This is a genomic window from Gorillibacterium terrae (genome assembly GCF_051594785.1).
GTDB lineage: Bacteria > Bacillota > Bacilli > Paenibacillales > NBRC-103111 > Gorillibacterium.
In genome coordinates, this window is record NZ_JBPPGI010000005.1 from 115,343 (window position 1) to 230,685 (window position 115,343).

Sequence of the window (115,343 nt, forward strand, 5' to 3'; positions counted from 1 at the left end):
CAAGTATGATTTCGGCGTTGAGCAAAAGAGTATGTATAAAAATATAGATATTCGAAGACTGAAATAAATTTAAGAGTACTAAGATATTTACAATTTCATTGATGAATTTGGAGGTAGTTATGGCAAATATAGCACTGCTAATTGCCGGCGGCTCCGGCACTCGTATGCATCAGGATGTTCCAAAACAATTTATTACTGTAAATGAACGCCCGGTAATAGTATATACTTTAGAGGCATTTCAGAATCATGCAGATATAGATGCAATTGCAGTAGTCTGTATAGAGGGCTGGGAACAGGTTTTATGGGCGTATGCTAATCAATTTATGATTACAAAACTTAAGTACGTAATCACTGGTGGAAAAAATGGCCAAGAATCTATTCGTAATGGTGTTTATGAATTGGAAAAACATTATTCACCTAATGATATTGTTTTAATACACGATGCTATTCGGCCAATGGTTTCTACTGAAATTATTTCAGATTGTATCGTTAAATCTATGCAATACGGTTCTGGTATAGCCACAATACCATGTGCTGAAGCAATGTTGCAGACCGATGATAATATAATATCTATCGGTAGTTACCCACGTGATAATTTAAAAAGAACACAAACACCGCAGGGGTTTTCAATTGGAAAAATATGCGACATACATAGAAAAGCTTTAGAGGCTGGAGTTACTAATTCGATTGCTTCTTGTACTTTAATGATTGAATTGGGAGAGCAAGTGCATTTTTCAGCTGGATCTGAAAAGAATATTAAATTAACCACAGTTGAAGATATAGATATATTTAAGGCGCTCTTGATGGCAAAGCGTTCTGACTGGCTTAAATAGGGAGGAAAGCTATGGATTTATATAATAGCCGTACTTATATGCAAGATTTGGACGATGCGATAGATCAATTGACTTTGATAAAGCAAATGGATGCTAAATCTGTGTTAGTCACTGGGGCAACAGGACTCATTTGTTCGGCTATTGTTGATTTATTATTGCATTCTATAAAAAGAAACGGTAGTAACATAAAAGTATATGCTGCTGGTAGAAGTGAAGAGAAGTTTAATAAAAGATTTTCAAAATATGTTGGAGAAAAGTATTTAGAGTTTGTGCCTTATGATGCAAGTAAGAAAAATTATCTCAATTTTTCCTGCGATTATGTGATTCATGGAGCAAGTAATGCATATCCATCAGCAATTCAAGCAAAGCCAGTAGAAACAATGATAGACAATTTTGTTGGAATGAAAGAACTTTTGGATTATGCAGAACAGGAAAAGGTTATTAATACAGTTTTTATTTCATCGAGTGAAATATATGGGAAAAAGGAGAATTCCGAACCGTTTAAGGAAGAGGAATATAGTTATATTGATATATTGAATCCTCGTTCATCATATCCCATTAGTAAACTTGCAGCGGAAACATTATGTACAAGCTATTATTATGAAAAAAAAGTACCAGTTAGCATTATTCGTCCAGGACATATTTATGGTCCTACAGCATCTAGAAGTGATAATCGTATATCATCCGCTTTTGCATTTGATGTTGTGGATGGAAAAGATTTAGTTATGAAAAGCGATGGTTCACAAATTCGGTCTTATTGCTATATGATTGACTGTGCAACTGCCATTTTAACTATATTGATATCAGGAAAACCAGGGGAAGCATATAATGTTTCAAATCCGGAATCCATTATGACTATTAAAGAAATTGCCGAATGTTTTGCAAAGTACGGTGGCACAAAATTACTATTTGAATTGCCGAGCACAACTGAAAAAGCAGCATTTAATCCAATGAGTAATTCATCCCTTAACAGTGATAAGCTACAGATGTTAGGATGGAAAGGAATGTTTGATTCGCAATTGGGAACAGAACATACTATAAGAGTAATTATGGAAGCACAAGGAGAAATAGTTGTAGAGAAGGATCTTAGAAGACTTGAAAAATAAAGTTTACGAGGCATATTTGGATTTGGCAGCAAAGGATATTGTTATACACTATGCTTGAGGAAATGTAAGCTGACTTGAACAGGAAAAGGTAACTAAATACTGAAGTTGCCTCTGTCGGGACATACAAACAGAATGCATTCTATTCTTGCATGACCGTATTTTCCTTGCTTAGCATGCGTACGAGCCTACGGCTCCTTCCACCCGAGTAGGTTTACCCAGTTTAGAGCCATCAGCTCCACCTGAAGCAATCCAAATGCTTATAAGGCTATTGCTTGCTTCAGGTTAGTCTCCGTGCCGGCCTTGCTCCCAGCCTATATTTGCGTGCTTGATCCGATCACAAGCAAGATGAGCATGATGTTTTTGCAAAATCAACTATGAAGATTATCACTTCGCCGCCTCCGTCAAAGCCTTAATTTCTGTGCTGCTGAAACGGGAGAGGATCTCCGCTTTCATCTTCTGCTTCTCTTCCTTGGTCATGTTGGCTTTATTCTTGTAGGCGGACATGTAGTGGACGATCTCGCTCGCGCTGAATTTCTTCATCGCATAGTTGGCTGCGTCGTTGCGGCTATCAAAGGCAAGCCCCTCCGAGGGCTTGTTGTCTTTTGCGGGTGTTTTGCCCGGTTGGGTCGAGGGCTTGGGCGTGGAGCTGCCCGGCTTGGCCGCACTCTTGCCGTTGTCGGATCCTGCCGTTGAATCCGAAGGATTCTTGCCGTCAGGGTTGGAAGACGGGGCGGCCGACCCGCCGCTTGCTTCGGCAAGCAGCTTGTCCGTGTCGACGGATTTCAGTTCCTCCTGGAGCTTGTCCGCGTCGAGCTGGGCAATTTCCTTTTGAATTTCCGGGTCTTTCAAGGCGATTTCGACCTGATCGAAGATTTTATCCGTTAAGACCTTCTTGGCGTACCAACCGCCGGCTCCGAGGACAATGACGAGGGCAGCGAGGGTGATGAGCAGCTTCTTTTTCATAGGAACCTCCAGAAAAGAGAGAATACCCGGAAACGGTTGATACCGGAACCGCGTCTTACTATTATAAACAATATGCGAGGATAGAGAAAGAGAATAGGGAACTTATGGATGGGAGTGTCGAAATGGGACGTAAGGCTGCGGGGAAGGCTTCCCGGTTTCGCGGAGTTCGCTGGCTGCTGGTGGTGGCTTGGATGGGGCTGATCTTTTTCTTCTCCAGCCAGACGTATCAGCAGCAGAATATGCAGCCGGAGCTGCACCGGTTGCTGCCGGATCAGACGGTGGAGCGGCTGTTTTCCGACGTGCGGTTCGATTATGCCGGCAAGGAAGTGAGCGTGCGGGAGCTCGGGGCGCCGGCGTTTCTGGAGTTCTTTGTCCGCAAAGGGGCGCACTTCGGCATCTACCTGATGCTGGCGGTTCTGGTGTCCTGGGCGCTGGTGCCGCTTGTCCGTTCGCCGCTCGTGCGGTTTCTGCTACCCGTTGCATTCGGGCTTGCCTATGCTTCGACCGATGAGCTTCATCAATATTTCACCGGCGATCGGACTCCGCTCGTTCAAGATGTTCTGCTCGACGGATTTGGGGCGCTCTGCGGAGCCTTGATCGTGTTGCTCGTGTGGCGAATTCGCCGCAAAGACAGGAGTACCCCTTCTCCGCGATAGCGGCAGAATGGGGGAGGGCACTCCTTGGTATTCGTAACAGGTTCCTGACTAAAAGGAGACAAGGGATTCAGGGATTCTCCGTTACATGGGAAGATGGCGAGGTGCTGGTCGGTGCAAGACTTTTTCCATTGAAAGGAGAAGGCGAAACCTCTGTCCCTACGCTAGCTGCGGATGGTGACTCGGGTGCCGATGGAGACCTGCGAGGCCAACTCCAGCACATCGTTGTTGTACATGCGAATGCAGCCGTGCGAGACCAGATGTCCGATTGAGGACGGGTCGTTGGTGCCATGAATGCCGTAATGCGGCTTGGACAAGCCCATCCAGAAGACGCCGAAGGGGCCGCCCGGATTCGGGACCTTGTTGATGATCGAGAATTCGCCTTGGGGCGTAGCCGTTACCATGCGGCCGATCCCCACGGGAAAAGCCCGGATGACGGTATCGTCATCCAGCAGGTAGAGCTGACGGTCGGACAAGTCGATGATGATGCGGCGGGTAGGCATGGGAGAAGGAGCTCCTTTCGGATAAAGGGTATCGGTTGTTTTTGGAGTAGACGGAGCCGGCATTGATTTAAAGGATAGGGGGAGGTACATAAGAAAGGCGCCGGTGCTTTACCCTATGCGTGAACGGCAGACGGGGTACCGGGAAAGTTTTTGCTGGAAAATGCCGCAATTTTGAATACAATTGCCCTCTTTCCACGTATATATCGTATGTCTTACGCCAATGCGGAGGTGATGGGGGATGGAATGGATCATCTGGCTGGTGATTGCCGCTATTTTGCTGGTGGCGGAAGTGTTTACGTTGACGTTTTATTTGCTCTGGCTGGGAATCGGCGCTTTGGTCGGCGGTCTGATCTCGCTCGTGCTGCCGGATGCGTATCTGCTGCAGGTGGTGGTCGGCGGATTGACAGCGCTTGCGCTGACTGCTTTTACGAAGCCGCTCACGAAGAAGCTGCGGGCTTCCCGAGGGTTCCGCGACGCGATTGACGATCTGATCGGCAAGCAGGGCGTGGTCCTCGAAGGACCGGGGGAGAATGGACTCGGCATCGTCCGGATCGGCAACGAAACCTGGAGCGCACGCTCGGAAGGGCCGCTCGTTCCGGGAGATCCGGTGATTGTGGTACATCGCGGCAGTACGGTCGTTGAAGTGCAAAAATGGGAGGGAGTGTAGCGAATGAACAGTACGTTGATTATTGCGGTGGTTGTGGTGATCGTGGTTGTGGTGCTGGTGGCGATGACGGTCAAGGTCGTTCCGCAGCAGCGGGTCGGGGTCGTGGAACGATTGGGGAAATTCCACCGGCTGTTGACCCCGGGTCTCAATATCCTGATTCCGATCATCGAGCAGGTGCGCATCTATCACGACTTGCGGATTCAGCAGGCCAACGTGCCGCCGCAGATGGTCATCACCAAGGATAACGTCCAGGTGCAGATCGACAACATCATCTTCTATCAAGTCGTCGGTCCCGAGCAGGCCACGTACGGAATCCTAGACTATGTGTCCGGCGTGCGCAACATCACGACGGCGACGCTCCGGCAGATCATCGGCAAGATGGAGCTGGACGAAACCCTGTCCGGCCGGGAAAAGATCTCCGCCGAAATGCGCGTAGCCCTGGACGAAGCGACGGAGAAATGGGGCGTCCGCATCGAGCGCGTCGAGGTCGTCGACATCAAGCCGCCGATGGACATCCAGGAAGCGATGGATAAGCAGATGAAGGCGGAGCGCAGCAAGCGGGCCATCGTATTGGAGGCGGAAGCGGCGAAGCAGGACATGATCCTGCGCGCGGAAGGCGACAAGCAGAGCAAGATCCTCAAGGCCGAGGGCGAGCGGGAAGCCCGCATCCGCCAGGCGGAAGGGATTCGTCAGGCCACCGAGCTGGAAGCGCTCGGCCAGGCGAAGGCCATCCACTCCGTGGCGGAAGCCGAGAAGGCGCGGATCGAGCTCTTGAAGGAAGCCGGTCTCGACGAGAACGTGCTCGCCTACAAATCGTTCGAATCGCTGAACGAGATTGCCAAGGGCGCAGCCAACAAGGTCTTCCTGCCGACGGGAGCGATGGATACGCTCGCCAGCATGGGCGCGATTGGCGAGGTGTTTAAGGGAAAGAACAGCAAAGAAGGCGCGAAATAACCGATACCGACCGCTACCATCCGTAGAACATCTGCAGGCCAGGTCCTCGCTCAGTCAAAGGACCTGGCCTTTTGCATAGACACGGATGGAACGAAAGGAGGAAACGCAGGGTGAATTCATCGTTCGGAAGCACGGGCGGAGAGTGGCTTTTCAGAGGGATGCCGGCTTTTATCGTCATCATCTTCGTTGTCATTATCGGGACAATCCTGTTCGCGGTCATCCGCGGAGTGGGGGAATGGTCGCGCAACAACAGCATGCCGGTGCGGACCGAGCATGCGCGCCTCGTCAGCAAGCGAACCAATGTCAGCCACAGCATGGACCCGGACGGCACGGGGCCGATGACGTCGAGCACAAGCACAAGCTATTACGTCACGTATCAGATCGGCAGCGGCGAGCGGATGGAATTTGCGGTACGGGGCAATGAATACGGAATGCTGGCGCAGGGGGACGAGGGCGAGCTGACCTATCAGGGAACGCGATACCACGGGTTCCGGCGCTATCCCTAAGAAATCCCGGGCCTGGGCGGGGGGAGCAGACCTTAAAAAAACGCCCCTCCCGACGGGATGAGCGCTTGGTCAATCAAATCGGACGAATCTATGAGAACCGCCGTCTACAGATCGGAGAGGTACCGTTCGATGCGAGCCGTGATGAAGGAAATGCCGATCTCGTTCTCTCCGCCTTCGGGGATGATGATGTCGGCGTATTTTTTGGAAGGCTCGACGAATGCGTCATGCATGGGCTTGACCGAAAGCATGTACTGCTCGTGGACCGATTCGAGCGTGCGGGCGCGTTCGTTGATATCGCGGAGAATGCGCCGCAGGATGCGGACGTCCGATTCGGTGTCGACGAAGATTTTGATGTCCAGCATCTCACGCAGCTCCTTGTCCACCAGGACGTGCATGCCTTCGATGATCGTCACCGGCCGAACCTCGATCCGTTGGGTGCGGGGCGATCGGGTATGACTGGTGAAATCGTAGGTCGGCATGTCGATCGGGCTGCCGCCCTTCAACTGAACCAATTGCCGAATGAGCAGGGCGTTGTCGAACGAATCCGGATGATCGTAATTGATGCGCTTGCGTTCCTCGAAGGGCAGCGCGGAGCCGTCCGCGTAGTAATTGTCTTGGGAGATCAATGCCACATTGTGCGGCCCCAACTGCTGGGTGATGGCGCGGGCCACCGTGGATTTTCCCGAGCCGGTTCCCCCGGCAATCCCGATAATAAGCACGTAAATCCTCCTAATCTGTGCATGCATGTCTCAAATTGTAACATAGCCGGAGGAAGCCGGACAATACAAGGAAACGATTCTCAGAGCTCTGTCGAAAAATGGACAAATGAAAAACCCCGGAGCGGATTCCGGGGTTTGTGGGTTGGCGTTGTCACTCGGGTGTATGTACCGGGGGGTATGGATGCGGCCTCCGGATCAGACGGGAACCTTGATTTTGCTCATCTCCGTTTTGACGAGCTGGGTGAGTTCATCCTCGTATCCCTTGGTAATCCGGTATTTGCGGACAAAATCGTTCACGAATTGCCGGGCGTCCTTCGGCTGGTAGATGCGGGCAAGTTCAATCAGGCTTTGCTTGACTTCATCGGTTTTTTTGGCCACAACGGTTTCCTCCCCATGAATCGCAGAATTGGTGCCTGTATCTCTAAGATATACATGCTGACGCGCGCTTAGAAATCATTACCCGAATCCGGCCCTTTCAAACCGTTGCCTCATTGTATCATATTTGCCCCTGGCGTTGGGTGATTTGTGCGAAAATTAAGAAAATAGTCTCAAATGAGAAACCGCCCGGTCCAGCGGGACACGGGCGGCTTAAGGAAGTCTGCGATAAGCCGGCGACCGTACTGCCAATGCGGCTTGCAGCTTCGGCTGCGGATCGAGACGGGTTGAACGGTGAGGGACATTCCGGGCGGCGGCCGCAGAACCGGTCCGACCGCGCAAGCTGCCGAATCAGAACGCGGGCACGATGGCTTCGCCGTACTTCTCTTGGATGAACTTCTTCACCTCGTCGGAGTTCAGCGCCTTGGCGAGCTTCTGGAGGGCCTCCGAGTCCTTGTTGTCTTCGCGGGAGACGAGAATGTTCACATAGGGCGAGTCTTTGTCCTCCAGGACGAGGGCGTCCTTGGTCGGCGACAGATTGGCTGCGAGCGCATAGTTGGTGTTGATGACGGCGGCGTCGACTTCGTCCAGGCTGCGCGGGATCATCGCAGCGTCCAGCGGTTTAAAGGTGAGGTTCTTGGCATTCTGGGTGATGTCCTTCTCGGTCGCCGAGTAGCCGACGCCGTCCTTCAGTTGGATCAGGCCGGCCTTGGCGATAAGCAGCAGGGCGCGGCTGAAGTTGCTGGGATCGTTCGGTACGGCGATGGTCGCTCCGTCCTTCAGCTCATCGAGCTTGGTTACCTTGCGGGAATAGAGGCCGATCGGTTCGATGTGCACACCGGTGACTTCCACCAGCTTGAGCCCGCGCTCCTTGTTCTGCTGCTCCAGGTAAGGGATGTGCTGGAAGAAGTTCGCGTCGAGCTGCTTTTCGGCGACTTGGGTGTTCGGCAGCACGTAATCGTTGAAGACCTTCACCTCCAGCTTGACGCCTTCCTTGGCGAGAATCGGCTTCAGGTGCTCCAGAATCTCGGCATGCGGGACGGCGGTCGCTCCGACCTTGAGCGTATCCTCCGATTTCCCGCAAGCGCCGAGGCTTACGGCGAGAACGAGCGATGCGGCGACGGTCAACCATTTTTTCATAGAAACCCCTCCAATGAATGTGATGAACTGATTTATCTGGTCGGCCGGGTGGTCAGGCTCACTTGCGGATATACCGCCGGACGAGCCGGTCCCCGGCCGTTTGCAGCAGCTGGACCAGGATGATGAGGATAAGGACCGTGACGATCAGGACGCCGGGCTGGAAGCCGTAATATCCGAAGCGGATCGCCAGGTCGCCGAGCCCGCCTGCGCCGACGGCGCCGGCCATCGCCGTGTAGGAAACCAGGTTGACGGCGGTGATGGTCACGGCGGCGATCAGGCCGGGGCGGGATTCCGGCAGCAGCACCCGCAGGATGATCTGCAGGCGGCTCGCGCCCATCGCCTGCGACGCTTCGATCACGCCGCGGTCGACCTCGCGCAGCGTCGTCTCCACGAGGCGGGCGAAGAATGGGGCGGCGGCGATGACGAGCGGCGGAATCGCCCCCGGCACGTCGATCGTGGTGCCGACGAGCAGCTTGGTGAGCGGGAAGGCGACGATCATCAGGATGATGAACGGGACCGAGCGCAGGATGTTGACGACAAAGGACAGCACCGCGTAGAGCGGGCGGTTCTGCAACAGCTGGCCGGGCGCGGTCAGGAACAGCAGGATGCCGAGCGGGAGTCCGATCACCGCGGTGAACAGGACCGAGATGCCGAGCATCAGCAGGGTGGAGATGACGCCCCCGCCGATCTGGGACCAGTCGATCGCGGCATACCACTCTTGGAGCTTGCCGCCGTTTGCCGCGAGGGCGGCGACGGCAGCATAGGCGGATGGAAACCCTAACTCTCCGTTCACAGCGTCTCCACCTCCACTCCGCGGCTCTGCAGCAGCCGGGCGGTCTCCTTAATCTGGGCGGGCGTGCCGTCCAGGTTGACGACAAGCTGACCGTAAGGGGTATCCTTCATGCGGGAGATGGTGCCCTGCAGGATGGCGAAGGAGGTGCCGGTCTCGCGCATCGTCTCGAAGAGCACCGGTTCGTAGGTCTTCTCGCCGACGAAGGTCAGCCGGATGATGTTGCGTTTGCCCGCCGCTTTCTCGCGTTCAAGGGTATCCCTTAGCTCCGCCGACTCTTCGACCTGCTCGATGAACTCGCGCGTCGTCGGATGCTGCGGTCGCAGGAACACATCCAGCACCGGCCCGCTCTCCACGATCCGGCCGGCCTGAATCACGGCGAGCCGGTCGCATACCTGGCGGATGACGTGCATCTCGTGCGTGATGAGCACGATGGTCAGCCCGAACCGCCGGTTGATGTCCTTGAGCAGCGCGAGGATCGAGGCGGTCGTCTGCGGGTCGAGCGCCGAGGTGGCCTCGTCGCAAAGCAGCACCTGCGGATCGGCCGCGAGCGCTCGGGCAATGCCGACGCGCTGCTTCTGGCCGCCGGAGAGCTGGGCGGGGTACTTGTTCCGCTGCTCCTCCAGCCCGACCAGTTGGACCAGCTCGCTAACGCGGCGGTCGATCTCCTCCTTCGGCCGCTTCGCCAGGCGGAGCGGGAAAGCGATGTTGTCCGCTACCGTGGCGGAGGACAGCAGGTTGAAGTGCTGGAAGATCATGCCGATCTTCCGGCGGCTGGCCTGCAGCTCGCGCTCGGGCAGGGAGGTGAGATCGGTGCCGCCGACGAGGACGCGGCCTTCGGTCGGCCGCTCCAGGAGGTTGATACAGCGGATCAGCGTGCTCTTGCCCGCGCCGGAATGGCCGATGATGCCGAAGATTTCCCCCGGCTCCACGGCGAGGTTGATATCGGTCAGCGCGGGCACCGCGGCGCCCTTGACCGTGAACTGCTTGGAAACGTGCTCGAGACGGATCAAAGCGGAGACGTCCTTTCTTGATAAAACTTGGTAATCGCATCGAAATGGACGGAATTAAACCTGCGAGAATTCCTCGGGCCTTGCAAGGCCGGGTTTTGTTGGCCTGAGCTTTGCCGGCTGGGTCCCGGTTCTGAGCCTTTTAGCCCGGTTCCGCCAGAGTTTTGCCAAACGGGGTTTGCCGGATCAGGATGCAAAAAGGCCCCTTTTTCCTATGAAAAAAGGGCCTTGGATGATTGCTCTCTCGGGTCCCTTCTCATTGGCCGGAGCGAATGCTCCGCAGGAATTGGCACCAATTTTCCCGTCCGAACCGGACGAGACGGTTGCCGTGGCATCGTCGGGCCTTTCCCTCCGCCACTCTTAATAAGAAGTACCATTGCTATTCAGTTAGTAACTCTTTCGGTGAACCGAATAAGCTATAGCTAGGAGTATATAACACACCCCGCGAATCTGTCAACGGGTGTGATCTTTCCAGTACATATTCCACTGCTCGGGCGGGCCCAGTCGGTTCGTTTTCCGGGTGTACTTTTGATGGGATTAAAGGAGCGGGCTCATGCGGGGTAACCGGATTAAAGCGGAGGACGCTAAGATAGTTGCAGATTGAGGCATTCTCTGTTTCAACCCTTTGCTTCCCGGGTAAGGTTACCTCGTGCTTTTCTTCCGGCAAGGATTTACCCACTCACTGGCTAAGGAGGAGATTCGCAATGGCAACGGAAGTGAAAGTGGCGGCAACGCTCGAGGAAGCCCGGGAAGCCGTTCAGGCCTTCAGCACGGCAGGGTATGGCCGAGATCACGTTTATGTCTTAACCCATGACGGGGAAGGGACCGATTTTGTCGCCTACCAGACCGGCGCGAACGAGCCTGGCGTGAAGGAAGAGGGCTTTATGAACGCCCTCGCCAATCTGTTCCGCTCCAAGGGCGATCAGCTCCGATCGAAGCTGGAAAGTCTGGGCGTCGGCGAAGCGGAAGCGGCCGATCTGGAAAATGAGCTGGACATGGGCAAAATCGTCGTGGTGGCGAGCCGATAGGGCCGTCGCGCGAAAGAGAGCCGGGAACCGTCGAACGTCCGGCGCATTAATTGCTATAGGTTATGAACTCTTCGGCTGCCCTGTCCTCATGAGGGCACCCAAGGTGCGGCGGAAGAGATACATATACATATTCGACAATGGAGGGACTACTTACTATGCAAACGGGAACGGTCAAATGGTTCAACGCGGAGAAAGGCTACGGATTCATCACGCTGGAGGAAGGCGGAGGCGATGTGTTCGTTCATTTCTCGGCGATTCAGCAGGATGGGTACAAATCGCTGGACGAAGGCCAGCGCGTGGAATTCAACGTCGTCCAGGGAGCGCGCGGTCCGCAGGCGGAATCGGTCTACAAGCTGTAAGCGAAGACCCGAGCTGCTGCAAGCGGCCGTACTCCCATGAGAACTGCCCTGCGGGGCGGTTCTTTTTTCCGTTGTCGGGCAGCGGCCGTACGCCTTTTCTATCCCGCCGATATGCGGTATGGTAGAGAGGATATAAGGCAGAGAGGGCTTGATGAACGTGCAAAAGGCCAAGCAATTGCTTGAACGCTATTACGGATATACCGAGTTCCGGCCGGGCCAGGACCGGATTATCCGATCCATCCTGTCGGGGAACGATGTGCTCGGCATCATGCCGACCGGCGGGGGCAAGTCGATCTGCTACCAAATCCCGGCCTTGCTGCTTCCGGGCGTCAGCCTGGTGGTCTCGCCGCTGATTTCGCTGATGAAGGACCAGATCGATTCGCTCACCCAGATGGGCATTTCCGCGACATTTATCAACAGCTCGATTACCGGCTCGGAGGTGGGCCGCCGCCTGCGCGGCGCCGCCCTCGGCCAGTACAAGCTGATCTATATCGCGCCGGAGCGGCTGGAGCTGGAAAGCTTTCGCGAGCTGCTGCGGTCGCTGCCGATCGCCATGATCGCCATCGACGAGGCCCACTGCATTTCCCAGTGGGGACACGACTTCCGTCCGAGCTACCGGCGGATCGCAGAGCTCATCGCCGAACTGCCCGAACGGCCCCGGGTCACGGCCTTTACGGCCACGGCCACGCCGGAAGTCACGACGGATATTCTGAATCACCTGGACATTCCCCGGGATCAGGTCTACCTGACCGGATTTGACCGCTCCAATCTGAAGTTCTCGGTGGTCAAGGGCGAGAACAAGCAGGACTACCTGCTGCAGTTCATCCGGGAGCGGGCGGACCAAGCCGGGATCATCTATGCCGCTACCCGCAAGGAGGTTGACTCGCTCTGCGAGCTCCTGGTCAAAAAGGGAATCAACGCCGGCAAGTATCATGCCGGCCTGTCCGACGGCGCCCGCAAGGAGGCCCAGGAGCGCTTCCTGTATGACGACATCCGCGTGATGGTTGCGAGCAACGCCTTCGGAATGGGCATCGACAAGTCCAACGTGCGCTATGTCGTTCATTATAATATGCCGAAAAACATGGAGGCCTATTACCAGGAGGCCGGCCGTGCCGGCCGGGACGGCGAGCCGGGCGAGTGCGTGCTGCTGTTCAGCCCCCAGGATACGATCATCCAGAAATTCCTGATCGAGGAGGGCATCGGCGACCCGGAGCGGCGGCTGAATGAATACCGCAAGCTGCAGGGAATGGTGGATTACTGCCACACGACCCGCTGCCTGCGGCAGTATATCCTGCACTATTTCGGCGAGGAAGCGCCGGAGGAATGCGGCAATTGCGGCAACTGCAGCGACGAGGTGGAGGTCGCCGACCTCACCCGCGAGGCGCAGATGATCTTCTCCTGCATCTACCGGATGAAGGAGCGCTTCGGCGCCGCGCTCGTCAGCCAGGTGCTGAAGGGCTCGAAGAACCAGAAGGTGCGCCAGTTCCGCTTCACGGAGCTGCCCACGTACGGCATCATGAGCGGCTATTCGGAAAAGGAGATCACGGATCTCATCCACACGCTGAGCGCCGAAGGGTACCTGACCCTGACCGAAGGGAAGTTTCCGGTGCTGAGGCTGTCTCCAAAGGCGGCGCGCGTGCTCCGCGGCGAAGAGCCGGTCATGCAGAAGAAGCGCATCGCCGTCCGCCGTCAAGAAGCGGGCGACGCGGGACTGTTCGAGGAGCTTCGCCAGCTGCGCAAGGAGATCTCCGAGCGCGATCACGTGCCGCCTTATGTGGTGTTCCCGGACAGCACGCTGCGCGAGATGAGCGTGCTGCTGCCGACCGACCGCAGCGCCATGCTGTCGGTGAAGGGAGTCGGGGAGGCGAAATTCCTCCGCTACGGCGTGCTGTTCCTCGAAAAAATCCAGGAATACCTGGCGGAACGGGACCGGAGCGAATGAGCGGACGAACACGGCCGGAGCGAGCATATAAGGATTTTCTGGAACATAGTGGGAATTGGACTTGGGTATTCCCTTGCGATAGAATGGTAGGAACGGCACGATCCGCAAGGTGCCGGTTGGACAGCTAAAGGGGGGCTCCGCTTGAGAATCCTGATCGTGGACGACAATCCGGTCAACTTGATTATTATCGATAAAATCCTGAAGAGCGAAGGGTACCGGGACACGTTGACGGTAAGCTCGGCACGGGAATTGTATAAGCATCTCGGCGTGGAGACGGGCGAGCCTCCGGAAACGGCGGTCGACCTGATCCTCATGGACATGATGATGCCCGAGATCGACGGGCTGGAGGCGTGTCGCCGGATTTTGCGGGAAGAGCGGCTGAAGGATATCCCGATTATCATCGTCACGGCGCTCGGGGATTCCAATAAGCTGGCCGAGGCGCTCGACGCGGGCGCGATGGATTATGTCATGAAGCCGATCAACAAGGTCGAGCTGATGGCCCGCATCCGGTCGGCGCTTCGCCTGAAGAAGGAAATGGATTGGCACATCGAGCGGGACCGGAAGATCCGCAACGAGCTGGACCTCGCCAAGCAGGTGCAGCGAAGCGTGCTCGGCGTTCCCATCGACAATGACAGCATCCGGGTGAGTGCCAATTATTACCCCTCGTTCGAGCTGGCCGGGGATATGTATTCCTGGTATCCGATCGACGACGACCGGTATGGGGTGATCCTGCTCGATATGATGGGCCACGGCATCTCCTCGTCGCTGGTCTGCATGTTTATCTCCTCGGTGCTCAAAGACACGATCACCCGGCTCGTGGACCCGGAGCTGGTGATCGGCGAGTTGAACCGCTACATGACCCAGCTCTACAGCAGGGAGCATTTTATCCATTACTATTTCACCGCGATCTACCTCGTGATCGACACCCGGCGCAAGCTGATCGAATACGTCAATGCCGGACATCCGCCGGGCCTGCTCCTCACCAAAGAGGGAGAGGCCATTCAGCTGGCCGGCGGCTCCTGTGCGGTCGGGTTCTTCGACCAGATCGAGATCAGCAAGTCCCGCCTCGAATACGAGGACGGCTCGCGGATCTTCCTGTTCACGGACGGGCTTCTGGAGGCGGTCGAACAGGCCGGGGGTGACCTGATGGAAGAGCTGAAGCGGACCCGGGGGGACGACCTCGACCGCATCCTCGACCGCATCCTTCCCGAGGATGTGCGCAAGGACCATCACGACGACATGTGCATGGTCATGATTGCTGCGAAATAATGAAACTGGATGGGGGAGCCTTCGATGCGAATGAAGATCCGTACGCGCCTCTTTTTCGGCTTCGGGGCGCTGATCATCCTGTTATTCACCATAGCCGGTATCGGCATCAACCGGTTTACCGCGCTCAAGGCGGATATGGACGAGATTTTCCAGAACCGCTACGAACGGGTATCGGTGGTGACCTCGGCCCGGTTCGGCATGACCGAAATGGCCAAGCATATCGCCAATATCCTCAATCAGGGCGGCTCCTTCCAGATCCAGGACGAGCTGGCCTCCCTGAACGAGCGGTCCGCCGCAACGAAGGGATACCTGAACCAGCTGTCGGACCTGGCAGGGGATTCCGGCAAGGAGCAGCAGCTCGTCCTTACGGCCGATCAGGCTTGGGACCGGTTCACGGGCTACGTCTCCGAGCTCGTCAAGCTCATCGGCGACGGCAAGATGGACGAAGCGGTCAAGCTCCGCGCGGCGGTGGGGGTCGACTACCAGAACTCGCTGCAGGATTCCTTGGCCCGGCTGGGCGAGTACCATGAAGGCCGAATGCGCTCTGCCCTGACGGAGATCAACGAAGCCAACTCGCGGATGCAGATGCTGACCGGCAGCCTGACGGCGGCGAGCATGATCGCGGGCATTGCCATCATGCTCTGGCTGATCCGCGCCATCACCGGCGGTCTCAATGGAATCTTGACGCTGATCGCCGGCATCGCCGACGGCTCCTTCCGCAAGAAGCCGATTCCGCCGCCTCCGGAGCACCCCGACGAATTCGGCCGAATCTCGGTCGCTTTCTACGAGATGATGAACGACCTTCGGCTTCGGACGGAGAACGAGCGGGAGCTTGCGCTTCGATTGGAGGAGGAGAATTGGCAATCCGCCAACCACGCCCGCATCCTCGAGCAGCTGCAAAACGCGGCGACCCTCGAAGAGGCGGCCGACTGGTTCGCGAGCGAAGTGGTTCCGCTCACTGGCGGTGCTTATGGAGCGGTCTACCTGCTTCAATCGGAACCGGAGCCGGTGCTTCGCCTCGCCGGGGCTTATGCCTTCGACGCCGAAGAGACGCGCCGGGTCTACGAGCCGGGCGAGGGCTGGGTCGGGCAGTGCGCCCGCGATCGTCGGCCGCTTCATGTGCCCGAGCTGCCCTCCGGCTACGTCACGGTCGGGTCCGGCACGGGCCGCACCGAGCCGGTCGATCTGCTGCTCGTGCCGGTCCTCCACGAGGGCGAGCTGTTCGGGGTATTCGAGACGGCGGCGATCCGCCCATTCGTCGCGCGCGAGTCCGCCCTGGCGGAGAAGCTGGCCGCGGTACTGGGTGCGGTTCTCAGCCGCATCCGCGCCCGGCGGAGAATCGAGGAGCTCCTGCTCACGTCGCAGTCTCTGACGGAAGAGCTGCAAGCCCAGTCCGAGGAACTCCAGCATCAATCGGAGGAGCTGCTCAACCAGCAGGAGGAGCTGCGGAGCTCGAACGAGAAGCTGGAGCAGCAGCTCAGCATCATCGAAGAGAAGAACAGCGAGCTGGAGGAAAGCCGGAAGGTGCTGGAGCAGCAGAAGCGGGAGCTGACCGAATCCTCCCGCTACAAGACCGAATTCCTGGCCAACATGTCCCACGAGCTGAGGACGCCGCTCAACAGCATGCTGATTCTGTCCCAACTGCTTGCCGAGAACAAGGAAGGCAACTTCTCCGAGAAACAACGGGAATATGCCGGTACCATTCATTCGTCCGGCAGCGACCTGCTGAGGCTGATCGACGATATCCTGGACTTGTCCAAGGTGGAGGCGGGCCGGATGGAGATTCATCCCGATGCCGTTGTGCCAGCCGACCTGATTGCGGGAATGGGGCAGCTGTTTCGGCCGGTCGCCCATAAGAACGGCTTGGCTTTTCACACCGAAGTCCGGGATGATGTACCGCCTGTGCTGTATACCGACGGAGGACGGCTGCAGCAGATTCTGAAGAATCTGCTCGGCAACGCCTTCAAGTTCACCAAGCAGGGCGAGGTCCGGCTGACCGTCTGGTACGACCGGGAGCCGAGCGGAAGCGACGCGTCCGCCGCTCGGGTATGCTTTGAGGTGAGCGACACCGGAATCGGCATCAGCGAAGACAAGCTCAGCCTGATCTTCGAGCCCTTCCGTCAGGCGGACGGCACGACGGCCCGCCGGTTCGGCGGCACCGGACTGGGCCTGTCGATCAGCCAGGAGCTGGCGAATTTGCTCGGCGGCAGCATTCAGGCGACCAGCGTTCCGGGCCAAGGCAGCACCTTCACGCTGATGCTGCCCGCGGCAGCCGAGGCTTGGCCGGCCGGTATGGCCGAAGCGGCGCCGGCTTTGGAGCCGCCCGCTGTGCCGGCGTTTCCCCTAACGGCGTCTCCGCCCTTGGCGGCGGAGAACCCCGATCAATTCGCCGGCAAGTCGATCCTGTTGGTCGACGACGATATCCGCAACGTGTTCGCGCTGTCGAGCTTCCTCGAGGATTACGGCATGTCGGTCACCTTTGCCGAAAACGGCCGCGAAGCGCTGGAGCAGCTCAGGAAGGATTCGGGCTACGACCTCGTGCTGATGGACATCATGATGCCGGAAATGGACGGCTACGAGACGATGCGCCGAATCCGCGAGCTGCCGGAGTTCGACGACCTGCCGATCATCGCTCTGACCGCCAAAGCGATGCGCGAGGACCGGGCCCGCTGTATGGAGGCCGGAGCTTCCGATTATTTGGCAAAGCCGATTGATACGGCTCAACTGTTGTCGCTGATTCAGGTATGGTTATACAAATGAAGGAGCTTGACATGAACTCAGAATCGAAGAACCCCGCCGTCCTGACGCCGGAGGAGGAACTGGAGACCATTGAGATCGAACTCCTGCTGGAAGGAATTTTTCGCGTCTACGGTTACGACTTTCGCGATTATGCCTTCTCTTCGCTGCGCCGGAGAATCTGGCATCGGATTAACGCCATGCACCTGAGCAGCGTGTCCGGCCTGCAGGAGAAGGTGCTGCACGATCCGGCCCACATGAAGGCCCTGATCGGCAGCCTGTCGATCAGCGTGACCGAGATGTTTCGCGACCCGCTGCTGTTCCAGGTGTTTCGCCGGGAAGCGGTGCCCGCGCTGCAAGCCCTGAACCAGATCCGCATCTGGCATGCCGGCTGCTCGACGGGAGAAGAAGTGTTGTCCATGGCGATCCTGCTCAAGGAGGAGGGGCTGCTCGACCGCTCCCGGATCTATGCCACCGACATGAATGAGGATTCGCTCGAGCTGGCCCGCAAGGGGTTGATTCCGCTGCGGAAAATGCGCGACTATACGCGCAATTACCTTACGGCGGGGGGAAGCGGAGAGTTCTCCGAGTATTATTCCGTGAAGGGCGATTACGCCGTCTTCCATCCCGAATTACTGGAGAATGTCGTCTTTGCCCAGCACAACCTGGTGACAGACCAATCGTTCAACGAGTTTCACGTGATCTTCTGCCGCAACGTTCTAATTTATTTCAATAAAGATTTACAGGATCAGGTGCACCGGCTGATCTATGAGAGCCTGGGCATGAAGGGTTTCCTTGCGCTGGGAAATCGGGAGTCGATTAACTTCACCCATCACGCCGACCGGTATCTGGCTCTGAGTCCGAGCGAGAAATTATACCGTAAAATCCGATGATCCCGGAGGGATGAAAGATGGCGCCCGACTACCCTGTGAATATATTGCTGGTTGACGACCACCCGGAGAACCTCCTGGCCATTGAAGCGGTACTGGCCGAGGAAAACTACAACCTGGTGCGCGCTTCCTCCGGAGAGGAGGCCCTGCGCTGTCTGTTGAAGAACGAATTTGCCGTCATCGTGCTGGACGTGCAGATGCCGGGGATGGACGGCTTCGAGACCGCCCGCTTCATCAAAGCCCGTGAGAAGTCCAAGAATATCCCGATCATCTTCATCACGGCGACAAGCAAGGAGACCGAGCAGGTCTTCACCGGCTACTCCGTAGGCGCGATCGACTACATGGTCAAGCCCTTCATCCCGCAGACGCTGAAATCGAAGATCGAGGGCTTTGTCAACATTTACATCACCAACAAGATGCTCCAGGAGCAGACGGAGCTGCTGCACGAGCAGACCCTCCAGCTCGAAAAGGCCAACCGCGAGCTCCTGCACACCACCCGCAGCTTGACCAAAGCCGAGGCGCAGGCCCGCGTCATCCGGGAAACCTCCCTCGACACCATGATCACCTTCGACAATGACGGCACGATCCTGAAGATTAACCCGGCGGCGGAGACGATGTTCGGCTTCCGCGAGGACGAGCTGCTCGGCCAGCACATCTCGCTGGTCATTCCGCCGATCGACGAGCTGGAGGCCGGGCGGGAGAAGGAAGAGGCCGGCTTCAAATACATCGCCGGCAAGCTGAACGAGATTACGCTGAGGCGCAAGAATGGCACGGTCTTCCCGGCCGAGATTCAGATCGGCGAAGCCTTCATCGGCGAAGAGCACCTCTTCGCCGTTACGGTGAGCGATATCACCGAGCGCAAGAAGAGCGAGCAGGAGCTGATCCAGGCCAAGGAGGCAGCGGAAATTGCGTCGAAGGTGAAGACGGAGTTCCTCGCGATGATGAGCCACGAAATCCGCACGCCGATGAACGGAGTGATCGGCATGACCGATCTCTTGCTGGAGACGGAGCTTACTCCCGACCAGCGCGAGCTGGCCGAGGTGATCCGCAAGAGCGGCGATGCCCTGCTCTCCGTCATCAACGACATCCTGGACTTTTCCAAGATCGAATCGGGCAAGATGGAGCTGGAGATCGAGCCGTTCTCCCTGAGGGCTTGCCTGGCCGAGACCTTCGACTTGTTTACGGCCAAATCGCGCAAGCGCAATCTGGATATGCAGTACTTCATGGAACCGGGCCTGCCCGATTACATCATGGGCGACATTACCCGGCTGCGGCAGATTCTGATTAACCTCGTTGGCAACGCCGTGAAGTTTACGACCAACGGCAGCGTCTACGTCATGGCAAGCCTCTCCCGGGAGCTCGGAGACCAGGTGGAGATCGAGTTTGTCGTCAAGGACACCGGCATCGGCATCCCCAAGGAAAAAATGGATAAGCTGTTCAAGCCCTTCTCGCAGCTCGATTCGTCCATGACGCGTAAATACGGCGGGACCGGGCTGGGGCTGGCCATCTGCAAGACGCTGGTGGAGCTTATGGGCGGAACCATCCGGGTGGACCAGGACGCAGAGGAAGGCGCAACCTTCGTCTTCACGATCGTCGCTCCCCGCATCGATCCGGACCTCTTGGCGGCCATTGAACAGCAGGCGGCCGAGCCGGAGCCCCAACCCGGCGAACCCAAGGGGACGGAGCCCCGGCGAATCCTGGTCGCCGAGGACAACCCGGTTAACCAGAAGCTGATGCGGCGCATCTTGGAGAGTCTGGGGCACACGGTAGATCTGGCCGAGACGGGCAAGGAGACCGTGGACATGGCGGTCGCACAGCCTTACGATTACATCTTCATGGATATTCAGATGCCGGAGATGGACGGCATCGAGGCCACCCGCGAGATCGTCCGCCAACTGACGGGAGGCAAGCGGCCGAAGATCGTCGCCATGACCGCCAATGTCCTGAAGGAAGAGAAGGAGCGCTGCCTGTCGGCAGGCATGGACGGGTTCATGGGCAAGCCGGTGAAGACGAGCCAGATCCGCCGGTTGCTCGATACTGCCAGCGCTTAAGCCCGAGGCCGGCGGAAGCGGAGCCTCCCCGACGACTCCGGGAAGGCGCACAGGGCCGGCGGCGAGGATCGGCGCGGCCCTTGCCCAGCGAGCGGCCTATGGGCCTTATCGGGCAATAGACGGACGGATAACGGGCTCCTGCAGCCCCCGGTAACCGAAGGCACCCTTCGGCTTGCCGGGGCTTTTTGGCGTGTTCTCCGGCTTTCCCAAAAGCCCCCGGAAGCCCCTTGTTTACCATCGATTTCCTTTGGCCGGCCGCTTCTCCGAGTGGGCGGCGGGCATACTTGGCGGTCCCGATCGCCATACTAAGCGAGGGTCGGTCCAGGGGTTCCCGGGTCCGGGCCTGCTTTCCTCGCGGGAGCCCGGGGGTGAGAAAGCTCACATGAAACTGTTTCATAAAGAGCCGGGTCGTTTAATTATCTAGTACGAACGTTTGGAGAAGGCTTTTGCGATCCGGACACCAACAAACGGTCTTATTTGCCTTTACAGAACGATTCCCATGGTAATTACTACCCATCTCATAAACGAAAGGTGATCGTATGAAACAGACAGAATGCGTGGCGATGCTACTCGCTGGCGGGGAAGGCAAGCGGCTGAACCCCCTGACCAACCAACTTGCAAAACCTGCGGTCCCCTTCGGCGGCAAGTACCGCATTATTGACTTTACCCTCAGCAACTGCACCAATTCGGGCATCGGCTCTGTGGGGGTCTTGACCCAATATCAGCCGGAAGCCCTTCATACCCATATCGGCACGGGAGCCGCTTGGAAGCTGGGCGAGCTCGGAAGTGGCGCAACGCTGCTGTCCCCGAGCAAGAAGGCGGGCGAATTCAACGTCTACCAAGGAACCGCCGACGCAGTGTACCAGAATTTTGCCTATCTGGAACAGCATAATCCCGAATACGTCCTGGTCATCTCCGGAGACCATATCTATAACATGGATTACCGCAAGCTGCTCGAGTACCACAAAGCCAGACAGGCCGAAGCCACCATCTCCGTCATCCCCGTCAAGTGGGAAGAAGCGAGCCGGTTCGGCATCATGAACACCGACAAGCACGGCCGCATTACCGAATTCGTGGAAAAGCCGGCCAAGCCGCAAAGCAACCTGGCCTCCATGGGCATCTATATCTTCAACTGGAGCGTCCTGCGCGAGTACCTGTGCAAGGATGCGGCCAATCCGGATTCCAGCCACGACTTCGGCAAGGACTTGATCCCGCTGATGCTTCGCGAGCAGGTTCGCCTTCAGGCTTACTCCTTCAAGGGATACTGGAAGGATGTCGGCACCATTCAGAGCCTGTGGGACGCCCACATGGACCTGCTGGATGAAGAACCGGACATGACCCTGAACGGAGAGGAATGGCCGCTCTACACCAACTGCGCGGCGGCGTCCGCCCAGTACATTTCCCCGAGCGCGCGGATCGTCCGCTCCAGCATCAACGAAGGCTGCCGCGTGTTCGGCGAAGTGGATCACTCGGTGATCTTCTGCAACGTCGAAATCGGCGAGGGCAGCCTCATCCGCGACAGCATCATCATGCCGGGTGCGGTCATCGGCAAGAACGCCATCATCCATAAGGCCATTATCGGCGAAGGGACGGTCGTTCGCGACGGAGCCGTCGTCGGAGACTTCGAGGAAGCCGAGATCGTGGTGGTCGGCGATCACGAAGTGGTCGCCAAGGAAGCCGATCGGCTGCCGAAACTCTTTGCCCCGCGCAGCTCCATCCTGCTCGAGCGGATCGGTTGATCTCTCGGAATCCAGCCATCCAGCCATTCGAAATTGCCGGGTTATGCCCCGGAATTCGGATGGCTTTTTTGCGGAGGAACGGTATAATGGGAACAAATGCCGAACGACGGCGATACGCGAGGCGAGGAGATGGGAAACGTGAGCAAGAAGGCACTCTTGGTGGTCGATGTCCAGGAAGCGCTGGTGGCGGAGAATCCGTACCGTCGGCAGGAGCTGATCGCGGCCATCAAGCGGTTGAAGGCGGCGTGCGCACAGGCCGGGGTGGAGGTTCTCTATGTCCGCCACAACGAAGAGGAGGGCGAGCTGAAGCCGGACAGTCCAGGCTGGGCGATCTATCATGAGCTCGCTCCGCAGGCGGGCGAGCGCGTGGTGGACAAATGGTTCAACAGCGCCTTTCACAAAACGGAGCTGGCAGCGTATCTGGAGGAGCAAGGCATCACGGAGCTGATCCTGACCGGCATGCAGACGGAATTCTGCATCGATGCCACCTGCAAGTCGGCCTTCGACTTGGGGTACCGCCTGACGATTCCGGAGGAAGCCAATTCCACCTTCGATAACGCCTATCTGCCTGCGGACAAGCTGCACGAATTCTATAACCGGGGAATTTGGCAGGGACGGTTTGCCGAGGTCATGTCCCTCGGCGACTGCTTGGCCCGGCTTGCCGAGTAAGCGGGGAGACCGATCGCTTTGCCTCAAACAAACAGAACCTTCAGCCCTGGCGGGTTGAAGGTTCTGTTGGCATTTGCTTCTATGCGCCGACTCCGAAGGGCTGCGGCTTACCCATGCAGGAGCGATTCCGCTCCGTCGATGTAGATCGGCGTGCCGGTGATGTGGGCGGATTCGTCGGAGGCGAGGAACAGCACGAGATCGGCGACGTGGTCGGGATGACCCGGTCCCCGGCGCAGCGGCTGGTCGCCTTCCGGGAACTCGACGGGAATCTTGATTCGCGCGAGCTCCGGGGTATAGTCGGTGTTGTCGTCGATGCTGGTCTCGATGGCGCCGGGACAGACGGCGTTCACGCGGATGTTGAATTTGGCCAGCTCCAGCGCCGCCATTTTCATGAAGGCCACCTGACCGGCTTTGCTGGTGCTGTAAATGCTGAACCCGAAGTTCGAGAAGACGCGGTTGCCGTTGATCGAGCTGGTGATGATGATGCTGCCGCCCTTTTCCTTCATATAGGGGATGGCGTATTTGACCGTGAGGAACGTGCCCCTCAGGTTGATGTCGATCGTCGTGTCCCAATCCTCGAGCGTCATTTCTTCAATCGGTGCAATCTTGCCGTTGACGCCGGCATTGGCGAAAACGATGTCGAGCTTGCCCCAGAGGTCGACGACGTGCTTGATGCCTTTCTCGATCATCTCCGGCTGGGAGATGTCGGTCTCAAAGACGCAGGCTTCGCCGCCGAAGGCCTCAATCTCGGCCTTCACCTCGTTTGCCTGCTCCGGCGTCCGGTCCAGGAGGCAGACCTTGGCGCCATGGCGGGCAAGAAGCAGTGCCGCCGCCTTGCCGATTCCCGAACCGCCCCCCGTAACGAACGCAACCTTGCCTTCGACGCGTTTTTCCATACCGTATCGTCCTCCTTGGACCGAGTGATTATATTTAGCGGGATTGTCATGAAGTGTATTACCCCGTAGGCCGGATTCCTGAACCATGGGCAAGCCAGGGAAAAACCAGAACGGCCCTGGGGAAGCAGCCGGTTTTTTGCCTGGATTCTGGTTCACCTTACGGCCGTAAGGGTATTTACATCCTATAGGAAGCGGTACTTTCCGTTTCGATCCGCATGGCGAGAGGAGGAGAGGGAATGAGACGGAGATGGATGGGCCTTGCGATTGGAGGAAGCCTGCTGCTGATGGGCAGCAGCGGCGGAATTGCAGGACAAGCCTTCCCGCTTGCAAAAGCGCCGAACCCGGTTTCCCAAGCGGCGGCGTCCGATGGGACTTCACTTCACTCTCCCCGAATGGCGGATGCCGTCGTTCCTTCGGTGCAATCGGGACCCAGCGTGACCAAGCTCGGCGAGGTTAACGGCGTCTCGCTGTCCGATGATCGGGAAACCGTAGTGGCCAAGCTGGGGGTACCCGTGGAAATCGCCAAGGACCCGCTCGTTCCGGAGCTCGAAATTTACCATTATGCCAACCTGGACGTCACCTTCTCCGGGCCCTACGTTCACGACGTTGCCGTGGCCCAAGGCGTATCCAGCGTAACGCTGGACGGAGTTCAGGTAGCCGTCACACCGGCGGCGCTCCGCGAGGCGCTGGGGGACCCGGATTACGTAGCGGAAGACGGACTGGTCTACCAGCGCGGAGCCCGCTTGCTGAAGGTTTACCTGGATGAAGAACAGCACCGAATCGACGTGATCCGCTATTATTCCTTGTCCAATACATGAGCTTCGTCGGGTGACAAGACCAATACAGGATGTGACAGCGGCGGCGCCTACGGCGCGGCCGCTCTGCGCGCCTTGGGAGAGGAGATGGGAAGCAGCACGGATACAACAAAAGCTGTCCCGAAGGACAGCTTCATGGAGGCTCCTCTTGCCGCGGACTATGAGATGCTCCGGTTTTACCGCGGCTCAGAACATGGGGAATACATAGCGGACCAGGAAGTACAATGCCCCGAAGAAGATGACAATGTAGGCAAAGTACTTGATGAACGTGGAAGCGACCAGGCTGGAATCGTGTTTTTCCTCCACACTCGTGTTGGTGCGATCTACGTCGATATCTCTGCGTTGATCCATGACTGTCAGCTCCTTTTCGGTTTCACGTTGCCGCTTGTTAGCGGGCTTACCTTCCTTTACACGCATCATTCCGCCTTGAATCGGAAGATTTCGGGTTCGGTTGGTTTTCTTCCTAAGGGTTTGCTAAACTAGAATCAGACTAACTTGAATGAGGTGAGCGTCCGAATGGATCGCAAAAAATTCGATATACACGTACAGGAGACAAACGACAGTCATACCGTCTTTGTCAGCGGGGAATTGGATCTCGCGGTGGCTGCCCAATTTCGCTCCGTGATCGAGCCGCTTCTTCCATCCGACAAGGAAGTGATCCTCAATCTGGAGGATCTGTCTTATATCGATAGCACGGGAATGGGGATCATCATTTTCTTCCTGAAGGAGCGGAGCGAAGGAGGAAAAGCGCTGTCTGTCCAAAACGTTCCGCAAAAAATCAAGAAACTGTTTGATCTGACCGGGATTACCCGGTTTCTGCCGGTTCACGACGGTCCTGCGGCGACCAGGGCGGACGGTGTATGATGGCAAGACCCAAGCGGATCTTTCTCTCGCTTCCCGCGGAAGCGGAATGCATCGATATCGCCCGGCTGACCCTGTACGGCATCTCGAGCCAGATGGGCTTCTCTTATGAGGACATCGAAGACATGAAGGTCGCCGTGGCGGAAGCCTGCAACAACGTCGTGCTGCATGCTTACCGGGAAGAAGAGCTGGGAACGATCGACCTCGAATTTGTCGCCGAGCCGTCCCAGCTCACCATCACGGTCACCGATTCCGGCGAGAGCTTCCCTTATGATCAAGCGGCGCATGCCGGAGCTCCTTACGAAGGCAAATCGCTGGAGGATATCTCGGCGGGAGGCCTCGGCATCTACCTGATGCAGGCGCTCATGGATCAGGTGGAGGTCGAGCAGGAGAGCGGCACCAAGGTCATTCTGACGAAGTACCTCGCCCGCGAAGCCGGCTAGAGTTTGCAAGCGAGCAGCAAAAAAAGACCGTTTCCTCCCCGCCCATACGGACGGAGGGGAAACGGTCTTTGTGGTTGCAGCGCCTGATTCCGATTAACGGAGGTACGAACGGAGCATCCAAGCGTGCTTCTGCAGATCGGTAATCGTGCCGATCAGGATGTCGGCCGTGGAATCGTCTTCCGCTTCTTCGGCGATGGTGATGCCTTCCTTCAGCTCGCTGACGAGCTGTTCGAAGTCGGCCACGACGGCTTGGACCATTTCCTTGGGGGCTTCGCCGCCCTTGGCTTCCTTGATCGTGGAAATCGACAGGCTTTCCTTCAGCGTGGAAACGGGATTTCCTTGGAGAGCCAGGATCCGTTCCGCCACTTCGTCCATTTTCTCGGTAGCGTAGTCATAAAGCTCTTCCAGCTTAACGTGAAGCTCGAAGAAGTTCTCTCCCGTTACGTACCAGTGGTAGTGATGCAGCTTCGTGTAGAGCACCGTCAGGTTTGCCACCTGCTGATTCAATACGCCTACAACGTCTTTTGTCTTGCTTGCAGCGGTTGCCATGGATCGTTTCCTCCTTTGATAATCAGTCCATTTATCGGTTTCTGTTATATTATACCCAAGGGAAAGGAACATGAATATGAAAAAAAATTCACAATTTACCCCCGGGTTTCAGGCCGGAGCGATCCGGGTAACAAGCTGTACAACGCCATATCGAAATTCAAAGGAGGAGTCCCCCCATGATCTGGGAAATCAGTGTAGCGGTCATCGCGGTCGCTTTCGCCGCTCTTGTCGTGTTCCTGATCCGTACGTTGAATACGGTGCAGACCTCGCTCAAGGATACCAATAAAACCATCGTCGAGGTGCAGCGCGAGCTAAACGACGTGAGCACCGAGGTCAAAGGGCTCATTCGCAACACCAATCAAATCACGATGGACGTCCGCAACAAGATGAAGGCCCTCGATTCGCTGTTCGGTACGGTGGAAAACGTCGGCGATACGCTCGAAGGAGTGACCTCGACGCTGCGCACGGCCTCGAATCGATTCATGTCCAACGTCCACCGCAACATCAATCAGGTCGAGACGACCGAGAACAAGAAGGTTTACAAGATGCTGAACACGGTCAGCTCGGCCATCGACATCTGGCAGCGGATCAAGGTTCATCGGCTGAACAGCGGCAAGCAGACGGCCCGCTAAAACGGACAAATGGCTACGGCCGCATCCAGGCATACCCTTCTTCGAAGCAGCAGGGGCAAGGAAGCTTGCTTGCCCGCTGCCCATACATAATCTCCCATGATTCAGGCCGTCCGCGACCGGGTAAAGAGTGGATAGTTGGGTACCCTCTAGGCAGGAAGACCGCATAATAAGAGGGATCTTTCGGATGCAGATGTCCGATCTAAACCGTCGGATGCCTGCTAACGAGGCAGGAGGAAATGACATGAACAGAGAGAAATTCTATATTACCAAGCAGATCACCCCGGCGGCGATCACCATCTGCCTGAACGGAGAGCTGGATTTGTCCGCCGCTCCGGAAATGCAGGCGGAGCTTGAGCCTTATGTGAATCAAACCGGCCGCACGTTGATTCTCAACCTGCGGAACCTTGACTATATCGACAGCACCGGCATCGGCATCCTCATTCGGATGCTCAAGCAGCGTACGGCCATATCCAGCGGATTCAAGCTGGTGGATGTCACGCCGAAGATCAAGAAATTATTTGATATTACGGGGATCTCCCAATACCTCGATCTGGAAGTGGCGGGAATTCCTCACGAAAGGAAAGAGGATATCGTATGAAACATGAGGAGCAGCAAATCCAGTTAACGGTGCCGGCCGATGCGCATTACGTCGACATCGTTCGGCTTACGCTGTATGGCATTGCGACGAAATGGGGATTTTCCTACGAGGAAATCGAGGATATGAAAGTGGCTGTGGCGGAGGCCTGCAACAACGCGGTTCTCCACGCCTACAAGGACCGGGAGCCGGGCAAGGTGGAAGTGACCTTCAGCGGTTCCGAGGGCGATTGTATCCGCATCTCGATCAAAGACGAAGGCGCAAGCTTTGATTTCAACCGCCGCGGGGGACAGCCCGCCGCTTTGCATAACAAGAACTTGGAGGATATCCATGCCGGCGGGCTGGGTATCTATATGATGCAGGCGTTGATGGACGACGTTCAGGTGATCACCGACTCCGGGACCGAAGTGATCTTGACGAAGTTTCTCCAACGGAATGGGGAGATGGCATGAAGGCGAACGAGCCCACTCATGATCAGGATTTGATTCAACGAATTCTCCTGTACCAGGAGAGTGATTCCGAAGAGGTCGTGACGGGTCTGCTGCTGGAATATGAAGCATTGGTCAAGATGGCGGCGGGCAAGATGTCCCGGAATCGTCCCGATCTCTACGAGGATCTCTACCAGGTGGGGCAAATGTCGCTTCTCCGGCTGTTCAAGAACTTTGACCCCAGCCTCGGCATCCAGTTCGAGGCTTACGCTATGAAGAGCTTAATCGGCCATATGAAGAATTACTTGCGCGATAAATCCTGGTACATACAGGTTCCTCGCCGCATCAAAGAAAAAGGGCTGCTGATCCAGCAAACCATCGACGACCTGACGATGAAGCTGGAGCGGTCCCCCAACATCCAAGAAATTGCCGATGCGCTCGAGCTGTCCCAGGAAGAGACGATCGAGGTGCTCGCCGGTCGGGAATGCTACAATTACGTCTCGCTGGATACGCCCTTGTCGAGCGATGAAGGAAGCGCCACGATTGGCGACCTCATCGGCAGCTCGGGAGACGATTACCACACCATCGAGATGCGCATGGACCTCCAGCAGGCCTTCGTTCACTTGAAGGAAGAGGAGAAGAAGGTGCTGGTGATGGCTTACAGCGAAGGTCAGTCACAGCGAACCATCGCCCAGGCGCTGGGCATTTCTCAGATGAGCGTATCGCGGATCCAGAAGCGGGCCATCGAGAAGCTGAAGGATCACTTGACGGAAAAGAAAACCGCAGGCTAAACCGAGGCTGCGGAGAAAGTTATCGCTACGCGTACGGATCATCCTTCCAATCGCTGTTGCCCCCGGATTTCTTCGATTTGAACCGCTTTTCGCGGTCGAAATCCGTGGGCAAAGGCGACCGCTTCCGCTTTTCCAGGACGATTCCGCACACTCCGCTTCGTTTCTCCGCAGCTTCGGCTGAACCGGCCGTTTCCCCGCGTTGGGGGAGCGGCCTTTTTCTATTGGGGCACAGAGCGGGATTGATTCAAGCGGCAAGGAGCGGGTAAGAAAGGGTACTTCCCGCCGAGGATGGTTCCGGTGGCGGAAGAATAGGCGTAACCCGGAGGTGCAGGTTATGACGATTAAGCATCGGATTCCATGCTTCGACAGCGAGCTGTTGGTTCGGGAAATCGGTGAAGCCGCCTATGAGCTCGCGATTCAGTCTTCCTCGAACCCGCTGGGGTTCGGTAACGCTTTGCACGTCTTTACCCGCCTGGAGGACGCCGCTGCAGCGGCGGAACGATTCTGCCGCCTGTATACCGCTGCCCGCGAGCAGGGGTATTACTTGAAGGAGCAAACCTTCGTTAAGCCGGGCCGCGAAGGGATCGACATCCCGGCGCTGCTTCAAGGCCGGGTGGAGGTCGGGGAATTGGCGGAACGGCTCGCGTAAGAGCCGGAATTTTGAGCAGCCCGCGTACTAGACGCGGGCTGCTCTGGCAATGCTGTGAATAGCGCAAAAAAGCGGCTCCTCCAAATGCGGGGAGCCGCTTAAGCCGTCAAAAGGTCCCGGCATCGGCCGGCCGGGACCCCAGGGGTTTCTTTTCCTTACATCGAAGGAGCTTCGCTCTTGAGGGTATCCTTGGTTTCGTCCAGGTGTCCCCTCGCTTCGTCGAGCACATCTTGGCCGGCGGTCTTCGCCGTACCCAAGGTGTCCTTGGCCGAAGCGACTACGGTGCTCGCCTTGTCGGAGGCGGAGCGGACCAGCTCGGAGGCCGCCTGAGAGACGCTGCCGGCTACGCGGGAGGTGGACTCGCAGAGGTCGTTATAGCGGCTGCTCAAATCCGACCGCATTTCCTTGCCCGGCTTCGGGGCGAGGAGCAGAGCCGACACAGCGCCGATGGCGCCGCCAATCAACAGTCCGGGAATCGTTCCTTTTGCCATGAGAATACACTCCTTTTTGGGTTAAGTTTTAAAATGGTGTGTCCATCCAATGATAGGTTAACCTAGCGACAATTAACGGGCTTTGGACATGCCTCGGAACACGAGGCCGACCAGGAAGACGACGATGGCTGCACCGATGATCGCCGGAATGATGGCAAAGCCGGCAATGTCCGGGCCAAAGTGGCCGAACAGGAAGTGACCGAGCCATGCTCCGACAAAACCGGCCACCATCGAGCCGATGATACCTCCCGGCATGTCGGAACGGACCAAGGCATCTCCGATGAACCCGATGATTATCGCCATGATGATGCTGATTAGCAAGCCTAACAGACTCATGGGCGCTCATCCTTTCGATTCGGTTTGTTGTGGGCCATACCATATTGTAAACGCCTGGTTTTGGAATGAAACAAAGGGGAGTTCCGGGGCGGAAGGGGACCATTCGCAAAAGCTTAGGACGCGGGCCCGGTTGGCCCGCTTGGTTACGCGAATCCGGCAGCGGGTAAACAACGTTGAGGAATCGCTTCTTACATATAAGGAAACCCGGACTGACGAATGCCGGAGAAGGGGGGCTGTCGATGCTGGTTTGGCTGCTGCTGGTTGCACTCATTTTATTTGTGGCCCAAGTGGGGATCGTGCTGCTGCTGGAATTCAAGAATCCGTCCAAGACTACGGCCTGGCTGCTGATCATCTTCCTGCTGCCGGTCCTCGGCTTCATCCTGTATTATTTTGTGGCGCGGGAATACCGCAAGCAGCGCTTTGTTCGCCGGCATGGCCGGAAGACAAGCTATCTGCTGCCCGAAGGGGCGGTGCACAACATTGAGGTGGCGATGAAGGCGAAGGAGCTGCGAAATCCCGATGTTGCCAAGCAGAAGCGGCTGTTCGGCCTCCTCAAGAGCAACCCGGAATCGCCGATCACCCTGTGCAACGAAACGGAGATCTATTCGGAAGGCGTCTCGACCTTCGAGGCGATCATCCAAGCGCTGGAAGGGGCCAAGCACCATATTCATCTGGAGTACTACACCATCCATGCCGATAAGATCGGCCTGGCCATTCAGGACGTTCTGATCCGCAAAGCGAAGGAAGGCGTGGAGGTGCGGCTTGCCTACGACGGGCTGGGCAGCTACAAGCTGAAGGGCTCCTATGTACGCAAGCTGCAGGAAGCGGGGGTGAAGGTGGGCTGTTTCTTTCCGCTACGGGCGGCTTTTGTCACCCGCAACCTCAATTACCGCAATCACCGCAAGATCGTCGTCGTGGACGGCCTCATCGGCTTTCTCGGCGGGATCAACATCGGCGACGAGTACCTGGGAAGGAATGAACGGTTCGGCTTTTGGCGGGATACGCACATGCGGCTCGTCGGGGACTCGGTCTATTTTTTGCAGCAGACCTTTCTCAATGACTGGGAGTTCATGACCGGGGAAAAGCTGGTCGACCCCGTCTACTTCCCCAAGCATAGCTGTATGGGCCAGGAGCGGATTCAGATCGTGGCGAGCGGTCCCGACGGGGAATGGGACACGATTCAGGAGATGTTCTTCGGCGCCATGAGCACCGCGGTGGACCGGATCTACATCGTGTCCCCGTACTTCATTCCCGATCCGAGCATTCTGATGGCGATCAAGACGGCGGCTTTGTCGGGCGTGGAGGTGCGAATCATCCTGCCGGGCATCTCCGATCATCCGCTGGTCAAATGGGCGGCCTTTGCCTATATCGAAGAGCTGATGAACGCCGGCGTGCGGTTCTACCTGTACCGCAAAGGCTTTATCCACGCCAAGATTCTAATCGTCGACGAGACGATGGCCACGGTGGGAACGGCGAACATGGACATGCGCAGCTTCTTCGACAACTTCGAGATGAATGCGGTCATGTTCGACAAGGAGACGATCCGTAAGCTGGACGAAGACTTCCGCGAGGACCTGGAGAACAGCGAAGAGATGAGCCTCGAGCGGTTCAAGCGCCGATCCCGGCGGCAGCGGGCCAAAGAAGTATTCGCCAGAATGCTTTCGCCTCTATTATAATGGCGAATAGGACGGAAGAAGAGAGGGATAAGCGATGGGAGTAAAATACGCCCGCGAGTACGAAGCCATCATTGAAGAGCTGACCGATGCGCTGCTGGAAGTGGACGGCAGCTATGAATTCCTGGAGATGACCGAGCTCGATTGGGAGGAGCTCGAGGCGTCGGAGCGGAGGGAATGCATCCGCACGATGGCCGACGATGTCTTCTACGGCCTCGGAACCGAGCCGGTGCTGGAGCTGGGCGGCGGCCGGGTAACGTACGACGCCGGAACCCACCGGATTCAGGTGGCCGACGGAGGCAAGGTTACCCGTCTGATCGTGCTGGTGTAAGTCTTCGGTTTCGCCCGGTGTAAAATGATAAAGCCGCGTAGCCCCCTTATCTGGGGAGTACGCGGCTTTTGCCTTACCCGAGTCGAAACGGCAAGGTCAGTCGATGCTCTGGATGACGAGCAGCAGGCCGGAGCGGATCGAGACGGTGCCTTCGGAGCCGTCCAGCACGTTGCTGATGCCGAGCGACTGGCCGAGGGTGAGCGTCGCTTCGGTGAGCGGATAACGGAAACCGGACAGGGTGATGCCGGTCACCTCGGGCGAGAGCGGCAGCAGCGAGACTTGGGCGAAGCGGCTTCGGCTTATCCGGTGCAGCTCGTCCGGCACAGCCAGCGTCAGCTCGTTGTGGGCATCGACGATTCGGCCGGGCACGCCGCGCCGGGCGCATTTGACGAGCAGGTGCACGTTGGCGAGCGAGTGGTCGAACCGGGTGCCGAGCGCGCCGAGCAGGGTGATGGCGGAGGGCGAGGCCTCAAGCGCCCGTTCGACGGCCAGCTCAGTGTCGGTGTAATCCTTGTCGACCGGATCGCAGGAGACGAACTCCCGGCTCGCTTCTTCGATGCGGCGCAGCTCGCCGGGTTCGACCGAGTCGAAGTCGCCGATCGCGAGGTCCGGCCTGCGGCCGTTCGCCACGAGGAACCAGGCGCCGCGGTCGGCTCCGATCAGCCGGTCGTCCGGCCCGAGCTCGTCCAGCGCCCAGGGGCCGAGCTCGCCGCCGCTGACGATGACCGCTCTGCGGCCGGAAGAGCGCGGTTGCGGGGGGTGAGCGGAAGCGGTCATGGCCGCGCCTCCTCTCTTGCCCGGGAGCGCGCTTCATAGCGGCGGGCCAGGCGAAACAGCTCCGCCCCCTCATGCAGGGCGGGACTCCCCGGCTTCGGCGCGGCTTCGGCGTCCAGCTCCAGCGCCGCGGCGAGCATAGCGGCGGCGACATCGCCCGCCGGTATCGCCCGATAGCGGGCGAGCGCTCCCCGCCGCAGGAGGCCGTCTACGGCCCGCATGGCTACGGCAGCCGCCCGTTCGCCCAGGCGAAACTCCTCCCGGTCGCCGAGCAGCAGGGAGGGATGGTAGATGTGCAGTTGGCGAAGAGGCAGAGCGGACAGCCCGTCCTCGAGCTGGCCCTTCGTCCGCGTGTAGAAGACCCGCGAGGCGGGAGTGGCGCCGACGGAGGAAATAACGTGGAGCGAACGGGCTCCGCCTTCCGCCGCGAGCCGACCGGCCGCAAGCGGATAATCCCGATCGACCCGGGCGAACGTCTCCTGGGAGCCGGCCTTGCGGATGGTGGTGCCCAGGCAGCAGAATATCCAGTCGGCGGCGAACTCGGCGCGCTCGTCGGCCAGTCGGTCGAAGTCGACGAGGCGCACGCGCAGCTTGGGGTGCGCGATGGACAGCGGACGGCGGACCAGCGCCGTGACCTGACGGCAGTCCGGCTCGGCCGCGAGGAGGCGGAGCAGGGCGCTGCCGGTCAGCCCGGATGCGCCGAGCAGCAAGGCGGTATGCCCGTTCTCGGAGGAAGACATTGGCGTCAAGAGCGATTCAGTCCTTTCGGCAGAAACCGCCCGCCCGGCCCTTAGAGGGTCAGGGGGGCGGTTTCGGGTGTGCAGGATGACGAATAAGGCAGGGAAACGCTGGCGTAACGATTCTCCAATTCCTTGACGGAAATCGCGATGATCTTGGGCACCAGGAGCTCCGCCTTGGTCTTGAGGCGCTCCTTGCCCTTCGGATGGACCACGTACATCAGCAGCTTCAGGTAGAGCTTGGTGATCAAGGTAAACGGGCCTTTCGGCAGATCGAGCACGGTGAAGCCCAATTGCTGAGGCCCTCGGTTGATGAGCGTAATCCCGTATAGACCCTTGACGTTCCGGTAATCCGGATCGTGTTCGATCAAATGGGTGATCTGCGGAAGCAGAGCCCGCATCCGCTTGATCATTTGGATCGCCAGATGGGTGGAATTGCGGCTCGTGCGTCCCAGCTCCAGGAGCGTGTCATTGTTTAAATGAAGCTCAAGAATTTGGTCGCCCTTGGCGAATACCTCTCCGTCCTCCAGCGTGATCGGTGTGCTGTCGGTGTACTCGCGAAGGCGGATCTGCAGGAAGGTGTTGTCCGGATCGACCGGCTTCACGTGAAACAAGCGAATAAAAGCCCGTTCCCAGCCCATCCAAAGCTTGACCAGCATCCGTCTTGCCGCCGAAGGGGCGGGTGTCAGCCCGTCGACCCGGACGAACGAATAGCCGAGGGCCTTGTACTGTCCGATCACATCGGTGAGGGCCTCCAGCATGTAGGTCGGAGCGTCGTCGTCTGCGCCGAGCGTCTCGCCGCTGTCGTGCAGGAGTACCACCGAGCCGTCCTGCACTTCGTCGAGCAGCCGCCGCTTGAGCAGCTCCGTACCGACCGAGTTGTTCCAGTCATGCGGCATGAGCGACCAGATGACGATCTTGTAATCCTTGCGCAGCCCGTAATCGAACAGGTTGATGATTCCCCAGGGCGGCCGGTAATAGATCGGACGCACGCCGGTGATGCCTTCGACGATGGCGGCGGAACGGTCGACATGCCGCCGCTTGACCCGCCATGGGGTCATGACCCAGTTGGAAAAGTGGGTGTAATTGTGGATGCCGATCAGATGGCCTTCCTCATGCATGCGGCGGATGAGCTCGGGATGCTGCTCCGCCTTGGAGCCGAGCACGAAGAAGGTGGCCCGTATGCCGTTTTCCTTGAGCAAATCGAGCAGCTTCGGCGTATACTTCGGGTCGGGGCCGTCGTCGAAGGTCAGGGCCAGCTGGCCCTTGCCTCCGCGGCGAATCACGCCGACGCTGAGCATTCTCGTCAGGATCCAGGGGACCAGCATGTAAATGGCGACAAAGATCAGAATCCCCCAAATCAGTTTTTCTTTCATGGCGCTTTCGATCCTCCTTGATGAACGGACGATAGGATTCAGGCTCTGGCGTACAGAGCGTCGCTGAGCTTGCGCGGCTGGCTGGCCGCATCGGTTTCCAGAATGGACAACAGGGCCTCGTTGGCGGCATGCTCCCGGCGGCAGGCCATTGCCTGCCTGCGGAACGCGGCGAGCTGTTCAGGGCTTTGCAGCAGGGTGTTGAGCAGGCCCGCCAGCTCTTCCTCGTCGCCGGCTTCGACCGCTACCCCCGCTTCGCGCAGGAATGCGGAGTTGTCGGTTTCCTGTCCGGGCAGCGGCTTATACAGCAGCATGGGCAGACCGGTGGCGACGGCTTCGGCGGTTGTCAGCCCGCCCGGCTTGGTTACGAGCAGGTCCGCCGCCGCCATCCATTCGTGGACGTTGCCCACGAAGCCGGTCATGACGATGGAATGGGGAGAACCGGCGAGCTTGCGGGTCAGCTTCTCCCGGAGCTTGCGGTTGCGGCCGCAGATGAGGACGAACTGAGCGTCCACAGCGATTCCGCCGGATTCGAGCAGGGAGGAGCTTTCCTTGGCGATCATGCCGAGTCCGCCTCCCATCAGGAGCACGACCGGACGATCGCGGTCAAGGCCCAGCTTGTCCCGCAGCTTCATTCGGTCCTGGCTCATTCCGAATTCCGGCCGGATCGGAATGCCGGTGACGGCGATCTGCGCTTCCTCGATGCCGTGGTTCAGCAGGGCGTCCCGCACCCGCTCGGAGGCGACGATATAGCGGTCCGTGAACGGATGCAGCCAGTAGCTGTGATCCGTATGGTCCGTAATGACGGTCACGGCAGGAATCCAGCACCTGCCCGATTCCTTCAGCATGGAGATGCCGGCCGCCGCGGGCGGGAAGGTGGTGACGATGACCGTCGGCCGCACCTCGCGGAGCAGCTTCTCCAGGCGGCTGAGGGTATAGAACTTCATGCGGCGGAACAGATGGGACATCAGGTTCTCGCCACGGGTCTTCTGGAACAGATAGCCGTAGACGAGCGGGAACCGGGTCACCCACTTGGTATAAAAGTACCGGCCCACCGGGTGCATCACGGGGTGGGTCACGGCGGAGAAGTTGATCAGGACGGTTTCCGCTTCGGGCCCATACTGCCGAGCGGCTTCGGCGATGGCGCCGGCCGCCTGGACATGTCCGTCGCCTAAATCGCCGGACAGGATCAGAATGCGATGCTTTTGTCCCTTAGTCATCGGGGGCCACCTCGCTCGGGCGCCATTGTGGCGATAGGACCTGGGGCGCGCCTTCTTTCATAATAAACCAAATAATTAGGATAATGAATGGATATTTCCTTCCGACTGCAAATTATTATCGATACGGAGGAACGCTTTTGCCGCCCGATCCGGCCTGCAGGGGATTCACGTTTTCGCCGGAAGGTTAAGAATCTATGCAAAGACTACATAAGGGTACCATAAGGTTAGCCCGAAAGGAAAGGCGGGACGAAGCATGGGAGCCAAGATTCTAACGTTCGCCCAGAATCTGTATTGCCGGTACCAGGAGGATGAAGTGCCCGCCATGGGCGCTCAGCTGACCTACTACCTGATCCTGGCGATCTTTCCGTTTTTGATCTTTCTCGTCGCGCTGGTCAGCTTCACGCCCTTGTCGCCGGACGAGATTCTCCGCAGCCTGGAGCGGTTCATCCCCCAGAATTCCAATGAAACGATCCGCAAGACGCTGATCGAGATTCAGCAGTCGAGGAGCCAAACTCTGTTGTCCTTCGGGATGATCGCGACCATCTGGTCGGCCTCCAAAGGCGTCGACGCGATCATGAAGGCACTGAACAAAGCGTACGACGAAGAGGAGACCCGCCGTTATTTCAAGGTTAAAGGCATCTCCGTCCTGTTCACCCTGGCCCTGGCCGTTTCCATCGCGCTCACCTTCGTGCTGCTCGTGTTTGGCGAGTGGATCGGCAAGCAGATCTTTCGCTTCTTCCAGGTTCCCGATTACTTCGATACCCTCTGGGGGATCGGCAAATTCGCGATTCCGCTCGCCGTCATGGCGCTTGTCTTCGTATTTCTGTACAAGTATATTCCGAACTGCCGGCTGACATTCAAGGAAGTCCTGCCCGGCGCTCTGTTCAGCACCGTGGGCTGGATTGTCACGTCCCTGCTGTTCTCCTTCTATGTGAACAACTTCGGCAACTATACCAAGACCTACGGCAGCTTGGGCGGCGTAATCGTCCTGCTCACCTGGCTGTACCTCAGCAGCCTCATCATCGTCCTGGGCGGAGAGATCAACGCCACGCTGCACTTCGACCGCAATGGCAAGACCCGCTCCGCCTGCAAACGGTTCTCGCTGCAAATTCCGTTCTTGACCAAGAAAAAGAAATCCGATCCCAATCAGCCGCCGCGCGAGATCAAGCCGCTCTATCCCAAAGACGACGAACGGAACCGCAACCCCCGCATTCCGGCCAAATAAACAGCGGATTTCTTCTACTTGACGACCCCGGCCCCGAGTACATGGACCTTCGCCTCCACGGTGAACTCCATCTCGGGGTATTTTTTTGCCCATTCCGCATAATCGCGGTCGCCGCCGTGATGGACGGCTCGATAACGCAGGCCGAAGCCGAGCGGGTCGGTTCCCGATGCTTGGATTTTATGCATCAGGTTCAGGTAATCGGAGGTCAGATGGCGGGCCGTCAGCTTCTCGATTCGCGGCCAATCCTGGGTGTTTCCGCCGCCCGTGCTTTGCTCGATGAACAGCGAGACATGGAGCTTGGCGGCGTGAATAAGCCGGCCGTCGACCCCTTGGCGGAAGGTGTAGGAATAGCCGAACCGGCGCAGATCGAGCATGTAGTGCTCGTCGCCGTTCTGGAAGGAATACTGTCGCTCCATTCGCTTTCTCGTGAGCTGATTGAGGAAGAGCGTTTCCTTCGGTTCCAGGATGAGGCGGATCTTGTTCTGTTCCAGCAGCGCGACCTTGTTGACCACATAGGTTTCTTGAGAAGGAATCACCAGCGGAAGGTAGGGAGTCAGGCCGACCTCCAAGCTTCTCCGGTAGAAGTCGGCGACCGTCATCGGCATGATGTAGGCGGAATTGTTTCCTTCCCGGCCGAAGATCAGGTTGAGCGAATTGGATGGAAGCCGTTCGGAGGGCGGGCTGGTCTTCAGAATCGACTCGGCGTCAGGCTCTCCGGCGGCCAAAAAGGCGATGCCCTGAACCTCCTGACGCCGGATCAGCCAGTCGAGCGCTTCTTGAACGTTCTTTTTCAGCAGCGGTTCCCCCAGGATGAATACCTTGGTGTGGCTAAAGTCGAGGTGCTTGTCCACCCGGGATGTGAGCAGGCTGACGGCATCCGCTATGGAAGCCGCATCCTCCGTCAGCAGCTGGAATTTGCGGGCCTGCCCGGGCTCGATGTGGGACGAGGGGATGGCCAGCTTAAGCGAGACCCGGTAAGGCTTGGCTGGGTCGTTCCTATGGTCGAGTCCGACGGCGACGACGAAGAACCGCTTGTCGATATCTTGGAAGGAGCAGCCGGGGATCCAGAACAAGATCGCCGCAAGGACGAGAAAGACGAGGGTTCTTCTCCTGAACATCGTCATAACCGCTTCCCCTTTCTCGCCGACAGCGTCATGAGGACGACGAGCAGAATTTCGGCGCCCAGCCGGACATAATTCCAATTCACGACGACGCCGACGGTGCTGCGGAAGGTGACCAGGATGGCATATAGAATCGTAATGACCGAAAAAAAGCCGACGACGATCCAAGATGCGCCCACGTTGCGGTTGACGAAGGGGTCGGGCTTCGCGCGCAGAACGCCGGATTTGATCAATTCGGCCCCGACATGCCAGGTGAAGGAGGCAAACATCAGCGAGAGATTGAGGTACAGGAACAGGAACAGGAACAAGACCCGTTCAACTACTCCGTAAGGCATCCGCATCGAATCGGAAGTGCTGATCCAGACAAAGGTGAAATTGTTGACGGCCTTCGTACCGTGAAACCCGATTGGTACCAGGAAGGATACCGCCAAGATCAGAAAGCCGAAGACGGCGATGAGCCCATAGTGGACTTTCTTCTTCTCTTTCTTCTGCAGCCGGTTGACGATGCCCATGCTGGTATACCCGGAGAAAACATAAGTGGCCGCGGCAAGCGATTTGGGGTGGGGAGGGACCTGGATATAGTCCGACATGGTACGAACCTCATCCACATTCAGATCCCGGCCGAAAATTGCCTTGCTCAGGATGATGAGCACGAGCGGAATATTGAGGTAAAGGATGATTTCCGAGAACGAAATGACGGCCCGGGTCGAGCGGGTGGCCCCCAGGGAGATCACGGCACAGAAGGAGACGGGGATCATCCAGAAGGGCATATGGGGAAAGATGAACCGGGAGACAATGGTTGAAAAAGCGGCGACCACAAACAGGCCGGCGCAGAAGATCATCAGCCCGTACAGCACGAGGTAGGGGCGCAGGAACCAGCCGGGCAGCAAGCGGGCCAGGATCTCCGGAGCTCCCTGCTCGGGGAATTGCTTCAGGGTCCGGGTAAAGCCGTACAGCAGAACCATAGACAGCGGAACGCTCCACAGGATCGCCGACATGGCTCCCGTGAAGCGCTGTGCGATGAGAATATGCGGGACGAAGAGGATGATATTCATGCTCATGGTTTTGATCAGCACGACGTAATAGTGTCGATTCAAAAAGCATCCCTCTTCCGTCTGGGGTACCTCAGGGTGGTCATAAAGCGGCGCGGCAGGCTGAGGTAAGGCTTGCCGAAGCTGGTCAGGCTGCATAGAACGACGAGCAACAGGAACATCCCGTAGGAGATGCCGAGAATGCCGAAGAGGCTCGACAGGAGCACCATCGGGTACTTGACGAAGCGCATGGCGAAGCTCATGGAATTGATCGGAATGACGAAATTGGCGATCGCGACGGTGGACGTAACGATAATCATGATGCTGCTGACCAGTCCCGCCTGCTGCGCCGCCTGGCCCAGGATCAAGCCGCCGACGGTGGTGGCCGTGGCGCCGATGTATTGCGGCAGCCGGATGCTGGACTCGATCAGCGCTTCGATGATGAACAGCATGATGAGCACCTCAAAGAAGGACGGATACGGCACGGCAGCCCGGCTGCCGGCGATCGAGAGCGCGAGCTGCATCCGGAAGATCTCCGGGTTGTAGGAGACGATGGTGATATACAGAGCCGGCAGGAACAAGGTGATCGCGAGCGAGGCGTAGCGCAGCAGAATGAGCGAATAAGACAGCCAGAACGGGTTGCTGACATCGTCGAGCGAGGTCATGAAGTCATGGAAGCTGACCGGCGCGATCAGGGCATTCGGAGAGCCCGTCAGGAGCAGGACGAACTTGCCCTCCGAGAGAGCGAGGGCAATCCGGTCCGCCCGTTCCGTGACCAGCAGGTTGGGAAACAGCGAGAAACGGGTCTCGTTCAGGAACAGCATCAGATCGCCCGTCGAGGTGACGGTGTCGACATGGAGCCGCTTGAGACGGCGGCGGGCCTCGTTCAGCGGCCCTTCCTCGGCCTTGCTGCTGTCGAACAGCAGCAGCCCGTCCAGCTTGGTGGCGCTTCCCGCCTGAAACGTCTCCGCGATAAGTTCGGGGTTCGGGTAGCGCGAGCGGATTTGGTTAAGGCTCTCGTCCAATACCTCGCTCAGTGCATACTTGGACCCCAGAATCGTGTTTTCGATATTGGTTTCCAGCGGCTCCCGGTTCGCCGCTTTGGCCAGCGGCAGGGTCACGGCCTGCTCCGAGAGGAACACGGCGGCATACCCCTGGGGCAGCTTGGTGACAATGTCCTTCGGCTCCGTGATTTCTCCGCCGCGCATTTTCAGGATCGCCAGGAACGTTGCTTCGTCCTCGCAGCGGATGAAGGGCAGCATCACGTAATCGAGAATCAGCGACTCGCTGATCTGCGAGGAATAATAGAGCAGCTCGGCCCGGCGTCCGCCCAGCGCCAGCTCGCGGACTTTGAGGTCCATGGATTTGCCCATCTGGGCTTTGAGGTCGTTCGCTGAGGGTTTCATACTGGGAGTATGAACGAAGGCGAGGTAAATTATTCCGCCGGCGGGCCTGCTCCGATAGCTCGGCAGGCAGCAAAAAACCTCCCGCGGCGGAAGAGCGGGAGGTTTATTCGGTAACCGGCTGGTGCTGAATGTATTGCCCGTCGAGCAAGCTCAGGATCACTTCCGAGCATACATCCGGATTGGTCGTGTTCCGGCGGTTGTCGCGCTGCGCTTTGCGCTTCGCGAGGAAGCTCTGGTGCTCGCGGATGAGCTTGCCGAACCAGGCATCGATATCGTCCGGCGATTCGATCAGCACGCCGTATCCATTGTCGATGAAGTACTGGGCGTTCTCTTCCTCCTGCCCGGGGATGGGGTTGTAGAACAGCATGGGAATTCCCTTCGCCAGCCCCTCCGAGCAGGTCATCCCGCCCGGCTTGGTCACCAAGAGATCGGAAACGTCCATCAGTTTATCGATTTCCTTGGTGTACCCCAATAGCTTGATATTGGGATGCATCAACCGCGGGTCCTCGGACAACTGCTCCTTCAGCTTCTCGTTGTTGCCGAGGCAGAAGATCATCTGGACCCGGTCGCGGAACTGGCTCGCCCGGAAGATCAGTTCATCCTCCTTGATCAGGCCCCAGCCGCCGCCCATGAACAGCACGGTCGGCATGTCGGCGAGGCCGAATTCGCCGAGCAGCGGCTCCCGGTCCATCGGCTTCCAGAAGTCGGGATGAACGGGCATGCCGGTCACGGAGATGATGTCGGCGGGAACGCCCTTGTTCATCAGCTTGTCCTTCACCTCGGGCGTCGACACCAGGTAGTGGTCGACCTCCGAGCCGACCCAGGTTCCGTGCGCGTCGTAGTCGGTGATGACCGTCACGAGCGGCACGCGGAGCCCGGCTCGCTTGAGACGGGAGACGACGATGCTCGGAAACATATGCGTACACACAATCATATCCGGCTGCAGCTGCTCGATGATCTCGTCCGTGGCGTTGTAGAAGATGCGGTGCAGGGCCATCGAGGTGAACCGGTTCAGTTCTTTTTTGTATTTGCTCTTATAAATCTTGCCGAACAGCTTCGGATTCGAGGTGATCGTCTTGCGGTATGCGGAAAAGATCCAGGGGGCGATAGTCGGATGCTGAAACGCCCCAAGCTCCAGCACGCGGGTGCGGACCGAGGGGGAATGCCTGCGGAGGCCGACCGAGATCGCATGCGCCGCTTGAGTATGACCCGAGCCGAATCCCTCGGACAACAGAAGGATTCTCTTTTTTCTCACCAACCATCACCTTGCCTTATTCCATCCAAAATTCCCGCAAAACGCCGCTTGCGCGGCCGGTACCGAGGGTTCTACAAGTCCCGTCTATCATCATATCATGTTAGCGGTCCGGGAACAAAAGAAGAATTTCGCCCGGGGAGGAGCTCCGGCGGGAACAGAAACCCCCGATCAGTGAAAACCCGAAGGTTCCATGTATATAACTCTTTTTTATTCGTCTTTTGCGGATTATAAATTGTAATCTGACATAGCCGATGGTAATATGAAATAAATATTTTGCTCGCTTCTGGTTTTGGTCCTAATTTCCTACTATCTAACGAAAGGTTGCGCGGGAATGAAACTGAATGGATTGCTCCCTCAGCAGGGACTGTACGACCCTCGGTTTGAACACGACGCTTGCGGGATCGGCTTCGTGGCAAGCATTGAGGGAAAACCGTCCCATACCATCGTCCGACAGGCCCTTCAGGTGCTCTGCAATCTAGACCACCGCGGCGGCCAAGGCAGTGAAACGAACACCGGAGACGGTGCCGGCATTCTGATGCAAATCCCGCACACCTACCTGGCGAAGGCCATGGCCGACCAGGGAGTCGCTCTTCCCGAACCGGGCCGGTACGGAGTCGGCATGATCTTCATGCCGCAGGAAGACGGAGCACGCGGGACGTGCCGCGAGCTGGTCGAGCGCGTCGTGTCCGAGGAAGGCCAGACGCTTCTGGGCTGGAGAGAAGTGCCGACCGACAACTCGACCCTCGGCGATTCGGCCAAGGAACGGGAACCCCATGTGATGCAGGTGTTTATCGGCGCAAGCGAAGAAGCTTGCGGCGATGAGCTGGCTTTTGAACGCAAGCTGTATGTCATCCGCAAGCGGTCCGAGCACGCGGCGAACAAACTGGAGGGGTTGGAGAACTTCTACTACGCCAGTCTGTCCAGCCGCACCATTGTCTATAAGGGAATGCTCACTCCGGAACAAGTCTACCTATATTATACCGAACTCGGCGACCCCGCGCTTGCCTCGGCCCTGGCGCTCGTTCACTCGCGTTTCAGCACCAACACCTTCCCCAGCTGGGAACGCGCTCATCCTTATCGCTATATGATCCACAACGGAGAAATCAACACCCTGCGCGGAAACGTCAACTGGATGCGGACCCGGCAGGCGCTGATCGAAACCGACCTGTTCGGCGACGATTTCAAAAAGCTGCTTCCGATCATGGAGGAGGAAGGCAGCGATTCGCAGATTTTCGATAACGTGCTGGAATTCCTCTCCCTCACCGGACGAAGCTTGCCGCATGCAGCTATGATGATGATCCCGGAGCCTTGGTCGAAGCACGAGACGATGACGCCGGCCAAACGCGCTTTCTATCAGTACCACAGCTGCCTGATGGAGCCGTGGGACGGCCCGGCGGCGATCTCCTTCACCGACGGGCGGGTGATCGGAGCGGTGCTCGACCGCAACGGGCTGCGCCCGGCCCGCTACTATGTGACGACGGATGGCATGATCGTCCTCGCGTCGGAGGTCGGCGTCGTCGATCTGCCGCCCGACCGGATTCTGTTCAAGGACCGGCTGCAGCCCGGCCGCATGCTGCTCGTCGATACCCGGGAAGGCCGGATCGTGGCCGACGAGGAGATCAAGGAGCGGATCGTGGCGGAGAAGCCTTACCAGGAATGGCTGGATCGCCACCTGATCGCGCTCGACGATCTGCCCGAGGCCGCCGAAGCACCGGCGGAGGCGGAGCCGCTGCGCAAGCGCCAGCTGGCCTTCGGCTACACCTTCGAGTCGCTGCGCAAATTCCTCGAGCCGATGGCAAAGAACGGCGTGGACCCGATCGGCTCGATGGGCAACGACGCCCCCCTCGCCGTGCTGTCCGATAAGCCGCAGCTGCTGTATCACTACTTCAAGCAGCTGTTCGCTCAGGTGACGAACCCGCCGATCGATGCGAACTTCGAGGAAATCGTCACCGCCCAGGAGACGACGCTCGGAGCGGAAGGCAACCTGATCGATCCGACCGCCGAGAGCTGTCGGCAGATCCGGATCAAATCGCCGATCCTGACCGGCAAGGACATGGCCCGACTGCGTTCCGCCGGCTCCCGGGGCTTTAAGACGGTAACGCTTCACACAATTTACGATCCCCGCGAGGGCGAGACCGGGCTGGAAGCCAGGCTGGAGACGCTGTTTGCGGAGGCCGATCGGGCGATTGCCGACGGTGCGAGCCTGCTCGTGCTGTCCGACCGGGGCGTCGACGCGGAGCACGCCCCGATCCCGGCGCTGCTGGCCACTTCGGGCCTGCATCACCACCTGATTCGCCAAGGCACCCGCACCAAGGTGGGGCTGGTCATCGAATCCGGCGAACCGCGCGAAGTGCACCATTTCGCCCTGCTGATCGGGTACGGCGCAGGCGCCATCTATCCGTACCTCGTCTACGAGACGCTCGACGACATGATCGCGGACGGCTTCCTGACCGGGGTGGACCGGGCCAAAGCCTACTACAACTACAGCAAGGCTGTGACGAAGGGCGTCGTCAAGGTGCTGGCCCGCATGGGCATCTCGACAATCCAGAGCTACCGCGGCGCGCAGATTTTCGAAGCCGTCGGCTTGAAGAAGGCCTTCATCGATAAGTATTTCACCTGGACCCCGTCGCGCGTCGAGGGCATCGGCCTCGACGTGGTGGCCCGCGAAGTGGAAATGCGCCACACCCGCGCTTACTCCGAGCTGGAAGGCAAGGACCCGGCGCTGGATGCCGGAGGCGATCTGCAATACCGGGCGAACGGTGAAGAGCACCTGTATTCCCCGGAAGCGATCCATGCTCTGCAGACGGCGGTGCGCAGCAACAATTACGGCATGTATAAGACCTATGTAAAGCACATCAACCGGGATTCGGAGAAGCAGTTCCACTTGCGCGGCTTGCTGGCGTTCAAGGAAGGGCGCCGTCCGGTTCCGCTCGACGAGGTCGAGTCGATCGAATCGATCTTCAAGCGCTTCAAGACGGGCGCCATGTCGTTCGGCTCGATCAGCCAGGAAGCGCATGAATCCCTGGCCATCGCGATGAACCGCATCGGCGGCCGCAGCAATACGGGCGAGGGCGGTGAGCATCCCGAGCGGTTTACGCCGGACGCGAACGGGGACCTGCGCCGCAGCGCGATCAAGCAGGTGGCGAGCGGACGCTTCGGCGTCACGAGCCATTACCTGGTGAACGCCGACGAGATCCAGATCAAGATGGCGCAGGGCGCGAAGCCGGGCGAAGGCGGACAGCTGCCGGGCCGCAAGGTGTACCCGTGGGTCGCCGAGGTCCGCGGCGTCACGCCGGGCGTAGGCCTCATTTCCCCGCCTCCGCATCACGATATCTATTCGATCGAGGATTTGGCGGAGCTGATCCACGATCTCAAGAATGCCAACCCGAACGCCCGCATCAGCGTCAAGCTGGTGTCCGAGGTCGGCGTCGGCACCATCGCCGCCGGCGTCGCCAAGGGCAAGGCCGACGTCGTGCTCATCAGCGGCTACGAGGGCGGCACCGGCGCTTCGCCGCAGACGAGTATCCGCCACGCGGGTCTGCCGTGGGAGCTCGGTCTCGCCGAGACGCATCAGACGCTGATCCTCAACAACCTGCGCAGCCGCATCACCGTCGAGACCGACGGCAAGCTGCTGACCGGCCGCGACGTCGTCGTGGCGGCGCTGCTCGGCGCCGAGGAATTCGGCTTCGCGACCACGCCGCTCATCAGCCTCGGCTGCGTGATGATGCGCGTCTGCCACCTGGACACCTGTCCGGTCGGCGTCGCCACCCAGAACCCCGAGCTGCGCAAGCGGTTCGCGGGCGATCCGCAGCACGTGGTCAACCTGATGACCTTCATCGCCCAGGAAGTGCGCGAGATCATGGCCGAGCTCGGCTTCCGCACCATCGCCGAGATGGTCGGCCGTACCGAGGTGCTGGAGCCGAAGAAGGCGATCACCCACTGGAAGGCCAAGGGCATCGACTTGACGCCGCTCTTGTATCAGCCGGACGTCCCCGCCGAGGTTGGCCGTTCCTGCACCGAGGTGCAGGACCATGGACTCGATCGGTCGCTGGACGTAACGAAGCTGCTCTCCGTGTGCAAGCCGGCTCTGGAGAACGCCGAGCACGTTCATGCGATCATGCCGATCAAGAACGTCAACCGCGTCGTTGGCACCGTATTGGGCAGCGAGGTTACGCGCCGGTACGGAGCGGAGGGATTGCCGCACGATACGATCCGCCTGCACTTCAACGGCTCGGCCGGCCAGAGCTTCGGCGCCTTCGTTCCGAAGGGGATCACCCTTTCCCTGGAGGGCGACGCCAACGATTACGTCGGCAAGGGCCTCTCCGGCGGCAAGATCATCCTCTTCCCGTCGAAGCTGTCGGCCTTCGTGCCCGAGGAGAACATCATCCTCGGCAACGTCGCCCTCTACGGGGCTACCGACGGGGAAGCCTACTTCCGCGGCCGCGCCGGCGAGCGCTTCTGCGTCCGCAACAGCGGCGTGCGCGCCGTCGTCGAAGGCGTGGGCGACCACGGCTGCGAGTATATGACCGGCGGACGGGTAGCCGTCCTTGGCAAGACCGGCCGCAACTTCGCCGCCGGCATGTCCGGCGGGGTCGCGTACGTCTACAACAAGGCGGGCGACTTCGAGTCCAAGGTCAACAAGGAAATGATCCTGCTGGAGCAGGTCACCGAGCATTACGAGGTCAACGAACTGAGAACAATGATCCGCAATCATTATAAATTTACCGGCAGCACGGTCGCCCAGCGCATCCTGGAGAATTGGGAGGAAGAGGTCTTCCATTTCGTCAAGGTCATTCCCAAGGATTACAAGCGGATGTTCGAAGCCATCGAGAAGGGCAAGAACTCCGGGTTATCCAACGAGCAGGCGATCATGGTCGCCTTCGAGGAAAACATGCGCGACGCGAGCCGTGTGAGCGGAAACTGACGGAGGAGGGGAACACGATGGGAAAGCCAACCGGATTTCTGGAATACAAACGCGAAGTCCCGAAAGACGCCGATCCTCTGTCACGGATCCACCATTATAACGAGTTTCACGAAGAGCTTCCCGAGGAACGCCTGCAGGTGCAGGGTTCCCGCTGCATGGACTGCGGCATCCCCTTCTGCCATTCCGGCAAGCTGATCAGCGGCATGGCCTCCGGCTGTCCGGTCAACAACCTCATTCCCGAATGGAACGATCTCGTCTATCGGAACCGTTGGGAGGAGGCGCTGGAGCGCCTGCACAAGACCAACAATTTCCCCGAATTCACGGGCCGGGTCTGCCCGGCCCCCTGCGAGGGGTCCTGCACGGTCGGCCTGAACGGCGACCCGGTGACGATCAAGACGATCGAGCGGGCAATTGTCGACCGCGGCTTCGAAGAAGGGTGGATCCGCCCCGAGCCGCCGAAGAGCCGCACCGGCAAGAAGGTGGCCGTCGTCGGTTCCGGTCCATCCGGTCTCGCGGCCGCGGCCCAGCTCAACAAGGCCGGTCACAGCGTGACCGTCTACGAACGGGCGGACCGCGCCGGCGGACTGCTCATGTACGGCATTCCGAACATGAAGCTGGAGAAGACCGTCGTTCAGCGGCGCGTCGACCTGCTCGCCGCCGAAGGCGTGCAGTTCATTACCGGCACCGAGATCGGCAAAGACATCCCGGCCTCGCAGCTGCGCGAGGAGTATGACGCTGTTGTGTTGTGCGGCGGAGCCACCCAAGGCCGGGAGCTGAAGATCGAAGGCCGGGAGCTCGGCGGCATTCACCTGGCAATGGAGTTCCTGAAGAGCAACACCAAGAGCCTGCTCGATTCCGCCCATGCGGACGGCGAGTATATCTCCGCCAAGGACAAAGACGTCGTCGTCATCGGCGGCGGCGATACCGGCACCGACTGCGTCGGCACCTCGCTCCGTCACGGCTGCCGCAGCGTGACCCAGCTCGAGATCATGCCGAAGCCTCCGGTTGAACGGGCTGGTAACAACCCCTGGCCGGAATGGCCGAAGGTGTACAAGATGGATTACGGCCAGGAGGAAGCGGCCGCCAAATACGGCAGCGATCCCCGGCAGTATCTCGTATCCTCCACCAAATTCGCCGGCGATGCCGACGGCCGGGTGGCCGAGGTGCATACCGTGCAAATTGAGTGGAAGAAGGATGCGAACGGCCGCCTGATCCCGGTGGAGGTTCCCGGCAGCGAGCGCGTGCTCCCGGCCCAGCTGGTGCTGCTCGCGATGGGCTTTACCGGCCCGGAGAATCCGGTGCTGGAGCAGCTCGGCGTCGAGCGGGACGATCGGACCAACGCCAAGGCCGACTATGGCAAGTTCGCGACGAACGTGCCGGGCGTATTCGCCGCCGGCGACATGCGCCGCGGCCAGAGCCTGGTCGTGTGGGCGATCAACGAAGGCCGCGCCGCCGCGCGGGAGGTCGACCGCTTCCTGATGGGCGCCTCGAACCTGCCTTAAGCGCTTAGCCATGCACGGGCGATAAGGAGCAGCCGGCGAGAGGGCCAACTCTATTCGAACAGGCACTAGCAACCGGACATCAAGCAACCGGACGCCTAGCGGCCGGACAAATGAATGAACCCAACAAACCCGAGCGTCTCTTCCCGGTGTATCCGCCGGAGGGAGGCGCTTTTGGTTATGGCCTCCGATCAGCCGGGCTTCCGATTGCCCGGACACCGGAGTACAAGGTACCCAGCACGGGGGCCCGGACACCTACTGCTTTACAGAGGACGGTCTTTTCTCCTCCTGAACTCCGGGTTTCGTCAAAAATTGCGAAATCTTTCTTTTTTATGTGAAGGAAATCACCTTTCGCAAGGGAAGTAGGAGAGCAGGGGGATTTTCCATTATCGTCGCTTGAACGGAGAATGCCCCCGATCCTGCCGTGGTTTTCTTGGCCGGACATCGCTGCTTGCCGGAAAGAACAGCGCTTTTGCCATGGGCCTTACAAAAGGTGGAAGGCCTCATTGTGATCGAGCGTACTGTTCTTTTTTCCGGATCGTATATATTTAGATTGAAGGTGATGCCCCATGATTATGCATATCGGACTTGACGTGGGTTCCACAACCGCCAAGATGGTCGCGGTCGACCAATTGGGCACGATTGTGTACCATTCCTATCGCCGTCATTTGTCGGATGTGAAGAACACCGTTGCAGCCCTGCTCTCCGAGCTGCGCGAGGAGTACCCGGAAGCGCGGGCGACTCTCAATATCAGCGGTTCCTCCGGACTTTCGCTGTCGAAGCATATGGAGGTTCCGTTCATTCAGGAGGTCATTGCCTGCACCCAGGCGGTCGAACGCTTCATTCCCGAGACGGATGTCGTGATCGAGCTGGGCGGCGAGGACGCCAAAATCATCTACTTCCGCGGCGGCATCGAGCAGCGGATGAATTCGGCATGCGCCGGCGGCACGGGTGCGTTCATCGACCAGATCGCCACGCTCCTGCAGACCGATGCCGAGGGCCTCAATACGCTGGCCCGCCGTCACGAGACGCTCTACCCGATTGCCTCCCGCTGCGGCGTATTCGCCAAGACGGACGTGCAGCCGCTGCTCAACGAAGGCGCGCGCCGCGAGGATATCGCCGCTTCGATCTTCCAGAGCGTCGTCAACCAGACGATCGGCGGGCTCGCCTGCGGGCGGCCGATCCGGGGTAAAGTGGCATTCCTCGGCGGACCGCTGACGTTCCTGTCCGAGCTTAGGGCGCGGTTTGTCGAGACGCTCGGCCTGCCGGCGGAAGACGTGATCTTCCCCGACAATTCGCAATATTTCGTCGCGCTCGGCGCGGCCTTTAACAGCGGCGCCGCGTTCTTCAGCGAACGCGAGCAAGCCTTGACCCTGGAGGAGTGGGCGCGACGCGTCGCCCGCTTGGCCTGGCTTCCCGCAGAACGGGAATCCGAGCCGCTGCCGCCTCTGTTCGCCGACGAAGCCGAACTCGCCGCCTTCCGCGCCCGCCATGCCCAGGCGACCGCGCCGCGCGGGGAGCTGGCCGGTTACAGCGGTCCTTGCTTCCTCGGCATCGACGCCGGTTCCACGACGACCAAGGTCGTGCTGATCGGCGCGGCCGACGAGATCCTCTTCACCTCGTACGGCAGCAATCAAGGCAATCCGCTGCATTCCGTGACGGAGGCGCTGAAGGAGCTGTACGATGCGCTGCCCCCGGGGGCCGTGATCGCCCAATCCGCCGTTACCGGCTACGGCGAGGGACTCGTCAAGGCGGCGCTTAGGATTGACATCGGCGAGATTGAAACCGTCGCGCATTACAAGGCGGCCGTGAAGTTCCGGCCGGAAGCCGACTTCATTCTGGATATCGGCGGCCAGGACATGAAATGCATGCGCATCAAGAACGGAGCCATCGACAGCCTGCTCCTGAACGAAGCCTGCTCGGCCGGATGCGGCTCCTTCCTGGAGAGTTTTGCCGGAGCGCTCGGCCTGCCGATCCAGGACTTCGCCGCGCAGGCGCTGGGCGCCGTCCATCCCGTGGATCTCGGCTCGCGCTGCACGGTCTTTATGAACTCGAAGGTCAAGCAGGTGCAGAAGGAGGGCGCCACGGTCGCCGACCTGTCCGCCGGCTTGTCCTATTCGGTGGTGAAGAACGCGCTGCAAAAGGTCATCAAGCTGCGCAACCCGCAGGACCTGGGCCAGCAGGTCGTCGTTCAGGGCGGAACCTTCCTGAACGAGGCCGTGCTGCGGGCCTTCGAGCTCCTGACCGGCCGGGAAGCCGTCCGGCCGGATACGGCGGGCATCATGGGCGCGTACGGTGCCGCCCTGATCGCCAAGGAGCGCTGGCAGGACGCGGCGCCTGCGCAGCAGCGGAGCGCCGCAGCCGCTGTGTCTACGGCGACCGGCGGCTCCGCTCCGGTGGCGGCCGATCATCCGGCCGCGGCTTGCACCGCGCAAGTGGCGGGTGCCGTCGCTGCCGCCGCCAGCGCCGTACTGCCCCGTGAAGCCCTGGACGGCTTCACGTATGAAGTCAGCCGCAGACGCTGCAACCTCTGCGGCAATCACTGCCTGCTGACGGTCAACCGGTTCCCGGACCGCAGCTTCCACATCACCGGCAACCGCTGCGAGCGCGGCGCCGGCATCAAGCGCACGTCGCAGGCGCTGCCGAACCTGTACGACTACAAATACAAGCGGCTCTTCGACTACGAGCCGCTGCCCGAGAAGCAGGCCGACCGGGGAACGATCGGCATTCCCCGGGTACTGAATCTGTATGAGAACTATCCGTTCTGGCACACGTTCTTCTCCAAGCTGCGCTTCCGGGTGCAGCTCTCCGGGCGCTCCTCCAAGGAGCTCTTTGAGAAAGGGATGGAGACCATTCCCTCGGAATCGGTCTGCTACCCGGCCAAGCTCGTCCACGGCCATATCGCCTCCCTCGCCGAGGAAGGCTGCCGGACGATCTTCTATCCGTCGGTCATGTATGAGGAGAAGGAAGCGCCGGAAGCAACCAACCATTTCAACTGCCCGGTGGTCGCCTCTTACCCGGAGGTCATCCGCACCAACATGGATTTGTTCCGCGAAGACGGGATGACGCTCATCAGTCCTTTTTTGACGCTGGATGACCGGAATGCCCTGACGCGGGAGCTGGCCAAGGCCTTCCCCGCCGTTCCGTTCAAGGAAATCCGCGAAGCGGTGGCGGCGGCATGGGAAGAGAACGCCCGGGTTCGGGCGGATATCCGGAAGAAAGGCGAGGAGACGCTGGAATTCCTCCGCGAAACCGGCAAGAAGGGCATCGTCCTCAGCGGACGGCCGTACCATGTCGACCCGGAAATTCACCACGGCATTCCCGACCTGATCGCAAGCCTCGATATGGCGGTGCTGACCGAGGATTCCATCGCCCACCTGGCCGACATGACCGAGCCGCTGCGCGTCGTCAACCAATGGAAATACCATTCCCGGCTTTACCGGGCGGCGAGCTTCGTCAGCACCCGGGATAACCTGGAGCTGGTGCAGCTGACGTCGTTCGGCTGCGGTCTGGATGCGGTAACGGCGGATATGGTGCAGGAGATTCTCGAGAACCGCAACAAGATGTACACCCTGCTCAAGATCGACGAGATCAACAACCTCGGCGCGGCCCGCATTCGCCTCCGCTCGCTCAAGGCGGCCATGGAAGAACGGGAGCGCAAGGGCGTCGTTGCCCGCAAGCTGCGCGAGCCTGAGGCGCCGATTCTGTTCACCAAAGAGATGCGCGAGGCCTATACGATCATCGGTCCGCAGATGTCGCCGACGCACTTTGAGCTGATCGGCGCGGCCGCCGCCAGCGAAGGATACCGGCTGAAGGTGCTGGAAAATGCCGGCCGGCAGGACATCGACGAAGGCTTGACGTACGTCAACAACGACGCCTGCTATCCCGCGATCGTCACCATCGGCCAGATCATGGCGGCACTGAAGAGCGGCGAGTACGACCTGAACCGGGTCGCCGTCATGATGACCCAGACGGGCGGCGGCTGCCGAGCCACCAACTACATCGCCCTCCTGCGCAAAGCCCTAAGCGATGCGGGAATGAGCCACATTCCCGTCGTGGCCGTCAGCGCCTCGGGCATCGAGAAGCACCCCGGCTTCAAGCCGACCCCCTCGTTCATCCGCAAGCTCGTGGCGGCTGCCTGCTACGGCGACCTGCTGAACCGGGTGCTGTACCGGGTCCGGCCGTATGAGTCGGTACCCGGGAGCGCCAACGGGCTTTACCGCCGGTGGATGGAGGTCTGCAAGGCTTCGCTGCCCCGCTTCAAGATGAGCGAATACGGCTGGATTCTGAAGCAGATTACGGCCGAATTCGACCGCCTGCCGGTAACGGGCTTGCGCAAGCCGAGGATCGGCATCGTCGGCGAGATTCTCGTCAAGTTCCATCCGGACGCGAACAACAAGCTGGTGGAGCAGATCGAAGCGGAAGGCGGCGAGGCCGTCGTTCCCGATCTGATGGATTTCTTCCTGTACTGCTCCTACAACCCGACCTACAAGAGCAAGCACATGGGCAAAAGTAAGCTGGCCGGGCTTGCCGGACACACGGCGATCTCCTACCTGGAGCATTTCCGCAAGCCGATGAAGGCAGCGCTCAAGGCGAGCGGCCGCTTCGGAATGCCGCACGGCATCTACGAGCTGGCGGAAAAGGCCGGCCGGCTGCTGTCCGTCGGTCACCAGATGGGAGAAGGCTGGTTCCTCACGGCGGAGATGATGGAGCTGCTGGATGAAGGAGTGCCGAACATCGTCTGCGCCCAGCCCTTCGCCTGCCTGCCGAATCACGTGGTCGGCCGGGGGATGATCAAGGGGCTGAAAGAGCTTTATCCGGAAGCGAACATCGCCGCGATGGACTATGACGCCGGCTCGAGCTCGGTCAATCAGGTGAACCGGCTCAAGCTGATGATGTCTGTGGCGACCAAGCGGCTGGAGGAAGGCTGCGGCGAGGCGGAGGTTACGGCCAAAGCCGGGTTCCCGCTGCCCGCCGTGCTCGCCGAGCTTACCGAGCGCAAGGACGCCCCGAGCCTGCTCGGATAAAGCGCGGAGATGGCCGGCTTTTGGCCGGAGCAGATCGGCGACTGAACAATAATCCGATACAGCACGAGTTGCTGTTGATTTCAAAGCGGGGGTTCGGCCAAGAGGCCGGACCTCTTTTGACGAATCGGCTTCTCCGACCCCGACCAAAGTCGGTGACGAAGTCTGGACCCTGTTCCGTGTTGCGGCCTTGCGGGGTTTGGTAGGATAAGTTTAGGAAATAGCGCGAGAGAATCTCGCCGGCGGAATCGACAAGGGGCCGGTACACAAGGGGTGCGTCATGAAGAGAAGGTTTTGGATCACGTTGCTGCTGCTCATTTGTCTTGGCTTGGTCGTGGTGGGTACGCAGGCTTATCGGGCATTCTTCGGCAAGGAAGACAATTCGGCGCCAATCGACGAGCAGAAGACCTTCGCCATTGCCGAGGTGAGCAAGCTCCGGTTGAAGACGGTGAGCGCCGATGTTCGCTTGAGCCCCAGCGATGGGGACCGGATCGAGGTCGAACTGCGGGGAACCGCGGGCAAGCAGGGGGCGGTCACCCTGAAGACACAGCAGCAAGGCGGCCAATTGACCGTAGAGGTTCAGCAGAAGCAGCGGATGTTTTCCTGGTTTTCCTTCGGCTCCTCGCTGACCCTGGATGTGAAGGTGCCGAAGGAGCAGTTGAAGGAAATCGCCGTTTCGACCGTCTCCGGCGACCAGGAGTGGTCGGGAATGCAGGCGTCCTCGCTCGAGAGCTCGTCGACCTCCGGAGAGGTGTCTATTCAGGATAGCTTAGGCAAGCTCAAGGTGACGACCGTTTCCGGCGATCAACAGCTGGAGGGAATCCAGGGAGAAGGCTTAACCGCCTCTTCTGTATCAGGAGAGATCGGGGTGAGCGGGTCGGAGCTGGCGGACTGGTCGGTGCATTCCGTCTCCGGCGATGTGACGCTGGATCAAGTGACCGGCCCGGTTAAGGTAAAGACCACCTCCGGCGAGATCAGCCTCGATCTGGCAAAGATGGCCGCCGTCAGCGCCGAGAGCGTTTCCGGCGATGTCCAGGTACAGGTACCGCGGGATGCGGAGTTTCAGCTTGCGGGCAAATCGGTCTCCGGCTCCATCCGCGTGAACGCGGACGGCTTCGAGACGACGGATACCTCGAAGAGCCATTACCGGGGAGGAGTCGGCAACGGCGGTCCGGCGATGGAGTTCAAAACCGTCTCGGGCGAGGTCAAGCTGAGCAACTGACGGAAGCAGGGCACGGAACACTCCCGTCCCCGGTATAAAACAGTCGGGCCTTCCGCGGCGGCAGAGCTGCGGAAGGCCCGACTGTTTGCTTTTGACAGTGGCGGGCGAATTCGGGGGTCAGACCAGATGGCAGGCAACCTGATGGCCGCCGCCCACATCGCGGAGCTGGGGGATCTCGTGGCGGCACCGCTCCATCGCCACCGGGCAGCGGGTGTGAAACTTGCAGCCGGCGGGCGGATTGGCCGGACTCGGAATGTCGCCGGTCAGCACGATACGCTCGCGGCGCACTGTCGGATCGGGCACCGGAATCGCCGACAGCAAGGCCTTGGTGTACGGGTGCAGCGGATTCTTGAACAGCTCATCCTTGTTCGCCAGCTCGGCCATGGAGCCGAGGTACATGACGCCGATCGAGGAACAGAGGTGCTCGACGACGCTGAGGTCATGGGAGATGAAAAGGTAGGTCAGGCCCTTCTCCTGCTGCAGGTCGCTGAACAGGTTGATGATCTGAGCCTGGATGGATACGTCAAGCGCCGAGATCGGCTCATCGGCGACCATGAAATCGGGATTCAGGATCAGCGCCCGGGCGATGCCGATGCGCTGGCGCTGGCCGCCGGAGAACTCATGCGGATAGCGGTCGATGTAATGCGGCGACAGGCCGCACAGCTGCATCGTCTCCTTGACGCGGTCGCGCAGCTCGCGGCGGGGAATCAGCCCGTGATCCAGCATCGCTTCGCCGATGGCGTCGCCGACCTTGATCCGGGGATTGAGCGAGCTGTAGGGGTCCTGGAAGACGAGCTGCAGCTTGGGGCGCAGCTTGCGCATGTCCTGCTTGTTCAAGGCATGCAGGTCCTGCCCCTTGTACAGCACCCGGCCGTCGGTCTTGGGAGCGAGCCGGAGGATGGCGCGGCCGGTCGTGCTTTTGCCGCAGCCGGATTCTCCGACGAGGCCGAAGGTCTCGCCCTGCTTGATGGCAAAGCTTACGCCGTCCACCGCCTTGACATGGCCGACCGTCGTGCGGAATACGCCGCCCTTGATCGGAAAGTGCGTTTTCAGGCCTTCTACGGCGAGCAAAGGTTCCGTCATGGCCGCATCCCTTCTTTCTCATAGAGCCAGCAGGCCGTTTTGTGTCCGTCTTCGTATTCCTTGAACGGGGGGTATTCCTTGCGGCAGATGTCCATGCAGGATTCGCAGCGGTCGGCGAAGTAGCAGTGGTTGCCGAGCTCCGCCGGGTTGGGCACTTGACCGGGAATGGTGTAGAGCCGCTCCACACGCTGGTTGATGATCGGCTTGGCTTTGAGCAGCCCTTTGGTGTACGGGTGCTTCGGGTTCTTGAACAACTCCAGCACGTTCGTCTCTTCGACGACCTTGCCGGCGTACATGACGACGACGTAATCGGCCATTTCGGCCACCACGCCAAGGTCATGGGTGATCAGCATGATCGACATGCTGAATTTCTCGATGAGCTCCTTCATGAGCTCCAGAATCTGGGCTTGTATGGTGACGTCGAGCGCCGTAGTCGGCTCGTCCGCAATAAGCAGCTTCGGTTCGCAACCGAGTGCGATGGCGATCATGATCCGCTGGCGCATTCCTCCGGAGAGTTCGTGCGGATACGATTCGAAGATGGCCTCCGGGCGGGGAATCCCCACCAGGCTGATCAGCTCAATGGCGCGTTTCTTAGCGTCCTTCTTGGAGATGGCTTGATGCTCCAGCAGGGGCTCCATGATCTGCTCGCCGATCCTCAGCACCGGATTCAGCGAGGACATCGGCTCCTGAAAGATCATGGACAGCTGGTTGCCGCGCAAGCGCCGCATCTCGCGGTCGCTGGCGGATAGAAGGTCCTTGCCCTCAAATAAAATCTCTCCGCCCTCGATTTTGCCCGGCAGGGAGACCAAACGCATGAGGGAGAGGGCCGTCACGCTCTTGCCGCAGCCGGACTCGCCGACCACGCAGACGATCTCCCCTTCCCTGATGGTGAAGCTGACGTCATTGACGGCTTTGACAGCGCCGCCTTCTGTATGAAAGGATGTCCGCAGGTGTCGGAACTCGACAAGATTTTTGGCCATGGGGTGCCACTCCTATTTCTTCATTTTCGGATCGAAGGCGTCGCGCAGGCCGTCGCCCAGCGTATTGATGGCGGTGACGGTCAGGAAGATGGCCACACCGGGAGGAATCCAGAGCCAAGGGCGCTTTTGCAGGACGATGATGTTGTTCGCTTCGCTGATCAGATTGCCCCAAGAAGGAGTCGGAGGAATGACGCCGAGGCCTAAGTAACTGAGTATCGTCTCGCTGAGCACCGAGATGGCCACGGTCAAGGTGGCCACGACGATGATCGTCGGCAGGGTATTCGGCAGCAGATGGCGCATAATCTTGCGGCGGTCGCGCAGGCCAAGGGCTTCCGCCGCCTGCATGTACTCCAGCTCGCGAAGCGACAGCACCTGCCCGCGGACGAGCCGGGCGAGCCCGGGCCAGCTGAGCAAGCCGATCAGCAGCATGACGTAGTAGATGCGCTGGCTCGGAGGAACCTTCAGATCTCCGAGGATGCTGGCCAGGATGATCAGGAGCGGCAGGGTCGGAATGCACATCAGAATATCGGTGAACCGCATCATCAGCGTATCCACCCACTTGCCGTAGTAGCCGGCGACCGCACCGAAAATCGCGCCGATGGTTACGGAGACGATCATCGCCACGATGCCGACGGAGAGAGAAATCCGGCCGGCGAGCATGACGCGGGTGAGAATATCGCGGCCCAGCTTGTCGGTGCCGAGCCAGTTGGCGGCGCTGGGCGGCTTGTTGCCGTTGCGAATGTTGCTCGCTTCATTCAGATGGGGCGATAAATAAGGGCCGATAAAGCAGAAAAGCAGCATGAAGATCAGGACGAACAGCCCGCCCATCGCCAGCTTGTTGCGGTAGAGGCGATGAAGCGAGAGTCTCCAGGGAGACATCGGTTTGGACGCTTTCTTGACGGCGATGGTTTCGGTGATTTGTACGGACATCTGGGATCCCCCTAATCCAAGCGGATTCTCGGGTCAGCCGCCGCATAGAACACGTCTGCGAGCAGGTTGCCGATAATCGTGAGTATGGCCAAGAACATGGTGAATCCCATGAGCAGCGGGTAGTCGCGGACGCCGATGGCCTCCAGGTTGATGCGGCCGATCCCTGGCCAGGCGAAGATTTTCTCCAGGATAATCGCGCCGGAGAACAAGCCGGGAAGCTCCAGGCCGAGCAGCGTGATGACCGGCAGCAGGGCGTTGCGCAGGGCATGCTTGAAGATGACGGTGCGCTCCCTGAGCCCCTTGGCGCGGGCGGTGCGGACGTAATCCTGGCGGACGACCTCGATCATGCTGGTGCGGAAGTAGCGGGTGAGCGATCCGACGCTGAGCATGGTGAGCACGAGGGCGGGCAGGATCATATGCTTGCCGACGTCAAACAGATGCTTGAGTCCGGTAAAAGCGGAGCCGGTGGTGGTCATGCCTCCGACGGGCAGCAGCTTGAGATCAATGGCGAACCATTTGATCATCAAGAGTCCTATGAAGAACGAAGGAAGCGACATGGCGGCCAGGACCAGGACCGTCACGATGCTGTCAAACCAGGAATATTGCTTGGTTGCAGATAGGACTCCGACAAACAGGGCGATCAGGTAGCTCAAAATGAGGGCGACCAACGCCAGGTAGAACGAATTCCACATGTAGGTCTTGATGACGGTGGTGACCGGAGCCTTGAACTTCATGGAATCTCCGAGATCGCCGTGGGCGATATTCTTCACCCAGTTCCAGTAGTATTCGGGAAGCGGCTTATTGAGTCCCCATTGCTCCCGCAGCTCGGCCTTGCGTTCTTCGGTAATCTTCATGTTCGAGTCGAGAAAATCACCCGGAGCCATACGGAACACAAGCGTGATGATGATGGACACGCCGATGATGGTGGGAATGGTCTGCAGGAGTCTACGCGCGATATACTGCCACATGCTGGGCCTCCTAAATCCAACAAGCCCAGCCCCGAGGGCTGGGCTTATCGGGTTATCCTTTGAATTAGGGTTTGATGGAGATATTGGTCAGGTCGAGATAGAAGTCCTTGTACGGCGAGAGATCGAAGCCCTCGATGCGGGAGTTGATCGCCCACATGTCTCTTCTCTGGTACATGAAGATATAGGGCAGGTCTTCATTAATGGCTTTGTACAGATCGGCGTAGAACGGTTTGCGCTTCTCCGGGTCAAGCTCGGTCAGGCCCTTGGCGAGCAGCTCGTCGACCTTCGGGTTGCTGTAGCCATCGTCGTTCTGAGAACCGTTGGTTCCGAAAATATCCGTCGAATCCGGATCGGCAACGAGGCCCCAAGCCATGAACAGCATATCGAAGTTGCCGGCTTTGCGATTTTCGCGCACTTTGTTGAATTCCATCTGGTCCGGAACGAATTCGATGCCGAGCGCCTTGTAGTTTTCCTTGGCAATCGGAATGATGGCATCGTTCACGGCGTTCGGGCTGGACGCGACGAAGTTGATCTTGAACTTCTTGCCGTCCTTCTCGCGGATGCCGTCGGCGCCGACCTTCCAGCCGGCTTCATCCAGCAGGGCTTTCGCCTTCTCGGGATCGTATTCGTAGGCATTGGGACCTTCCGCGTACGCCCAGGAGACCTTGGACTGCGGAACGTTGATGACGTCGGCGTAGCCTTGGTAGACGGCGTCGACGATGTCCTTGCGGTTCAGGCCGTAGGCGAGCGCCTGGCGAACCTTCTGGTCCTTGAACTGCTCTTTCTTGTGGTTGAAGGCGATGTAACCATAGCCGTTGGTCGGGAAAATGTCGATGTTCAGGAACCCGTAGCTCTTCAGCTCGTCGACATTGTCCTTGTTGACCGTGACCATATCCATGTCAACTTCGCCGGATTGCAGCATCTGCATTCTCGTTTCCTCGGACGTTACCTTATAGATGAGGTTCGGGATGGAGGGCTTCTTGGCGTAATAATTGTCGTTGACCTTCATGTCGACTTCCTGGCCGGCGGTGTACTTGGTCAGCACGTACGGACCGTTGCCGAGCGGCTTCTGGTTCAGGTCCTTCATGTATTCCAGGCTGCCCTGCTTGTAGCCTTTGCCGTAGTAAGCTTTGGAGAGAACCGACCCGCCAAGCAGCGGCAGAGCTCTCGGAGAAACCTTCGTCGTGGTAAACTTGATCGTGTGCGCGTCCACGACCTCGATCCCTTCGATGCTGGTCGCTTTGCCTTCGCGGTAAGCGTCGCCGCCCTTGAGGAAGGCCTGGCTCATGTCGATCGGGCCGTCGTAGGATTTGTCGTGCAGGACCAGCTCGGTGAAGGCCACATCATCGGCGGTCAGCGGCGAGCCGTCGCTGAACTTGGCGTTCGGGTCGAGGTGGAACGTATACGTCAGCTTGTCTTCGGAAATGTCCCACTTTGTCGCCAGCCAAGGCGCGTAGGTACCGTCCTTCGCGACCTGAACCAAATCGTTGAACATGGCGTAGGTAACGTATTGATCATAAGCGGATTCCATGTAGATCGGGTTGAAGACGCCGTCCGGAGCGTCTACGCCGACAATCAGCGTATCCTTGCGGTCGGTGGCGACGCTGGGGTTCTTGGAAGGGTCTTCGGCGGCGATAACGCCTTGATTGACAATGCCGTCGGGGGCCGTGCTGGCGCTGGGCGCGACGGATGCGCTCGGTGCGGTTGATTCGGACGGGGCGGACGAGGCCGATGGGGAGGCACTCGAGGCGTCATTGCTCTTGCCGCAGCCGCTGAGGAGCAGCGTGCTGACCATAACGACGCTTAACACGGATGAAAATACTTTCTTCATTGACAACCCTCCACTAATGATCTTTTTATTAATAAAAACTTCCAGGGTTATATGGAAGATTTCATTACATATGAAGAATTGTTTTCAGCCTGATTTCTTTGTTTTATAAGTTTTTTCCTATTGACTGCTAAATGTTAGTCAAAAATATAACCTATATGGCCCAGTTTGTAAACAACAATTTGAATAAAATTCAAGTACATGTAATGATAAATAACATGAATGGGACGAAAACGGTCGATTACTGTCGAATAAAATAGAATTATGGGCTTCTTCCCTTGCCAGTGGTTATCGGGTAAAAAACAATTTGGTATCTCCGCTTCATCCCAAGGGGTTCAGACGGTGACGCTGCCTCCCAAATGCGCGCTCCGTGCGGATCGGACTGGCGTCCCGTCCGGGAAACCTCTACAATAGAAGGAAGAAGCCAAACGATTCAGGAAAAGGCGGGCTTCCCGCCCAAGGAAGGTGGTCTTGCCTGTGGCTCAGGACGAGCCTTTGCTGTCCGAGGAGGAACTGAACGTGCTGCTGGGCGAAGCGGCGGCGGAACGGCAGCTCCGGCTGCCCGAGCGGGCCGGAAGCACGGCGGAGGATACGGAAGTCGAGGAGCTGAGGGACGCGATCCGTCAGTTGCACGTTCGCATAGAGTTTCTGGAAAATTTGTTCCGCGAGCATCTGCAGAGCTGCGGGACGCAGGAGAGGGAACGCCGCCGAGCGGCGCCGGCAACTCCGCAAAACGCGCCTCAGGAGATGTTGCCCGAGGTGTTTCCGCCGCGCAGCGAGCGGCGCAAACGGAGGAAGCCGGCCGGCGGGAAGCGTTAAATTCAAGAGGAAGCAAAGTGAGGAACCATGGACGAAACCAAACGCTTAATTGAACGGCTCATCGGCGAGAGCCTGCTGAATCAGGCGGTGCTCAGCCACCCCGTACGGAAGGCGGACGGCGCCGCGACGAAGGTCCGGGTTAAGCCGGTAACCCTGAAGGGGACGCTGCACTATCAATTTGCCTACACGGTCGGCCCGAAGGAGCTGCATGAGAACTTCGAACCGGAAGCGGCGGCGGATAAATTGGCCGGCAGCCTGTCCGGCGAGTTCCGCCAAGGGCTGCTGCAGACGGCGGAAGGCGATTACCAGGTGCTGGTAAGCAAGAAAGGCAAGGCCTCCATTCTGAAACATAAAGCGACCAAGCCGGCGCCTTCGCCTTCGCTGGCGCACGACCGGAAGAAGTCCTATCTGCTCCGGGAGGGCGAGCCGGCGGCTTTTCTCGTCGAGCTCGGCGTCATGAACGCCGAGGGCAAGGTGCTGGCCGCGAAGTACGATAAGTTTCGCCAGATCAACCGGTTTCTGGAGATGGTTGAGGATGTGTTTCCGCTCCTGCCGAGCGGAAGACCGCTTCGAATCATCGACTTCGGCTGCGGCAAGTCTTACCTGACCTTCGCGTTGTATCATTATCTGGTCTTTTGTCAAAATCGCGAGGTGGAAATAACGGGGCTCGATCTTAAGGAAGACGTGATCGCCGCCTGCCGCGGCTTGGCCGAACGGCTGGGTTACCGCGGCTTGGAGTTCCTGCGCGGAGACATTGCGGAGTATACCGGTGCGACGGAGGCGGATATGGTCGTGACGCTCCATGCCTGCGATACCGCCACCGATGCGGCGCTCGAGAAGGCCGTGCGCTGGAACGCCAAGGTGATCCTCTCCGTTCCCTGCTGCCAGCACGAGCTGTACGGTCAACTGAAGCAGCCCGCGCTCGACCCCATGCTTGACCACGGCATCATCCGCGAGCGGTTTGCCGCCCTCGCCACGGACTCGGTCCGGGCCCGGCTGTTGGAGCTCGTGGGGTACCGGACGCAGATTCTTGAATTTATCGATCTGGAGCATACGCCGAAGAACCTGCTGATTCGGGCGGTGCGTCAGGAAGAGCCTTCGTTGGAACGGCAGCGGGCCCAAGCCGAAGGGTACTTCGAGTTCAAGCGGCTGCTCGGCATCGACCCCTACCTGGAGCGGGCGCTATCCGATAAGCTTTCCCAATTTCGGCTGCCGGCTCAGCCGAGCTCCTGATGATTCGGTTCCGGCCCCTAGGCCGGAGCCTTTTTTATTCGTTCAGCCTTCGCTCCATCCGCTCCATGTTGTCGCTGATGCGGGCAAAGAACCCGGCGAGCTGCTCCAGCTCCTCCTCGCGGATGCCGCTCAGAACCTCGCGGAACAAGCTCTCCTTTTGCCGCTTCCAAAAAGCCTCCATCTCTTCTCCCTGCGGAGTGATCTCGATCGTCACGGTCCGGCGGTCGCCTTCGCTCCGGGTTCGTCGGATATACCCGGACTCCTCCAGCTTGGTGGTCAAGCCGGTGATGGCACCCGGCGTCAAATACAGCGCCTCCGCCAGATCGGTTACCTTTTGCGGGCCGTCCGTGCGAAGGATCGACAGGATTTTCAATTGGTGCCGGGAAACCCGGCCCTCCAGCTTTTTTCCCCAGAGGGTGCCGAATTGCTTGGCGGAGCGGACGAGGGTTTCCTCAAGGGCATGATAGCGCTCTTGGTTCATGGACGGGACCTTCCTTTTCAACTAGCGGATGCTCTAAGTTTATCAGGATTGGGCAGAAGACGCGATTTGTTTCTCCCGCAAGAAATGGTAATCTATAACAGACGAATTGAAAAAGAGAGAGGAAGGATACCTGTTGGACAAGCCAATCGTACAGATTCAGGGCTTAACCAAGCGAATCGGCTCCAAGCTGATTATCGACAACTTAAGCTTTGAAGTGCCGCGCGGAGAGGTGTTCGGTTTTCTCGGTCCCAACGGAGCGGGGAAAACGACAACCATTCGGATGATGGTCGGGCTGATGACGCCGACAGCAGGCGACGTACTCATTGAAGGGAAGAGCATCCGCCGCGAATTCGAGCAAGCGATTCGCCAGGTCGGCGCCATCGTGGAAAACCCGGAGATGTACAAGTACCTGAGCGGGTACAAAAACCTCGTGCATTACGCCCGGATGGTCCCCGGGGTAGGACCGGAACGGATCCGCGAGGTCGTCCGCCTGGTCGGGCTGGATAAGCGGATTCACGACAAGGTGAAATCCTATTCGCTCGGCATGCGCCAGCGGCTCGGAGTGGCCCAGGCGCTCTTGCATAAGCCGTCGCTGCTCATTCTCGATGAGCCGACCAACGGCCTCGATCCGGCCGGGATCCGCGAGCTGCGCGATTACCTGCGGGCCCTTGCACGCAACGAAGGCATCTCCATCGTCGTATCGAGCCATCTCCTGGCCGAGATGGAGCTGATGTGCGACCGGGTCGGAATCATTCAGAACGGCCGGCTCATCGATGTCCGGCAAATCGGCGAATTCGTTGCCGAAGGCGAAACGGAACGCTACCTGTTCCGGGTCGGCACGCCGGACCGCGCGGAAGAGCTGTTTCGCGGGCTGGGGGTCCCGGTCCATCGCACCGAGGAAGGCCTGGAGGCGGACGCCGGTGCCGAACGGGTCGCCGACCTGAATGAGGCGCTGGTCAAGGCGGGCATCCGCGTCTACGGAATCTGGCCGGTGAAGAAGAGTCTGGAAGACAAGTTCCTCGAGATGACGGGAGGCGAGTCGCTTGCTTAATCTAATCCGCAATGAAAATATGAAAATTTATAACCGCATTCGCACCTGGGTACTCGTCGGGCTGCTTGCGGCCGCGGCCGTGCTGATGGCGTTCCTCTCGCACAGCCTGGCGGATTTCAGCCAGAATTGGCGCAGCCAGCTGCAGCAGCAGGTGGAGCTGGCCCGTCCGGGGTTGACTTCGACGAACGAGCTGGAGAGAAAGACGAGCGAGCGCCTCGTCAAGGTCGGCGAATATCGGCTGGAGCACAACCTGCCCCCGCAGGAGCGGGAGCTGTGGGGAGCGGTGGAGGACAGCTCGGCCATGCTGGTGCTGGTGACGATCTTCACCGTCATCGTCGCTGCCGATATCGTGGCCGGCGAATTTTCGACGGGGACGATCAAGCTGCTGCTGATCCGCCCGGCGAACCGGGCCAAGGTGCTGCTCTCCAAATACATCGCGACGCTGCTGTTCAGCTTGCTGCTGATCCTGATCTTGTTTGCCGTATCTTATCTAACGAACGGCTTCCTGTTCGGCTTCGGCGGAACCGCGAACCCTTATCTGGTTCTGGGAGCGGACGGGCTGGTTCACGAACGCTCCATGCCGCTGCACATTCTGTCCGTCTACGGACTCGAATGCGTCAGCCTGCTGATGGTGGTGACTATGGCGTTCATGATCTCCACGGTGTTCCGCAGCGGGGCGCTCGCCATCGCGCTGTCGCTGATCGTTCTGCTGATGAGCAACGTCCTGGTGGCGGCGCTTCACCGGTACAGCTGGATGCGGTATTACTTATTCGCGAACACCAATCTAAGCCAATACCTGGAGGGAGGAGTCCCGCTGTTCAAGGGGATGACGCTCGGGTTCTCGATTGCCGTCCTGTGCGTATACTTCGTGATCTTCAACGCGCTTTCCTGGCTGCTCTTCACCCGCCGGGATGTGCGGTCCTGATGCCTGAAGCTCCGCCGATTCATGAAGCGGCCTCCCCCCGGCTAAACTAAGCCCATCTGCGGCTGTCATCCGAACGACGGCGGACGCAAGACTGGCGGCAGGGAGCCGAAGGAGGATGACCATGACCGGCTTATTCGCAGGCCTTTCGGTGCTGTTCCTGCTGGTGCTGCTGCAGATTCTGATCGTGCTCGCCTGCGAATTTCAGCGGCCCGCCCGGGCGGCGGCCTGGACCTTGCTCCAGCTGCCGCTGCCGCTTCTCGGCCTGGCGCTGTATTGGGGACTGGGCGGCCGGTTTCGAAGCGCAGGCCGACCGGAACGACCGCCTCTTGGCGCGGCCGGCGGTGGAGCAGGGGAAGGCGACCGGCTGGCAGCGGCCCTTCATGCGCTTCCACCGGTTTCATCGGAGAAGACGCGGGTTCGGTTGTTCAGCCGGGTGGATGAGACGTACGAGCGTATCATCGAAGACCTGCGGGAAGCGAGCGAGACGGCGGATTTCCTGCTCTATACCCTGCGCGATGACCGAATCGGCACCGTCTTCCGGCAGCTCTTGGAGGAGAAAGCCCGGCAAGGGGTGAAGGTGCGGCTGCTGCTGGACGGGGCCGGCAGCCATGCCTTGGGCGGCGCTTATCGCGACCGCCTGCGCGATGCGGGAATTGAGCTGGTCTTCCACCATCCGCTCGGGGCCTCGTTTCTTAAGCGAAAGGCTAACTTCCGCAACCACCGCAAGCTGTTCCTGTTCGACAATCGGATCGCCTACGTGGGCGGGCTCAACATCGGAGACGAGTACCTGGGCGGCGATCCGCACCTCGGCTTCTGGCGGGACAGCACCGTCCGGTTGGAGGCGGTGGAGCTGACTGGCCTGAGCCGATTGTTCGAGCGCGATTGGCGGATGGCACAGGGGCAACCGCCTCCGCCCGATGCCGCTGTTTCCGCCGCCGGGTCCCCGCTTGGCGCTGTTCGCCCCCTTGGCGAATCGGTGCAAGCGGCGGCTGTTCGCTTTGCCTTATCCGGACCGGATGAGCCGCTCTCGGGCCTCTACGGGCTCTATTTCACGGCGCTCGCTTCGGCACGGCGCCGAATCTATCTGGCGTCTCCGTACTGGATACCCGACGAAGCGATGCGAAAGGCCCTGGAGACGGCCGTCTCCGCCGGAGTCGACGTTCGGATTCTGCTGCCGGAGATCGCCGACCACAAGCTGGTGCACTATGCCGGGCTGTCGTTCGCCCGGGATATGGCGGGAAGCGGAATCCGTTTCTATTTGTACCGCAAGGGCTTCCTTCATGATAAGACGCTGCTGATCGACGACCGGCTGGGAGCGGTCGGCACCTTCAACCTCGACCGGCGCAGCTTCTTCAGCAATTTCGAGCTGAGCGTGATCCTGACCGGCGAGGAAGCGGTCCGGTCGCTTGCGGAGGAGTTCGAGCGCGATCTGCGGGAATGCCGGGAATTTGATCCGAACGCAGACGGGAGCCAAGCGTCGGCAGGGCTTAAGGAGCGAGTCTGCCGGCTCCTCGCTCCGCTTCTGTAATCCCGCCTAGAGAAACGACAAAACGTGATCGAGCGATTGAGGCTGTGCCTGTGCGAGGAGATCCCCGTACCGGTCCAGCCTCTCTTTGATGTTGCGCAGATGAAAGTCGCGCGGATCGGCCCCAGCCTCTACTTCCGTCCAGAAGAGGGGCGTCGAGACGGACGCCGCCGTCCGGGCTCTCGGCGTATAGGGTGCCGACAGGGTCTTGCCGTGCCAATGCTGCAGGTAATCAACATAGATGCGGTCGCCCCGGTTCTTTTTCAACCGTTCGATGGTAAACAGCTCCGGATAGCTTGTGGTGAGGTAGCGCCCGAGGAACTCTCCGGCGCGGCGCAGCTCGGAGAAGGTATACCCGCGACGGATGGGGACGACCAGTTGGACGCCGGTGGCGCCGGAGGTCTTCGGGACGGCGCGGATTCGCATCTTGTCCAGTGCTTCCCCGATCAGACCGACCGCCTGCATGATGCGCGGCTCGATATCCAGCGAAGGGTCGATATCCAGCACCCATTCGGCGGGCAGCTCGTCGTCCACGTAATGGAATGAAGCGTGGAATTCCAGACAGGCCAAGTTCCCCAGCCAGATCAGGGTGGGGAGCGAGTCGAGGACCACATACCGGATCCCCGAGAGGACGGCGGTTCGCACGAAGGGAGGGAGCGGCTCGGGGGCGTTCTTTTGATAGAAGGATTTGTCATGGATGCCGTGCGGATAGCGGATGGTCGTCAGGTAGCGATTGCGGCAGTGGTCAAGCAGATAGGGGGACAGCTCCATCAGATGCTGCAGGTACTCCAGCTTGGTGATGCCGAGCTCCGGCCAGAGGATTTTTTCCGGATTGGTGATGGTCAGCTCGTGGCCTTCGACGACGACCGTGCCCTTGTCGGCCTGTTTCATGGAATGCCCTCCCGTTTCTCGCGTTTCGCCTGCCTTACGGTTACAACTCAAAGGTGCATTCGGCGGCATCCGCCTCGACAAAGGCTTGAATGCTCGGCTGGCGGAGCGTTCCGTGATGCGTCCATTCCCGGAACTTGAGCTTCACCGTCAGAACCGGCTTCAGCCAGACGGCGTCCTTCCAGCGCTCCGGGCGGTTGGCGAAGGGGCGCGTTTCCTGACGGAGCGGATGAGACGCCGCCGTAAACTCGGCCCAATCCGCCGCCGTCAGCTTGCCGGTGCCGGCATGGCCGATATAAATCAGCTGCCCGTCCTCGCGGTAGAGGCCGAGCAGCAGGGCGTTCGCCGTGTTTCCCCGCAGGGTCATCCCGCCGACGACCGCAATGAGATCGCGGTCGTTCTTGATCTTCACCCAGCGGCCGTCCTTGCCGCCGAGGGCGTAGCGGCTCGTCAAATCCTTGCAGACGATGCCTTCCATCCCCCGCTCCTCGATGGCGCGATAAAGCGCGGCCCCTTGGGCGACGCTGGGAACAAGCTGCAGCGTCTCGCTCGGGATGACCAGCTCCGCGAGCCGCGTTTGCCGCTCCGACAATGGGAGATCCAGAATCCATTCGCCGTCGGCATAGAGGAGATCGAACACCATGTAGACGACGGGAACGGCTCGCATGGCGGGGGCGACTCGATCCGCTGATCGGACCCCGTCGCGCTTCATCACTTGATGGAACGACGGAAGCCCCTGCTCCAAGGCGATGATCTCGCCGTCCAGAATCACGTCTTTCGCCCGGCACAGACGCTTGAGCTCGCGGTATTCGGGGTATTGGGCGGTACGCTCGTTCAACCTGCGGTTAACCAGCCGGATCTCGCTTTGGTCGCCGTATAGAAGCATGCGAACGCCGTCCCATTTGATTTGGGCGATCCAGCGGTCTCCTTCCGGAATGGCTGCGGAGGAGATCGGCTCAAAGGGCAGAACCGGAGAAGGCAACACGGCAAAATCTCCTTTTGTTAAAGTGGGACGGGTTAAGTGTTCACGCTCTCGATCCGGGCACGCTTGCACTCGCGGATCGCGGAATAGAGGCAGAGGGCGAGCGATACGAGGTAGCCGAGGGCGCATCCCGCCGCTACCGGCTGATAATCGAGACCGGTGGCGAAGCCGACGACAATGAACAGGCAGGCGATCGCCACCAAGCCGTTCGTGATCTGCGCCCAGCGCTTTCTCGACCAAGGGGCCTTTTTCGGCGCGGAACCGGAGCTTCCGTTCGGACGCTTCCTCTGCGGGTTGGGCTCGCCTTGTTCCGGCTGGCGGTGGTCCTTCCCTTGTCGGTCCCCGTTCGAGTCCGACGACCCGTTCTGCTCCGCTTGCTGCTGCTGTTGGGATTGCCGTTGGTTCTCCTGTTCTTGCTGCCCTTGATCGGACGAAGCAGACGAATCTTGTTCATCCTTGCGATTCTGGGGCGATGGGGCGGAATGGAGAGCGGGCCGGCCCGCATTCTCCGTTTCGCCGGCCTGAATCTCGGCATCGGCTCCCTTCACCGCGGACCCCTCCGCCTGCGCCTTTCGCTCGGTGATGACCGTGGCAAGGATGACCAGGAGGACGGCGGGCGGTTCGATGCAGAGGACGAAGAAGGGAAAGCCATAGTTCGCGAACACGTTGACGTCGATCGAACCGCGGAAGGCGTACAGGCTGCACAGCAGCATCAGCAATCCGAAGGACGGACTGAACTGCGTGTAATCGCGGCTTCGGGTGACCGTGGCGACCCCGAGCAGCATGGAGATAAAGACGAGCGCGGTGTTGACGAAATAAAACGGAAAGAAAATCATGATGAAGATCATCTCCATCCGGTCCATGAAATCGGTCAAGAAGATCTGCATGGACAGGGAGAAGGCCGGGTACACCTGGTTTTCCGTGATGTGCGGTCCGTACACCAGCACCATAAGCACCAGAAACAGGCACAAGATGCAGGTGGACAGGACGACCCCGAGCCGAAGCGCGCTTTTCAGCTCCACCTTGGAGGCAATGGTCTGAATGAACGCTCCCATCACCACGATATCCCCGAACCAGGTGCAGTTGGTTAACCCGGCGATGCTTACATTGGACAGCCGATTAACGAAGAGAGGCTCACTCGCGAAGGTCGAAAATTGGCTGATCAGCATGAACGGCATGGCAATCACACCGATCAGCTGAATGGGGAAAGCCAACTCGTTGACGCGGGCCGGGACCTCGATCGTCGAGGAGCCGTAATAGATCAGTACGAGGAAGAACAGCAGCAGCATGATCTCCGTCGGCGTTCGGGGGAGCATGACCACCTTGGCAAAAAAATTGAACAAGCGGACATTGCGCATCAATACGAAAAAGATATGCAGCAAGAGCAGCAGATTGATCAGCGTCCCGCCGATTCGCCCGAGCACGATCTCATGAATCTGGAAGAGATTCTTCTTCGGGTATTTGGCCGACAGCCAGACCAGGTAGCTGGCAAAAAGCAGGGCGTAGACCAACCCGAATGCAAGGGTGAAGGGGGCATCGCCTTTGCTCATCTGAACCAGGGAGTGCGGGAGGTTGATGAGGGAAGTGGCAGTGAGCAGGGCGACCAGCAGCAGCATGAACTGGCGCTGGCTGAGTCCCGTTTTTTGGATCATGCGATCACTTCCTTTATCCAGTTGTAGACGGCCATGCCGATCGGATCGATGAAGGGCCGGGTTGGCATGCCGATCTTAATATCCATGAGCCATAGAACGAACAGGAGAACCGTGAGGCCGCTGATAGACAAGGCCGTCTTGTGCACGGCGTCCCGGGGTTGGGCCCGGTACCCCTTGATATCCATGGCCGCGAAGATCACAAGGCAGAGGGAAAACAGCACGACAAACAGAGAGTTCTTCATTTCCGGTGCTCCTCCCTGGCGGGATTATCGGACACGAGGCCGGTGTGCGAGACGGTGACTTCGGAATGGATCTCGTAGTCCGCCTGCTTCAAGCCGGAATCGCGCCAATCCTTCCCCAATCGGTCCCGCCACAGGCGCGGATACTTCCGGTTGATCCGATTGCCGAGCGCCACCGAGTCGGTTCCCATTTGCTGCATGCGCTCAAGGCTTTTCTCGATGTGTTTCTTGATCTGCTGGCCGGTCTCTTTGGAAATCATCCGAATGTTGTCCAGATCGTTCATATCGAGCACACCCATATCCTCCAAGACAAAGCAGGTGGCCCGGACTTCAATATCGAACTTGATCCGGTTGCCCGGCATTCGAACAGGCTCGATTTGGGTGGTCCCTTCCAGGACGTACACGGTGACCATCTGACCGTTGGACAGCCGATAAGTCATCTCGTGGGGGGTGACTTGCCCGGCAAGCCAATGGATGCCGAGCATTTCATCGCCTTCGTACACCCCGACCATCTTGTCTTCTTTGAACTGGGCATAGCCGAGCAGCTTGATCTGACCGGGACCATTCTCCTTGGTCTCGATCGTGCCCATGTAGACGACAACGGGGTCAATCTGCGGCGTGCTTAACGCCTGGGCCACATTCTTGACGTTATTGACGGTTTTTCCGCGGCCGCGGATAATCTCGCGAAGCGCCTCCCAACTGAACTCGTCGACGGGCGTCTTTCCCTTCAGCAGGTCGCTCGCTTTGCCCTTGGCGACGACCAAGATGCCGTTCAGCCGGTTTTCCGGCACGCGGGTAAAGTTGTCGAACAGCGGGCGAATCCCCCGCTTGGCCATGTCTTCTCCGATGATCAGCACGCGGCGGTGGGAGCTGGTCAACCGCCTCGACATGCGGGTGTTGTTGATTTGGGTAATGTCCCGCATCGTCGAGCCTTCCGTTGCGACGATGGTGAAGGGGTCGCCGCCGCTGCTTTTCTTTCCCATCTTGGCCGGAATGGGAATCTCCAGGGAAACGTCGAGCTTATCGTCCGGAGCGGCATCGATGCCGGTGGCCAGAATGAAAGCCATGTCGTTCAATTCGACCCGGTCCCAGCAGCCGGTCAGCGCGACCGACAGGAGAATCAGAGCGAGCAGCCCCCTACGGTTTCGCTTCATGAATCTGCGCCTCCTTCCGGTCCGCCGCCTCGCGGATCTTTATCGTCCGGGCGGCCGTCCTGCCGGTCTTGCTGCCGCTGTTGCGGTTCGTTCGAAGCGCCGCTTCCGCTGTCCTGCTGATTGCCGGACGGCTTGCTTTGCCCGGATTCCTGGCTGTCTTTGCCGACCGAGCCTCCTTGCTGTTTGATGTCGTTCTTCACCTGCATGCTTCGGCGGACTTCGTCTTGGGGATGCAGGTAGCCGGGACGCCGCACCGAGTACCAGTGCGGCATCCGGATGAGGGTCATCTCCATATCGCCCGTGGAAGCGGGGGCGATCGGCGCCAGATAGGGAATTCCGAAGGAGCGGAGATTGGCCATATGGCCGATCAGCAGCACCGTCCCGAGCAGAATGCCGTAGATGCCGAAGATCGAGCTGATGATCACGAGCGGGAACCTCAAGAGACGCAGGGCCACCGCGCCGTTGTATTGCGGAATGGTGAACGAAGCGATTCCCGTGATCGAGACGACGATGACGACCGGGGCGGAGACGATCCCGGCTTCGACCGCCGCCTGGCCGATGATCAAGGCGCCGAGAATGCTGAGCGCCGAGCCGATCTGCTTGGGCAGCCGGATTCCCGCTTCCCGGAGGGCTTCGAAGATCACTTCCATGATGAGTACCTCGATCACGGCGGGAAACGGAATTTGCTCGCGGTCCGCGGCGATGCTGAGCAGGATGCTGGTGGGAATCATCTCCGGGTGAAAGGTGGTCGCCGCCACGAACAGGCTGGGCACTAACAGGGACAGGATCAGGAACGTATAGCGCAGCCAGCGAAGGAAGGTGGAAAACTGGAACCGCTCGTAGTGATCCTCCACCGTGAGCAAAAAATTGATAAAGACGGTGGGAACGATCATGACCATCGGCGTGCCGTCGACGAGGATGGCGATTCGCCCGTTCATCAAGGCGGCGCATACCGCGTCCGGACGCTCGGAGATCTGCACCTGAGGGAAAGGCGAAAAGGCGCTGTCCTGGATGTATTCCTCCAGCTGGCCGGTCTCGAAGATGGCGTCCACGTCGATTCGCGAGAGGCGGGCCATGACCTCCGGCACGAGCTTGGGGTCGACGATTCCCTCTACATAAGCCACTGCCACGTTGGTCCGGCTCCGCCGGCCCAGTTTAAGCGGCTTCATCTTTAATTGCGGCGTCTTGATCCGCCGGCGGATGAGCGAGGTGTTGGTGCGGATGCTTTCGATAAAGCCCTCTTGCGGTCCGCGGACGATCTCTTCGGTGGACGGTTTGCTGATCGAGCGCAGATTCGGTCCTCTGAGCTCGATCAGAATCGCTTGAGCATTGCCTTCGATGAGAAGAGCGGTGTCTCCGCTCAGCACGCCGTCCAGCATGTCCTCGTAATTGTCGACGAGTTTTATCTGCGAGGCGGGAATGACCCGCTCGACCAGCTCCTCGACATCGTTCGGTTCCTCCTGCCAATACGTCATGAGCATTTCCAGGCTGCGCTGGACCAGCGTGGAATTGACCAGGCCGTCCACCATCACGGCGAGGGAGCGAACGCCGGGGTCGGCCTCGAACGGGCGCATCACCACGTCCGAGCAGTCGGCGAAGAGCTCCTTCAGATAGCTTTCGTTTTCGTCCAGGGCCGAGGATACGGGGACGTCCTTTAGATCCTTAAGCGAGGAAAACGTCGTCGGTCCGAGCGAAGGGGTTTTGTTCTTTTTCCCTTTCTCTTTTGCTTTCATCGGGGTCACCTGCCTGTTTCCGGTTCGGCTGTCGGCCGTTCCACGTCCGCATCAGTTTCTGCACCCGGCGGAAGAAATATGTACCCGAGGAAAGGAGTAACGGGACGCACATCCGAATAAAGGCGGGGAGAAAGGCGCTTGTTCCGAAATCGCCGGTTCCGGCTCTAGCTTCCGGTGCGCCCGCGCCCCTTGCCCCGGGGAGCCGCCGGCGTATCGGAATCGCCGCCGCTCTTTTTCTTCCCGCCCTTTTTCTTGCCGGTGGCGGAAGCGGCATCCGCCGGCTTGGCCGCGTCCAGGCTGGCCTGCAGGGCGGCCATGAGGTCGATGACATTGGCGCGCTCCGGCGCCGGTGCGGCGCGCACCTCTTCTCCGGCGATCTTGCGTTCGATCGCCGACATGACCGCTTCCCGGTACGTATCCTTGTACTTCTCCGGCTCGAACGGAGAGGACAACTGATCGATCAGCATCTTGGCCATTTCCAGCTCCTTGTCATTCACGTTCGCCGCCTCGGGCAAGCTGGGCACCTGGGACACCGCGCGAATTTCGTCCGGGTAGAAGATCGTCTCCATGGCGATGCAGCGGTCGATCACCCGGATCGCCGCCAGGCTGCTCTTGGAGCGGAGGGTCACGGAGGCGATGCCGATTTTGCCCGTCTGCCGGATCGATTCCAGGAGCAGGCTGTAGGCGCCTGCGCCGGTGTCCCCCGGGCCGAGGTAATAGGTTTTTTGAAAGTACACCGGGTCGATTTCCGACAGATCGACGAAGTCGAGAATCTTGATTTCGCGGGTCGCTTCGCCGCCGAGCGCATCCAGCTCCTCCTTTTCGAACAGGACGAACCGGCCGGGCTCGTATTCGTAGCCGCGGGAGATTTCCTCCCAGCCCACCTCCTTGTTGCAGGTGGGGCAGGTACGGACATAGTTCAGGGGAGTGGAGCACGCTTTGTGGATGTACCGCATCGAGATGTCCCGGTCTTCCGTCGCGGCGTACATGCGAACCGGCACGTGGACGAGCCCGAAGCTGATGGCGCCTTTCCAGATCGTATGCATGGGATTCCTCCTTGGGAAATTACGTCGTCTTTCTCCATTTTGCCCCAGTGCGGGAATTGCTAGCCGAGCCCCCATTCGCCCCGATGCCGTCTGTCTTTTCCTTGATAGAGGCTGGGCGCAGGGATATAATAAGATGCATTGACTCAAGCTGGAAAAAGGAGCATGCGAATGAACGGGAAGACCTCCTATCGGTTTGTTTCCCGGGGGCTCGCGGATACGGCCGCGCTGGCCTCGGAGCTCGCCCGCCGGGCGGAGCCGGGAACCTTGCTGACGCTGGACGGGGATCTCGGCGCAGGCAAAACGGCCTTCTCCCAAGCCATGGGCCGGGCGCTCGGGGTGGAAGAAGCGGTGAACAGTCCCACGTTCACGCTGATCAAGGAATACGAAGGCGGGGCCATGCCTTTCTATCATATGGATGTCTATCGGCTGTCTCTCGCGGAAGCGGCCGAGCTCGGCTTGGAGGAGTATTTCGAGGGAACGGGCGTCACGCTGGTGGAATGGGCGGAACGCATCGAAGAACTGCTGCCCGACGAGCGGCTAGCCCTTCAGCTCGCCTATACGGGACCGGAGGAGCGGCTGTTCCGGCTGATTCCCTATGGGCCCCGGTATTCGGCCTGGTGCGAGGAATTGAAAAGGAACGGGGTTTTATCATGAATCATCCTTATGAACAACAGGCTCCGGACGGCGGCGGGCTGCTGCTTGCGCTCGACACCTCCAGCTCGTCGATGACGGCGGCGCTGCTTACGGACCGCCGGCTGGCGGCGGAGCAGAGAATCCACGCGGAACGGGATCATTCCATTCGCCTGCTGCCGCTGATCGAGGAAATGCTGGAGAAGGCCGGCGTGAAGCCCTCCGGGCTAACCGCCATCGCAACCGGAGTCGGACCCGGCTCCTATACCGGCGTCCGCATCGGCGTGACGGTGGCCAAGACGATGGCCTGGGCCCGCAGCCTTCCGGTAGTCGGCGTCTCCAGCCTGGCTGCGCTTGCGCTCGGCACACTGCTGCCGGATGGGGAGCAACCTGCCGAGGTCCCTGCGCCTCAAGCGGGAGAAGGCCCCTTGTGGGTCGTTCCGCTCATCAATGCCAGAAGAGGGCAAGCGTATACGGCGCTGTTTCGAGTTCGGCCAACCGCCGACGCCGGCGGCGCAGAGGGCCGCTACCCCGGCTTCAACGGGGAGACCGGCTTTGCCGACGCCTGGGCTTCCGGCGAGGGCTGGAGCTTCGACCGGTTGGAGGACGACCGGATCGGGCTGGTGGAGGAATGGCTCGCGAAGCTGGCTGCACGGGAGCGGGAGAGCGGCTTGCCGCCGGCGCGGGTCATTTTCACAGGCGAGACGGAGGGCTTCCGGCCGCTGCTGACCGCGTTTGCCGAGCGGCGCGGAGGAGAGACCCGGATTCTGGAGGGCGGCTTGCGCGCGTATGCCGTCGGGCTGCTCGCCGTTCCGGCGATCCAGGCGGGAGCGACCGGCAATCCGCATGGGCTCCTGCCCAATTACACGCAGTTGGCTGAAGCGGAGGTCAAGCTGGCCGCTCGGCTGAGAGGGGAGACGCACACGTGAACGAACGGCTGAGCGCCCAGGGAATGCCCCTCCAGTTTCGGCGGATGAAGCTGGACGATATCGATCAGATTTGCGCCATCGAGAAGGAAGCGTTCACGACTCCCTGGTCCGCGGGCGCCTTTTACAACGAGTTGACCAACAATCACTTTGCCCACTACATGGTCATGGAAATCGGGCTCACGGTCGCCGGCTACGCGGGGATGTGGCTGATCATGGATGAAGCGCATATCACCAATATCGCGGTGCGCAAGGAATTCCGCGGCCAGAAGCTGGGTGAGCGGCTCGTCGTCGAGCTGATGAAGACGGCGGCCTTCATGGGCGCTGCCCGAATCACCCTGGAGGTGCGCGTCACGAACGAAATCGCGCAGAATCTGTACCGGAAGGTCGGGTTCGAGAAGGCCGGTGTCCGCAAGGGCTACTACACCGACAACCAGGAGGACGCCCTGATCATGTGGGCGAACCTGGAGCCCTATCTGCGCAAGTGAAGGAGAAGCGAATAATGAACAACACGACCGGCGCGGGCGCTGCCCCGTGCTACATCCTGGCGGTGGAAACGAGCTGCGACGATACGTCGGCCGCGGTCATTCAAGACGGCCGGACGATCTTATCCAATGTCGTCTCGAGCCAGATCGAGACGCATCAGCAATTCGGCGGCGTGGTTCCCGAGGTCGCCTCCCGCAAGCACGTGGAATCTGTCACGCTGATGATGGAGGAAGCAGTGCGGCGTTCCGGTCTGGAGCTTGGCGAGCTGTCGGCCATCGCCGTCACCCAGGGTCCGGGCCTGGTCGGCTCGCTGCTCGTCGGCCTGGTCGCGGGCAAAGCGCTCGCCTATACGCTGGAGCGGCCGCTCATCGCGGTTCACCATATCGCCGGCCATATCTACGCGAACGCGCTCGTCCATGAGCTGGAGTATCCGGCCATGGCCCTGGTTGTCTCCGGCGGACACACGGAGCTGGTGCTGGTGGAAGCGCCGGGCCGCTTCCGCATCATCGGCCGCACGCGGGACGACGCCGTCGGCGAAGCCTACGACAAGGTGGCCCGCGCGCTCGGCATGCCGTATCCGGGCGGTCCGCATGTCGACCGGATGGCGCATGAGGCGGAAGCCGCGCTGCCCCTGCCGCGCGCCTGGCTGGAGCCGGATTCCTACGACTTCAGCTTCAGCGGCCTGAAGTCGGCGGTGATGGCGGCCCTCAACCAGGCGAAGATGAAGGGCCAAACCTTGGACCCCGCCCAGGTGGCGCGGGGCTTTCAGGAATCCGTCAGCGAGGTGCTGACGGAGAAGGCCCTCCGCGCCGTCCGCGCTTACGGAGCGAAGCAGCTCTTGCTCGCGGGCGGCGTCGCCGCCAATCGCGGCCTGCGCGAGAGCCTCGCTCCGCGCTGCGAAGCGGAGGGCATCCCGCTGCTCGCGCCGCCCATCGCGCTGTGCACCGACAACGCGGCCATGATCGGCGCGGCGGCCTATCTCAAGTGGCAGCGCGGCGAGTATGCGCCGCTCGCCCTCAAGGCTGAACCGCTGCTCTCGCTGGAGAGCTGGTCGGTGTAACGCTTGTTGGCGCCTCCTTTGAAAGCATCCGAACGCACCCGAAAGCATCCGGCCTCCGTGCCGGGTGCTTTTTTCGTACGCGGGCCGGTTCACAAGCGGTGGGACGGATGTGGACAAGGTTATGCACATCCCCTGTGGACGAATGGGGATAAACCGATTTTTCCTTGTCGGTTCGCGCTCGGCGGATGTTGACAAAAAAATCGCGGATGTACGAATGACTTCTGTGGATAATGGGGATAAATCCGGGGATAGCGAGAAGAAGTCCCGAGATTTCCGGGATTTCGACCCTCTTCCTTGTGGGTAACCCTGTGGATAACGGCAGGGCAGCGCAAAAAGACTGTGGACAGGCGGAGCGGCGCTGTCCCAAATCGCCAAACCTCGCCCTTTTGCGTCGCGATTGTCCTTGTTTCGCCATTGGAAAAACCCTCTCCGGTTGAAGAGGGCTTACTTCCTGCTTTGCGATTTTATTCAAACTTAGGGCAGTGTACGGCGGCTCCACGGCGTTCCCTTAGGCTACGCCAAAAGCTCCTCCCATTCGGTGTAGACCTTTTCCAACTCCGCCCGGCGCGAGTCGATCGCTTCGTTCTTCTCCTGAACGAGCAGGTAGTCGTTATAGACCTCCGGCGAAGCCAGCTCGCTCTCCAGCCCGGCGATCTCCGTCTCCAGCCGCGAGATGTCTGCCTCCAACTGCTCGATTCGCCGCTGGCGGCTGCGCTCCTCGCGCTTCGCCTGCTTGTCGGCCTCGTAGCTGCCGGTTCGGCCCGCCGTCGCACCGGCGGCTGTCGCTGCGGCTACGCCGGCCGTTGCGCCGGAGCTTGGCGCGCCGTTTCCGGCTCCGCGGCTGTCGCTCCCGCCGGAGGAGGGGCCGCCGCCGAAGCCGCCCGGCGTGTAGCGGCTCGCTCCCTTGTTCTCGCCGGCCAATTCGCCTTCCAGCTCGGCCAGCTCTTTTTTCTTTTCCAAATAATCGTCGTAATTGCCGAGGAAGTTCTCCACGCCGTCCGGATGCAGCTCCAATATCCGTTCCGCCATCTTGTTCAGGAAATAGCGGTCATGGGAGATGAACAACAGCGTGCCCTCGTAATCGATCAGCGAGGATTCCAGCACTTCCTTGCTGAAGAGGTCGAGGTGGTTGGTCGGTTCGTCGAGGATCAGCACGTTGGCGTTCTGCAGCATCAGCTTGGCGAGCGACAAACGGGCTTTTTCGCCGCCGCTGAGTCCCGCCACCTTCTTGAACACATCCTCGCCGCTGAACAGGAAGTTGCCGAGCACCGTGCGGATGCGCGCTTCTTCCAGATGGGGATAGGCGCTCCACAGCTCCTCAAGCACGGTCAGCGCCGGATTCAGGTCCTTCTGCTCCTGATCGTAGAAGCCGATGCGCACATTGGTGCCCCATTCGTAGACGCCTGCCTCGGCGCGGCGGGCTCCCGTCAGTACCTTGAGCAGCGTCGACTTGCCGATGCCGTTCGGCCCGATCAGCGCGACGGTCTCGCCCCGCCAGAGCTGGAAGCTCACATTCCGGAACAGGGGCGGCGAGTCCTCGAAGGCGACCGCCAGCCGCTCGGCCCGCAGCACATCCTTCCCCGTCATCATATCCACCTCGAACGTAAAGGAGGCCTTTTTCAGATCCCCGAGCGGCTTCTCCATCCGGTCCATCTTCTCGAGCGCCTTGCGCCGGCTCTGCGCCCGCTTGGTGGTCGACGCGCGGACGATATTCTTCTGAATGAAATCCTCCATCCGGGCGATCTCGTCCTGCTGCTTTTCATACATCTTCATCTGGGACTCGTACTCCGCTGCCTTGATTTCGATGTAACGGGAATAGTTGCCCGTGTATCGCTTGGAGGTATGCCGTTCGATCTCGTAGATAGTTCCGACCAAGGCATCCAGGAAATAGCGGTCATGCGAGACGACCACAATCGCGCCGGGGTAGCCGCGAAGGTAATCCTCCAGCCAAGTCAGGGTGTCGATGTCGAGGTGGTTGGTCGGTTCGTCGAGCAGCAGCAGGTCGGGTTCCCGCAGCAGCATCTTGGCCAGCGCGAGCCGGGTCTTCTGCCCGCCGCTCAGCGTGTCGATGCGGGTCTCCTGGGGAAAATCGCCGAAGCCCATGCCGCTTAGAATGGCGCGGATTTTCGCTTCGATGCCGTAGCCGCCCTTTTCCCGGAACCACTCCTGGCGGGAAGCGTAACGGCCGAGGATATCCTCGTAGCGCTTGCTGTCGTGGGACAGGGCGGGATCGGCCATCTCGGCTTCCAGCTCGCGCAGCTCGCGCTCGACCGCAAGCAGGGAGGAGAACACCTCCAGCATCTCCTCGCGGATGGTGCTATCCGATTGCAGCCCGCTGTTTTGGGCCAGGTAGCCGATCGTCGTTTCCTTCGACTTGTAGATTTCTCCGCTGTCGTAGGACATTTCCCCGGCAATAACCTGCAGAAAAGTCGATTTTCCCGCGCCGTTCACGCCGACGAGACCGATCTTCTCGCGCTCGTTGACCAGCATGGTTATATTGGAGAGCACGGGACGCACGCCGTAGCTCTTGTTGATGTTGACCGCTTGCAAAAGCATAATGGATCAATTCCTCCAGCAAATAGAATCAATCAAATCTCATACTTCCTCTAGTTTACCTGAAACGAAGACAAAGCAGAAGCCGACCGTTCCGATTTCACTCAAAAATTCCCGAACCCCCCCTTACGGAATCGTGTCAGCCGCCCGTTGTGTCGTCTTTATTCGGCCTGCTTCGCCAGCTTTCGCCCGGTGCGCGAGTCGGGAGAATAATCGGGAAAAAGCCGACCGTTCCGCGGCTTTTGCTTCGTTAGCCCCTATGGTACAATAGGGAAGATATTCGGACCATGAGAGCCGATTCGGCTGGGCTCCGGCAAGGAACACGGCCCGGAAAGCGGGAGAGGAATGGACAAGGCTGCCCAAAAAGAGGCGCTGCGCCGGGAGATGCTCCGCCTGCGCGCGGAGATGTCGCCGGATGAGCGGCTGCGGCGGGAGATGGATCTTTGCGAGCGGTTATACGCCGAACTGGCAGGCCGCTTGGAAGCTGCGGGCGGGTCGGGAAGACCGGGACTCGTCTACTTTCCGTTCGAAACGGAACCGGACCTGACGCCCGTCGTGGAATCGCTCTGGCGGCTCGGTGCTCCGCTCGCTGCGCCGAGGTCGCTGCGCAGGCCCAACCGGCTGGAATGGCGCCTCGTCCGGGGAATGGCCGACCTTCAGCCCGGTGTCTGGGGCATCCGCGAGCCGAAGCCGGAATGCCCGCTCGTGCCGGAGGAGGAAGCGCTTCGCGCCCCGTTCCTCTTGGTGCCGGGCGTGGCCTTCGATGCGAGCGGCGGCAGGCTTGGCTACGGCGGCGGTTATTACGACCGGTTTCTGGCCCGCCGACCGGAGGCGGAAGGCCTGATCGCAGCGGCCTTCGAGCTGCAACTCGTGCCCGAGGTGCCGACGGAGGAACACGACCAGCGCGTCGGGATTCTGGTCACCGAGCAGCGGAGGCTCCGGTGCGGCGACGCACCGTCGGCTGCGGACTAAATGCAATCAAGCAGTTTTTCCATAGAAAGCGAGGAGAGTACCATGCGCTGGAAGGTTGGCATCTTGACGGCCAGCGACAAAGGGGCGCGGGGAGAGCGGGAGGACACCAGCGCCCAGGTCATCCGCGAGATGGTGGAGGAGGAGCTCGGCGGCGAGATCGTCGAGCACCGCGTCGTCCCGGATGAGAAGAACGAAATCATGGCCGCTCTGATCGAAATGTCGGATTATTACAACGCCCATCTGATTCTGACCAGCGGCGGAATCGGCATGGCCGCCCGGGATGTGACGCCGGAGGCGACGCGGGAGGTGGTGGAGCGCCTGGTGCCGGGAATTCCGGAGGCGATCCGCCACGCCGCCATGCCGCGCAACCCGCACGCCATGCTGTCCCGCTCCATCGCCGGTGTCCGCGGCGTCTGCCTCATCATAAATTTGCCGGGCGATCCCCGCGGCGTTCACGAGAGCCTGGCCGCCATCCTGAACGTGCTGCCGCATGCGCTCAGCATTCTCTCGGATAACACGGCTCCCTTCAACGAATATTTTTGAAGGGAGTTTTTTTGATCCGAGGGGCGGCGGCCGAAGCGCGGCTGGAAAGCGCCGCCGGCTAGCGCGGCTGAAAAGCGAAGTTGGCGGACGCCGCAGGGCTGGGTAGGCGGCGTCTTCATCCGCAAAAGGCGGATTTTTTTGGAGACCAACCCCTTGCATTGCCCAACCAAAACCGATATTATAGATAGTGTTGTTAGCACTGACGACGATCGAGTGCTAAAGACGCCAAAAGCTACATAATAACAAAGGAGGCCGTTTTTCCATGATCAAACCCTTGGGCGATCGCGTAATTATCGAGGCTGTTGCGAAGGAGGAAACGACGAAGAGCGGAATCGTGCTGCCCGATACGGCGAAGGAAAAGCCGCAAGAAGGCAAAGTCGTTGCCGTTGGCAGCGGAGCCCTCAAGGATGGCGAACGGATCGCGCTGGAAGTGAAGGAAGGCGATCGCGTTATCTTCTCGAAATATGCGGGAACCGAAGTGAAATACGAAGGCCGCGAGCTGCTGATCATGCGCGAAAGCGATATTCTTGCCGTTCTGGCGTAAGCCGGACATCTCCGTTTTTCCGTCTAACCCGGCGCTAAGCCGCCGCTGAATACAACATTAATCCACTACGGGAGGTATTCACTCGTCATGGCGAAAGACATTCAATTCGGCGAAGACGCACGCCGCGCAATGCTGCGCGGGGTCGATGCCCTTGCTAACGCAGTTAAGGTAACCCTCGGACCGAAAGGCCGCAACGTGGTTCTGGAAAAGAAATTCGGCAGCCCGCTGATCACCAACGACGGCGTGACCATCGCCAAGGAAATTGAGCTTGAGGACGCATTCGAGAACATGGGCGCTCAGCTCGTCAAGGAAGTTGCCACCAAGACCAACGACGTCGCCGGCGACGGCACGACGACCGCTACGGTTCTCGCCCAGGCCATGATCCGCGAAGGCTTGAAGAACGTAACGGCCGGCGCTAACCCGATGGTCGTACGCCGCGGCATCGAAAAGGCCGTCCGCGCCGCTGTGGAAGAGCTCGCCCGCATCGCCAAGCCGATCGAAGGCAAGAAGTCGATCGCCCAGGTTGCTGCGATCTCCGCCGCCGACGAAGAGCTCGGCCAGCTGATCGCCGAAGCTATGGAGAAGGTCGGCAACGACGGCGTTGTCACCGTTGAAGAATCCAAGGGCTTCACCACCGAGCTGGAAGTCGTGGAAGGCATGCAGTTCGACCGCGGTTATGTATCCCCGTATATGATCACCGATACGGACAAGATGGAAGCCGTGCTCGACGATCCGTTCATCCTGATCACCGACAAGAAGCTCGGCAACATCCAGGAAATCCTGCCGGTATTGGAAAAGGTCGTTCAACAGAGCCGCCCGCTGCTGATCATTGCGGAAGACGTGGAAGGCGAAGCTCAGGCTACGCTGATCGTCAACAAGCTGCGCGGCACATTTACCTGCGTAGCCGTTAAGGCTCCGGGCTTCGGCGACCGCCGCAAGGCCATGCTGCAGGACATCGCTGCCCTGACCGGCGGTCAGGTCATCACCGAAGAGCTCGGCCTCGATCTGAAGAGCACGACGCTCGACCAGCTCGGCCGCGCCCGCCAGGTTCGCGTGACCAAGGAAAACACGATCATCGTCGACGGCAACGGCGACAAGAAGGACATCGGCGCCCGCATCTCCCAGATCAAGGCCCAGCTGGAAGAAACGACGTCCGAATTCGATAAAGAGAAGCTCCAGGAGCGCCTCGCCAAGCTCGCCGGCGGCGTAGCCGTCATCAAGGTCGGCGCCGCTACCGAAACCGAGCTGAAGGAACGCAAGCTGCGCATCGAAGACGCCCTGAACTCCACCCGCGCTGCGGTCGAAGAAGGCATCGTCTCCGGCGGCGGTACGGCCCTTGTCAACGTTTACGGCGCAGTTGCAGCCGTTCAAGCGCAGGGCGACGAAAAGACCGGCGTCAACATCGTGCTCCGCGCATTGGAAGAGCCGGTTCGCATCATCGCTACGAACGCCGGCCAGGAAGGCTCCGTCATCGTGGAACGCCTGAAAAAGGAAAACACCGGAGTCGGCTACAACGCCGCCACCGACGAATGGGTAGACATGTTCGCAGCCGGTATCGTGGACCCGACCAAGGTAACCCGTTCCGCCCTGCAGAACGCTGCATCCGTCGCCGCGATGTTCCTGACGACCGAAGCCGTCGTCGCCGACAAGCCCGAGAAGGATAAGCCCGGCATGCCCGACATGGGCGGCATGGGTGGCATGGGCGGCATGATGTAATAAAGACGAAAACCCCTTGATAATCAAGGGGTCTTTCTTTATAAACAGTGGTTTTGACCACATTTTGACCACATTCATCAAAAATTAGAGGTTTTTCATGAGGTCCGCGAACTTTTTCGGGGCCTCTTTTTTGCGCGATTTGGTCACATGCAGATAGACAAGTCGGGTGGTTTTATCGTCTATGTGCCCAAGCCCGAAGTTTCATGGTACAATACTCCACAAAGCAAAACTTTCTGGAGGGATTGGGTTGTCAAATCGTTCAAAGCACATTACATTAATATCGTTTTTTCTTTTGGCAGTTGCTGTACGCTTGTTTCTGGCTACTCATTTTATAGGTTTTAAATACGATCAAATGTTCTTCATTCATTGGATGGATCAAATGGATAGGTATGGCATTACAAAAGCATATGAGTTAGATCAACAAATGAACTATCCACCACTTTTTCTTTTGTTTCTCTTACTATACAAGCAGATACTTAACGTATTTGGAGTAATTCCTGATGTAGGTACATTAGCAATAAAATTTCCTATGATTATATTAGATTCGATTGCACTCTTATTTCTATTCTCTGGAGTAAGGAAAAGAGTAGATTTTAAAAAAATAGTTCCAATCCTTGTATTTATTGCTTTAAATCCTGCGATTTTATTTAATGGTTCTGTCTGGGGTCAGATAGACATTATGCACAGCGGTTTAATCGTAGGGTCCTTACTACTGCTCGATAGAAAGCCAACATGGTCTGGTGTTTTATATGCCCTGGCTCTGCTAACAAAGTTTCAAGCGATCATGTTTCTTCCTGTGTTCGGAGGTTATTTTTTGTGGAGTTGGATTAAAGTGAAGAAGTTTGAAAGTACTTGGCGTTATATATTGGGTTTTTTGATTCCCGTTTCGATTATACTCTTGTATTTTGGAGTCACAAACGGAATTCATCAGATGTTTAAAAATGGATATTTGAGTTCCGTAGGTGCTTATCCTCAATTATCCGCTAATGCTTTGAACCCTTGGTATTATCTTTTTGGTTATGCACCAGATACCCCGGATACAAAAATCATTGTGTCATTTATAACTATTCGTGTTCTTGGATACATGTTGTTCTTGATTACAGCGTTAATAACGGTTTGGTATCTTTTTCGGTCAGATTACTTAGACAGTGCTCGTTTGCTACGGGCGGGTGTATTTGTAAGCCTTTCATCTTTTATGCTGCTGACCCAGATGCACGAGCGATATATATTTCCTGCCCTTATCAGTTGCCTAGTTTTAATTATCTTCGACCGATCTTGGATAAGGTTTTCACTTGGGCTAACATTAACAACATTTTTTAACATGTATGTAGTAGTTTATCCATACATTAATCCAAACAATGGCATGTGGATTGTTTATATAAACTGTATTATATTTTACTTAATGTTTAAGGAAATAATTAATATTTCGCAAGATAAACCAACTGAAACCGTGGTCGAAAAGAGATCTCATAATAAAAAAGGTGCTTTAAACAGTTAATAAGATCGAATACGCCATTGTGCTATGTTATCCTTGGAATAAGGAATCTGGAAGGAATTGAACTCTACGTCATCATAACGGGCGGCATGATGTAAATCATCCCGGAGGCGCCTTTCGGCCCCTGACTTCAACAACCAAGAGATTCGTTTCGGTTCGTTCGCGAGCCGGAGCGAATCTCTTTTTTATTGCTTAATGGCATAATGTGACATAGAATAACAGAAGACCCAAAACGGCCAAGCCGCAGGGTTGATTCCAGAGAATAAAGGAGTTTGCCCATGAGTAGCAGCAAGAAAAGGCCCGGACCGGCCAAGGCCCGGGAGCAAGTCGGCAGTTCCCTGCTCTATTGGGGAATCATGCTTTTTTGTGTCGGTTTTTTGCTGATCGCCCCTTTTTCCAAAGCCCTGTTTCAATCAACCCATAACGAATTCAATTATGCCATCGGCATCAACTTCCTCGCCCCGATCAATACTGCCCTCGTCTTTACGTTCATCGGTCTCTTGATGCTCGCGGGCTTCTATTATTTCTTCTTTTCCATTCGCCGAAAAGCGGATTATTTGCTGCTGCTCATTTGGCTGATTCCGCTCTGCTACGGCATCGGTCTCTTTCGCGGGGTTTCGTACTTCAGTTCCCTGCAAAGCTTCTATGTTCAGCTCATGCTCGCTTCCTTCTTTCTGTTTGGCGCGGCCTTGGTCCGCTATCGGAAAGGAACGGCCCTTCTCGTTCATGGCATAATGGCGTCGGGTTATGGAATCGTCATCTTCGGAATCCTGGTCTGGCTGGGCATGCTCGCGAACAAGGGGTACGTGGTGAACGACGGAACCGGCACGCGTCTGACCTCGGTATTTACCTATGCCAACAGCTACGCCGGATACCTGGGAGCTTTGATCTTGGCCATGCTTTACCTGTCGGCCACTTCCAAGAGAAAAGGGCTTACTGTCCTACATGCCTTTTTCTTGGTTCCGGCAATGGTTTCGCTGCTCTTGACTTTGTCTCGGGGCGGCTGGGTCTTGCTGCCGGTGCTGTTTATCGTGATTCTGCCGTTCGTTCGGTTGGCCGGGCAAATCGCCATGACCCTGCAGCTGCTCGTCTCCGGTTTGGCCGCGATGGCGCTTTCTTCCTACGTGACCGGCAAAGGCATGGATCTCATGGCCAACTATGATTCCGGAACGGCCCTCGTCACGCTGCTTCTTCTCCTGGCAGTTTCCGCAGCGGTAGCAGGTCTCGCTTTGGCAATCCGTTTCTTCTGCGATAAGTACATAGCGAACGGGGCCTTCTTTCAAAAGCTGCGGTATTCCAATCTATGGTTTCCGCTCGCGGTGACGGTGCTTGGCGGCTTGTTGCTGGTCCTATTGTTCAGCACGCCGCTCATTCATATCTTGCCGGCGGACCTGCAGAACCGATTCGAGAACATTAACTTTAACCAACACAGTGTGCGGGAGCGCGGTTATTTTTACGGGGATTCCTGGAAGATTGCAAAAGATTATCTCGGTTTTGGCACGGGCGGTGGCGGGTGGACCAATCTTTATCACCAGTACCAAAGCTACCCGTATACCAGCCGGCAGGCCCACAACTTCCTCTTCCAGGTGCTGATCGACATCGGTCTCGTGGGGACGGCGATAACGTTCCTGTTTATGGCCGTCGTGTTCGTCTTGTTTATCCGCCGATTCATGAAGGAGCACGCTTCGAATTCCATGGCTCTCGTTTTCTTTATCCTGGCCTTGTCGCTTCTGGCTCACAGCTTCATCGATTTCGACATGAGCTACGCCTTCCTGGGCGCGCTGCTTTATCTCTGCTTAGGCGCGTTGTTGGCTGTATCCTCGGGAGAGGATCCGGAGCGGGAGAACCCGGCCATGTCAGGTGGCGGAGCTTTTCTGAATCGGTTCCGGTGGCTGTATCCATCGGCCCTCGGTATTCTCGCACTCGTGATGATCGTGGTCGGCTTCCAAGCGACCCTGGCCAGCAATAAGGGACAGGCAGCGGTTGCCGCCCTGCGGGAATCGCAGGTGGATCTGCAACGGACGCAGAAACTCCTGAAAGATGCGGTGAACAACCAAAAATCCAACGTCGATTACCAGTTAATGCAGGTGGACCTCTACAGCCAAGCGTATATGCAAATGAAGGACGCCAGCTATCTGACCGCTGCACAGGCGATCCTGAACCGACTGGACAAGAAAGAGCCGAGTCTGATTGAGCCTTATGAATATCGCTATGGATGGGCCATGCAGAGCGGTAAGACCGATCAGGCGCTGCCCCTGGCGGAGGAAATGCTGCGGCGCAATCCCTGGAATGCGGTCTATTACGAGCGGGCAATCGAGCTTCGAACCGCATTTGGGGAACAATCGCGACAAGCGGGGAAGGCTTCCGAAGCGAATCAACAGTGGGATCAAGCGATGGCTTGGTATCAGGAGCTGCAGAACCGGATTGCTCGCCAGAATGAGATCCCCAAAGAAATCACCATCGGCAATCCGTTAACTATAACTCGCGGAGTTGCGCTGCCGCTTGCCCGGATTGAGTACAATCGCGGTGACTACGCAAAGGTCGAGGAGCAGCTAAAGCCGTTCCTGAGCGAGGGGCTGGAGGATGCGGAAGCCATGGATACGGCACGCTATTATGCCGCAGCCTTGGCGAAGCAGGGGAACCCGGATCGTACTTGGCAGGATAAGCTAATCGCCAAGGATGCCGGAGAGCAGGCTAAGCTTGACGCCTTGCTCAAGATCGAGCCGATGAAGTAGTTACGATTTCACGTAACACATCGAATCGGATTTCATCCAAACCGTCGGTTAAGGGTCCATTGATCCTAATCGGCGGTTTTGTTTCTTCATTAAATAAGCAGCCAGCAAGAGTACTCTGCGATGCCGATCTCCATTCCGTGGAGGCTCGTGCCAATCGGCAAGCCGGAACCTACTCGGTCAGGCTGTGCCTCCCGTCGCTGTCTCGTCGATCCGGTAGCCCCCGCTAGCTCGTACCTCGACGTTGCCAAGTCGGCCGCCATCCTATCGGGTTGGCGACGATAGCTCTTTCGAGGCAGAGTTGCTGTCTAAGCCCCTTAATAGAAAACAGACCTCATTTTCGTCCGAGGACGAGAACAGGTCTGTTTAGCCATCGATCGAACGGAAAAAAAGAGGACCGCTTGACGCGGTCCCCTTGGTCTTCCTTAGTTCGTAAAGCCGGCGCTATCGAGCAGACGCTTGATCAAGGTTACCGCTTCTGCGCGATTGGCATTCAACTGCGCTTTCAGCGTGGTAGGCGTGTAGCCTTTCACCAGACCGAGTTTAACAGCGGAAGCCAGTTCCTTCTTCGCCCAAGCGGATACTTGAGCGGTATCCTTATACGGGTTAAAAGCAGTTACCTGCTCCTGAGCGGTCAGGCTGACGTCCTTGCCGGTGTAGGCCAGAGCACGGACGACCAGGGCTGCGATTTCTTCACGACTGATCTTGGCATTCGGCTTGAAGGTTCCATCGCCGTTGCCTTTCACCAGTCCAGCGGCGGCTGCCGTGTTGACGACATCCGCATACCACATGCCGCTACCGACGTCCTTGAATCCAGCCGACTTGGCTCCTGCCGTATTCAAGCCGAGAGCGCGAACCACAATAGCCGCAAATTCGGCGCGGGTGATGTCATCCTTAGGCAGGAAGCGGTTGTTGTAGCCTTCCACCACCAGCTTGTTGGCCAAGCTTTGAATGTCAACCTTCGCCCAGTGGGTGGCGATGTCGGTGAATGTCTTGGAGGAAGAAACGGCGGTGTAAACCGAGTTTCCGATTCTCCAGATCACGACTTCCGACTTGTCGCCAAGAGCGGCGAACGTCGAAGGCACGAAGATGATGGACTTGCTAGCCGCATCGTACAGGACACCCGTGGAAGACAGGGTATCGATCTTGCCGAGAGCGGTGTCCAGCTTGATCGTGCGCTTCGTGTAGGTCTTGCCAAAGTCTACGTCAACAGCTGTCTTGCCGGCCGCTTCGGTTTGGACCTTGAAGTCAACAGCGTTGCCAAGCAGAGTAGCCTTTTGAGCGTACGCCGCACTGGTCACGTCCGACAGAGCCGTGCCAGTTTGTTTGGCGACCGTTACACGGATGTACAGATCCTTCACATCCACGCCAACCTGCTTCGCCAAGGCATCCACGTCGAGTTTCTTGAGCGGCAGGGTGTAAGACCCGAAGTCATTTTCCACCGTCAACAGCTCGCCGCTCTTCAAGGCCGACGCCGGAAGCAGAACGAAGTCACCCGGGAAAGTGATGCGGGCGTTCTTGTCCGAGCTTAACAAAGCGGCCAACTGCGTGGCATCGGCTTTGCCGTCAGCTCCAATCGTTACCTTGCCAGTCGTGGGCGGGATGTAGATTCCGCCGCCACCATAGTATGGTTCTCGATTCATGGTGGTGTAGGTGGCTTCTCCAACCCCATATACATATTTTACGACTGCAGGATCATACACGCTTTCCAAGGCAGTAAATGTAAAATTGTAACGGAATCCTGTCTTGTAGGTTATATCGTACACAGCATCCATGACTTTCCAATGCGTATAAGTAGAATCATAAACCGTTACTTGAACGGTACCGCCTTTATAGACATCCTCGAAAACTGAACCTGTAAGCTCCCCATTGTACTTATAATTATCGATTTTGAGGGAAGGTGCAGCAAAAGCGAGCGCCGGTACAAGAACCGAAATCAACAACAGGGTCGCCAAAAGACTGGAGACTTTCTTCATAATGGCAGGTTTCAAAGAAACAGCACTCCTTTTCAACGGATTATGTTTGTTTGAATTATGTGTTTTGGTCATTTTCCTATCACCTCCTTTCAGACCCGAATTGTCCCTTTTTTTGGAGAATCGTGTTACAATATGACTGCTCTTGGAAAAAGGCTCTATCATTATAGCAAATGCATTCTTGTAAATCCACAATCTTCCTGCTTCGCTGAACAAACGTCTATATTTCTTAACCAGTCTATTAACACCTCAAACAGGGGAATGGTTGCAAAAGAAGGAAATAAAAGATTGCAATTGACGAGAAAAAATAAAAAGCTTGGTGTCCGAGAGCGGACAGCTCAAGCTTTAAGGGGGGTGAAGGGGACATCAAAAGACAAAGTTCAGCCGGGCATCCTTCAAAAACGGTGCAGTTTCATCCTTGCCGGAGAGAACAGGAGTAATGTCCAAGGGCCACTCAATCCCGATCTCTGGATCGTTCCAGCGGATTCCTCCGTCGCAGTCCGGAGCATAGAGCTCATCGCATTTGTATTGGACTTCAACATCTTCAGTAAGGGTCATAAACCCATGGGCAAAACCACGCGGAATTAGCAGCTGCTTCTTATTCTCGGCGGTCAACTCGATGCCGAACCATTGGCTAAAGGTTGGACTATCCTTTCGAATATCCACCGCTACGTCGAAGATCGACCCTTTCGTGCAGCGAACCAATTTGGTTTGAGCCTTCGGGTTGAGTTGGAAGTGAAGCCCGCGCAATGTTCCTTTGATAGCTGAATAAGAGTGGTTATCCTGAACAAAGGTGTAATGTAACCCATTCTTGCTGAATATGGCTTCACTGTACGTTTCCATAAACCAGCCGCGATGATCGCCAAATACGGCAGGCTCGACAATGACAACTCCTTGCAAGGGAGTTTCGATAAATTTCATGGAAATCACTCTTTCTGTATGTAAAATTAATAGACGATTTTACCGGTCGCGACCTTGATCAGATATTGACCGTACCCTGTCTTACTGAGCTTTTGTCCACAGTGGAGAAGATGTTCTTGGGTGATCCAGCCGTTGATATAGGCGATTTCCTCTGGCGCGGATATCTTGATGCCCTGATGATCTTCAATTGTTCGGACAAAATTAGTGGCATCCACCAAGCTTTCATGCGTGCCCGTGTCCAGCCAGGTAAAGCCGCGGCCGAGAAGTTCAACTTCCAACTCTTCTAATTTAAGATAGGCCTCATTGACTGAGGTAATTTCAAGCTCGCCGCGAGCGGAAGGTTTGACCTCCTTGGCAATCGAGACGACTCGGTTATCATAGAAGTAGAGTCCGGTAACCGCATAATTGGATTTGGGGTGTGTCGGTTTTTCTTCGATACTAAGCACACGGCCTTGCTCATCGAACTCAACTACGCCAAAGCGCCCGGGATCTTGAACATGATAACCGAAAACCGTTGCTCCTTGCGGCTTTGAAGCAGCCCGCTTAAGGATTTGAGTCATGCCATTGCCATAGTAGATATTGTCGCCTAAAATCATAGCTACAGAGTCGTCGCCGATAAAGGATTCGCCTAGTAGGAAGGCTTGAGCGAGACCATTTGGGCTCGGCTGCACCATGTATTGGAGCGAGATGCCAAATTGCGAGCCATCCCCTAATAGATTCTCAAATCGTGGTGTGTCGTCAAGTGTAGAAATAATGAGAATCTCTCGTATCCCAGCCAACATAAGGGTTGATAAGGGATAGTAAATCATAGGCTTGTCATAGACGGGGAGCAATTGCTTGCTCGTGACCATCGTAAGCGGATAGAGGCGAGTCCCGCTGCCTCCGGCTAGAATGATACCTTTCATATTCCAAGGCTCCTTTGCTTCATTCAATGGGTTTTAAAAGTTAACGTCATTATAATTCAATTTTCTCCTAATGAATCCATTTTGTCTATTAGTGCAGTTATACCGGATTGCCGTTCAAGGAAGTCATAAGCGATGCCTGATGACTAAACAATCCTCCTCTAGCAACTCCCACGTCCGTTTGGTAGAATACTATGAGTAAGTCGAATTCTGGAAGATTATCGCTATAGGAGTAAAGGAAGAGATGGTCGGATGAAAAAGAAGCTTTTTACGAATAGCAAAATGGTTCTCAATTTGGCTCGGAAAGACTTCCAAAGCCGGTATTTAGGTTCATATCTGGGTATTCTATGGGCTTTTATTCAACCGTTAATTCAAATTTTGCTCTTTTGGTTTGTCTTTCAAGTTGGTTTTAAATCGATGCCTGTCGACGACTTTCCATTTATTTTATGGCTAATCTGTGCCATGGTCCCTTGGTTTTTCTTTTCGGACAGTATTCAAAACGCAACAAATTCAATTCTGGAATACAGTTACCTTGTGAAAAAAATGGTCTTTCGAGTGAGCATCCTACCTTTTGTGAAAATCTTATCAGCCTTTTTTGTACATCTTTTTTTTATTTGTTTTTTGTTCCTTATGTTTATTATTTATGGTTATTATCCGAATCTGTATACTCTTCAAGTTATTTATTACTTAGTGTGTACATTGCTACTAGTGTCCGGGCTCAGTTTGCTTACCTCTACCCTAAATGTTTTTCTAAAAGATACAGGACAAATAGTTGGGGTTATTATCCAATTGGGCTTTTGGCTGACCCCTATCTTCTATTCGTTAAAAATTGTACCGGAACATTTCCACTTTATTTTAAAATTGAATCCCATGTACTACATAGTGGAAGGATATCGTAGTACGTTTATTTATCATCAAGGGTTTTGGGAACATCCTTGGCTGACGTTAAATTTCTGGCTAATTACCGTAATTTTGCTGGTTGTCGGTAGTGTGTTTTTCAAAAAAATGCGACCGCATTTCGCAGATGTCTTATAAGGAGTAAACCTATGAATACAGCATCGATCATTACTGTCCAATCAGTAACAAAAGCTTATAAATTATATGAGCGCCCGTCTGATCGTCTAAAGGAAGTATTAAATCCTTTAAAAAAGTCCTATCATAGGGAATTCTATGCCATTCGCGACGTTTCCTTTAAAGTGAATCGAAATGAATGTCTTGCCATCATTGGGAAAAATGGTTCCGGGAAGTCAACTATGCTCAAAATGATTACTGGCATTTTAAATCCTACAAAAGGTGTTATTTCCGTTGATGGGAAAGTGTCTGCTCTTCTGGAACTAGGTGCAGGTTTTAATCCTGAGCTAACGGGTCTAGAAAATATATATTTGAACGGCACGCTTAATGGCTTAACCCGAGATCAAATTTCGGAGAAACTGGACGAAATTCTAGCTTTTGCTGATATAGGAGATTTCATTCATCAACCGGTTAAGATCTATTCTAGTGGTATGTTTGTTCGTTTAGCTTTTGCTGTTGCGATCAGCGTAGATCCCGACATTCTGATAGTGGACGAAGCGCTGAGCGTTGGAGATATTCGTTTTCAGCAAAAGTGCTACCGGAAAATAGAAGAATTCAAGCGAAGTAAAACGGTATTGTTCGTCTCTCACGATCTGGTCGCGGTTACAAATTATTGCGACCGTGCAATTTGGATTGATGAAGGATCGATTCAAGCCGAAGGAGATCCTAACGAGGTCGTGAAAATTTTTCAAGCACATATGATCGACTCTTCTTTGACCAAAAGCATCCCAAACATAACTGCGGGTATGGTTCAAACCCATGGAGAGAAAGCGACAGTGCTTGATCCCATCGCTCATAATCTTGATATCCTCGGAGACGGGAAGGTAAACATTAAGAGGATTTCCTTGTTCGATCACTTGAATTCAAAAACATCGGTTTATAGTCCCGGACATGAAATGAGGATGGGGCTAGAAATTGAATGCAGAGAATCCATAGAAGAACCTATTATTGGCTTTACCATTAAAGACCGACTTGGGACGATCATTGCTCAGACAAACACATATGCGCTCGATCAACATGTTCCCCCCTTTGTTCCTGGTCGTTTGTATCAGTTTCGGTTCGCTTTCCCGCTCCCATTATTGAACCAAGGGCAATACACCCTTTCACCGGCGGTAGCTTCTGGAACGCAATTAGAACATATTCAGCATTGCTGGATTCATGATGCGCTCGTATTTACCATACTTGACAACAAAAGAAGCCCTCTTGAAGGATTCCTTTCACTAAAGAATGTGGAATTTCATTTTATGAATGGAGGGCAGTCATGAAATTTACAGGTGAACGCTTCATTCCTAATCAAACGGATAGGCTATTAGAAGCTGAACATATTTCTCGCTATCAATTTGTTAAACCTTTAGCGGAGGGGAAAACGGTCCTGGATTGTGCAAGTGGTGAAGGGTATGGTTCCTATCTATTATCGGAAAACGCAACCATGGTCTATGGAGTAGATATCGATAGCGAGGCAATTAGCTTAGCACAAAAGAAGTATGTGCGCCCGACTTTGCATTTTAAACAAGGGTCAGCAATGGATCTTCCCTTACCTGATGCTAGCTGCGATCTTGTTGTTTCTTTTGAAACCATTGAACATGTTGATGAAGGGAATCAACATCGCTTCTTAGAGGAAGTAATGCGAATACTGAAGCCTGAGGGGATATTGATCTTATCAACACCTGATAAAAGGAGATATTCAGATGAAGCCAATTATCATAATCCCTACCATGTAAAAGAGTTCTATGAGAGTGAGTTCAAAGACTTTCTCGAAGAATTCTTTCCTTATGTTCACTTTTATTATCAAAAATCTGAGGTAAGCACTCTTATCGCCAATACGGAGACTCGCCAGCTATCTGTTAACGAGGACCATCCTGAGATACTATCTTATGGAACTTACATAATAGGCATATGTTCCTCACATCCATTACCTTCTGTGCCAGGATACCTGATGGATAACGGAATCCGTTATCATTCAACGGTTTCTAGAGTGATCCAACTTCAAGCCGAAGTGGAAGAAAGAAACCAACACTTGTCTAAGCTTGATAGCGAAATCGAGCTCTTGCAGGCCGATCTGAAACGTACCCATTCAGCCCTTATGGAGCAGACCTATTTGGTGGAGGTTCGTCAAAAGGAGTTCCAAAGAGAATCGGACGAGCATGAAAAGCTCCGGAAGGACTATGATCAGCTTCAAATAGTTCTTGAACAATGCCAAGGGGAGATTGAGCGGCTTCAAACTCTCCAGATTCAATTAATAAACCAAGAAGCACATATTCAGCTTTTGCTTAAGCAAGAACGAATTCTTCAAAATATTTATCGATCTTCGGGCTGGAAATTGCTTTCGGGTTACTATCGCCTTAGGGATTCTGTGTTTCCGCCACAAAAAAAGAGGACGTTGTTTGCAAAGCTTGCTTTCTCCTTTATGAAAAATCCGCGTAAGTTTAGAGGAAAGCTAACCAAAGGAAATGTGAAGAAATTCAAGACCTATATGAAAAGCGACAAACCGGAGCATGTCCTTCATCGTGTAGATTCGTATTTAGATCGCCATCAAAATGAAGGGAGTTCCGAGCTCAGGCTGGTAGAGCAGAGTGAAGAGTATGAAACCCTGACCATGCCGGTTTTTGATAACCCAAAGGTATCCATTGTCATTCCGGTTTACAATCAATTTGATTTCACTTACCGTTGTCTAAAATCAATTTTGCTCCATACGGATAATATTGCTTATGAAGTCATTGTTGCAGATGATCGTTCAACGGACAAAACCATAGAGATCTCCCAACTGGTGAAGAATATCAAGATTGTTCGGGATGATGTCAATAGGGGGTTTCTGCTTAATTGCAACCATGCTGCTCAAGAAGCAATCGGGGAATACATTTACTTTTTGAATAATGACACAAATGTGCAACCCGGATGGTGCGATTCATTGGTGAAGCTTTTTGAAGAAGACCCTTCCGTTGGGATGGCGGGATCGAAGCTTATTTTCGCAGATGGACGGCTTCAGGAAGCAGGGGGAATCATTTGGAAGGATGCTAGCGGGTGGAATTATGGTCGATTAAGTGATCCAGAAGACCCTGAGTACAACTATGTCAAGGAAGTTGACTATATTTCTGGAGCCGCAATCATGATTAGGCGTTCATTATGGGAAGAGATTGGCGGCTTCGATGAGCGTTATGTACCGGCCTATTATGAGGACTCTGATCTGGCCTTTGAAGTGCGCAAGCATCAGTACAAAGTGGTTTATCAGCCGCAATCTGCGGTTGTTCACTTCGAAGGCATTTCTCATGGAACCGATACGGGGAGTGGGATCAAAAGCTATCAACTAAAGAACTTGGAAAAGTTTCGCGAAAAGTGGAAATCGGAGCTAGAGTACGGCCATTTTCCAAATGCCGAACATGTTTTCTGGGCGAGGGATCGCAGCAGACGAAAAAAAACCATTGTGGTTGTTGATCACTATGTACCCCATTTTGATAAAGATGCGGGAGGAAGAAGCGTCTTTCAATATTTACGACTATTCGTTTCTCTTGGCTATCATGTCATCTTTATTGGCGACAACTTCTTCAGACATGAGCCTTATACGAGTGTCTTGCAGCAGTTAGGAATTGAAGTATTGTACGGAAATTGGTATGCTGCACATTTGGAAACATGGATGAGGCAAAACGGAAACTATATCGATTACGTTTATTTAAATCGACCCCATATATCCGTCAAGTACATCGACCTATTCCGGAAATATTCGCAGGCTAAGATTATCTATTTTGGGCATGACCTCCACTATTTGCGTGAATTGAGGAATTATGAAATTGACAAAAAAGATGAGCTGTTGAAATCTTCAGAACGTTGGAAGAAAATCGAGTTTGGGTTGTTCCAAAAGGCTGATATTGTTTATGTAGTCGGCTCCTACGAAAAACAAGTGCTTGAGGAGGAGTTCCCCTCAAAGGTTATTCGGAACATTCCATTATATCTTTATGAGCCCCATGAAATTGTCCAATCAACAGTCCTAAATGATAGAGAAGGCTTGCTCTTTGTTGGTGGTTTTGGGCACAAGCCCAATGTGGACGGAATTATATGGTTTGTCAGGAAGGTATTTCCAAGGATTCAACATAAAATTCCGGGAATCTCCTTAACGATCATCGGATCGAACCCTCCAAGTGAAGTGTTAGAGATGAACAGTCATACTATTCGCGTGCGCGGATTCGTTAGCGATGAGAAACTGCGTGAAGCTTATAACCATGCTCTGTGTGTAGTGGTGCCACTTCGGTTTGGTGCGGGAGTGAAGGGGAAAGTGGTAGAAGCAATGGCTCATGCAGTTCCCCTTGTAACAACCAATATTGGAGCAGAAGGGTTGGATGGAATTGACGCGATTGTGGAGGTAGCGGATGATCCGGATTCTTTTGCAGATAAAATCCATGAGACGGTGAATAATTCGAAACGTTGGATGCAAGTATCGCAAAACTCCGCAAGATACATTTTGAACAACTTCTCCATTAGTCAAGCAGAGGCGATGATTAGGTCAGACTTCTCTAAGGAGGAGGACTAACTATGATCAATGTGGTTCTTTGCGGAGGCAACGGAAGCCGCCTGTGGCCCGTATCGCGCTCCCAATATCCCAAACAGTTTGCTAAGATCATATCGGACGTTTCCTTTTTTCAGCAAACGGTACTTCGCAATCGATCTTTATGTAGCGGGAGTGTGATCGTTTCAAATGAAAATCAGTATTTCCTTGCTTTAGATCAATTAGCGGAACTCAAGCATGTCTCTCACCGCTTTATTTTAGAGCCATTGGGAAGAAATACGGCTCCTGCGATCGCTTTGGCATGCTTCTCTGTAGACCCGGAGGAGCTAGTACTCGTCACTCCATCCGATCATTCCATACAGCATCAAGAGAACTACGAAAAGGCGGTATCACGTGCTGTCCTATTGGCAGAAGAAGGAAACCTAGTTACATTTGGGATCAAGCCGACTTATCCGGAGATAGGATACGGATATATTGAAGCGACAGGAACGATTGTTCAATCTTTCCGTGAAAAACCCGATTATGGAACAGCGAAACGATATATAGAAGAAGGAAAATATTACTGGAACAGCGGGATGTTTGTCTTCCGTGCTTCTGTTTTCTTGGATGAACTCCAGAAATACGCCCCTTCTATTTTCCAAGCATCGAAGGAAGCGTATGAACAGGCGGAAGGAGATTTATTTAAACGGATAAATCCAGACGCGATGTACCGCATCCCGAGTGGCAGTGTAGATTATGAAGTGATGGAAAAAAGTCAAATTGTAAAGATGGTCTCTGCCGAAGATATGGGCTGGTCGGATGTAGGCAGCTTTGAATCTTTATATAAAGAACTCGCTAAAGACGACAACATGAATAATACGAATAGGAGCCACATTGGGTTAAACTCATCGAAGAACCTCATTTTGGGCAATTCGAGGACCATTGCTACGATTGATGTTGAAGATTTGATCGTCGTAGATACACCAGATGCTCTTCTTGTTTCTAAAATGGGATCATCCCAGAAGGTTAAAGAGATCGTCGATCAGTTGAATCGGAAGCAGTCCTCTCTTAGTCATAACCAAATGACCCGATATCGCCCTTGGGGAAATTACACCACTTTGGCAGAGCAATCAGGCTATCGTATTCGACTAATAATCGTGAAACCTGGAGAGAAGATAGCTAACCAACGTCATTATCATCGCAGTGAACATTGGATTGTCTTGAACGGAACAGCTCTATTAATAAAGGAAGGCAAAAGTTCCATCATTCCTCCCAATGAATCTGCTATGATATCTATAGGTGAGGAGCACGAACTGCGAAATCCAGGGAAGATCAACTTAGTCATCGTTGAGATTCAGACAGGGGACTATCTATTGGAAGATGATATCCATTTAGTATAAATTAAGATAGATGAGAGGGCGTCTTTAATGTCTTTTCAGAATGGAAGCCTACATAGATTGATGCAAAATTTATTTAACTGGAGGCAATTATGAAACTTTTAGTAACTGGTGGAGCTGGTTTTATTGGAAGCAATTTTGTTCACTATATCCTTAGGAAATATCCGGACTATCACATCGTAAATTTGGATGTGCTTTCTTATGCAGGGAACCTGGATAACTTGAAAGAGGCTTTGGATAATCCCAGACACCGCTTTGTCAAGGGAGACATAACAGATAGACAATTAGTAAATGCATTGATGAACGATGGTATTGATGCGATCATTAATTTTGCAGCTGAATCCCATGTCGATCGTAGTATCGAAAACCCCGATATTTTTGTAAAGACAAACGTTCTGGGAACGCAAGTCCTTCTGGAAGCAGCAAAAACCAATCGAATAGAAAAGTATATACAAATATCAACGGATGAGGTATATGGAACTTTAGGGCAAACGGGATTGTTTACTGAGGAGACACCTCTTGCTCCAAATAGCCCTTACTCAGCCAGCAAGGCTGCCGCTGATTTGCTTGTCAGAGCTTATTACGGAACTTATAAACTGCCGGTTTGCATTACCAGATGTTCAAATAATTACGGTCCCTTTCAATTCCCAGAAAAGCTCATTCCGTTAATGATCACCCATGCATTGCAAGACAAAGAACTTCCTGTTTACGGAGACGGATTGAATATCCGAGATTGGTTGTATGTGGAAGATCACTGTGCGGCTATCGATCTGGTGTTACATAAAGGGGAGATTGGAGAAGTGTATAATATCGGGGGAAATAACGAAAAAACGAACATTGATATTGTTCATCGAATTTTATCTGAACTGAATAAACCTTCATCACTAATTCGCTATGTCACAGATCGGCTTGGTCATGATCGCAGATATGCGATTGATGCAACGAAGGTGAAAACGGAGTTAGGTTGGAGTCCTTCGTATCCATTTGATAAAGGGATCGAGTGCACCATTCAGTGGTACGTGGAAAACAAGAATTGGTATGATCGGATCTTGAACGGAGAATATCGGGATCAAGGGAATGCACCACGCAATTCCTAAAGAGGAGAGGCATTTCAGTGAGAATTCTTGTAACAGGGGCAAACGGTCAACTCGGTTCGGATTTAGTTGCTATTTTGGAAAAGTCGGGACATGATGTACTGGGAACCGATCGTATGGAGCTGAATATTACAAACCAGGAGATCTGTGATAAAGTCATAACGGAACATAAACCTGAAGTTATCCTTCATACGGCTGCTTATACAGCGGTTGATCAGGCGGAAGAGGATGTTGAAGCGGCTTATCTTGTGAACGCTGTCGGTACGCGTAATGTAGCAGTCGCTGCAGAAAAAGTAGGGTCAAGACTTTGTTACATCAGCACAGATTATGTTTTTGATGGAATAGCTACCAAACCCTATCATGAATACGACAATACGGACCCTAAATCGATATACGGAAAATCGAAGAGGGCTGGAGAAGTCTTGACCATGTCCTTATGTAAACGATCCTATGTAGTCAGGACTTCTTGGGTATATGGACAAAACGGTCAAAATTTCGTTAAAACCATGCTGAAGCTAGGAAGAGAACGAGATGTTTTAAAAGTGGTAAACGATCAAGTCGGATCACCAACTTATACAAATGACTTATGTTGTTTTTTGGCTGACCTAATCCAGACAGAACGATTCGGTATTTATCATGCGACAAACCAGGGGGAGTGTTCCTGGTATGAGTTTGCGCGCGCGATTTTTGATGAGGCAGGAATTTCCGTCAGGTTGGAACCTTGCACTACTGATGAATTTCCCCGACCTGCACCAAGGCCGTCATATTCCGTTCTGTCTTCTCTAGCCATTCGAACAAATGGATTTCGTGAATTGAGAAATTGGAGAGAAGCCGTTTCTGAATTCATATCTAACAACTCAAACTAGGATGAGTGGTGTCAATTAGATGGAGGTTGTAAGATGGAACTCAAAAAAGAAGGACAAGTTATTCATCCTTAGTATTTTCTTATCATCCAGAATCCTGCTTTTTATTTCTGCAAAGGTTTGGTCGCATCTAATGGCAACGAATACCCCTATTGTCGAGCTTTTTAACAAGTGGGATTCGGGCTGGTATCAGAGCATCATCAATGAGGGGTATATGCTTGTCCCAAGTGGGCACGAAAAGGGTGATGCGGCAAACTGGGCTTTTTTCCCCTTGTACCCACTCTTGGTTAAGTTAGCCTCAAAAAGTTCCTTTTGGTCGGTTGATATTTGGGGAATTGTCCTATCGAACATTTTCTTTTGTGTAGCTCTATTTTTTATTTGGATATATGTGTTTGAAACAAGAAACCGCTCCACTGCTGTTATAACTATTTTTCTATTAAGTTATGGTCCTTATTCGATTTACTTTTCAAATTTGTATACGGAATCTTTATTTATTTTATTAACGATTATGACCTTTTATTTTCTGCATAAAGAGAAATGGCTGTTTGCGGGAATAACGGGTGCTCTCTTATCTGCAACTCGACCCACAGGGGTTTTAGTTGCTCTTTCATTCATTATTATAATGTGGATGAAAGGAGACAATAAACAGAAGTGGAAAGAAAGATGCGGCAGTCTTTTTAATGATGAAAAAAAAGTAATGGGTCTATTTTTGGTTCCTGTTGGATTATTCAGCTACATGACGTTCTTATACTTTCGAATCGGAGATCCCTTAGCATTTCAACATATTCAATATGCTTGGGGACGGGGGAATGGTGTTAACAACCCTTTCCTTACTCTTTATCATGGGTTTACAGGCGACCGGAGATCGCTCTACTTGGCTTGTTGGGCCATGGCGGGGATTATTGGATCTTTTCTATTATTCAGAAAGAAAAATTATGCCGAAGGCTTGTTTTCATTTACATGCTTTTTCATCCCCTTAATGTCTAGTCTTCAATCCATTCCACGATATTTCGTTGGTTCTCTGTTTCTGATAGTTGCTTACAGTGAGGTCCTTTCAAAGACAAACGATTATAAATATGTGTGGCTTGCTGCGTTAGTAGTTATCAATAGTTTGTTAACGTTTCTATGGTTTTTTGGAGATAGTATCATGACTTAGGTTAGGAGTATGAAAAATGAGGTTAAAAAGGGTGATTCTCTATACTCTTTCCATTACAATTGGAATATGGGGAGTTGTATTGCTCTATTTCTCGGCAAAACCCAATATTACCCAATCCTATAAGCTTTATTATTTGGACCACAAATTAATGAATTGGTCAGGCTACCGCGGCCTTGATTACAAGTTGGGCACCAGGGTCTTTTTTTCCCAAGATTCTGTAAGGAAGGAACAAGGCACATTTTATTTAGGAAAAAATTGGAATAATATAGAAAATTGGGGCGTGTGGTCGAAAGAAACTGGGGACTTATTTTTTGTTCTAGATCACTCTCCAGAAAATGACCTATCACTAATACTGAATGCTACATTCTTTGTTCCAGATAATAACCAAGAGGTGACGATTCTAGCCAATGACAAAGTAATTGACAAGTGGATTCTACAAAATGAGGAAAACGGCGAATATCAACTCGCGATTCCTCATGAAATCGTAGGAAGACAAAATTTGATCCACATGCAATTTGTCATTAGGAATGCAAAATCGCCAAAAGAAGTAGGAAGAGGAGAAGATGGTAGGGTTTTAGGAATTGGCCTAAGATGGATGGAACTGCATTAGTAGGCTGATAAGAATTCGAGAAATAATCTCTCTGAATGAAAGTAGCATTCATATTCTCGTAAATTCTAAAACTCCTAGGAATGTTCTACATGATCTTATGGAAGTGTCAATGATCTTTTGAAGGAGAGAACCTACATTGAATGAAAATTCAAGTCCAGTCTTATCATTAGTGATACCTTGCTATAATGAAGAAGAAGTTTTGCCTGAAAGCATAAACCAACTAACTTTGGTTACAAACAAGTTAATAAAGAAAGGAAAGATATCCCCAAAAAGTAAGTTGCTTTTCGTAAATGATGGGAGTCGGGATCGAACTTGGGAGATCATTGAGGAAGCTGCCCAACAAAATCCGTTGGTACGAGGGTTGAAGCTTTCCCGTAATGTGGGCCATCAAAACGCTTTGTTAGCAGGCTTGAATGAAGCAAGAAATTACTCAGATTGTGTGATATCCGTTGATGCCGATCTTCAAGATGACCTGAGTATTATCGAGGAATTCATTGATAAATATGATGAGGGCTTTGATATTGTTTATGGGGTGCGAAGGAGTAGAACAACGGATACTTTCTTTAAACGCTCAACTGCTCAAGGTTTCTATCGGCTTATGAATGTAATGGGTGTTAATGTGGTATACAACCATGCGGATTATCGACTTATGAGCAAGCGGACTCTCGAGCATCTAAATGAATATAAAGAAGTTAACCTTTTTTTAAGAGGCCTTGTTCCCCTTATAGGATTCAAGTCGACTAATGTGTATTATGACCGACATGAGCGGTTTGCTGGTGAGTCAAAGTATCCCCTAAAAAAAATGCTCGCGTTTGCCTTCGATGGTATTACTTCATTCAGTGTTACTCCTATTCGATTAATTACTAGTGTAGGTTTCGTGTTGTTCGCGTTCAGTGTTTTGATTGGGCTTTATACTATATTTAGTAAGATCATGGGAAATACAACAACGGGTTGGTCTTCTCTTATGCTTTCCATTTGGTTTATCGGAGGAATTCAATTGGTTGCTTTAGGGCTGATAGGAGAATATATTGGAAAAATTTACAAGGAGGTTAAAGCCCGTCCTAAATACATTGTAGAAAAGCTAACTTATCATTCCGAAGAGTTACCAAAACTTCAGAAGGAACTCATGAGCGTTAGATAATGAATAGCTCTGGAAATGAAGATTTGGAGATTAAGCACCCGCACAGAATGGGTGAAATGTAACCCATTAGTAGGACACTTTGCATAAAAGTAACCCTCTTATGGGTCATATGTATTTTAATCAGAGGAGCAGATAAGGAGCGAGGAGGAGATTAGTCTGGAATCGTACTATAAGGTTCAACTTAAAAATCGCTCCGTTAAACTTTGTATATAAAAAGATTCATGGAACCAATAAACTTTTTAAGCGGTTGCCGTTGTTCGTAGGGAATTATTTTCTTTCGATAGCCATATTTTGTGATATACTTACAAACAAAATAGCCCATATTTCGACACGAGGTTACAATTCGTTGCAGCAAGCGATTCTTACAACATGGAGGGAAATAATGAAAAAGGTTTTATCAATGGTTCTCACGTTTGCTTTGTTTGTGTCTCTAAGTCTTCCACAGCTAGCCGCAGCAGACTCGCCAAATTCTGTCGAGAGTAATCAACAGCCACAGACCTTGGATTCACAGGTATTTGACTTTTATATCACCCTCGGAACGTTGCCGACTCTCTATGCCGGACTAACAGCCTTTAGTAGTACAAACGAAGGGTATATGTGGTATGAACGCAAGCAGACTTTTGATTCCAGTCGTTTCCCTGAGAATGTCCATTTCCTTGCCTTAACGGATCCTTATGGCGAAACGATGCTAACCACAATCGAGAACAAAATTAAAGAATTGCACGCCAACAATCCAACGGCGAAGTTTCATTTATACACGGATGATCTGCGTATTCAATTCGGCCTCCAGTTGTTTCTTGCTAATGGAGTGGCAGAAAACCAATACGAGATAACGTTGCTGTCTGATGGTACGGGGACGTATAACATCTTTAAGAACTTATATTCAAATCCGAGTTCGATCGGAGTTTGGAATCAGTACGCTAGTGACTACGATAACCGAAAAACGAAAGTCCTAGATGGAGAAACCGGCGTAATCAGCAGGCAAAACAACATGGACTTAACAAATAGCATGTATTATGCCTCACAATCGAACAACATCGAATATCGCATGCAATTTCCTGAATTGCTAACAAGTCAAGACCCGTTGGTCCAAGCGGAAGTCGGGAAAATGAACACCATTAAGATTGCACCTTATCATTTCTACAGTGACTTACCAGATGAACAGAAAGTATCCTTTGAGAAAGCCGTAGGAATAGATAAGTCGCTATTTGACCAATTGTTTGATGCTTCTCCCAAACCGAATTTGATCATCTCAGGTACGAGTCTTTCCGGAGAAGGTGGGACTTTTGAAGATGTCGTCGAACAAATTGTTAAGGATTATGGAAAGGACTACGATCTGTTTTTTAAACCCCATCCGGTATGGAACCCCACGAATCAGCCGGATTTAATGAAACTGGGAAGAAAGGAATTCCTGGATTCCAAAGGGATTGCCTTGCTTCCTGCTCAACTGCCGATGGAAGCACTAATGTGGGTTTATCCGAACGTGAAGATTGGCGGATATTCCAGTTCCTTGTATATGTCTACAGCAAAAGAACAAACGCTCTTCTTTATTGCGGACAAAATCTTCAATATGCCAGCACCGCTTCCAGATCTATATGCCTTGGGTTATTTTGGGGCAGCCAAGATGTATCCAATAACTCCTCAAAAAGATTCAAATGCGGAACTTGCTGACCTTCAAATGAGCGCAAATGGGGTTTCGATCCCACTTAGCGTTACAGATTCCGTTTATAAGGCCGAACTTAGCAACGACCAAGATCGTATAGTTTTGACGTTAAAACCCTCAAGCAAATATGCTACAGTAAGTGCCAGCAAGTCGGGGGAGGAAGTGGCTCTCACTGGCTCGAGAGGAGTTTACCGATCTGAGCAAATTGTTCTGCCTGTCGGTGAAACCAAATTAGAGATACGGGTCAAATCAACAGACGGTCTAGCCCAGGAATCTTACGAAGTTATCCTTAATCGCGCCGAAGCCCCATTACCGGGAGGAGAGGAACGTTCGGGTAATACCAATCTTGCAAATATGTATGTATTGGCAGATGAGGCTATCCCGCTAACTGTTAGTGGGTCCGTTTATAAAGCTGAAGTCGAGAATAAGGTAAGCAGCATTCGAATAGTGGTTCAACCGAAAGATAAGAATGCATCGGTTTCGATCTACCAAGAAGAAATGTCATTGAGCATTTCGAATAAAAACAGTCTTTTCGAGTCGGAAGCAATACAACTGGCACAGGGGGAAAACCATTTTGATGTGGTGATAACTGCTGAAAATGGACGGGACAAGGCAACCTATTCTCTTGTTGTGCAAAGGAATCAAGAACAAGAGGAACCCGGATCAGGAAACGGTAACGGTTCGGGTAATGGAAATGGATCCAATCCAGGAGCAGGGGCAGGTACAGGCATTGGAGGAGGAAGCGTATCTTCTAATCCTCCATTTGAAATCGTCTTGTCAAAAGAAACTCAATCCGTTGTTCCTCAAATCACCAAAGACCATATTCTGAAACTGGATCTGACTCAGGTTGATGAGGGTGCAAGCCTACAGTTTGAAGTTAGTGGTTTGTTATCCTATAAAGAGAAAGATCAAGTGACTTCTTTGGCTATCGAAAGTAAGGGGATAACTTATCAAATCCCTATCGATTTCAAGAATGTCATCCCTAGTTATGAGTTATTTAGTAAGAAAACTCAAGATCCGATCTATGCGGTGTTTTCTTTTAAAAAGAGCGAACTATCCAAAACCATGCAAGCTTCGCTTACTTCTTCCTCTGTAATTGGTGATCCTTATGAGATTTCTCTTTCTCTGATGACAAAGTCGGGGGAGAAAATTCACGTAAAGGAATTTAGCAAATACGTAACCATTTCTTTTAAGTTGGGTAAAAGTTCGAATTTAAAGGATAAAAGTAAAGTTGCAGCGATTGCATTTGAAGACGGGAACGGGAAGCCCTCCGTAAAACCGGTAAAGTGGACGGAACAAGATGGACAACTGCTAGCAAGCATTTCCACTATGACTCATAGCACCTATGTGCTGGTAATAAACGAACGCTCCTTTGGTGATATTTCTCCGAATTATTGGGCTGCCGCTTCCATTACGGAAGCTGCTAATCGTCTCTTTGTGAATGGGGTAGGAAATGGGAAATTTATGCCGGAAAAGAAAGTGACTCGTGCCGAGTTTACGTCGATGGTAGTTCGTGCCTTCGGAATCCCAAATTACACGACAACAACTGGAAATGGGAATTCATTTAAAGATATCAACGAGAGTCGCTGGTATTATTCGGATATCATTTCTGCACAGAAGGCAGGACTATTAAGTTGGGCAAAAGGGGCAAATTTCTATCCCAACCAAACGATAACCCGCGGTGAAATGACACAATTGTTGTATTTAGCGGCGAAAAACGCAGGAGCCGATCTTCAAAACACAACGGCCGAAGATCTGAGGTTATTTGAGGATTTTGCCGGACTGGCGCAAGATCAGCAAGTTTCATTTTCTTGGACGGTAAAAAACGGGATCATCTTAGGCATAAAGAGCAAAAAGGGAATGCTTTTGAGCAGCAGCGAAGATGGGACGAGAGCTCAGGCCGTAACCATGGTGCTCCGAACCCTAAAGACATTGTCTTTGATTAATTAACTTTATTCTATGATTGTAAAGCTATCCTTTCTCCCATAAGATGAAGGATAGCTTTTTGATTGAGTAACACTATTTTTTATGTTTATCTTTTTTATGCTATACTAGCATTACAAGTTTTTACAGGTGATGACAAAAATGAACGCAGCGCAATGTACCATTCCGATCGACCTGAGCATCATTATCCTCAACTACAAGACGCGCCGACTCACGCTGGATGCCGTTGCCTCCGTCTATCAGTCGGTGACAGACTACGCCTTTGAGATTATTCTCGTCGACAACGCGTCGGGCGACGGCTTGCTGGAAGAGGCCGCGGACCGGTATCCCGAGATCGTGCGGATCGCCAATGCCGAGAACGTCGGCTTTGCCCGGGCGAACAACCAGGGCATGCGGGCGGCTCGGGGGCGATACTTGCTCCTGCTCAACTCCGATACGGTTGTCGAGCCCGATACGTTGGACGAGATGGTTCGCTTTATGGACCGGCATCCGCAGGTCGGGGCCAGCGGCTGTAAAATCCTGCTTCCGGACGGACAGCTGGACAAGGCGTGCAAACGGGGATTTCCTACACCCTCGGCTTCCTTTTATTATGCCTTCGGAATTTCCCGGCTGTTTCCGAAGAATCCGAAATACAATGGATACCAGATGGGGCATCTTGACCCGGATCTGTCCCAGCCGATCGACTGTTTGGTGGGGGCCTTCCTGATGGTGCGGCGCGAAGCCTATGAGCAGGTGGGCGGGCTGGATGAAGCCTTTTTTATGTACGGCGAGGATATCGACTGGTGCTACCGGATCAAGCAGGCGGGCTGGGAGAACTGGTATCATCCGGCGGTGCGGATCATCCATTACAAAGGCGCCAGCAGCCGACGGAAGCCGGTTAAGATCGTCTACGAGTTTCATCGGGCGATGGCGTTGTTTCACCGCAAGCATTATGCGAAGAAGTACTCGGCTCTAACCAATCTCGCGGTGTATGCCGGGATCGGAGTGAAGCTGGGTCTTGCGCTGGGGCGCAACCAATGGAGACGGATGGGGAGGGATACCGGATGATCCGGCGCAACCAAAGCTTACTGTCCTACTTGTATGCCTTTTGCGATCTGCTGGCGGTCCAGTTTTTCTTCCTCCTGGCCTGGTGGTTGAAGTTCGAATCTCCCTGGAGGGAACCGGGAAGCCATTTACCCATCGGCCGGTATTATCAATGGGTCGTCGTCTATTCGGTTATTGTGCTCCTGCTCGGCGTCTTCCTGCATTTCTACTCGCCCAAGCGGAAGAAGACCTTTGCCTACGAGACGCTGAAAATCTTCCAGATTCATCTGGTCGGGTTCCTGCTGATGATCGCCGTCATGTTCGTCTACAAGGAAATGGACATCTCCCGCGAATTCCTGGCGATCTTCCTGACCTTGAACGTGTTCGGCACCTGTCTGTACCGGCTGTGGGTCAAGCATTTCCTCCGGCGGATGCGCCGGAAGGGCTTCAACAAGCAGTTTGTCCTCATTCTGGGGGCCGGATCGCTTGGAAGAAGGTTCTACCGCAACATCGAACGTCAGCCGGAGCTGGGCTTTGAGGTGATCGGTTTTCTCGACGATTTGGTAACCGAGCATGAAGCGCGCCATGCGGATTACAAGCCGATCCTGGGCAAGACCTCCGAGCTGGAAGAGGTGCTCTCCCGGCAGATGGTGGACGAGGTGGTCATCGCACTGCCCTTGAATGCTTACGCCAAATACGGAACCCTGATCAACATTTGCGAAAAAGCGGGCGTCCGCACGATGATTATTCCGGACTTTTTCAATTATCTTCCCGCCCGCCCGAGCTTCGAGACCTTTGCCGGTTTGCCGCTGATCAACGTGCGGGACATTCCGCTCGATAACCTGAATAACCGGATTTTGAAAAGGGTGTTCGACCTGCTGTTCTCGGCGGTCGCCATCGTGATCACTTCGCCGGTTATGCTGGCCATCGCGATCGGGGTGAAGCTGACCTCGCCGGGGCCGGTCATTTTCAAGCAGGAACGGGTCGGCTTCAATCGTCGCAATTTCTCGATGTACAAATTCCGCTCCATGCGGGTATCCGACCAGGCCACGGCCGACAAGGAGTGGACCGTGGAGCAGGACCCCCGGCGTACGAGCTTCGGCGCTTTCCTCCGGCGAACCAGCCTGGATGAGCTGCCGCAGTTTTTCAATGTGCTCTTCGGGCATATGAGCGTAGTAGGGCCGCGTCCGGAACGGCCGCATTTTGTCGAGCAATTCAAGGAGGAAGTGCCCAAATACATGGTCAAGCACCATGTGCGGCCGGGCATGACCGGGTGGGCGCAAAGCAACGGACTGCGGGGAGACACGTCGATTCCCGACCGCATCTCGTACGATATCTACTATTTGGAGAATTGGTCCTTCCTGTTCGATCTCCGCATCATCGCCCAGACCTTGTGGAAAGGACTTGTCAACAAGAACGCCTATTAAACGCCGGACATGGGTCTTTCCTTCGGCATTCCTGGATAAACTGATAGCAGATCGACAACATGGCATTCGAGGAATGAAGGAGGGCGGCGGCATGGAGGAGGACAACCAGGATCCTCAGTCTGCGGGCCGGGGAATCGTCTATGGCATTCTGCTCGGCGGGATGTTCTGGCTGCTGGTGATCGGGATTTGGATGATTGTGAGATAAGGAGAAGGGGGGCGTTTCCGAGCCTCTCTTCTTTAGTGTGCGCTTTTTTGCTCCCTGGCAAAAATTCTGCTATCGTGATAGATAAAGCATTTTTAACTGTGGTGGAGGGCCATTCGATGAATCAGCAAACCGTCAATACCCGGCAGGGCTGGGTGCAGGGATACGAGCAAGCCGGGGTCCGCGTCTGGCGCGGCATTCCGTACGCCGAGCCGCCGGTGGGCGCACTCCGCTTTCGGGCGCCGCAGAAGCCGGCGGCTTGGGAGGGGGTAAGGCCGGCAGCGGAGCCGGGACCGATCGCCATGCAGGCCGTGGTGAAGGATTCCAGCCGCATGAGCGCGCAGGCGAGTGAGGACAAGCGGTCGGAGGACTGCTTGTACCTGAACATTTGGGCACCACTGGCGGAAGGAACCGCTGGGACTCCCGCCGAATCGGCTCAAGCGGAGGACGGCAATTCGGGGGACGAGGCGGCCGCCGGGTCGCTCAAGCCGGTCCTCGTCTGGCTGCACGGCGGAGCCTTCGTGTCCGGGGCCGGGAGCTTGCCGCTCTATGACGGGACTTCCTTCGTCCGGTCGGGCGAGGTGGTCGTCGTGACTGTCAATTACCGGCTGGGCGCGTTTGGTTTTCTGCACCTTGCGCCGTTCGGCGGCGGGTTGGGCAGCAATGTCGGGATGCTGGACCAGGTTGCCGCTCTCGAATGGGTGCGCGACAACATCGCCGCGTTCGGCGGCGACCCGGAGCGGGTCACCGTCTTCGGGGAGTCGGCCGGGGCGATGTCCATCGCCGCGCTGCTGGCCATGCCCGCGGCGAAGGGGCTGTTCCGGCGCGCCATTCTACAGAGCGGGGCGACGCAGTATTTGCCCGCCGAGGCGGCCTCGCGGATCGCGCAGGGCTTCCTCGCGGAATTGAAGGCGACCGGGCGCGGAACCGCACCGACCTCGGAGCCGGGTACCCGGCGGAATGCGGCGGCGACCGGCATTTTGGAGGAGGAGGCGGTGTCCGACAAGGGCGAGAATGCGGCGGTGTCCGCCAGCGCATCGAAAGCGGTCCCGGCGGACGCGCAAGCCGATATCGCCGGCTGGTTGGAAGCCTTCTCCGCCGAGGAGCTTCAGGAGGCGGCGGAGCGGCTGTCGGCCAAGCTCAATCCCCATGGGCTCGGGCCGATGGTGTTTCAGCCGGCGCTCGACGGGGCGACGCTGCCGCTCGATCCGACGGAAGCGGTCCGGGCGGGGAGCGCGGCGGGAGTCGAGCTCCTGGTCGGGACCAACCGCGACGAAGGGGCTTATTTTATCCGCCAAGGGGCGCCGGTGCTGAAGCGGGAACAGACCGTCGGCTTGCTTCAACAGTTCGGGCTTGGACCGAAGGCGGCGGAGCTGGCGAACGGTTACGAGGTGTCCAACGACGGGCAGGCGGAGCTGGTGACCGACCTCATCTTCTGGGGGCCGGCCGTTCGCTTGGCGGAAGCCCAACTCCCCCACGGTCGGGTCTGGATGTACCGCTTTGACTGGAGCTATCCGGGGCATCCGCTGATTGGCAAATCGGTACATACCCTCGAGATCATGTTCGTGTTCAACAACCTGTTCTACCTGGAAAAGATGGGCGGCCGGATCGACGCCGCCGCGGAAGCGCTGGCGCGGCGGATGCAGGAAGCCTGGATCCGCTTCGCCGTCCGGGAAGGCGGCGATGTCGCCGATTGGGAGGACTATGGTCTTGAACGGCGGTTCACCCGGATATTCGATATCGAGGACGGATGGGAATCCGATCCGCAGGCGGTCAAGCGGCCGCTGCTTGTCTAGCGCGACCTTCCCCGGGCAAGCATATTGAAATGGAAAGCAGAGTGGACTCTTCCTATTGGAGGATTCTGCCCTGCTTTTTTGATTTTTCGAAAGGGAAATCACTATTTCTAAAAAAAGGAGCGATCTGTATTCTTGCAAATTGTCATATATATTTACACATAAGGTTAGTTCTAGTATGATTGGGGTAATCAATGGCAATCAATTCGAAGCCATATGCATCGAAACCGGCTCTTGATTCGACATCTGCTCAAAACCGGGGGATAAAACCTGACAAGATTTCTGTGAAAGGGGCGGCGCCTATGTCGGAAGTGATACCGGACCCCAGCCGGGCAGCGTATCCGCTAGCGGGCGAGTACGACGAAATGTATGCGGAGGACGCAGCCCCGAGAACCCATTATGAGCAGGTGCACCGGCTGTTCAGCCGCTTTCGGCCGGAAGACCTGCGGACCCGGCAGAGGCTGGCGGAACGGCGGATGGTGGAGGAGGGCATCACCTTCACCTTGAATTCGGATTCGGGAAAAGCGGCCGGCGAGCGGACCATTCCCTTCGACGTGATTCCCCGCGTCATTCCGGGCGAGGAATGGAAGGAGCTGGAGGCGGGACTCGTTCAGCGGGTTCGGGCTCTGAACCGGTTTGTGCACGATCTCTACCACGATCAGCAGATCGTCAAGGAAGGGATCGTCCCCCGCCGGATGGTCATCGCGAACCGCTATTTTCGTCCGGAAATGGCCCGCCTCGCGGTGCCGGGCCAAACCTACATTGCCGTAGCCGGTATCGATCTGATCCGCCACCGGGACGGCCGCTATTATGTGCTGGAGGATAACCTGCGCTGCCCGTCCGGCTTTTCGTACCTGTTCAAGAGCCGCTCCCTGATGAATCAGCTGTTTCCCGAGCTCGCCTTCTCGAGCCGCATCCGCGACATCGACCACAGCCTGAACCGGTTCCTCTCCGTCCTGCGCAGCCTGAGCCCAACCCGCTCCCCGGAGCCGGTGGTGGCGCTTCTGACGCCGGGGGTTCACAACTCCGCTTATTACGAGCATGCCTTTCTCGCTCAGCAGATGGGGCTGCATCTGGTGGAAGGCCAAGACTTGGTCGCGCGCAATCACCGTATCTACATGAGGCAGATGAAGGGCTACCGGCAGGTGGATGTGCTCTACCGCCGCATCGACGACGACTTCCTGGACCCGTTGGTGTTCCGCCCTGACTCCATGCTCGGAACGGCGGGAATCATGAATGCCTATCGAGCGGGCAATATCGCGCTGGCCAATGCCCCCGGGACGGGGGTTGCAGACGACAAGGCGATGTATGTGTTCGTGCCCGAGATGATCCGGTATTACCTGGGCGAGGAGCCGATTCTCCGCAATGTGGATACGTATCTATTGTCTCGTCCGGAGGAGCGGGACTATGTGTTGGACCGGCTGCCCGAAATGGTAGTCAAGGAGACGTCCCTGTCCGGCGGCTATGGCATGCTGATCGGTCCCGAAGCCTCGGAGGAGGAGATCGAAAGCTTCCGTGTGAAGGTCATGTGCCGTCCGGACAACTACATCGCCCAACCGGTTATGGGCTTGTCCCGCTGCCCGGTGCTGGTCGACGGGCGGCTGACCCCGCGCCACATCGACCTTCGGGCTTTCGTGCTGACGGGAGCCGACGGCCGGCCGCAGGCGATCCCGGGCGGGCTCACGCGCGTCGCCATGAGAGAGGGATCGCTTGTCGTCAATTCCTCGCAGGGCGGCGGAGTCAAGGATACCTGGGTATTGGGCTCTTAACGCCTCGACAGAGCGAACAGGAGCTATGATTTCCGTGTCACATCCTTAGCCCAGAAAGGAGCGGTGGGAGCATGATGAGCCGAAATGCGGAAGCCTTGTTCTGGATCGGCCGGTACGTGGAACGAGCCGAAAACCATGCGCGGCTGATCGATGTGCATTACCATATCCAGACCGAAGGGGAGTTCGGCGAAGAGGGGCTCAAATGGCAGCGGCTGCTGGCTTCGCTCGGCGTGCAGGAGGCGTATGGAGCGAGCCGAGAACGGCTGACCGAGGAGGGCGTGCTGGAGTTCATCACGCTCGACCGGGACCACGTCAACTCGATCTTTTCCTGCATCCATCAGGCCCGAAATAACCTGCGCGAGCTGAGGCAGAAGCTGCCGAGCGAAATGTGGGATGCGCTGAACGGGCTCGACCTCTGGCTCGGGGAGAAAACGGCGGCCGACATCACGGCCGGACCGAATCTGTTCTACCGGCAGTTGAAGGATAACATCGCGATTTTCCTCGGCATGGAGGAGTCCGTCATGCTTCGCGAGGAAGAGTGGCGGCTGATCAAGAGCGGTCGCTTTCTGGAGCGGGCGGAGAACACGGTGCGGATTCTGCGCTCCCTGTGCGGAGCCTTCTCCGCTCTCCAAGAGGAGGACAGCCGGGGGGCGTATGCTGTGCTTCAGGGCATCCTCAAATCGGTCAGCGGGTACCAGACGTTTCGTCGCTACTATGCGGATGAAGTGACCGTGCCCGCGATCTTTCACTTTCTGCTGACGCAGCCGTCCTTCCCGCGGTCCGTGCGGTATTCCTTCCACCGGCTGGAGGACCATCTGGGGCATCTGTTGAAGGAAGCGCCGGTTCGGGGGGGCGGCCAGGAGAAGGCGATTCGCTACGCCGGCAAGATCCGCGCCGAGCTGGATTTTCTGGAAGAGGAGCCGGTCCAGGAAGAAGGCTACGGTGAAATGCTCGATTTTCTCGGCGGCGCCTGCCTGAAGCTGGGGCGGCTGATCGAGGGAGGATTCTTTCGGGTGGAGGGGGCCGCCGGATGAGAATCGAGATCGATCATACCACCCGCTACCGGTATCCCGAGCCGGTGACCGACAGCGTCAACGAGATTCGCTTGACCCCGCGCACCAATTACCGCCAATCCTGCTTTCATTCCGAAGTTACGGTGACGCCCGCCGCCGATCTGTTCTCCTACGAGGATTATTTCGGCAACCGCGTCCATGCCTTCACGGTCAACCGGCCGCACAAGGAGCTGATCATCCGGACGCGGGCCACCGTGGTTACGGTCGACAAGCCGCAAGGGCAGGATTTGCCCGTACTCCCGCACGGCGAGCAGCTCGAGCTGCTGCAGCGGGAGGCTTTTCGCGACCGGTACTGCGAATTTTTGCTGCCGACCCGGTACACGGAGATCACCGAGGAGCTGTATGCCTTCGCCGCCCAACACCCCTTGGAGGAAGCGAAGGGGCTGCATGACTGGGCAAGCCGCCTTTCTTCCACGATCTATGAGGAGTTCACCTACGACCCCGAAGCCACAAGCGTGCATACGACC

97 protein-coding genes, 2 pseudogenes and 1 riboswitch (1 of these 100 cut by a window edge) are annotated in these 115,343 nt (G+C 56.3%); of the genes and pseudogenes, 62 read left to right on the top strand and 37 right to left on the bottom strand.

What is annotated here, in order from left to right; translation table 11 throughout:
• The first annotated feature begins 119 nt into the window (after positions 1-119).
• Positions 120-833 (top strand): IspD/TarI family cytidylyltransferase, encoded by a 714-nt coding sequence (locus ACSEXS_RS17450; protein ID WP_438434528.1) that lies wholly within the window; start codon positions 120-122, stop codon positions 831-833.
• Between the two features lie 11 nt (positions 834-844).
• Complete coding sequence (locus ACSEXS_RS17455; RefSeq protein ID WP_438434529.1) at positions 845-1,939, top strand: NAD-dependent epimerase/dehydratase family protein; 1,095 nt, start codon at positions 845-847, stop codon at positions 1,937-1,939.
• A 384-nt stretch (positions 1,940-2,323) separates the two neighbouring features.
• Here the strand turns inward: ACSEXS_RS17455 and ACSEXS_RS17460 are convergent, their stop codons facing one another.
• The gene (locus tag ACSEXS_RS17460) at positions 2,324-2,902 is read right to left on the bottom strand and encodes a hypothetical protein (RefSeq protein WP_438434530.1); all 579 of its coding nucleotides are present in this window, start codon (positions 2,900-2,902) and stop codon (positions 2,324-2,326) included.
• 122 nt (positions 2,903-3,024) lie between these two features.
• On the opposite strand from ACSEXS_RS17460, the gene ACSEXS_RS17465 reads away from it, so the two are divergent.
• Positions 3,025-3,558: a VanZ family protein gene (locus ACSEXS_RS17465; RefSeq protein WP_438434531.1), complete on the top strand. Its 534-nt coding sequence runs from the start codon at positions 3,025-3,027 to the stop codon at positions 3,556-3,558.
• A 161-nt stretch (positions 3,559-3,719) separates the two neighbouring features.
• Here ACSEXS_RS17465 and ACSEXS_RS17470 read toward each other — a convergent pair whose 3' ends face one another.
• Positions 3,720-4,058: a L,D-transpeptidase gene (locus tag ACSEXS_RS17470; protein WP_438434532.1), complete on the bottom strand. Its 339-nt coding sequence runs from the start codon at positions 4,056-4,058 to the stop codon at positions 3,720-3,722.
• A 238-nt stretch (positions 4,059-4,296) separates the two neighbouring features.
• Between ACSEXS_RS17470 and ACSEXS_RS17475 the strand changes: the two genes are divergently transcribed.
• From ACSEXS_RS17475 to ACSEXS_RS17485, 3 genes are all read left to right on the top strand, one after another.
• A complete protein-coding gene (locus ACSEXS_RS17475) occupies positions 4,297-4,725 on the top strand; it encodes an NfeD family protein (RefSeq protein WP_438434533.1) in 429 nt (142 codons plus the stop codon).
• 3 nt (positions 4,726-4,728) lie between these two features.
• Positions 4,729-5,679: an SPFH domain-containing protein gene (locus tag ACSEXS_RS17480; RefSeq protein ID WP_438434534.1), complete on the top strand. Its 951-nt coding sequence runs from the start codon at positions 4,729-4,731 to the stop codon at positions 5,677-5,679.
• Positions 5,680-5,789: 110 nt separating this feature from the next.
• Positions 5,790-6,185, top strand: a complete 396-nt coding sequence (locus ACSEXS_RS17485) for a DUF2500 domain-containing protein (protein WP_438434535.1) — start codon at positions 5,790-5,792, stop codon at positions 6,183-6,185.
• Between the two features lie 104 nt (positions 6,186-6,289).
• On the opposite strand, the gene udk is transcribed toward ACSEXS_RS17485, so the two are convergent.
• The 5 genes from udk to ACSEXS_RS17510 form a co-directional block, all read right to left on the bottom strand.
• Entirely contained in the window at positions 6,290-6,904 is a 615-nt protein-coding gene (udk, locus tag ACSEXS_RS17490) for a uridine kinase (protein ID WP_438434536.1), read from the bottom strand.
• A gap of 195 nt (positions 6,905-7,099) precedes the next feature.
• Entirely contained in the window at positions 7,100-7,282 is a 183-nt protein-coding gene (locus ACSEXS_RS17495) for a hypothetical protein (protein ID WP_438434537.1), read from the bottom strand.
• Between the two features lie 348 nt (positions 7,283-7,630).
• Positions 7,631-8,419: a MetQ/NlpA family ABC transporter substrate-binding protein gene (locus tag ACSEXS_RS17500; protein ID WP_438434538.1), complete on the bottom strand. Its 789-nt coding sequence runs from the start codon at positions 8,417-8,419 to the stop codon at positions 7,631-7,633.
• 58 nt (positions 8,420-8,477) lie between these two features.
• Positions 8,478-9,122 carry a methionine ABC transporter permease gene (locus ACSEXS_RS17505; protein WP_438434745.1) on the bottom strand — a complete coding sequence of 215 codons (645 nt, stop codon included), beginning with the start codon at positions 9,120-9,122 and terminating at the stop codon, positions 8,478-8,480.
• An 86-nt stretch (positions 9,123-9,208) separates the two neighbouring features.
• Complete coding sequence (locus ACSEXS_RS17510) at positions 9,209-10,222, bottom strand: methionine ABC transporter ATP-binding protein (protein WP_438434539.1); 1,014 nt, start codon at positions 10,220-10,222, stop codon at positions 9,209-9,211.
• 250 nt (positions 10,223-10,472) lie between these two features.
• A riboswitch (SAM riboswitch) is annotated at positions 10,473-10,589 on the bottom strand.
• Positions 10,590-10,923: 334 nt separating this feature from the next.
• On the opposite strand from ACSEXS_RS17510, the gene ACSEXS_RS17515 reads away from it, so the two are divergent.
• The 10 genes and pseudogenes from ACSEXS_RS17515 to ACSEXS_RS17560 all read left to right on the top strand — a co-directional run bounded on the left by ACSEXS_RS17515 (position 10,924) and on the right by ACSEXS_RS17560 (position 22,902).
• Positions 10,924-11,247, top strand: coding sequence for a YflT domain-containing protein (locus ACSEXS_RS17515; protein WP_438434540.1), 324 nt, complete (start codon positions 10,924-10,926; stop codon positions 11,245-11,247).
• Between the two features lie 155 nt (positions 11,248-11,402).
• On the top strand, positions 11,403-11,606 hold the full coding sequence (locus tag ACSEXS_RS17520; RefSeq protein WP_438434541.1) for a cold-shock protein: 204 nt from the start codon (positions 11,403-11,405) through the stop codon (positions 11,604-11,606).
• A 151-nt stretch (positions 11,607-11,757) separates the two neighbouring features.
• The gene (gene recQ / locus ACSEXS_RS17525) at positions 11,758-13,548 is read left to right on the top strand and encodes a DNA helicase RecQ (RefSeq protein ID WP_438434542.1); all 1,791 of its coding nucleotides are present in this window, start codon (positions 11,758-11,760) and stop codon (positions 13,546-13,548) included.
• Between the two features lie 141 nt (positions 13,549-13,689).
• A complete protein-coding gene (locus tag ACSEXS_RS17530) occupies positions 13,690-14,817 on the top strand; it encodes a SpoIIE family protein phosphatase (RefSeq protein ID WP_438434543.1) in 1,128 nt (375 codons plus the stop codon).
• A gap of 30 nt (positions 14,818-14,847) precedes the next feature.
• Positions 14,848-16,119 (top strand): annotated as a pseudogene (locus tag ACSEXS_RS17535) (MCP four helix bundle domain-containing protein); the annotation flags it as partial.
• A 159-nt stretch (positions 16,120-16,278) separates the two neighbouring features.
• Positions 16,279-17,577: pseudogene (locus tag ACSEXS_RS17540) on the top strand (response regulator); the annotation flags it as partial.
• A gap of 11 nt (positions 17,578-17,588) precedes the next feature.
• Positions 17,589-18,446, top strand: coding sequence for a CheR family methyltransferase (locus ACSEXS_RS17545; RefSeq protein ID WP_438434544.1), 858 nt, complete (start codon positions 17,589-17,591; stop codon positions 18,444-18,446).
• A 17-nt stretch (positions 18,447-18,463) separates the two neighbouring features.
• A complete protein-coding gene (locus ACSEXS_RS17550) occupies positions 18,464-20,494 on the top strand; it encodes a response regulator (RefSeq protein ID WP_438434545.1) in 2,031 nt (676 codons plus the stop codon).
• A 539-nt stretch (positions 20,495-21,033) separates the two neighbouring features.
• Complete coding sequence (locus tag ACSEXS_RS17555) at positions 21,034-22,233, top strand: glucose-1-phosphate adenylyltransferase (protein ID WP_438434546.1); 1,200 nt, start codon at positions 21,034-21,036, stop codon at positions 22,231-22,233.
• 138 nt (positions 22,234-22,371) lie between these two features.
• Positions 22,372-22,902, top strand: a complete 531-nt coding sequence (locus ACSEXS_RS17560) for a cysteine hydrolase family protein (protein ID WP_438434547.1) — start codon at positions 22,372-22,374, stop codon at positions 22,900-22,902.
• A gap of 107 nt (positions 22,903-23,009) precedes the next feature.
• Here the strand turns inward: ACSEXS_RS17560 and ACSEXS_RS17565 are convergent, their stop codons facing one another.
• A complete protein-coding gene (locus ACSEXS_RS17565; protein ID WP_438434548.1) occupies positions 23,010-23,798 on the bottom strand; it encodes an SDR family oxidoreductase in 789 nt (262 codons plus the stop codon).
• Between the two features lie 236 nt (positions 23,799-24,034).
• Between ACSEXS_RS17565 and ACSEXS_RS17570 the strand changes: the two genes are divergently transcribed.
• Positions 24,035-24,616, top strand: coding sequence for a hypothetical protein (locus ACSEXS_RS17570; protein WP_438434549.1), 582 nt, complete (start codon positions 24,035-24,037; stop codon positions 24,614-24,616).
• A 183-nt stretch (positions 24,617-24,799) separates the two neighbouring features.
• Here the strand turns inward: ACSEXS_RS17570 and ACSEXS_RS17575 are convergent, their stop codons facing one another.
• Positions 24,800-24,964 carry a hypothetical protein gene (locus tag ACSEXS_RS17575; RefSeq protein ID WP_438434550.1) on the bottom strand — a complete coding sequence of 55 codons (165 nt, stop codon included), beginning with the start codon at positions 24,962-24,964 and terminating at the stop codon, positions 24,800-24,802.
• 165 nt (positions 24,965-25,129) lie between these two features.
• Between ACSEXS_RS17575 and ACSEXS_RS17580 the strand changes: the two genes are divergently transcribed.
• Positions 25,130-25,477, top strand: a complete 348-nt coding sequence (locus ACSEXS_RS17580; protein WP_438434551.1) for an STAS domain-containing protein — start codon at positions 25,130-25,132, stop codon at positions 25,475-25,477.
• Positions 25,474-25,917: an anti-sigma B factor RsbW gene (rsbW, locus tag ACSEXS_RS17585; protein WP_438434552.1), complete on the top strand. Its 444-nt coding sequence runs from the start codon at positions 25,474-25,476 to the stop codon at positions 25,915-25,917. The genes ACSEXS_RS17580 and rsbW (ACSEXS_RS17585) overlap by 4 nt, the downstream gene beginning before the upstream one ends.
• Before the next feature lie 93 nt (positions 25,918-26,010).
• On the opposite strand, the gene ACSEXS_RS17590 is transcribed toward rsbW (ACSEXS_RS17585), so the two are convergent.
• Positions 26,011-26,466, bottom strand: a complete 456-nt coding sequence (locus ACSEXS_RS17590) for a Dps family protein (protein ID WP_438434553.1) — start codon at positions 26,464-26,466, stop codon at positions 26,011-26,013.
• 176 nt (positions 26,467-26,642) lie between these two features.
• Between ACSEXS_RS17590 and ACSEXS_RS17595 the strand changes: the two genes are divergently transcribed.
• From ACSEXS_RS17595 to ACSEXS_RS17615, 5 genes are all read left to right on the top strand, one after another.
• Positions 26,643-27,098: a DUF948 domain-containing protein gene (locus ACSEXS_RS17595; protein ID WP_438434554.1), complete on the top strand. Its 456-nt coding sequence runs from the start codon at positions 26,643-26,645 to the stop codon at positions 27,096-27,098.
• A gap of 241 nt (positions 27,099-27,339) precedes the next feature.
• Positions 27,340-27,696 carry an STAS domain-containing protein gene (locus tag ACSEXS_RS17600; protein WP_438434555.1) on the top strand — a complete coding sequence of 119 codons (357 nt, stop codon included), beginning with the start codon at positions 27,340-27,342 and terminating at the stop codon, positions 27,694-27,696.
• Positions 27,693-28,145 carry an anti-sigma B factor RsbW gene (gene rsbW, locus ACSEXS_RS17605; protein WP_438434556.1) on the top strand — a complete coding sequence of 151 codons (453 nt, stop codon included), beginning with the start codon at positions 27,693-27,695 and terminating at the stop codon, positions 28,143-28,145. Before ACSEXS_RS17600 ends, rsbW (ACSEXS_RS17605) begins: the two co-directional genes overlap by 4 nt.
• The gene (locus tag ACSEXS_RS17610) at positions 28,142-28,912 is read left to right on the top strand and encodes a sigma-70 family RNA polymerase sigma factor (protein WP_438434557.1); all 771 of its coding nucleotides are present in this window, start codon (positions 28,142-28,144) and stop codon (positions 28,910-28,912) included. The genes rsbW (ACSEXS_RS17605) and ACSEXS_RS17610 overlap by 4 nt, the downstream gene beginning before the upstream one ends.
• A 334-nt stretch (positions 28,913-29,246) precedes the next feature.
• Complete coding sequence (locus tag ACSEXS_RS17615) at positions 29,247-29,561, top strand: hypothetical protein (protein WP_438434558.1); 315 nt, start codon at positions 29,247-29,249, stop codon at positions 29,559-29,561.
• A gap of 155 nt (positions 29,562-29,716) precedes the next feature.
• Here the strand turns inward: ACSEXS_RS17615 and ACSEXS_RS17620 are convergent, their stop codons facing one another.
• Both ACSEXS_RS17620 and ACSEXS_RS17625 read right to left on the bottom strand, forming a co-directional pair.
• Positions 29,717-30,052 (bottom strand): YtxH domain-containing protein, encoded by a 336-nt coding sequence (locus tag ACSEXS_RS17620; RefSeq protein ID WP_438434559.1) that lies wholly within the window; start codon positions 30,050-30,052, stop codon positions 29,717-29,719.
• A gap of 72 nt (positions 30,053-30,124) precedes the next feature.
• Positions 30,125-30,382, bottom strand: coding sequence for a GlsB/YeaQ/YmgE family stress response membrane protein (locus ACSEXS_RS17625; protein WP_438434746.1), 258 nt, complete (start codon positions 30,380-30,382; stop codon positions 30,125-30,127).
• Positions 30,383-30,630: 248 nt separating this feature from the next.
• On the opposite strand from ACSEXS_RS17625, the gene cls (ACSEXS_RS17630) reads away from it, so the two are divergent.
• The gene (gene cls, locus ACSEXS_RS17630) at positions 30,631-32,064 is read left to right on the top strand and encodes a cardiolipin synthase (protein WP_438434747.1); all 1,434 of its coding nucleotides are present in this window, start codon (positions 30,631-30,633) and stop codon (positions 32,062-32,064) included.
• 34 nt (positions 32,065-32,098) lie between these two features.
• A complete protein-coding gene (locus tag ACSEXS_RS17635) occupies positions 32,099-32,392 on the top strand; it encodes a hypothetical protein (RefSeq protein WP_438434560.1) in 294 nt (97 codons plus the stop codon).
• 96 nt (positions 32,393-32,488) lie between these two features.
• Here the strand turns inward: ACSEXS_RS17635 and ACSEXS_RS17640 are convergent, their stop codons facing one another.
• Genes ACSEXS_RS17640 through ACSEXS_RS17655 form a run of 4 tightly spaced genes read right to left on the bottom strand, consistent with a single transcriptional unit; the run spans position 32,489 to position 36,496 of the window.
• Positions 32,489-33,169, bottom strand: coding sequence for a thiamine diphosphokinase (locus ACSEXS_RS17640; RefSeq protein WP_438434561.1), 681 nt, complete (start codon positions 33,167-33,169; stop codon positions 32,489-32,491).
• Positions 33,166-33,906: an NAD-dependent epimerase/dehydratase family protein gene (locus tag ACSEXS_RS17645; protein WP_438434748.1), complete on the bottom strand. Its 741-nt coding sequence runs from the start codon at positions 33,904-33,906 to the stop codon at positions 33,166-33,168. Before ACSEXS_RS17645 ends, ACSEXS_RS17640 begins: the two co-directional genes overlap by 4 nt.
• Positions 33,907-33,956: 50 nt before the next feature.
• Positions 33,957-35,279 carry a polysaccharide deacetylase family protein gene (locus ACSEXS_RS17650; protein WP_438434562.1) on the bottom strand — a complete coding sequence of 441 codons (1,323 nt, stop codon included), beginning with the start codon at positions 35,277-35,279 and terminating at the stop codon, positions 33,957-33,959.
• Between the two features lie 38 nt (positions 35,280-35,317).
• A complete protein-coding gene (locus ACSEXS_RS17655; protein WP_438434563.1) occupies positions 35,318-36,496 on the bottom strand; it encodes an MGDG synthase family glycosyltransferase in 1,179 nt (392 codons plus the stop codon).
• A gap of 253 nt (positions 36,497-36,749) precedes the next feature.
• On the opposite strand from ACSEXS_RS17655, the gene ACSEXS_RS17660 reads away from it, so the two are divergent.
• Positions 36,750-37,721 carry a YihY/virulence factor BrkB family protein gene (locus ACSEXS_RS17660; RefSeq protein WP_438434564.1) on the top strand — a complete coding sequence of 324 codons (972 nt, stop codon included), beginning with the start codon at positions 36,750-36,752 and terminating at the stop codon, positions 37,719-37,721.
• Positions 37,722-37,735: 14 nt separating this feature from the next.
• Here ACSEXS_RS17660 and ACSEXS_RS17665 read toward each other — a convergent pair whose 3' ends face one another.
• The 4 genes from ACSEXS_RS17665 to ACSEXS_RS17680 form a co-directional block, all read right to left on the bottom strand.
• Positions 37,736-38,845 (bottom strand): Ger(x)C family spore germination protein, encoded by a 1,110-nt coding sequence (locus ACSEXS_RS17665; protein WP_438434565.1) that lies wholly within the window; start codon positions 38,843-38,845, stop codon positions 37,736-37,738.
• Positions 38,842-39,939 carry a GerAB/ArcD/ProY family transporter gene (locus ACSEXS_RS17670; protein WP_438434566.1) on the bottom strand — a complete coding sequence of 366 codons (1,098 nt, stop codon included), beginning with the start codon at positions 39,937-39,939 and terminating at the stop codon, positions 38,842-38,844. Before ACSEXS_RS17670 ends, ACSEXS_RS17665 begins: the two co-directional genes overlap by 4 nt.
• The gene (locus ACSEXS_RS17675) at positions 39,936-41,234 is read right to left on the bottom strand and encodes a spore germination protein (RefSeq protein WP_438434567.1); all 1,299 of its coding nucleotides are present in this window, start codon (positions 41,232-41,234) and stop codon (positions 39,936-39,938) included. The genes ACSEXS_RS17670 and ACSEXS_RS17675 overlap by 4 nt, the downstream gene beginning before the upstream one ends.
• A gap of 148 nt (positions 41,235-41,382) precedes the next feature.
• Positions 41,383-42,534 (bottom strand): MGDG synthase family glycosyltransferase, encoded by a 1,152-nt coding sequence (locus ACSEXS_RS17680; protein WP_438434568.1) that lies wholly within the window; start codon positions 42,532-42,534, stop codon positions 41,383-41,385.
• 331 nt (positions 42,535-42,865) lie between these two features.
• Between ACSEXS_RS17680 and gltB the strand changes: the two genes are divergently transcribed.
• The 4 genes from gltB to ACSEXS_RS17700 all read left to right on the top strand — a co-directional run bounded on the left by gltB (position 42,866) and on the right by ACSEXS_RS17700 (position 55,203).
• Entirely contained in the window at positions 42,866-47,458 is a 4,593-nt protein-coding gene (gltB, locus tag ACSEXS_RS17685; RefSeq protein ID WP_438434569.1) for a glutamate synthase large subunit, read from the top strand.
• A gap of 17 nt (positions 47,459-47,475) precedes the next feature.
• Positions 47,476-48,960, top strand: a complete 1,485-nt coding sequence (locus ACSEXS_RS17690; RefSeq protein ID WP_438434570.1) for a glutamate synthase subunit beta — start codon at positions 47,476-47,478, stop codon at positions 48,958-48,960.
• A 569-nt stretch (positions 48,961-49,529) separates the two neighbouring features.
• Complete coding sequence (locus ACSEXS_RS17695) at positions 49,530-53,984, top strand: acyl-CoA dehydratase activase-related protein (RefSeq protein WP_438434749.1); 4,455 nt, start codon at positions 49,530-49,532, stop codon at positions 53,982-53,984.
• A gap of 277 nt (positions 53,985-54,261) precedes the next feature.
• Complete coding sequence (locus ACSEXS_RS17700; protein ID WP_438434571.1) at positions 54,262-55,203, top strand: DUF4097 family beta strand repeat-containing protein; 942 nt, start codon at positions 54,262-54,264, stop codon at positions 55,201-55,203.
• Between the two features lie 117 nt (positions 55,204-55,320).
• Here ACSEXS_RS17700 and ACSEXS_RS17705 read toward each other — a convergent pair whose 3' ends face one another.
• The 5 genes from ACSEXS_RS17705 to ACSEXS_RS17725 all read right to left on the bottom strand — a co-directional run bounded on the left by ACSEXS_RS17705 (position 55,321) and on the right by ACSEXS_RS17725 (position 60,995).
• Positions 55,321-56,286, bottom strand: a complete 966-nt coding sequence (locus ACSEXS_RS17705; protein WP_438434572.1) for an ABC transporter ATP-binding protein — start codon at positions 56,284-56,286, stop codon at positions 55,321-55,323.
• Positions 56,283-57,266: an ABC transporter ATP-binding protein gene (locus ACSEXS_RS17710; RefSeq protein ID WP_438434573.1), complete on the bottom strand. Its 984-nt coding sequence runs from the start codon at positions 57,264-57,266 to the stop codon at positions 56,283-56,285. Before ACSEXS_RS17710 ends, ACSEXS_RS17705 begins: the two co-directional genes overlap by 4 nt.
• A 12-nt stretch (positions 57,267-57,278) precedes the next feature.
• Complete coding sequence (gene opp4C, locus ACSEXS_RS17715; RefSeq protein ID WP_438434574.1) at positions 57,279-58,196, bottom strand: oligopeptide ABC transporter permease; 918 nt, start codon at positions 58,194-58,196, stop codon at positions 57,279-57,281.
• A gap of 11 nt (positions 58,197-58,207) precedes the next feature.
• Positions 58,208-59,164, bottom strand: a complete 957-nt coding sequence (locus ACSEXS_RS17720; RefSeq protein WP_438434575.1) for an ABC transporter permease — start codon at positions 59,162-59,164, stop codon at positions 58,208-58,210.
• A 64-nt stretch (positions 59,165-59,228) separates the two neighbouring features.
• Positions 59,229-60,995, bottom strand: coding sequence for an ABC transporter substrate-binding protein (locus ACSEXS_RS17725; RefSeq protein WP_438434576.1), 1,767 nt, complete (start codon positions 60,993-60,995; stop codon positions 59,229-59,231).
• 474 nt (positions 60,996-61,469) lie between these two features.
• Between ACSEXS_RS17725 and ACSEXS_RS17730 the strand changes: the two genes are divergently transcribed.
• Positions 61,470-61,811 (top strand): hypothetical protein, encoded by a 342-nt coding sequence (locus ACSEXS_RS17730; RefSeq protein ID WP_438434577.1) that lies wholly within the window; start codon positions 61,470-61,472, stop codon positions 61,809-61,811.
• A 27-nt stretch (positions 61,812-61,838) separates the two neighbouring features.
• Positions 61,839-63,044, top strand: coding sequence for a class I SAM-dependent methyltransferase (locus ACSEXS_RS17735; RefSeq protein WP_438434578.1), 1,206 nt, complete (start codon positions 61,839-61,841; stop codon positions 63,042-63,044).
• A gap of 34 nt (positions 63,045-63,078) precedes the next feature.
• On the opposite strand, the gene ACSEXS_RS17740 is transcribed toward ACSEXS_RS17735, so the two are convergent.
• A complete protein-coding gene (locus ACSEXS_RS17740) occupies positions 63,079-63,525 on the bottom strand; it encodes a MarR family winged helix-turn-helix transcriptional regulator (RefSeq protein ID WP_438434579.1) in 447 nt (148 codons plus the stop codon).
• 130 nt (positions 63,526-63,655) lie between these two features.
• Here ACSEXS_RS17740 and ACSEXS_RS17745 point away from each other — a divergent pair, with 130 nt between their 5' ends.
• The 3 genes from ACSEXS_RS17745 to cls (ACSEXS_RS17755) all read left to right on the top strand — a co-directional run bounded on the left by ACSEXS_RS17745 (position 63,656) and on the right by cls (ACSEXS_RS17755) (position 67,029).
• Entirely contained in the window at positions 63,656-64,576 is a 921-nt protein-coding gene (locus tag ACSEXS_RS17745) for an ABC transporter ATP-binding protein (protein ID WP_438434750.1), read from the top strand.
• Positions 64,569-65,501 (top strand): ABC transporter permease, encoded by a 933-nt coding sequence (locus tag ACSEXS_RS17750; protein ID WP_438434580.1) that lies wholly within the window; start codon positions 64,569-64,571, stop codon positions 65,499-65,501. The genes ACSEXS_RS17745 and ACSEXS_RS17750 overlap by 8 nt, the downstream gene beginning before the upstream one ends.
• A 121-nt stretch (positions 65,502-65,622) precedes the next feature.
• Positions 65,623-67,029: a cardiolipin synthase gene (gene cls / locus ACSEXS_RS17755; protein WP_438434581.1), complete on the top strand. Its 1,407-nt coding sequence runs from the start codon at positions 65,623-65,625 to the stop codon at positions 67,027-67,029.
• Between the two features lie 6 nt (positions 67,030-67,035).
• Here the strand turns inward: cls (ACSEXS_RS17755) and ligD are convergent, their stop codons facing one another.
• The 7 genes from ligD to ku form a co-directional block, all read right to left on the bottom strand.
• Positions 67,036-67,917 (bottom strand): non-homologous end-joining DNA ligase, encoded by an 882-nt coding sequence (gene ligD / locus ACSEXS_RS17760; RefSeq protein WP_438434582.1) that lies wholly within the window; start codon positions 67,915-67,917, stop codon positions 67,036-67,038.
• A 40-nt stretch (positions 67,918-67,957) separates the two neighbouring features.
• Complete coding sequence (locus ACSEXS_RS17765) at positions 67,958-68,896, bottom strand: ATP-dependent DNA ligase (RefSeq protein ID WP_438434751.1); 939 nt, start codon at positions 68,894-68,896, stop codon at positions 67,958-67,960.
• Positions 68,897-68,931: 35 nt separating this feature from the next.
• On the bottom strand, positions 68,932-70,548 hold the full coding sequence (locus ACSEXS_RS17770; protein WP_438434583.1) for a GerAB/ArcD/ProY family transporter: 1,617 nt from the start codon (positions 70,546-70,548) through the stop codon (positions 68,932-68,934).
• The gene (locus ACSEXS_RS17775; RefSeq protein ID WP_438434584.1) at positions 70,545-70,790 is read right to left on the bottom strand and encodes a hypothetical protein; all 246 of its coding nucleotides are present in this window, start codon (positions 70,788-70,790) and stop codon (positions 70,545-70,547) included. The genes ACSEXS_RS17770 and ACSEXS_RS17775 overlap by 4 nt, the downstream gene beginning before the upstream one ends.
• Positions 70,787-71,941: a Ger(x)C family spore germination protein gene (locus tag ACSEXS_RS17780; RefSeq protein WP_438434585.1), complete on the bottom strand. Its 1,155-nt coding sequence runs from the start codon at positions 71,939-71,941 to the stop codon at positions 70,787-70,789. The genes ACSEXS_RS17775 and ACSEXS_RS17780 overlap by 4 nt, the downstream gene beginning before the upstream one ends.
• On the bottom strand, positions 71,938-73,674 hold the full coding sequence (locus ACSEXS_RS17785; protein WP_438434586.1) for a spore germination protein: 1,737 nt from the start codon (positions 73,672-73,674) through the stop codon (positions 71,938-71,940). The genes ACSEXS_RS17780 and ACSEXS_RS17785 overlap by 4 nt, the downstream gene beginning before the upstream one ends.
• Before the next feature lie 164 nt (positions 73,675-73,838).
• The gene (gene ku / locus ACSEXS_RS17790; protein WP_438434587.1) at positions 73,839-74,720 is read right to left on the bottom strand and encodes a non-homologous end joining protein Ku; all 882 of its coding nucleotides are present in this window, start codon (positions 74,718-74,720) and stop codon (positions 73,839-73,841) included.
• Positions 74,721-74,888: 168 nt separating this feature from the next.
• Here ku and tsaE point away from each other — a divergent pair, with 168 nt between their 5' ends.
• Genes tsaE through tsaD form a run of 4 tightly spaced genes read left to right on the top strand, consistent with a single transcriptional unit; the run spans position 74,889 to position 77,822 of the window.
• Positions 74,889-75,374, top strand: a complete 486-nt coding sequence (gene tsaE / locus ACSEXS_RS17795; protein WP_438434588.1) for a tRNA (adenosine(37)-N6)-threonylcarbamoyltransferase complex ATPase subunit type 1 TsaE — start codon at positions 74,889-74,891, stop codon at positions 75,372-75,374.
• Entirely contained in the window at positions 75,371-76,279 is a 909-nt protein-coding gene (gene tsaB, locus ACSEXS_RS17800; protein WP_438434589.1) for a tRNA (adenosine(37)-N6)-threonylcarbamoyltransferase complex dimerization subunit type 1 TsaB, read from the top strand. The genes tsaE and tsaB overlap by 4 nt, the downstream gene beginning before the upstream one ends.
• 23 nt (positions 76,280-76,302) lie before the next feature.
• On the top strand, positions 76,303-76,764 hold the full coding sequence (rimI, locus tag ACSEXS_RS17805) for a ribosomal protein S18-alanine N-acetyltransferase (protein ID WP_438434752.1): 462 nt from the start codon (positions 76,303-76,305) through the stop codon (positions 76,762-76,764).
• Positions 76,765-76,778: 14 nt separating this feature from the next.
• Entirely contained in the window at positions 76,779-77,822 is a 1,044-nt protein-coding gene (gene tsaD, locus ACSEXS_RS17810) for a tRNA (adenosine(37)-N6)-threonylcarbamoyltransferase complex transferase subunit TsaD (RefSeq protein WP_438434590.1), read from the top strand.
• A 513-nt stretch (positions 77,823-78,335) separates the two neighbouring features.
• Here tsaD and ACSEXS_RS17815 read toward each other — a convergent pair.
• Entirely contained in the window at positions 78,336-80,378 is a 2,043-nt protein-coding gene (locus ACSEXS_RS17815) for an ABC-F family ATP-binding cassette domain-containing protein (protein WP_438434591.1), read from the bottom strand.
• A 342-nt stretch (positions 80,379-80,720) separates the two neighbouring features.
• Here ACSEXS_RS17815 and ACSEXS_RS17820 point away from each other — a divergent pair, with 342 nt between their 5' ends.
• The 6 genes from ACSEXS_RS17820 to ACSEXS_RS17845 all read left to right on the top strand — a co-directional run bounded on the left by ACSEXS_RS17820 (position 80,721) and on the right by ACSEXS_RS17845 (position 88,380).
• Positions 80,721-81,347 carry a 5-formyltetrahydrofolate cyclo-ligase gene (locus ACSEXS_RS17820; RefSeq protein ID WP_438434592.1) on the top strand — a complete coding sequence of 209 codons (627 nt, stop codon included), beginning with the start codon at positions 80,721-80,723 and terminating at the stop codon, positions 81,345-81,347.
• Between the two features lie 42 nt (positions 81,348-81,389).
• A complete protein-coding gene (locus tag ACSEXS_RS17825; protein WP_438434593.1) occupies positions 81,390-81,890 on the top strand; it encodes a MogA/MoaB family molybdenum cofactor biosynthesis protein in 501 nt (166 codons plus the stop codon).
• Between the two features lie 262 nt (positions 81,891-82,152).
• Positions 82,153-82,434: a co-chaperone GroES gene (gene groES, locus ACSEXS_RS17830; protein ID WP_438434594.1), complete on the top strand. Its 282-nt coding sequence runs from the start codon at positions 82,153-82,155 to the stop codon at positions 82,432-82,434.
• Between the two features lie 87 nt (positions 82,435-82,521).
• Positions 82,522-84,150 (top strand): chaperonin GroEL, encoded by a 1,629-nt coding sequence (gene groL / locus ACSEXS_RS17835; RefSeq protein WP_438434595.1) that lies wholly within the window; start codon positions 82,522-82,524, stop codon positions 84,148-84,150.
• 247 nt (positions 84,151-84,397) lie between these two features.
• Entirely contained in the window at positions 84,398-85,648 is a 1,251-nt protein-coding gene (locus ACSEXS_RS17840) for a putative hexosyltransferase (RefSeq protein ID WP_438434596.1), read from the top strand.
• 275 nt (positions 85,649-85,923) lie between these two features.
• Positions 85,924-88,380 (top strand): O-antigen ligase family protein, encoded by a 2,457-nt coding sequence (locus ACSEXS_RS17845; protein WP_438434597.1) that lies wholly within the window; start codon positions 85,924-85,926, stop codon positions 88,378-88,380.
• A 422-nt stretch (positions 88,381-88,802) separates the two neighbouring features.
• On the opposite strand, the gene ACSEXS_RS17850 is transcribed toward ACSEXS_RS17845, so the two are convergent.
• The 3 genes from ACSEXS_RS17850 to rfbA all read right to left on the bottom strand — a co-directional run bounded on the left by ACSEXS_RS17850 (position 88,803) and on the right by rfbA (position 92,176).
• Positions 88,803-90,425 carry an S-layer homology domain-containing protein gene (locus tag ACSEXS_RS17850; RefSeq protein WP_438434598.1) on the bottom strand — a complete coding sequence of 541 codons (1,623 nt, stop codon included), beginning with the start codon at positions 90,423-90,425 and terminating at the stop codon, positions 88,803-88,805.
• Positions 90,426-90,716: 291 nt separating this feature from the next.
• A complete protein-coding gene (rfbC, locus tag ACSEXS_RS17855; protein WP_438434599.1) occupies positions 90,717-91,271 on the bottom strand; it encodes a dTDP-4-dehydrorhamnose 3,5-epimerase in 555 nt (184 codons plus the stop codon).
• Between the two features lie 26 nt (positions 91,272-91,297).
• Complete coding sequence (rfbA, locus tag ACSEXS_RS17860; protein WP_438434600.1) at positions 91,298-92,176, bottom strand: glucose-1-phosphate thymidylyltransferase RfbA; 879 nt, start codon at positions 92,174-92,176, stop codon at positions 91,298-91,300.
• Positions 92,177-92,425: 249 nt separating this feature from the next.
• Between rfbA and ACSEXS_RS17865 the strand changes: the two genes are divergently transcribed.
• The 16 genes from ACSEXS_RS17865 to ACSEXS_RS17940 all read left to right on the top strand — a co-directional run.
• Entirely contained in the window at positions 92,426-93,208 is a 783-nt protein-coding gene (locus tag ACSEXS_RS17865) for an ABC transporter permease (protein ID WP_438434601.1), read from the top strand.
• 11 nt (positions 93,209-93,219) lie between these two features.
• A complete protein-coding gene (locus ACSEXS_RS17870) occupies positions 93,220-94,509 on the top strand; it encodes an ABC transporter ATP-binding protein (RefSeq protein ID WP_438434602.1) in 1,290 nt (429 codons plus the stop codon).
• Positions 94,506-97,766 carry a glycosyltransferase gene (locus ACSEXS_RS17875; RefSeq protein WP_438434603.1) on the top strand — a complete coding sequence of 1,087 codons (3,261 nt, stop codon included), beginning with the start codon at positions 94,506-94,508 and terminating at the stop codon, positions 97,764-97,766. Before ACSEXS_RS17870 ends, ACSEXS_RS17875 begins: the two co-directional genes overlap by 4 nt.
• Before the next feature lie 2 nt (positions 97,767-97,768).
• Positions 97,769-99,121 carry a mannose-1-phosphate guanylyltransferase/mannose-6-phosphate isomerase gene (locus ACSEXS_RS17880; RefSeq protein WP_438434604.1) on the top strand — a complete coding sequence of 451 codons (1,353 nt, stop codon included), beginning with the start codon at positions 97,769-97,771 and terminating at the stop codon, positions 99,119-99,121.
• An 89-nt stretch (positions 99,122-99,210) separates the two neighbouring features.
• Complete coding sequence (gene rfbB, locus ACSEXS_RS17885; RefSeq protein WP_438434605.1) at positions 99,211-100,215, top strand: dTDP-glucose 4,6-dehydratase; 1,005 nt, start codon at positions 99,211-99,213, stop codon at positions 100,213-100,215.
• Between the two features lie 17 nt (positions 100,216-100,232).
• Positions 100,233-101,078, top strand: a complete 846-nt coding sequence (rfbD, locus tag ACSEXS_RS17890; RefSeq protein WP_438434606.1) for a dTDP-4-dehydrorhamnose reductase — start codon at positions 100,233-100,235, stop codon at positions 101,076-101,078.
• A 19-nt stretch (positions 101,079-101,097) separates the two neighbouring features.
• Complete coding sequence (locus tag ACSEXS_RS17895) at positions 101,098-102,231, top strand: putative hexosyltransferase (RefSeq protein ID WP_438434607.1); 1,134 nt, start codon at positions 101,098-101,100, stop codon at positions 102,229-102,231.
• Positions 102,232-102,247: 16 nt separating this feature from the next.
• Positions 102,248-102,841: a hypothetical protein gene (locus tag ACSEXS_RS17900; protein WP_438434608.1), complete on the top strand. Its 594-nt coding sequence runs from the start codon at positions 102,248-102,250 to the stop codon at positions 102,839-102,841.
• A gap of 136 nt (positions 102,842-102,977) precedes the next feature.
• Positions 102,978-103,982, top strand: coding sequence for a glycosyltransferase family 2 protein (locus tag ACSEXS_RS17905; protein ID WP_438434609.1), 1,005 nt, complete (start codon positions 102,978-102,980; stop codon positions 103,980-103,982).
• A 382-nt stretch (positions 103,983-104,364) separates the two neighbouring features.
• Complete coding sequence (locus ACSEXS_RS17910) at positions 104,365-107,595, top strand: S-layer homology domain-containing protein (RefSeq protein WP_438434610.1); 3,231 nt, start codon at positions 104,365-104,367, stop codon at positions 107,593-107,595.
• A gap of 162 nt (positions 107,596-107,757) precedes the next feature.
• Complete coding sequence (locus tag ACSEXS_RS17915; protein ID WP_438434753.1) at positions 107,758-108,636, top strand: glycosyltransferase family 2 protein; 879 nt, start codon at positions 107,758-107,760, stop codon at positions 108,634-108,636.
• Positions 108,633-110,039, top strand: coding sequence for an undecaprenyl-phosphate glucose phosphotransferase (locus ACSEXS_RS17920; protein ID WP_438434611.1), 1,407 nt, complete (start codon positions 108,633-108,635; stop codon positions 110,037-110,039). Before ACSEXS_RS17915 ends, ACSEXS_RS17920 begins: the two co-directional genes overlap by 4 nt.
• A 321-nt stretch (positions 110,040-110,360) precedes the next feature.
• On the top strand, positions 110,361-112,037 hold the full coding sequence (locus ACSEXS_RS17925) for a carboxylesterase/lipase family protein (protein WP_438434612.1): 1,677 nt from the start codon (positions 110,361-110,363) through the stop codon (positions 112,035-112,037).
• Positions 112,038-112,336: 299 nt separating this feature from the next.
• A complete protein-coding gene (locus tag ACSEXS_RS17930; protein ID WP_438434613.1) occupies positions 112,337-113,803 on the top strand; it encodes a circularly permuted type 2 ATP-grasp protein in 1,467 nt (488 codons plus the stop codon).
• A gap of 71 nt (positions 113,804-113,874) precedes the next feature.
• Complete coding sequence (locus ACSEXS_RS17935) at positions 113,875-114,837, top strand: alpha-E domain-containing protein (protein ID WP_438434614.1); 963 nt, start codon at positions 113,875-113,877, stop codon at positions 114,835-114,837.
• A protein-coding gene (locus ACSEXS_RS17940) for a transglutaminase family protein (RefSeq protein ID WP_438434615.1) crosses the window boundary here: on the top strand, positions 114,834-115,343 show its 5' portion. The gene runs 357 nt beyond the window's last position; only the first 510 of its 867 coding nucleotides appear in the window; it begins with the start codon at positions 114,834-114,836; the stop codon falls past the right edge of the window. The genes ACSEXS_RS17935 and ACSEXS_RS17940 overlap by 4 nt, the downstream gene beginning before the upstream one ends.

Excerpts from the sequence above, each read along its gene's own strand:
- ACSEXS_RS17930 (WP_438434613.1), top strand. The coding sequence starts at position 112,337 with ATGTCGGAAGTGATACCGGACCCCAGCCGGGCAGCGTATCCGCTAGCG.
- ACSEXS_RS17785 (WP_438434586.1), bottom strand. The coding sequence starts at position 73,674 with ATGAAAGCAAAAGAGAAAGGGAAAAAGAACAAAACCCCTTCGCTCGGA.
- rfbB (WP_438434605.1), top strand. The coding sequence starts at position 99,211 with ATGAAACTTTTAGTAACTGGTGGAGCTGGTTTTATTGGAAGCAATTTT.
- ACSEXS_RS17655 (WP_438434563.1), bottom strand. The coding sequence starts at position 36,496 with ATGACTAAGGGACAAAAGCATCGCATTCTGATCCTGTCCGGCGATTTA.
- ACSEXS_RS17850 (WP_438434598.1), bottom strand. The coding sequence starts at position 90,425 with ATGACCAAAACACATAATTCAAACAAACATAATCCGTTGAAAAGGAGT.
- ligD (WP_438434582.1), bottom strand. The coding sequence starts at position 67,917 with ATGAAACAGGCCGACAAGGGCACGGTCGTCGTCGAAGGCCACGAGCTG.
- ACSEXS_RS17935 (WP_438434614.1), top strand. The coding sequence starts at position 113,875 with ATGATGAGCCGAAATGCGGAAGCCTTGTTCTGGATCGGCCGGTACGTG.
- ACSEXS_RS17570 (WP_438434549.1), top strand. The coding sequence starts at position 24,035 with ATGAGACGGAGATGGATGGGCCTTGCGATTGGAGGAAGCCTGCTGCTG.
- ACSEXS_RS17450 (WP_438434528.1), top strand. The coding sequence starts at position 120 with ATGGCAAATATAGCACTGCTAATTGCCGGCGGCTCCGGCACTCGTATG.
- ACSEXS_RS17895 (WP_438434607.1), top strand. The coding sequence starts at position 101,098 with ATGGAGGTTGTAAGATGGAACTCAAAAAAGAAGGACAAGTTATTCATC.
- ACSEXS_RS17515 (WP_438434540.1), top strand. The coding sequence starts at position 10,924 with ATGGCAACGGAAGTGAAAGTGGCGGCAACGCTCGAGGAAGCCCGGGAA.
- ACSEXS_RS17640 (WP_438434561.1), bottom strand. The coding sequence starts at position 33,169 with ATGACCGCTTCCGCTCACCCCCCGCAACCGCGCTCTTCCGGCCGCAGA.
- rfbC (WP_438434599.1), bottom strand. The coding sequence starts at position 91,271 with ATGAAATTTATCGAAACTCCCTTGCAAGGAGTTGTCATTGTCGAGCCT.
- ACSEXS_RS17820 (WP_438434592.1), top strand. The coding sequence starts at position 80,721 with ATGGACAAGGCTGCCCAAAAAGAGGCGCTGCGCCGGGAGATGCTCCGC.
- ACSEXS_RS17735 (WP_438434578.1), top strand. The coding sequence starts at position 61,839 with ATGGACGAAACCAAACGCTTAATTGAACGGCTCATCGGCGAGAGCCTG.
- ACSEXS_RS17845 (WP_438434597.1), top strand. The coding sequence starts at position 85,924 with ATGAGTAGCAGCAAGAAAAGGCCCGGACCGGCCAAGGCCCGGGAGCAA.
- ACSEXS_RS17520 (WP_438434541.1), top strand. The coding sequence starts at position 11,403 with ATGCAAACGGGAACGGTCAAATGGTTCAACGCGGAGAAAGGCTACGGA.
- ACSEXS_RS17555 (WP_438434546.1), top strand. The coding sequence starts at position 21,034 with ATGAAACAGACAGAATGCGTGGCGATGCTACTCGCTGGCGGGGAAGGC.
- ACSEXS_RS17705 (WP_438434572.1), bottom strand. The coding sequence starts at position 56,286 with ATGACGGAACCTTTGCTCGCCGTAGAAGGCCTGAAAACGCACTTTCCG.
- ACSEXS_RS17565 (WP_438434548.1), bottom strand. The coding sequence starts at position 23,798 with ATGGAAAAACGCGTCGAAGGCAAGGTTGCGTTCGTTACGGGGGGCGGT.
- tsaD (WP_438434590.1), top strand. The coding sequence starts at position 76,779 with ATGAACAACACGACCGGCGCGGGCGCTGCCCCGTGCTACATCCTGGCG.
- ACSEXS_RS17740 (WP_438434579.1), bottom strand. The coding sequence starts at position 63,525 with ATGAACCAAGAGCGCTATCATGCCCTTGAGGAAACCCTCGTCCGCTCC.
- ACSEXS_RS17675 (WP_438434567.1), bottom strand. The coding sequence starts at position 41,234 with ATGGACCTCAAAGTCCGCGAGCTGGCGCTGGGCGGACGCCGGGCCGAG.
- ACSEXS_RS17900 (WP_438434608.1), top strand. The coding sequence starts at position 102,248 with ATGAGGTTAAAAAGGGTGATTCTCTATACTCTTTCCATTACAATTGGA.
- ACSEXS_RS17545 (WP_438434544.1), top strand. The coding sequence starts at position 17,589 with ATGAACTCAGAATCGAAGAACCCCGCCGTCCTGACGCCGGAGGAGGAA.
- ACSEXS_RS17725 (WP_438434576.1), bottom strand. The coding sequence starts at position 60,995 with ATGAAGAAAGTATTTTCATCCGTGTTAAGCGTCGTTATGGTCAGCACG.
- ACSEXS_RS17665 (WP_438434565.1), bottom strand. The coding sequence starts at position 38,845 with ATGACGATGTTCAGGAGAAGAACCCTCGTCTTTCTCGTCCTTGCGGCG.
- opp4C (WP_438434574.1), bottom strand. The coding sequence starts at position 58,196 with ATGTCCGTACAAATCACCGAAACCATCGCCGTCAAGAAAGCGTCCAAA.
- ACSEXS_RS17610 (WP_438434557.1), top strand. The coding sequence starts at position 28,142 with ATGAAGGCGAACGAGCCCACTCATGATCAGGATTTGATTCAACGAATT.
- ACSEXS_RS17720 (WP_438434575.1), bottom strand. The coding sequence starts at position 59,164 with ATGTGGCAGTATATCGCGCGTAGACTCCTGCAGACCATTCCCACCATC.
- ACSEXS_RS17775 (WP_438434584.1), bottom strand. The coding sequence starts at position 70,790 with ATGAAGAACTCTCTGTTTGTCGTGCTGTTTTCCCTCTGCCTTGTGATC.
- ACSEXS_RS17815 (WP_438434591.1), bottom strand. The coding sequence starts at position 80,378 with ATGCTTTTGCAAGCGGTCAACATCAACAAGAGCTACGGCGTGCGTCCC.
- gltB (WP_438434569.1), top strand. The coding sequence starts at position 42,866 with ATGAAACTGAATGGATTGCTCCCTCAGCAGGGACTGTACGACCCTCGG.
- ACSEXS_RS17650 (WP_438434562.1), bottom strand. The coding sequence starts at position 35,279 with ATGAAAGAAAAACTGATTTGGGGGATTCTGATCTTTGTCGCCATTTAC.
- ACSEXS_RS17700 (WP_438434571.1), top strand. The coding sequence starts at position 54,262 with ATGAAGAGAAGGTTTTGGATCACGTTGCTGCTGCTCATTTGTCTTGGC.
- ACSEXS_RS17480 (WP_438434534.1), top strand. The coding sequence starts at position 4,729 with ATGAACAGTACGTTGATTATTGCGGTGGTTGTGGTGATCGTGGTTGTG.
- ACSEXS_RS17635 (WP_438434560.1), top strand. The coding sequence starts at position 32,099 with ATGGGAGTAAAATACGCCCGCGAGTACGAAGCCATCATTGAAGAGCTG.
- rfbA (WP_438434600.1), bottom strand. The coding sequence starts at position 92,176 with ATGAAAGGTATCATTCTAGCCGGAGGCAGCGGGACTCGCCTCTATCCG.
- ACSEXS_RS17660 (WP_438434564.1), top strand. The coding sequence starts at position 36,750 with ATGGGAGCCAAGATTCTAACGTTCGCCCAGAATCTGTATTGCCGGTAC.
- ACSEXS_RS17615 (WP_438434558.1), top strand. The coding sequence starts at position 29,247 with ATGACGATTAAGCATCGGATTCCATGCTTCGACAGCGAGCTGTTGGTT.
- tsaB (WP_438434589.1), top strand. The coding sequence starts at position 75,371 with ATGAATCATCCTTATGAACAACAGGCTCCGGACGGCGGCGGGCTGCTG.
- ACSEXS_RS17580 (WP_438434551.1), top strand. The coding sequence starts at position 25,130 with ATGGATCGCAAAAAATTCGATATACACGTACAGGAGACAAACGACAGT.
- ACSEXS_RS17475 (WP_438434533.1), top strand. The coding sequence starts at position 4,297 with ATGGAATGGATCATCTGGCTGGTGATTGCCGCTATTTTGCTGGTGGCG.
- ACSEXS_RS17470 (WP_438434532.1), bottom strand. The coding sequence starts at position 4,058 with ATGCCTACCCGCCGCATCATCATCGACTTGTCCGACCGTCAGCTCTAC.
- ACSEXS_RS17875 (WP_438434603.1), top strand. The coding sequence starts at position 94,506 with ATGAAATTTACAGGTGAACGCTTCATTCCTAATCAAACGGATAGGCTA.
- ACSEXS_RS17595 (WP_438434554.1), top strand. The coding sequence starts at position 26,643 with ATGATCTGGGAAATCAGTGTAGCGGTCATCGCGGTCGCTTTCGCCGCT.
- rimI (WP_438434752.1), top strand. The coding sequence starts at position 76,303 with ATGCCCCTCCAGTTTCGGCGGATGAAGCTGGACGATATCGATCAGATT.
- ACSEXS_RS17880 (WP_438434604.1), top strand. The coding sequence starts at position 97,769 with ATGATCAATGTGGTTCTTTGCGGAGGCAACGGAAGCCGCCTGTGGCCC.
- ACSEXS_RS17455 (WP_438434529.1), top strand. The coding sequence starts at position 845 with ATGGATTTATATAATAGCCGTACTTATATGCAAGATTTGGACGATGCG.
- ACSEXS_RS17710 (WP_438434573.1), bottom strand. The coding sequence starts at position 57,266 with ATGGCCAAAAATCTTGTCGAGTTCCGACACCTGCGGACATCCTTTCAT.
- ACSEXS_RS17865 (WP_438434601.1), top strand. The coding sequence starts at position 92,426 with ATGAAAAAGAAGCTTTTTACGAATAGCAAAATGGTTCTCAATTTGGCT.
- ku (WP_438434587.1), bottom strand. The coding sequence starts at position 74,720 with ATGCATACGATCTGGAAAGGCGCCATCAGCTTCGGGCTCGTCCACGTG.
- ACSEXS_RS17460 (WP_438434530.1), bottom strand. The coding sequence starts at position 2,902 with ATGAAAAAGAAGCTGCTCATCACCCTCGCTGCCCTCGTCATTGTCCTC.
- ACSEXS_RS17500 (WP_438434538.1), bottom strand. The coding sequence starts at position 8,419 with ATGAAAAAATGGTTGACCGTCGCCGCATCGCTCGTTCTCGCCGTAAGC.
- ACSEXS_RS17465 (WP_438434531.1), top strand. The coding sequence starts at position 3,025 with ATGGGACGTAAGGCTGCGGGGAAGGCTTCCCGGTTTCGCGGAGTTCGC.
- cls (WP_438434581.1), top strand. The coding sequence starts at position 65,623 with ATGACCGGCTTATTCGCAGGCCTTTCGGTGCTGTTCCTGCTGGTGCTG.
- rsbW (WP_438434556.1), top strand. The coding sequence starts at position 27,693 with ATGAAACATGAGGAGCAGCAAATCCAGTTAACGGTGCCGGCCGATGCG.
- ACSEXS_RS17590 (WP_438434553.1), bottom strand. The coding sequence starts at position 26,466 with ATGGCAACCGCTGCAAGCAAGACAAAAGACGTTGTAGGCGTATTGAAT.
- ACSEXS_RS17690 (WP_438434570.1), top strand. The coding sequence starts at position 47,476 with ATGGGAAAGCCAACCGGATTTCTGGAATACAAACGCGAAGTCCCGAAA.
- ACSEXS_RS17780 (WP_438434585.1), bottom strand. The coding sequence starts at position 71,941 with ATGAAGCGAAACCGTAGGGGGCTGCTCGCTCTGATTCTCCTGTCGGTC.
- groES (WP_438434594.1), top strand. The coding sequence starts at position 82,153 with ATGATCAAACCCTTGGGCGATCGCGTAATTATCGAGGCTGTTGCGAAG.
- ACSEXS_RS17645 (WP_438434748.1), bottom strand. The coding sequence starts at position 33,906 with ATGTCTTCCTCCGAGAACGGGCATACCGCCTTGCTGCTCGGCGCATCC.
- ACSEXS_RS17770 (WP_438434583.1), bottom strand. The coding sequence starts at position 70,548 with ATGATCCAAAAAACGGGACTCAGCCAGCGCCAGTTCATGCTGCTGCTG.
- ACSEXS_RS17825 (WP_438434593.1), top strand. The coding sequence starts at position 81,390 with ATGCGCTGGAAGGTTGGCATCTTGACGGCCAGCGACAAAGGGGCGCGG.
- ACSEXS_RS17620 (WP_438434559.1), bottom strand. The coding sequence starts at position 30,052 with ATGGCAAAAGGAACGATTCCCGGACTGTTGATTGGCGGCGCCATCGGC.
- tsaE (WP_438434588.1), top strand. The coding sequence starts at position 74,889 with ATGAACGGGAAGACCTCCTATCGGTTTGTTTCCCGGGGGCTCGCGGAT.
- recQ (WP_438434542.1), top strand. The coding sequence starts at position 11,758 with ATGAACGTGCAAAAGGCCAAGCAATTGCTTGAACGCTATTACGGATAT.
- ACSEXS_RS17550 (WP_438434545.1), top strand. The coding sequence starts at position 18,464 with ATGGCGCCCGACTACCCTGTGAATATATTGCTGGTTGACGACCACCCG.
- rsbW (WP_438434552.1), top strand. The coding sequence starts at position 25,474 with ATGATGGCAAGACCCAAGCGGATCTTTCTCTCGCTTCCCGCGGAAGCG.
- ACSEXS_RS17920 (WP_438434611.1), top strand. The coding sequence starts at position 108,633 with ATGATCCGGCGCAACCAAAGCTTACTGTCCTACTTGTATGCCTTTTGC.
- ACSEXS_RS17600 (WP_438434555.1), top strand. The coding sequence starts at position 27,340 with ATGAACAGAGAGAAATTCTATATTACCAAGCAGATCACCCCGGCGGCG.
- ACSEXS_RS17575 (WP_438434550.1), bottom strand. The coding sequence starts at position 24,964 with ATGGATCAACGCAGAGATATCGACGTAGATCGCACCAACACGAGTGTG.
- ACSEXS_RS17870 (WP_438434602.1), top strand. The coding sequence starts at position 93,220 with ATGAATACAGCATCGATCATTACTGTCCAATCAGTAACAAAAGCTTAT.
- ACSEXS_RS17925 (WP_438434612.1), top strand. The coding sequence starts at position 110,361 with ATGAATCAGCAAACCGTCAATACCCGGCAGGGCTGGGTGCAGGGATAC.
- groL (WP_438434595.1), top strand. The coding sequence starts at position 82,522 with ATGGCGAAAGACATTCAATTCGGCGAAGACGCACGCCGCGCAATGCTG.
- ACSEXS_RS17910 (WP_438434610.1), top strand. The coding sequence starts at position 104,365 with ATGAAAAAGGTTTTATCAATGGTTCTCACGTTTGCTTTGTTTGTGTCT.